This is a genomic window from uncultured Ferrimonas sp. (genome assembly GCF_947489035.1).
Taxonomy (GTDB): domain Bacteria; phylum Pseudomonadota; class Gammaproteobacteria; order Enterobacterales; family Shewanellaceae; genus Ferrimonas.
In genome coordinates this window covers 115344-201332 of the sequence record NZ_CANLCI010000004.1, presented here as the reverse complement: position 1 = coordinate 201332, position 85989 = coordinate 115344, and the positions used below count along the sequence as shown (strand labels likewise).

The 85989-nt window shown below is 54.7% G+C and carries 66 protein-coding genes (1 of these 66 cut by a window edge); 34 read left to right on the top strand and 32 right to left on the bottom strand.

The features are described from left to right. Positions 1 to 129 precede the first annotated feature (129 nt). A complete protein-coding gene (locus Q0796_RS04435) occupies positions 130 to 3294 on the bottom strand; it encodes an efflux RND transporter permease subunit (protein ID WP_298440587.1) in 3165 nt (1054 codons plus the stop codon). Then, a complete protein-coding gene (locus Q0796_RS04430; protein ID WP_298440586.1) occupies positions 3294 to 4451 on the bottom strand; it encodes an efflux RND transporter periplasmic adaptor subunit in 1158 nt (385 codons plus the stop codon). The genes Q0796_RS04435 and Q0796_RS04430 overlap by 1 nt, the downstream gene beginning before the upstream one ends. Before the next feature lie 199 nt (positions 4452 to 4650). Here Q0796_RS04430 and xerD point away from each other — a divergent pair, with 199 nt between their 5' ends. The 3 genes from xerD to recJ all read left to right on the top strand — a co-directional run bounded on the left by xerD (position 4651) and on the right by recJ (position 8174). Beyond that, positions 4651 to 5538 carry a site-specific tyrosine recombinase XerD gene (gene xerD / locus Q0796_RS04425; protein ID WP_298440593.1) on the top strand — a complete coding sequence of 296 codons (888 nt, stop codon included), beginning with the start codon at positions 4651 to 4653 and terminating at the stop codon, positions 5536 to 5538. Between the two features lie 81 nt (positions 5539 to 5619). Next, the gene (dsbC, locus tag Q0796_RS04420) at positions 5620 to 6345 is read left to right on the top strand and encodes a bifunctional protein-disulfide isomerase/oxidoreductase DsbC (protein ID WP_298440585.1); all 726 of its coding nucleotides are present in this window, start codon (positions 5620 to 5622) and stop codon (positions 6343 to 6345) included. A 104-nt stretch (positions 6346 to 6449) separates the two neighbouring features. Beyond that, entirely contained in the window at positions 6450 to 8174 is a 1725-nt protein-coding gene (recJ, locus tag Q0796_RS04415) for a single-stranded-DNA-specific exonuclease RecJ (RefSeq protein ID WP_298440584.1), read from the top strand. 302 nt (positions 8175 to 8476) lie between these two features. Here the strand turns inward: recJ and Q0796_RS04410 are convergent, their stop codons facing one another. Both Q0796_RS04410 and Q0796_RS04405 read right to left on the bottom strand, forming a co-directional pair. Beyond that, entirely contained in the window at positions 8477 to 8788 is a 312-nt protein-coding gene (locus tag Q0796_RS04410; RefSeq protein ID WP_298440583.1) for a hypothetical protein, read from the bottom strand. Between the two features lie 206 nt (positions 8789 to 8994). Next, positions 8995 to 10464, bottom strand: coding sequence for a Na+/H+ antiporter NhaC family protein (locus tag Q0796_RS04405; protein WP_298440582.1), 1470 nt, complete (start codon positions 10462 to 10464; stop codon positions 8995 to 8997). Between the two features lie 255 nt (positions 10465 to 10719). Here Q0796_RS04405 and prfB point away from each other — a divergent pair. Together prfB and lysS are read left to right on the top strand one after the other, a co-directional pair. Beyond that, positions 10720 to 11818, top strand: a protein-coding gene (gene prfB / locus Q0796_RS04400) for a peptide chain release factor 2 (protein WP_298440581.1) whose coding sequence is annotated in 2 segments (ribosomal slippage) — positions 10720 to 10794 and positions 10796 to 11818 — 1098 coding nt in all. Because the reading frame shifts where the segments join, the coding sequence is not laid out codon by codon here. Between the two features lie 26 nt (positions 11819 to 11844). Continuing rightward, positions 11845 to 13350 carry a lysine--tRNA ligase gene (gene lysS / locus Q0796_RS04395; protein WP_298440580.1) on the top strand — a complete coding sequence of 502 codons (1506 nt, stop codon included), beginning with the start codon at positions 11845 to 11847 and terminating at the stop codon, positions 13348 to 13350. Between the two features lie 927 nt (positions 13351 to 14277). Here the strand turns inward: lysS and Q0796_RS04390 are convergent. The 4 genes from Q0796_RS04390 to Q0796_RS04375 form a co-directional block, all read right to left on the bottom strand. Continuing rightward, positions 14278 to 15330, bottom strand: a complete 1053-nt coding sequence (locus Q0796_RS04390) for a hypothetical protein (RefSeq protein ID WP_298440579.1) — start codon at positions 15328 to 15330, stop codon at positions 14278 to 14280. Between the two features lie 138 nt (positions 15331 to 15468). After that, on the bottom strand, positions 15469 to 16611 hold the full coding sequence (locus Q0796_RS04385) for a hypothetical protein (RefSeq protein ID WP_298440578.1): 1143 nt from the start codon (positions 16609 to 16611) through the stop codon (positions 15469 to 15471). Positions 16612 to 16730: 119 nt separating this feature from the next. Continuing rightward, positions 16731 to 17333, bottom strand: coding sequence for a hypothetical protein (locus Q0796_RS04380; RefSeq protein ID WP_298440577.1), 603 nt, complete (start codon positions 17331 to 17333; stop codon positions 16731 to 16733). 462 nt (positions 17334 to 17795) lie between these two features. Continuing rightward, positions 17796 to 19316, bottom strand: coding sequence for an aldehyde dehydrogenase family protein (locus tag Q0796_RS04375; RefSeq protein ID WP_298440576.1), 1521 nt, complete (start codon positions 19314 to 19316; stop codon positions 17796 to 17798). Positions 19317 to 19723: 407 nt separating this feature from the next. Here Q0796_RS04375 and Q0796_RS04370 point away from each other — a divergent pair, with 407 nt between their 5' ends. Then, positions 19724 to 20449 carry a TetR/AcrR family transcriptional regulator gene (locus Q0796_RS04370; RefSeq protein ID WP_298440575.1) on the top strand — a complete coding sequence of 242 codons (726 nt, stop codon included), beginning with the start codon at positions 19724 to 19726 and terminating at the stop codon, positions 20447 to 20449. A gap of 490 nt (positions 20450 to 20939) precedes the next feature. Here the strand turns inward: Q0796_RS04370 and Q0796_RS04365 are convergent, their stop codons facing one another. From Q0796_RS04365 to Q0796_RS04350, 4 genes are all read right to left on the bottom strand, one after another. Beyond that, complete coding sequence (locus Q0796_RS04365) at positions 20940 to 21743, bottom strand: cupin domain-containing protein (protein ID WP_298440574.1); 804 nt, start codon at positions 21741 to 21743, stop codon at positions 20940 to 20942. A 12-nt stretch (positions 21744 to 21755) separates the two neighbouring features. Beyond that, positions 21756 to 22121: a cytochrome c3 family protein gene (locus Q0796_RS04360; RefSeq protein ID WP_298440573.1), complete on the bottom strand. Its 366-nt coding sequence runs from the start codon at positions 22119 to 22121 to the stop codon at positions 21756 to 21758. Positions 22122 to 22124: 3 nt separating this feature from the next. Then, positions 22125 to 23594 carry a flavocytochrome c gene (locus Q0796_RS04355; protein ID WP_298440592.1) on the bottom strand — a complete coding sequence of 490 codons (1470 nt, stop codon included), beginning with the start codon at positions 23592 to 23594 and terminating at the stop codon, positions 22125 to 22127. Positions 23595 to 23974: 380 nt separating this feature from the next. Beyond that, positions 23975 to 24979: a phospholipase A gene (locus Q0796_RS04350; protein ID WP_298440572.1), complete on the bottom strand. Its 1005-nt coding sequence runs from the start codon at positions 24977 to 24979 to the stop codon at positions 23975 to 23977. A 421-nt stretch (positions 24980 to 25400) separates the two neighbouring features. Here Q0796_RS04350 and Q0796_RS04345 point away from each other — a divergent pair, with 421 nt between their 5' ends. From Q0796_RS04345 to Q0796_RS04325, 5 genes are all read left to right on the top strand, one after another. Continuing rightward, the gene (locus Q0796_RS04345; RefSeq protein WP_298440571.1) at positions 25401 to 26651 is read left to right on the top strand and encodes a hypothetical protein; all 1251 of its coding nucleotides are present in this window, start codon (positions 25401 to 25403) and stop codon (positions 26649 to 26651) included. A 67-nt stretch (positions 26652 to 26718) separates the two neighbouring features. Continuing rightward, on the top strand, positions 26719 to 26898 hold the full coding sequence (locus Q0796_RS04340; protein ID WP_298440570.1) for a hypothetical protein: 180 nt from the start codon (positions 26719 to 26721) through the stop codon (positions 26896 to 26898). Between the two features lie 274 nt (positions 26899 to 27172). Continuing rightward, complete coding sequence (locus Q0796_RS04335) at positions 27173 to 28429, top strand: dicarboxylate/amino acid:cation symporter (protein WP_298440569.1); 1257 nt, start codon at positions 27173 to 27175, stop codon at positions 28427 to 28429. 195 nt (positions 28430 to 28624) lie between these two features. After that, positions 28625 to 29368, top strand: coding sequence for a ferredoxin--NADP reductase (locus tag Q0796_RS04330; RefSeq protein WP_298440568.1), 744 nt, complete (start codon positions 28625 to 28627; stop codon positions 29366 to 29368). Beyond that, entirely contained in the window at positions 29365 to 29943 is a 579-nt protein-coding gene (locus tag Q0796_RS04325) for a glutathione S-transferase N-terminal domain-containing protein (RefSeq protein WP_298440567.1), read from the top strand. The genes Q0796_RS04330 and Q0796_RS04325 overlap by 4 nt, the downstream gene beginning before the upstream one ends. A gap of 1 nt (position 29944) precedes the next feature. On the opposite strand, the gene Q0796_RS04320 is transcribed toward Q0796_RS04325, so the two are convergent. The 4 genes from Q0796_RS04320 to Q0796_RS04305 all read right to left on the bottom strand — a co-directional run bounded on the left by Q0796_RS04320 (position 29945) and on the right by Q0796_RS04305 (position 32694). Then, positions 29945 to 30142 (bottom strand): DUF4250 domain-containing protein, encoded by a 198-nt coding sequence (locus Q0796_RS04320; RefSeq protein ID WP_298440566.1) that lies wholly within the window; start codon positions 30140 to 30142, stop codon positions 29945 to 29947. Positions 30143 to 30292: 150 nt separating this feature from the next. Then, positions 30293 to 31174 (bottom strand): hypothetical protein, encoded by an 882-nt coding sequence (locus Q0796_RS04315; protein ID WP_298440565.1) that lies wholly within the window; start codon positions 31172 to 31174, stop codon positions 30293 to 30295. Positions 31175 to 31275: 101 nt separating this feature from the next. Continuing rightward, positions 31276 to 31953 carry a hypothetical protein gene (locus Q0796_RS04310; RefSeq protein ID WP_298440564.1) on the bottom strand — a complete coding sequence of 226 codons (678 nt, stop codon included), beginning with the start codon at positions 31951 to 31953 and terminating at the stop codon, positions 31276 to 31278. A 21-nt stretch (positions 31954 to 31974) separates the two neighbouring features. Then, on the bottom strand, positions 31975 to 32694 hold the full coding sequence (locus Q0796_RS04305) for an SDR family NAD(P)-dependent oxidoreductase (protein WP_298440563.1): 720 nt from the start codon (positions 32692 to 32694) through the stop codon (positions 31975 to 31977). Positions 32695 to 32844: 150 nt separating this feature from the next. Between Q0796_RS04305 and metA the strand changes: the two genes are divergently transcribed. After that, complete coding sequence (gene metA / locus Q0796_RS04300) at positions 32845 to 33786, top strand: homoserine O-succinyltransferase (protein WP_298440562.1); 942 nt, start codon at positions 32845 to 32847, stop codon at positions 33784 to 33786. 80 nt (positions 33787 to 33866) lie between these two features. On the opposite strand, the gene Q0796_RS04295 is transcribed toward metA, so the two are convergent. Then, positions 33867 to 36335 (bottom strand): TonB-dependent receptor, encoded by a 2469-nt coding sequence (locus Q0796_RS04295; RefSeq protein ID WP_298440561.1) that lies wholly within the window; start codon positions 36333 to 36335, stop codon positions 33867 to 33869. A gap of 512 nt (positions 36336 to 36847) precedes the next feature. Beyond that, entirely contained in the window at positions 36848 to 38323 is a 1476-nt protein-coding gene (locus tag Q0796_RS04290; RefSeq protein WP_298440590.1) for an FMN-binding glutamate synthase family protein, read from the bottom strand. A 322-nt stretch (positions 38324 to 38645) separates the two neighbouring features. Here Q0796_RS04290 and Q0796_RS04285 point away from each other — a divergent pair, with 322 nt between their 5' ends. From Q0796_RS04285 to Q0796_RS04255, 7 genes are all read left to right on the top strand, one after another. Then, complete coding sequence (locus Q0796_RS04285; RefSeq protein ID WP_298440560.1) at positions 38646 to 39830, top strand: acetyl-CoA C-acyltransferase; 1185 nt, start codon at positions 38646 to 38648, stop codon at positions 39828 to 39830. A 60-nt stretch (positions 39831 to 39890) separates the two neighbouring features. Then, positions 39891 to 41384 carry a CoA-acylating methylmalonate-semialdehyde dehydrogenase gene (locus Q0796_RS04280; RefSeq protein ID WP_298440559.1) on the top strand — a complete coding sequence of 498 codons (1494 nt, stop codon included), beginning with the start codon at positions 39891 to 39893 and terminating at the stop codon, positions 41382 to 41384. 48 nt (positions 41385 to 41432) lie between these two features. After that, complete coding sequence (locus Q0796_RS04275; protein WP_298440557.1) at positions 41433 to 42590, top strand: acyl-CoA dehydrogenase family protein; 1158 nt, start codon at positions 41433 to 41435, stop codon at positions 42588 to 42590. Continuing rightward, the gene (locus Q0796_RS04270; RefSeq protein ID WP_298440556.1) at positions 42587 to 43714 is read left to right on the top strand and encodes an enoyl-CoA hydratase/isomerase family protein; all 1128 of its coding nucleotides are present in this window, start codon (positions 42587 to 42589) and stop codon (positions 43712 to 43714) included. The genes Q0796_RS04275 and Q0796_RS04270 overlap by 4 nt, the downstream gene beginning before the upstream one ends. Next, a complete protein-coding gene (gene mmsB / locus Q0796_RS04265; RefSeq protein WP_298440555.1) occupies positions 43711 to 44595 on the top strand; it encodes a 3-hydroxyisobutyrate dehydrogenase in 885 nt (294 codons plus the stop codon). Before Q0796_RS04270 ends, mmsB begins: the two co-directional genes overlap by 4 nt. A 38-nt stretch (positions 44596 to 44633) precedes the next feature. Beyond that, positions 44634 to 45395 (top strand): SDR family NAD(P)-dependent oxidoreductase, encoded by a 762-nt coding sequence (locus Q0796_RS04260; RefSeq protein WP_298440554.1) that lies wholly within the window; start codon positions 44634 to 44636, stop codon positions 45393 to 45395. Positions 45396 to 45573: 178 nt separating this feature from the next. Then, positions 45574 to 46446 carry a DUF808 domain-containing protein gene (locus Q0796_RS04255; protein ID WP_298440553.1) on the top strand — a complete coding sequence of 291 codons (873 nt, stop codon included), beginning with the start codon at positions 45574 to 45576 and terminating at the stop codon, positions 46444 to 46446. Between the two features lie 246 nt (positions 46447 to 46692). Here the strand turns inward: Q0796_RS04255 and Q0796_RS04250 are convergent, their stop codons facing one another. After that, positions 46693 to 48150 (bottom strand): aminoacyl-histidine dipeptidase, encoded by a 1458-nt coding sequence (locus Q0796_RS04250; protein WP_298440551.1) that lies wholly within the window; start codon positions 48148 to 48150, stop codon positions 46693 to 46695. A gap of 138 nt (positions 48151 to 48288) precedes the next feature. Between Q0796_RS04250 and Q0796_RS04245 the strand changes: the two genes are divergently transcribed. From Q0796_RS04245 to Q0796_RS04225, 5 genes are all read left to right on the top strand, one after another. Further along, positions 48289 to 49809, top strand: coding sequence for a leucyl aminopeptidase family protein (locus tag Q0796_RS04245; protein WP_298440549.1), 1521 nt, complete (start codon positions 48289 to 48291; stop codon positions 49807 to 49809). 737 nt (positions 49810 to 50546) lie between these two features. Continuing rightward, entirely contained in the window at positions 50547 to 59261 is an 8715-nt protein-coding gene (locus Q0796_RS04240) for a carboxypeptidase regulatory-like domain-containing protein (RefSeq protein WP_298440546.1), read from the top strand. Positions 59262 to 59549: 288 nt separating this feature from the next. Further along, positions 59550 to 60839, top strand: coding sequence for an NCS2 family permease (locus tag Q0796_RS04235; protein WP_298440544.1), 1290 nt, complete (start codon positions 59550 to 59552; stop codon positions 60837 to 60839). A 208-nt stretch (positions 60840 to 61047) separates the two neighbouring features. After that, the gene (proB, locus tag Q0796_RS04230; RefSeq protein WP_298440542.1) at positions 61048 to 62160 is read left to right on the top strand and encodes a glutamate 5-kinase; all 1113 of its coding nucleotides are present in this window, start codon (positions 61048 to 61050) and stop codon (positions 62158 to 62160) included. Beyond that, a complete protein-coding gene (locus Q0796_RS04225) occupies positions 62157 to 63410 on the top strand; it encodes a glutamate-5-semialdehyde dehydrogenase (protein ID WP_298440540.1) in 1254 nt (417 codons plus the stop codon). The genes proB and Q0796_RS04225 overlap by 4 nt, the downstream gene beginning before the upstream one ends. Positions 63411 to 63517: 107 nt before the next feature. On the opposite strand, the gene Q0796_RS04220 is transcribed toward Q0796_RS04225, so the two are convergent. Then, positions 63518 to 65056, bottom strand: a complete 1539-nt coding sequence (locus tag Q0796_RS04220; RefSeq protein WP_298440538.1) for a PAS domain-containing methyl-accepting chemotaxis protein — start codon at positions 65054 to 65056, stop codon at positions 63518 to 63520. Between the two features lie 283 nt (positions 65057 to 65339). Here Q0796_RS04220 and Q0796_RS04215 point away from each other — a divergent pair, with 283 nt between their 5' ends. Continuing rightward, positions 65340 to 66005: a hypothetical protein gene (locus Q0796_RS04215; protein ID WP_298440536.1), complete on the top strand. Its 666-nt coding sequence runs from the start codon at positions 65340 to 65342 to the stop codon at positions 66003 to 66005. A gap of 84 nt (positions 66006 to 66089) precedes the next feature. Here the strand turns inward: Q0796_RS04215 and Q0796_RS04210 are convergent, their stop codons facing one another. Further along, positions 66090 to 66974 carry a U32 family peptidase gene (locus Q0796_RS04210; RefSeq protein ID WP_298440534.1) on the bottom strand — a complete coding sequence of 295 codons (885 nt, stop codon included), beginning with the start codon at positions 66972 to 66974 and terminating at the stop codon, positions 66090 to 66092. After that, positions 66971 to 67975, bottom strand: coding sequence for a peptidase U32 family protein (locus Q0796_RS04205; protein WP_298440532.1), 1005 nt, complete (start codon positions 67973 to 67975; stop codon positions 66971 to 66973). The genes Q0796_RS04210 and Q0796_RS04205 overlap by 4 nt, the downstream gene beginning before the upstream one ends. Positions 67976 to 68107: 132 nt before the next feature. Between Q0796_RS04205 and Q0796_RS04200 the strand changes: the two genes are divergently transcribed. Continuing rightward, positions 68108 to 68539, top strand: coding sequence for an SCP2 sterol-binding domain-containing protein (locus Q0796_RS04200; protein WP_298440530.1), 432 nt, complete (start codon positions 68108 to 68110; stop codon positions 68537 to 68539). Between the two features lie 80 nt (positions 68540 to 68619). On the opposite strand, the gene Q0796_RS04195 is transcribed toward Q0796_RS04200, so the two are convergent. Both Q0796_RS04195 and yegQ read right to left on the bottom strand, forming a co-directional pair. Beyond that, complete coding sequence (locus Q0796_RS04195; RefSeq protein WP_298440529.1) at positions 68620 to 68871, bottom strand: YfhL family 4Fe-4S dicluster ferredoxin; 252 nt, start codon at positions 68869 to 68871, stop codon at positions 68620 to 68622. A 175-nt stretch (positions 68872 to 69046) separates the two neighbouring features. After that, the gene (gene yegQ, locus Q0796_RS04190; protein ID WP_298440527.1) at positions 69047 to 70399 is read right to left on the bottom strand and encodes a tRNA 5-hydroxyuridine modification protein YegQ; all 1353 of its coding nucleotides are present in this window, start codon (positions 70397 to 70399) and stop codon (positions 69047 to 69049) included. Between the two features lie 139 nt (positions 70400 to 70538). On the opposite strand from yegQ, the gene Q0796_RS04185 reads away from it, so the two are divergent. Beyond that, positions 70539 to 71396, top strand: coding sequence for an HDOD domain-containing protein (locus Q0796_RS04185; RefSeq protein WP_298440526.1), 858 nt, complete (start codon positions 70539 to 70541; stop codon positions 71394 to 71396). Between the two features lie 40 nt (positions 71397 to 71436). Here the strand turns inward: Q0796_RS04185 and queF are convergent, their stop codons facing one another. Beyond that, a complete protein-coding gene (queF, locus tag Q0796_RS04180; protein WP_298440525.1) occupies positions 71437 to 72288 on the bottom strand; it encodes an NADPH-dependent 7-cyano-7-deazaguanine reductase QueF in 852 nt (283 codons plus the stop codon). Between the two features lie 57 nt (positions 72289 to 72345). Between queF and syd the strand changes: the two genes are divergently transcribed. Next, positions 72346 to 72987 carry a SecY-interacting protein gene (gene syd, locus Q0796_RS04175; RefSeq protein WP_298440523.1) on the top strand — a complete coding sequence of 214 codons (642 nt, stop codon included), beginning with the start codon at positions 72346 to 72348 and terminating at the stop codon, positions 72985 to 72987. A 24-nt stretch (positions 72988 to 73011) separates the two neighbouring features. On the opposite strand, the gene Q0796_RS04170 is transcribed toward syd, so the two are convergent. Beyond that, the gene (locus Q0796_RS04170; RefSeq protein ID WP_298440521.1) at positions 73012 to 73791 is read right to left on the bottom strand and encodes a Zn-ribbon-containing protein; all 780 of its coding nucleotides are present in this window, start codon (positions 73789 to 73791) and stop codon (positions 73012 to 73014) included. Between the two features lie 105 nt (positions 73792 to 73896). Continuing rightward, the gene (locus Q0796_RS04165; RefSeq protein WP_298440519.1) at positions 73897 to 74181 is read right to left on the bottom strand and encodes a hypothetical protein; all 285 of its coding nucleotides are present in this window, start codon (positions 74179 to 74181) and stop codon (positions 73897 to 73899) included. A gap of 168 nt (positions 74182 to 74349) precedes the next feature. Between Q0796_RS04165 and Q0796_RS04160 the strand changes: the two genes are divergently transcribed. Then, positions 74350 to 74733 carry a DUF3192 domain-containing protein gene (locus Q0796_RS04160; protein WP_298440517.1) on the top strand — a complete coding sequence of 128 codons (384 nt, stop codon included), beginning with the start codon at positions 74350 to 74352 and terminating at the stop codon, positions 74731 to 74733. Positions 74734 to 74860: 127 nt separating this feature from the next. After that, positions 74861 to 75484: a GNAT family N-acetyltransferase gene (locus Q0796_RS04155; protein ID WP_298440516.1), complete on the top strand. Its 624-nt coding sequence runs from the start codon at positions 74861 to 74863 to the stop codon at positions 75482 to 75484. A 1340-nt stretch (positions 75485 to 76824) separates the two neighbouring features. Here the strand turns inward: Q0796_RS04155 and Q0796_RS04150 are convergent. Together Q0796_RS04150 and Q0796_RS04145 are read right to left on the bottom strand one after the other, a co-directional pair. After that, complete coding sequence (locus Q0796_RS04150) at positions 76825 to 77253, bottom strand: DUF3301 domain-containing protein (protein WP_298440514.1); 429 nt, start codon at positions 77251 to 77253, stop codon at positions 76825 to 76827. Between the two features lie 6 nt (positions 77254 to 77259). Further along, positions 77260 to 78276: a DUF3549 family protein gene (locus Q0796_RS04145; RefSeq protein WP_298440513.1), complete on the bottom strand. Its 1017-nt coding sequence runs from the start codon at positions 78274 to 78276 to the stop codon at positions 77260 to 77262. Positions 78277 to 78332: 56 nt separating this feature from the next. Between Q0796_RS04145 and truC the strand changes: the two genes are divergently transcribed. After that, a complete protein-coding gene (gene truC / locus Q0796_RS04140) occupies positions 78333 to 79412 on the top strand; it encodes a tRNA pseudouridine(65) synthase TruC (RefSeq protein ID WP_363322302.1) in 1080 nt (359 codons plus the stop codon). Here the strand turns inward: truC and Q0796_RS04135 are convergent. Beyond that, complete coding sequence (locus tag Q0796_RS04135) at positions 79409 to 79537, bottom strand: hypothetical protein (protein WP_298440511.1); 129 nt, start codon at positions 79535 to 79537, stop codon at positions 79409 to 79411. The genes truC and Q0796_RS04135 overlap by 4 nt on opposite strands. 91 nt (positions 79538 to 79628) lie before the next feature. Between Q0796_RS04135 and Q0796_RS04130 the strand changes: the two genes are divergently transcribed. The 3 genes from Q0796_RS04130 (at position 79629) to Q0796_RS04120 (ending at position 83479) form a co-directional block, all read left to right on the top strand. Beyond that, complete coding sequence (locus Q0796_RS04130; protein WP_298440509.1) at positions 79629 to 80090, top strand: flavodoxin; 462 nt, start codon at positions 79629 to 79631, stop codon at positions 80088 to 80090. A 2-nt stretch (positions 80091 to 80092) separates the two neighbouring features. Next, positions 80093 to 81511 carry a PTS transporter subunit EIIC gene (locus Q0796_RS04125; protein WP_298440507.1) on the top strand — a complete coding sequence of 473 codons (1419 nt, stop codon included), beginning with the start codon at positions 80093 to 80095 and terminating at the stop codon, positions 81509 to 81511. A gap of 183 nt (positions 81512 to 81694) precedes the next feature. Next, positions 81695 to 83479, top strand: coding sequence for an acyl-CoA dehydrogenase C-terminal domain-containing protein (locus tag Q0796_RS04120; protein ID WP_298440505.1), 1785 nt, complete (start codon positions 81695 to 81697; stop codon positions 83477 to 83479). Positions 83480 to 83545: 66 nt separating this feature from the next. Here Q0796_RS04120 and dapD read toward each other — a convergent pair whose 3' ends face one another. After that, positions 83546 to 84379 carry a 2,3,4,5-tetrahydropyridine-2,6-dicarboxylate N-succinyltransferase gene (gene dapD, locus Q0796_RS04115; protein ID WP_298440504.1) on the bottom strand — a complete coding sequence of 278 codons (834 nt, stop codon included), beginning with the start codon at positions 84377 to 84379 and terminating at the stop codon, positions 83546 to 83548. 9 nt (positions 84380 to 84388) lie between these two features. Further along, a protein-coding gene (gene glnD, locus Q0796_RS04110; protein ID WP_298440502.1) for a [protein-PII] uridylyltransferase crosses the window boundary here: on the bottom strand, positions 84389 to 85989 show its 3' portion. It continues 985 nt past the right edge of the window; 1601 of the gene's 2586 nt are visible here — the last part of the coding sequence; the start codon falls outside the window, past its right edge; the stop codon is at positions 84389 to 84391.

Below are 85989 nucleotides of genomic sequence, written 5' to 3'. Positions count from 1 at the left end.
GCCGGGCGGTCCCGGCAATGACCTTTATGCCGCAGCGGGTCATGCACAATAAGTTCAACAGCTCATTGGTACACAGCACAAAAAAGCCCGCGACGGCGGGCTTGTTGCTGTTTCTACGGCAAACCTGCGTTACGGCTTGGCCAGGGTTTCATCGCGGCGGCGCAGCGGGATCGCCTTGCCATCGGGACGCCACCACCAGCGCAGTAAGCGCTTGAAGTCATCCAAAATCATGTACAGCGCGGGCACCAAGATCAGGGTGACCGTGGTCGAGAACAGAATACCGAACGCCAACGATACCGCCATTGGGATCACAATCTGCGCTTGCAAACTGGTTTCCAAGGTGATCGGCACCAAGCCTAAGAAGGTGGTGAGCGAGGTCAGGATAATGGCGCGGAAACGCTCAGTACCGGCCTGCTGCACCGCCTCGCGCAGGGCTAAGCCTTGGGCGCGAGCTTGGTTGACGAAATCCACCATGATCAACGAGTCGTTCACCACCACCCCCGCTAAGGCGATGATCCCGAAGACGCTCAGCATCGAGATATCCAGCCCCAGCATCACGTGGCCAAAGACCGCGCCGATCATGCCAAATGGGATCACCGACATGATGATCAGCGGCTGGCTGTAGCTGCGCAGCGGAATCGCCATCAGTGCGTAGATGGTAAACAGCGCAAAGAAGGTGCCTTGCAACACCAGCAGGGTGTTTTTGGCGTCTTCTTCGGCGGAGCCATCCAAAGCGGTGGTCATGCCTTCGTAGCGATCGCGCAGATCAGGGATAAACTCTTGGTTTACCTCTTTAGTCACCTTGCTTGGTTCAATCCGCGCTTTGTCGGCACGGGCCTGTACGGTGATAGAGCGAACCCCATCGGTGCGGCTGATGGTCGAGAAGCTCTTCGCCAGTTGGATGGAGGCCACGTTAGAGAACGGCACTTCATGCCCCGATGGGGTACGAATACGCATGTTTTCCAAGTGACCAATGGTGCGGCGCTGCTCTTGCGGGTAGCGCACCATCACCTTCACTTCCTCTTTGTTTCGCAAAATCCGTTGCGCTTCAAAGCCGAAGAAGCCCCAGCGTACTTGCTGAGCCAGATCCGATAAGGTCAGCCCCAACGCCTCCGCTTCCGGTTTAATCGCTAAGCGGATCTCTTGCGAGCCCGAGGAGAAGTTATCTTGGATGTCGTACAGACCATCGTACGTGGCCAGCTTGGCTTTCAGCTCTTCCGCTGCCGCCACCAATTGATCCAAGTCGTTGCCGTTCAAACGGAACGCCACATCCGAGCCGGAATCGTTGGTGGACGCCACCACATCTAAGGTTTTCACCCCCACCATTTCGGGCATGTGATCGCGCCAATTGGCGGCAATGGTGACCGCATCAATGCTGCGCTGCTCGCCTTTCACCAGTTCAATCATCATCTGGGCGCTGGTGCGCGAGCCCAGATACACGAAGGTGTGTTTGACCACTTCCTCGCCAATCTCGGCGTTGATGCGTTGGTTGGTGGCAAACAGCGAATCTTCCAGCTGCTGCACCACGGTTAAGGTGGCTTGCTCAGACATGCCCTGTTCCATCTCTAACTGCACTTGAACAAAGTCAGAGGGGATATCAGGGAAGATGATGGTGCGAACATGGCCGCTGCCCAGCAGCACCCCACAGATCACCATCAGCCCGATGAAGAAGGTCAACACGCTGTAGCGCCAGTTCATCATGGTGGCCATCGCCGGCTTGTAACCTTGATAAATTAACTTGTTCAGGGCTTTGTCAAACCAGGCTTTAAAGCGCAACCAAGGGCCAAAACCAACCCCCGGCTTGGGCGGCGTCATGTGGGCCAGGTGCGCGGGCAGGATCAGCTTCGATTCAACCAGCGAGAACGCCAAACAGAGGATAACCACTAAGCCGATCGCCTTACCCACCACCCCAAGGAAGCCGGTGATGATCAGCATGGGAATGAAGGCGGCGATGGTGGTCAGTACCCCAAAGGTGGCGGGCATGGCGACCTTTTTGGTGCCTTTGATCACCGCTTCCATGCTGTGGCCATCTTTTTCGGTTTGGGCGTAAGCGGACTCGCCAATCACGATGGCGTCGTCCACCACTATCCCCAACACCAAGATAAAGCCAAACAGGGTGATCATGTTGATCGACAGGTTAAAGGGATCCAGTGGCATCGCCAGCATCGCGGCTAAAAAGGCGATAGGCAGGCCCAGCATCACCCAGAAGGCGACCTTCAATTGCAAGAAGATGGCCAACACGATGAACACCAGCAGCGCGCCCATCGCCATGTTTTCCAGCATCATGTTCAAGCGGCCAGACAGGAACTGCGACAGATCGCCCCAGTGATCGATAACGATCTCGTTGCCCAGACTTTCCTGTTTCTCGGCAACGTAGCGTTTAACGGTGTTGGCGATGGCTAAGGCGTCTTCATCGCCAACGCTTTTCACCTCAATCACCACCGACTTTTGGCCATCAAAACGGGCGTAGCCTAAGCGTTCTTCAAAGCCATCGTTGACGTAAGCCACATCCGACAGCAGCACACGGCTGCCATCGGGCAGGGTGCGTAACACAATGCGTTCAAAGTCTTCTTGATAATAGGCTTGGCCATCCACTCGCAAAGAGATGTCGCCATCTTCGGCGCGAATGGAACCGCCGGGCATCAAGAGGCTGGAGTTGTTCACTGCGGCCGCGACGTCGTTGAAGGTCAGTGCGTATTCCCGCAGCTTATCTTCAGAGACTTCGATGGCAATTTCGTAATCTTTGGTGCCCAGCAAGTTGGCACGGCTAACGCCGCCCAGCGCGGTGATCTCATCGCGAACCACTTTGCCTAACTCTTTCAGCTCGGTATCCGATAGGGCGTCACCGGCAATCGACACCCACATCACCTCGGCTTCCGGTTTGATCTGGTAGATGTTGGGTTGTTCGATGCTGTCTGGGAAGGTGGAGATGGCGTCCACCTGCAGCTTCACTTCATCCAGAATGTCCTTGGGTTCAAAATCATCCAGCACTTCGATGGTAACGCTGCCGCTGCCTTCGTTGGCTTGGGAGCGGATCTTCTTGATCCCCTCAATGTTTTTGATCGCCTCTTCAATCTTGATGGTGATCCCTTCTTCAATCTCTTGTGGGGCAGCACCGGGGTAAGCCACGTGCACGCGCACCAAGTTGAGCTCAAATTTAGGGAAGATCTCTTTGTTGATGGTGGCGGCAGAAAGTAAGCCGCCGATCAGCAGCACCCACATCAGTAGGTTGGCGGCAACGCTGTTACGGGCAAACCAAGCGATAATGCCGCTGGTGGTATCGGTGCGAGACATTACTGACCCCCTACGGTAACCATTTGCGCGTTGGCGTTGCTGCTGTCACTGCTGGGTTGGTCTTCGCCAGCCACCTTCACTTTGCGGCCATTGTCGATGCCGTTTAAGGCGGTCAGGCTGAGGCGTTCACCGGGAGCGAGCTCTGCACGAATGTACACCTGTTCCAGATCCGCGCGCACCACTTCCACGGCGCGCAGCTCAACGGTGTTGTCGGGTTTGATCACGGTGATGCGTTCGCTGCGAACCGCATGGCGGGGCAGGTTAACCAAGCCAGCCAGTTCAATGCCGTCGATTTCGGCGTTCACGAAGGCACCGTATTGCAGCGCCTGTGGCTGTTGACCGTTGAGGTTGTATGGATCGGCCATTTCAGCCACCAGATAGATCATGCGGTTGTCTGGGTTGATCACCCCTTCGCTGCGAACCAGTTGCGCGTTCCAGTGCAACACTTTATCGCCGTATTGGTGGCTTAGGCGCACGTGGCCTTGTTCGGCGTTATCCAAAAAGGCCAATTCTGCGGGGGCCACCGGCAAGCGGATCTGAGCCATATCGGTGCCTTTAATCACCCCAAGGTTCAGGCTTACGTTAATGTATTGGCCTAAATCGACACTGCGCTGGCTGATGATGCCATCGAACGGGGCGCGGATGTCGGTGCGCTCAAGGTTACGCTTGGCGCGAGCCAACGTGGCTTCGGCGCTGCGTACATTGGCTTGTTCCTTAGCCAGTTGCGGTTTACGCAGCCCCAGCTCCGGTGGAATGCCTTCAATCACCCCGCGCCATTCGGCTTTGGCCACTTGGCCACGGGCAACCTCTTCTTGCAGCTGCGCTTTGGCTTGGGCCAAATTGGCTTGCGCTTGGATCAGATCGGCGCGGTAATCCGCCGGTTCAATCTGTGCCAACAGCTGTCCTTGCTTAACCTGCTGGCCGACCACAAATTCCGGTGCCAGTTGCACTAAGCGGCCACTGACTTCCGCCACCAGCTGGGTTTGGCGTTTAGGTTCTACCACCCCGTAAGAGCGCAACGTCAGCTGGTAGGACTGTTGTTCAACAGCCACCGCTTCAACGATGGGCAGCACCTCTTTCGGTGCCTTTTCCTCTTTTTCTGGGGCAAACTGCTGCAACAACACGGCAATTAAGACAACCGTGACGATTATCGTCATGATTGGTAGGAGTCGACGCACCCATAAACCCATTATTCAATCCTTAAACATGTGGTGTGGAATTAAGTTCAGGCTAACTTAGCATGAGCTATCCCTGCGTATAGTGGGGGAATTGTAAATAGGTGTGGCAATGCCGCCAAACCTCCCCCAACCGCGCTTTGCGGTGCAGTTTACCGTATCAATGAGCCAGAATAAAATAATGATAAACCAACAACTTATTGAACAATTTTGCGACGACTTATGGGCGCAACGTGGGTTGGCAGACAACACATTGGCGGCTTATCGTGCGGATTTGACTCATCTTGTTCGTCATATCGAGCAAAATCGATCCTTGCTCTCTTTAAGTGTGGACGATCTGCAGCAGTATATGGCTCAGCGCCACGATCTTGGCTTGGCGAAATCCTCTTCTGCCCGGTGCATCACCACCATTAAGCGTTTTTATGGTTACGCCACGGTGCAGAAGTTAATTGCCACCGATCCCAGCGTTGGGCTTGGCCGGCCTAAATTGGCGCCCAAGTTGCCCGATACCCTGACCGAAGCCGATGTTGAGGCACTGCTGGCCGCGCCGAACTTGGACGATCCTCTGCAACTGCGTGACAGCGCCATGATGGAGCTGCTGTACGCCACCGGATTGCGGGTCAGCGAGTTAACGGGGCTGCAATTAGAGCAGCTGGGATTGAACCAAGGGGTGGTGCGGGTGGTCGGTAAAGGGGGCAAAGAGCGGCTGGTGCCGATGGGCGAGGAAGCGCAAGCGCGGTTGCAGCGCTATTTAAGCCAAAGCCGTGGGTTGTTGCTGGGGTTAGGTCGCTCCGATGTGGTGTTTCCGAGCCAACGGGGCACCCAGATGACTCGGCAAACTTTTTGGCATCGGATCAAGCACTATGCTCAGCTGGCAGCCATCCGCAAACCGCTGTCGCCGCACACGCTGCGCCATGCGTTTGCGACCCATCTATTGAACCACGGTGCCGATCTGCGCGTGGTGCAGCTGTTGCTGGGCCACAGCGATCTGTCCACCACCCAGATCTACACCCACGTGGCGCAGGCACGCTTGCAAGAACTGCATCAGCAGCACCACCCGCGTGGATAGTAAAGTTTTACAAAATCCGGTAACTTTTAGCGTCTTAATCGGGTCTACTTACCCAACTGTATTTGAAGGGATCCCTACAGAATGAAGAAATCACTCGGCTCATTATTGGTTGGCGCGCTGCTGACCGTAGCCACCGTGGCTCAAGCCAGCGACGACATTACCCAACCATTGGAAGCCAAAATCACCTCCACCTTGGGGATCAGCGTTGATAAAATCGTACCGTCGCCGGTAGATGGCTTGTTCCAAGTCTACAGCGACAAAGGGATCCTGTATGTCAGCGCCGACGGCAGCAAAATGCTGCACGGTACGATGTACGATCTGGATAACCGCATGGCCAACCTAACCGATGCCGCCATGGGTGAAGTGCGTAAGTCGCAACTGGCGTCGATTGAAGGCACCACCATCGACTTTAAAGCCAAAGATGAAAAGTACGTGGTGACGGTATTTACCGACATCACCTGTGGCTACTGCCGCAAGCTGCACAACAGCATTGATGAATACAACGATCTTGGCATTACCGTGCGCTACTTGGCCTACCCGCGTAACGGCCGTAATGCCCAAAGCTGGCAAGACATGGAACAGATCTGGTGCGCCGAGGATCAGCAGCAAGCGTTGACCAACGGCAAAGCCAATATCGCCAACAGCGGCAGCGCCAGCTGTGATGCCGCCAAAAGCGTTGGTAAGCACTACAGCTTGGGCGGCAGCTTTGGGGTAACCGGCACCCCAGCCATTGTGACTGCCGACGGCGGCCTGATCCCAGGCTACATGCCACCACAAAAACTGCTGCAATCCCTGCAGCAAGGCTAATACTGGCGCGATCCAGTTAATCGAAAAAAGGCATCGCATCAGCGGTGCCTTTTTTACTGTGGCCGCGTTAAGCTCATTCTGTTTCCCCTTTATCGAGATCCCCCATGGTTCGAATTTCCCGTCGCCCCGACGTTGCCCCAGAGCAGCTGTTGCCGGAGTTACCGCCGCTATTAGCGCAGATCTACGCCCGCCGCGGCATCACCCAAGCCAGCCAGTTGCAACTGGAGCTGAACGATCTGCTGAGCCCACAAACCATGGCGGGCTTAACCGAAGGGGCGCAGTTACTCGCCAACGCCGTGGCCGCCCAGCAGCGGATCATCATCGTTGGCGACTTTGATGCCGACGGCGCCACCTCCAGCGCGGTGGTGATGCTGGCGCTGCAAGCGATGGGGGCCAAGTTTGTTGAATACTTAGTGCCAAACCGCTTTGACTACGGCTACGGCCTAAGCCCGCCATTGGTGGCACTGGCGCAACAGGCTGGGGCGGAAGTGTTGATCACCGTTGATAACGGCATCTCTGCCCACGCCGGGGTGGATGCCGCCAAAGCCGCAGGGATGACGGTGATCGTGACCGATCACCACTTGCCGGGGCAAACGTTGCCCAACGCCGATGTGATCATCAACCCCAACCGCGACGAATGCGGCTTTGATTCCCGCGCCATGGCGGGGGTCGGGGTGGCGTTTTACCTGATGCTGGCATTGCGGGCGCAGTTGCGACAAAACCAATGGTTTAGCCAGCAAGGGGTAGCCCCCCCCAATCTGGCCGAGCTGCTGGATATTGTCGCGCTGGGCACCGTGGCCGATGTGGTGCCGCTGGATCACAACAACCGCGTGTTGGTGCACCAAGGGCTGCGCCGCATTCGGGCAGGGCGTTGTCGCCCTGGCATCCAAGCGTTGCTGGAAGTGGCCAACCGCGATGTGCAGCGCATTGTTGCCTCGGATCTGGGCTTTACCGTTGGCCCCCGCTTAAACGCCGCTGGCCGCTTGGATGACATGTCGTTAGGGATAGCCTGCCTGTTGGCCGACGACTTAGGCGAGGCGCGGCAAATCGCAGCGCAACTGGATGGGCTTAACACCGAACGGCGTGAAATCGAACAAGGGATGCAGCAAGAAGCGCTGCAAGCCTTAGCGCGACTGGATCTGTCTGGGGAACAACTGCCGTGGGGCGTGGCGCTGTATCAAAGCGATTGGCACCAAGGGGTGATCGGCATCTTAGCGTCGCGCATTAAAGAGCAGTTCCACCGGCCCGTGATCGCTTTTGCCGAAGCGGGCGGCGGCGAGATTAAAGGCTCGGCGCGTTCCATTCCGGGCTTGCACATGCGCGATCTGCTGGAGCGGATCGACACCGAACAGCCCGGGCTGATCTTGAAGTTTGGCGGCCACGCCATGGCGGCGGGATTAAGCCTAAAAGAGGCGGACTACGATCGCTTTGCCGAGCTGTACGATCAGCAAGTACGCAGCACCCTAGAGGCTTCGCAACTGACCGGCGAACTGCTGAGCGATGGCGAGCTGTACGCCGAGCAACTGGCGCTGGATACCGCCCAACTGCTGCGCGGTGCTGGGCCTTGGGGGCAGAACTTCCCAGAGCCGCTGTTCGACGGCAAGTTCCGCTTAGTGGAACAGCGGCTGCTGGCCGACAAACATTTGAAGATGACGGTGGAAACCGAATGCGGCAGCAAGCAGTTGGATGCCATCGCCTTTAATGTCGATCGCAAACAGTGGCCGGATGCAACGGTGCAGTGGGTCGAGCTGGTGTACAAGCTCGACGTAAACCACTGGCGTGGCCGCGACAGCGTGCAGCTGATGGTGGAACACCTAAAGCCGCAGTAATGCGGCAAGAAAGCCGCTGCGGCAACGCAATGCTGGCAAATAAGGGGCTGTTGTCGCCTCGGAGGCTTTAGCGATGGCCAAGGGGCTCGTCCCTTGCCCGCCGCCGAGCCGTCCCGGCAATGATCTGCGCGCTTTCGCTGCGTACTCGCGGTTATCCCGTAAACCCGCTCACGGTGCGAGTCATGCCCAGTGCCATCGATGCCAAGTGCTATTTATGCCCAGTCGGTGCCACCGCGAGTTGCCGCCCAGCAGAAACAAAAACGCCACCGCATTGCGGTGGCGTTGCTGATCCATCGGGGCGCTTAGTCCTCTAAACGCTCGTTGATGAACTTCTTGCACTGTTTTTTGCTCCAGTGCTTACGAACTTTCTTCTTCTCTTTTTCAAGGTGCTTCACGTAGCCCTTTTCAAACAAACGATCGCGGCTCAATTCGGCAGCGCGTTCGTGAGAGATCTTGCCTTTGATCTTCCACTTCAGCTTGCTGGAGTTCTTCATCATGTTGCCACACACTTCGTACTTGGCGGCAAAAGAAGCGGCGATTTTGGTATCCAGATCGGTTGCTTGGCTTAGCGGGGCAACGGCCAGCATGGCGATAACAAGTAGGGATTTTTTCATATTCAATTCACCTTGAGTGATTAAAGCTGGATAAGCCACATCAGCATCCCTGTGGTGGGTCATCTTTGTATTAATTGGGTTGTAGCATAGCCACCATAAATTTTTTGTTGGTTTTATAGGCTACAGCTGTGATCTGCAACCGATGCAGCAGACAGATCAGACCAATAATTGTTAGCCCCATCACACTGGCAAAGTGAGAGTTTGAATCAGATCAACTTTATACGGCGCCCCCAGTGCAGCTGCCCAGCGCCAATGGCGGCTAAGGCCAGCAGCAGCGCCACAAGCACCAGCGACAACGCCAGCCCCAGCCCAACGGCGGTGTAACACAGCAGCGCCAAGGCGGCGGTAAGCAGCGCCAGCGGCAGCTGCGTTACCACATGGTGGTGAGGATCACAGCCACAGGCAGTGGCAGACAACACCGTGGTGTCGGAAATCGGCGAGCAATGATCGCCAAACACCGAACCGGCCATCACCGCACTGAGCGCAGGCAGTAACAGCGCGGGGTTGATGGCGTGGGCGATGTCGGCGCCAATGGGGATCATCAGCGCAAAGGTGCCCCAGCTCGAGCCGGTGGCAAAGGCGGTAACGGTACACAAGAGGAACAGCCCCGGCAGCAACAGCGATGGCGACAGGTACTGGGCGGCGTAGTGCGCCATCACTTTACCGGTGCCCAGATCGCTGATGGCGCGGCCAATCATCCAGGTTAGCAAGATAATGGCGATGGCCGGCGCGATGTTACGCAGCCCAGCCAGCAGCGCCTGCCCCAGCCCTGCGGCGGTCATGCCCACTCGCATCGCCAACAGGGCGGCCACCAGCACCGCTAAGGCGCAGCTATTACGCATGGCCGCGCCAATGTCGGCATTACTGAACAGCGCCATTGGCGCCAGCGAACCGCTGCTGCGATAGCCGCTGATCAACATCATCAGCAAGCTGCCAAACAGCAGGGTTAAAATCGGCAACCCCAGTTGCCACGGCGAACCCGCTTGTTGCAGCTCGGGATCTTCGCTGTACATCATTTTTTGGTGGTTAAACCCAAAGTTGCTGTAGGCCACCACCAACACCATCAGCAGCGTGCCAATGGCGTAAAAGTTGTAGCTGGCGACTTCAAGAAAGGCGCTGGCGGGGTTGACCTCTAGCCAGCCGATCCCCGCGATCAGCGCCATCACGTAGGGGCCCCAGCTGGAAAACGGCACCACCGAGCACAGCGGCGAGGCGGTGGAATCCACCAGATAGGCCAACTGCCCCGGTGGAATACGGTAACGCTCGCTTAAAGGGCGGCTGACGTTGCCGTTGGCCAAGCAACTGAAGATCCCATCAATGAACACCAACCAGCCCAACAGCACCACCGCTAAGCGGGCTTGGCGTTGGCTGTGAATGCGGGCAAACAGCCAATCGGCAAAGGCACTGACGGCACCGGAACGTGCCAGCAAAGACGTGAGGATCCCCAGTAATAACATCGCCGCCAGCACATTAACGTGCCAGCTTTGCCACTGCTGTTGGTACAGTTGGCTGATGGCGTTGCTGCCAAGATAACGAACCATCTCTAGTGGCTGGCCCCAGTGCAGAATGACGGTAGCGCAGCCGATCCCCAAACTTAAGGCAACCAAGGTACGGCGCAGAAGCAGCGCCACGCCGATGGTAAAGATCACCGGGAACACACTTAAAAACTCATTCATTGTCTGGAACTTGCTCGAAAAACGGGGCTGGGGTCAGTCAGTGTGCCTCAGATTAAGCTTAACTGTTATTACCTGTGTCTCATTCGCACCTTTTGGTTGTGAAACGGTTGCACTTTGGTTGATAAATCGCCGCAATTAACGCCGCCATTTATGGGGATTTAGCGCGCAAAATGGCGCTTGTCGCAGGTGCGTAAAAGGTCAGTTTCGAGTACAATTTCGGGTTTCTGTAAATTCATCAAAATCAGTAGGGCAGACATGTTCGAGATTAATCCGGTTCAGAACCGTATTAAGGAGTTGTCGGAACGGACAAACCTCCTTAGGGGGTACCTTTGACTACGATGCTAAGAAAGAGCATCTAGAAGAGGTTAACGCCGAGCTGGAACAGCCGGAAGTGTGGAACGAGCCAGAGCGCGCGCAGAAGTTAGGGCGCGAGCGCAGCGATTTGGAAGCGGTGGTAAAAACCATCGACGATCTGGATCAAGGCTTAGAAGACGTTGCCGAGCTGCTAGAGCTGGCGATTGAAGAGGAAGACGAGGACAGCTTCGAAGAAGCGCAGTCTGAACTGGAATCTTTGAACGCCGCGCTGGAAAAGCTGGAATTCCGCCGCATGTTCTCTGGCCCACAAGACGCCTGCGACGCCTACCTCGACCTGCAGTCCGGTTCTGGCGGCACCGAAGCCCAAGATTGGTGTTCCATCCTGTTGCGCATGTACCTGCGCTGGGGTGAAGCCAAAGGCTTTAAGGCCGAGATCATCGAAGTGTCTGAAGGCGACGTTGCTGGCCTGAAATCCGCCACGGTTCGCTTCTCTGGTGAGTACGCCTACGGTTGGCTGCGCACCGAGACCGGCGTTCACCGTTTGGTGCGTAAGTCGCCGTTTGATTCTGGCGGTCGTCGTCACACCTCGTTCTCGTCTGCGTTTATCTACCCAGAAGTGGATGATTCGATCGATATCGACATCAACCCATCGGATCTGCGTATTGACGTATACCGCGCCTCTGGTGCCGGTGGTCAGCACGTAAACACCACCGAATCTGCGGTACGTATTACCCACACCCCGACCAACATCGTGGTGCAGTGCCAGAACGAACGTTCCCAGCACAAGAACAAAGATCAGGCGATGAAACAGCTTAAAGCTAAGCTGTTCGAGCACGAGATGCAGAAGCAAAATGCTGAAAAGCAGGCCGCCGAAGACGCCAAATCCGACATCGGTTGGGGCAGTCAGATCCGCTCTTACGTGCTGGATGACTCGCGCATTAAAGATCTGCGTACGGGAATTGAAAACCGAAATACCCAAGCGGTGCTGGATGGCGATCTAGACCGATTTATTGAAGCTAGCCTGAAATCAGGTTTATAAGCCTGATTTGTAGGGGATAAAACAACATGACTGAACAAGTACAAGACGAAAACAAGTTGATCGCCGAGCGCCGTGCGAAGCTCAACACCATTCGTGAAAACTGCGCCGCCAACGGCCACCCAAACAGCTGGCGTCCAACTCACAAAGCCGCAGAACTGCAGGCTGAGTTTGGCGCCAACAGCAAAGAAGAGCTGGCAGAAGCGGGCCACATCGTTGCCATCGCTGGCCGCATCATGGCCAAGCGTGGCCCATTCTTGGCCATCCAAGACGTGTCTGGTCGCATTCAGGGTTACGCCTCTAAAGACGTACAGAAAGAACTGAAAGCGATTGGCGGCTTGGACATCGGTGACATCATCGGCATCAAAGGCCAGCTGCACCTGTCTGGCAAAGGCGACTTGTACGTTGATATGGCGGAATACCAGCTGCTGACCAAAGCACTGCGCCCACTGCCAGAAAAATTCCACGGCCTGACCGATCAAGAGCAGCGCTACCGCCAACGTTACGTTGATCTGATCGTTAACGAAGAATCCCGCAACGCCTTTAAGATCCGTTCCAAGCTGGTTGCTGGGATCCGCCGTTACATGGAGTCTCGCGACTTTATGGAAGTGGAAACCCCAATGATGCAGGTGATCCCAGGTGGCGCGTCGGCCCGTCCTTTCATCACCCATCACAACGCGCTGGATCAACAGATGTTCCTGCGTATCGCCCCAGAGCTGTACCTGAAGCGTTTGGTGGTTGGCGGTTTTGATCGCGTATTCGAGATCAACCGTAACTTCCGTAATGAAGGCTTAAGCCCGCGTCACAACCCAGAATTCACCATGATGGAATTCTACATGGCGTACGCGGACTACAACGATCTGATGGATTTGACCGAAGACATGCTGCGTACCGTCGCGGTTGAGATCTTGGGTTCCTCTTCCATGCCGTACGGCGACGAAACCGTTGAGTTTGGCGGCAAGTACGCCCGCATGAGCATGCTGGACGCCATCAAGCACTACAACCCTGAGCACGCTGACATCCAAGCGCTGACCTACGAAGGCGTACAGGATCGCGAGCTGATGGTATCCATCGCCAAGTCGGTTGGCATCAGCGTGGAAACGTTCTGGACCTGCGGCCAGCTGCTGGAAGAGATCTTCGGCGAAACCGCCGAACCACAACTGATCCAGCCAACCTTCATTACCGAATACCCAGCGGACATCTCGCCACTGGCACGCCGTAACGACGACAACCACTTCATCACCGACCGCTTCGAGTTCTTCATCGGCGGCCGCGAAGTGGCGAACGGCTTCTCGGAGCTGAACGACGCCGAAGATCAAGACGCGCGCTTTAAGGCGCAGATGAACGCCAAAGACGCCGGTGACGACGAAGCGATGTACTACGACGGTGACTACATCACCGCCCTAGAGCACGGCCTGCCGCCAACCGCGGGTCAAGGCATCGGCATCGACCGTCTGGCGATGTTGTTCACCAACACGCACACCATCCGCGACGTGATCCTGTTCCCAGCGATGCGTCCGCAAGCGAACGGTTAATGTAACCGTTTAGTTCGATGTGATTAAAAAGCCGAGCAATGCTCGGCTTTTTTGTATCTATGATTTGTCTCGGATGGTGGGTGTTGGTTTACCAACACACTAATACCCAGCGCCATCCGTGACGTGATCCTGTTCCCAGCGATGCGTCCGCAGCAGAACGGTTAATGTAACCGTTTAGTTTGATGAAATAGAAAACGCGCCTTCGGGCGCGTTTTTTTGTGCCTGCTCTTGTAGGTCGGCATTGATGCCGACGGTTGTGGTGCTGGTGCCTTATGTGGTGTTGGCGTTGTTCGCACGGTCTACGTTGCGCCTGCGGCGGTTACCTTTGGCGTTGATTGGACGGGGGATATGTCGCGGTGGCGACGGCACCCAAAGAGGCGCTGCCCCTTTGGAATCCCCTGCGCCTTAGTGCGTCGCCCAAAACGCTGCGCTGGGCTCCTCCGATGCGGCGCGTAGAGCCAGATCAAAAGCGTTGGCCGCGAGGTCATTGTGTTGGTGGTAGGTTGGTATTGATGCGACGGTTTGCGTTTTGGTGGTGTTGAATGGGTGGCTCGGCGTTGTGCCTGCGGCGATGAACATTGGTGTTGATTTCACGTTAGGGTGTCGCGGTGGCGACGGCACAGAGCGGTTCATATTAGCGGGGCTTCGCCCCTCCTGTTGGAATCCCCTGCGCCTTAGTGCGTCGCCCAAAACGCTGCGCTGGGCTCCTCCGGTGCGGCGCGTAGAGCCAGATCAAAAGCGTTGGCCGCGAGGCCATTATGTTGGCAGTATGACTACCCCGTACAGCGATTAATTCACCATGGCTGCTATACAGTATCTGTCTTTATGCTATCGCTGGTATCACTATGGTGAGTGTCTTTTTAAGACCACAGTGAACAACGCCTCCACCCAACCTTAAACCTTGCCACATCTAGCACTAAAGCCGACCTAAACTGAAATTGCCAAGTGTTGAGAATCCGTCTTAAATGCTTTGTTATGCAGCTTTCCTGACTTTTCTACCGCACTTTTAATCACAGTTTCGTGTAAGCGTTCGACTGACAAATAGTCATTAACTGTAGAGTAACGACCACCAATATCGATATATTTTCTGTCGTCAGGAGTATCCATGCTTGGGGTGATACAAGCAAAATCACACAGGTTTAGATAAAAAGATCTTGCTATGCGATATGCCGCCATCAATTCATCAGTAGTAGTGCCCACAGTTAATATGGATTCCAATTCAGGCTGTTTCTTGATTTTTGCTGGTACGAGTACGCCCTTTTCCGCTAACTCAATGTAAATTTCAGGGATACCTAGCTTCTCTGATAGCCTAAATATTGCACTGCAAGCGTTGAGGTAAAAAGAAAGCGTCATTGGCTTATTGACGTCTCTCAGAGTTGCGTCAATCCCCCACTGAGCTGTAGAAAGTTCAGATTCAATATCCTTAAATGCGGCTTCATTCGGGGATGGCAGCCCCTCCATTGGAGAACCCAAGAAGAAGTTTGTATGCAGACGTGGATGAACCTTAAAGTTCACTTTAATGCATGAAAGGTATTCTGTTTCACCTATTTGCCCAAAGTACGAGAACAATTCCTGCCGATGTGAGCGATACGTATCTAGATTGTTTTTGTGCGACACAATCTCAATTTGTTTGGCAGACTGTTCCGTTGAGTGTAATCGACTAATAAGAACAGACAAAGGGATTGCTAACGAAAGTAACGCTAGGGGTAATACTGAAATCTGCAAGAACATCTGAAAGCCTTCAGCATTCAAAAGCACATCATAGCCTTGCCATGCCAGATAACCTGTCCCCAAAAAATATAGAATCGGAGAAAGAATTACCAGCCACAGTAACCCTTGTTTCATTAGCCCTAGTTCAGGGTGAGGAGTCAGAATAAATCGAGTGCGCTCGAAAAAATTTCCTCCCTTTGAAACAAGAGCTAAAGTTAGACCGAAAGCCACAACCAATGGCAATAAAATTAGGGCGATAATTTGCGCCACCGTTAAAATATTCTCCTACTGCATACACCGCATTAAGGTGTGAGCAAAGCTACCACGAAACTTAACCATACCACCGTAAACACTAAACCCAACGATGAAATGAAAAATTACAAGCGTTGGAAATCACTCTTAAATTCTTTATTTTACGTCAACGGCGGCTGTATTTAAAATTTTTTTAAGTAGTTCTTCAACTTGATAGAACTTAGTCATATCGTAATTTTTTACAAACCCCTCGTCGATGCTATCAAAGCAAGGATATGTGTCAACCTCAAAAGATTCCGATCCTCCGATAGTATCTAGCAGCTGCCATGAGATTGGCTTTGTTAAACTAAAATCACGCTTTAGTTTTGAACAAAAACCATTTAACTGAATATTCGCTCGGTCAGGAGGAAATACGAAGTTAATTCCAATCTTGCTGTGCCTTAGCTGAGGTGTTTTGGTTGAAAAATAGCTGATACCGGAAACCAGTGATTTTTCTTTACTAATCCACTGTAGCAATAGGTTTGGTATTATGTACTCAATATTGAATGCACCACCATTAAAGGCTCGGTTAAAACTACAAGCCATAAGAAGTGGATACATTACTAGATAAGCGATCTGCAGTTCAATATTATCTTCTTCACTATCAAAAAATAGGAAGCTTTCAAAGCTACTTTTCTTTAGAGTTTCTAGAGAGTATGAAAAGTTTATAACTTTTACATCAGGTTTATTTTCACACTTGTATCGAGAAAGATGCATTTTATTAAGGTCTGGCTTCCCCATTTCCTGCCAACATACATAGATTGATGTGCCTAAATACAAACATGGTAGACCAGCAATCGAGTACCTTTGAGTTCCAACTAAATGACGTAAATGAAATGGAATATGGAACATCTCTTTACGATCTGATAGCTCAGATTCTGAACATCGAACACGATATAAACTATCGTCACCTTTAGAAAAGTGCTTCATATCATGGACTAACTTGGGAATGTTTTGACTAATTATCGGCAGATTCATTAGCCTTTCAAAAATACCGTATGCTCCACCGGAACTACCAGATAGGTACTCATCTAGTGATTCTATAATGTGATTTGAAACATCTTGTAATTCTTCTCTTCTTGTATACAGGTAACTTTCAACAATACCAACATCTTGGAGATTGTTTACCCTTTTCTGGAAGTTGTCGAGTCTATCTTTTAGATCTTCACGATAGTTTGATTTGTATGAGTCATAGACAAAAGGTTGCTTTAATCTATTTCCTTTCAGGAGTTTGTTTAATACTTTTTGAAAATCACTCATTTTACAACTTTTCTCTTAATTCTAATGACGCTTAACGCCTTGCTAAGCGGCGATAAATTGTTGGCTAAAATGCGAGGAACGAAGCTAGCCAACTGTTTAGCGTCCGTTTGAGCAACTTGTTAGTCATTTGTAACGCCAAGCTTTAATTTAAACTCTCTTACCGCTAACTCTAATTTATCTAAGATATTTTTTGCAGCATCGCGTTCTTGTTCTGTAGTTACATATTCAGGTCCTTGGGACATGATTACGGACCAACTATTATCATTACAAAGATAAATTACATCGCTTATGTGAGTTATTATATCATCAGGTGTTATATAACTATGTACTTCTAAGTACGAGCTTAATTCCGTTCTTAGGCTATCCATTTTGAAGACAATAGAACTATATGCTTCGTGACTATCAAATAATGGATCAGTCCAAATTATTGGTTTTAAGTTATGTAATATTTTTGAAACACAACTCAAAGAATCCAATTGTTTCTCTTGGATTTTTTCTTGTTTAGCATTATTTGAATCAATTTCCTTTAATTGGATTTCACTATTGTATCTTGCTTTTTCTGACTTACTATTGAAAAAGTTGGTTAATATGGCAGCCAATATAGCTAAAGCACCAGACACTAAAGCTATTACTGCTGGTGAATCGATCCAACTTTTACTTCCTTTTAAAGCCGTAGTAATTGCTGTGATTAACTCTTTTTGTAGATTTAAATCTAATTCCAAAACATTATCCTTTGATGAATGCCTAACAGCTTATTACGATGCCATCGTCTCTAGTATTACAGACACGGTTGGCATCTTTATCACAATGTTATTGTTTTGTGATGACTCAACTCGCCTTAATAATCAATATTTTACCTCGTGGTTTTACTTAACCCAAGCGCCTTAGTGGTGGAAAAGAAGATGTAGATCGTAATACTGAAGAATTGTTGCTGGGCGGTAATTAAATTCAGCGATTGCATCGACTTCTGAAAACTACCGTTGCATTGGGCTGCTCGACTGTCATCGGCGGCAGATGATTGCTTCCAGTGAGAACTGCGCCGCGTTGGCTTTATTGCCGCATCGCTCAGCCACGGATGGTACTTCGGTGCCGTGCCGTCGCCATTGCGACAACATTCCCAGCAAACGCCCCAGCACTGCTGGGGCGTTTGCTGTTACTTAACCATTAAGCCCATTTGAGGCCCATTAAAAGAACCCCATCGGGTTGGGATCGTAACTGATCAGCAGGTTTTTGGTTTGCTGATAGTTGCTTAGCGCCTTGAGGTGGGTTTCGCGGCCGATGCCGGAACGCTTGTAGCCACCAAAGGCGGCGTGGGCGGGGTAGAGGTGGTAGCAGTTCACCCACACGCGGCCAGCTTCGATGCCACGGCCCATGCGGTAGGCGCGGTTTTGATCGCGGGTCCATACCCCTGCGCCCAAGCCGTAGCTGGTGTCGTTGGCGATCTGCAACGCTTCGGCTTCATCTTTGAAGGTGGTAATGCCTAAAGTGGGGCCGAAGATCTCCTCTTGGAATACCCGCATCTGGTTGTGGCCTTTGAGCAGCGTGGGCTGCACGTAAAAGCCGTTGCCGAGCGCGGCATCCACCTTGGCGGCGCTCCCACCCAGTAAGCACTCGGCGCCTTCGGCTTTAGCGATCTCCATGTAGGAGAGGATCTTATCCAGCTGCACTTGCGATACCTGTGCCCCCACTTGGGTGTCGAGATCCAGCGGGTTGCCCTGCTTGATGGTTTTGGCGCGTTCGATCACCCGTTCAATAAACTGCGGGTAGATCGATTCTTGCACCAGCGCCCGCGATGGGCAGGTGCACACTTCGCCTTGGTTAAAGAAGCCCAGCAGCAGCCCTTCGATGCACTTATCGAAGAACTCATCGTCTTGATCCAGCACATCTTCAAAGTAGACGTTGGGGGATTTGCCCCCCAGCTCTAGAGTGACCGGAATAAGCGATTCGGCGCCGCAGCGCATGATGTGTTGGCCCACTTCGGTGGAGCCGGTAAACGCCAGCTTGTTGATCCGCGTTGAGGTGGCTAACGCTTGCCCAGCCTCTTCGCCCATGCCGTTAACCACGTTGACCACCCCTGCGGGGATAATGTCTTCCAGCAGCTCCATCAGCACCATGATTGAGCAGGGCGTTTGCTCGGCGGGCTTCAGCACCACCGAACACCCTGCGGCAAGGGCTGGCGCCAGCTTCCACGCCGCCATTAACAGCGGGAAGTTCCACGGGATGATCTGGCCGACGACGCCAAGGGGCTCGTGGAAGTGGTAGGCGGCGGTGTTGGCATCGAGCTGACCAATGCTGCCCTCTTGGGCGCGGATCACGCCTGCGAAGTAACGGAAATGGTCGATGCACAGCGGCAAGTCGGCGTTGATGGTTTCGCGGATCGCTTTGCCGTTTTCCCACGTTTCCACGTAGGCCAGCATCTCGGCGTGTTGCTCAATGCAATCGGCAATGTCTAACAGCACCTTGCTGCGATCCGCCACCGACGTTTGCCCCCAGCTTTGCTGCGCTTGGTGGGCGGCGTCTAGCGCCAAGTCGATGTCGCGGCCATTAGAGCGAGCCACTTGGCAGATGTGGGAGCCATCCACCGGTGAGGGATTATCAAAATAGTTGCCATCCAGCGGCGCGTGCCACTGACCACCGATGAAGTTTTGGTAGCGAGGTTTGAATTGGTATAAGGCGCCTTCTGTACCGGGATTGGGATAAAGCATGAGCGTCCTCCTTGGTCGGCCGGCTTGGGGTTAAGCCGGATCCAGTGCTTACCCAGTGTGGCGCTGATCACCTAAATGCCCATTCGACCTTTGGCTAAGAAATAGCCAGTTCGGGCGCAGTGAAATGGGCGCTGGAATGGGGCGGAGCAAGGGGCTGCGGCAGGGGCGGCGAAACCGAGTGGCCCATCGCGGTTGCTTTTATGTGGCACAACAGGGGGATGATCCTTGGCCGAGTCGATGCTGCGCTGCTGTCTGTAACGTGTTTATGTTCAACGCTTTTTGTTGAACATGGTTACTCTGGCGAGTGCAATGAACGGGATCATTGCTCGGTCACGGTTGCGGCGATGGCGATTGGTTAACATGGGCAAATCACAGTTTGGATTGAGTTCCACCCAAGGAGTGCCAACATGGCTTGCGATTGCGACAGCATTCATCGCTCCAGTCAGATTTTGGATGTGGTTGAACGGCACATCGACAGTTATGGACTGTTCTCGTTTACCGTTTCTGAGGTGATCGCGGAGTCGAATCAATCAACCACCACCTTCTACAAACGCTTTAAGGGCAAAGAGGATCTGCTGGTGTGCGTGTTTTTGCGTAACGCCACCTCGAACCACTTTAAGGCGTTTGAAGCGCAGTACCCCAATCAAACGCCAATCGAGCGTTTTTTGCTGCCGATTGTGCTGAGTTTCGAGGTCGGACATAAGTCTCCGGCCTTTAATTTGGTGCGGCAGGTGGCGGTGAATTCGCGGGTGTGGCGTTTGGCGGCAGAGCCCAAAGTGAGCTTGTTTCGCCATAAGATCGCGGCCTTCTGGAATTACATTGAAACCAGCGTGCGAAACTTGGTGGCCAGTGGCGATCTGGTGGCCAGCGAAGAGGCGATCATTAACCTAACCCAGTCGGTTACCTTCTACCTGAGCGGCAGCCTAAATGCGATGGAGTGCGGCCTGATCAACGATAAGTTTATCGGCCAGCAGCGGGATAAGGTGTTTCAACAACTGAAACAGATCTTAAATGCCTATCAATGGAATACCGAGATCAGCTTTAACCAGTTTGAGAAAGTGGGCTTCCGCTGTTATCTGTACCTTAACGGCTGCAATGACGATAAGTGCCAATACTGTTTGCGCTGTGCCTAGCGAGATGGGGGACGGTGTTTCAATGATCGGTTGAACCGATTTTGGATGGCTAGCTGTGGTGTCAAGGTCATTGCCGGGACCGCCCGGCGGCGGGCAAGGGACTGGTCCCTTTGCAATCCCTAGCGCCTCCGTGGTGACGACAGCCCCTCGTTCTCGCCGCATTGCGTTGCAGCAACGGCCAGATGCGCCATCCATGGCTTAGCTGGCCTCAGCGGCATCCTGCCTTCGGCTTTACTCCATCACTGCTTCACTCGGCGTCACCAAGTTGGCAAAAAAGCCATCACCGTCAGGTGATCAATTCGCCGTGAGATCGGCACTGCAGCTGCTCTTTTGGCCGCACTCACAGCGTTGAGCGATGCAGTGCCGAATGGCGCAGGCGAAAATGCTTTCAGCACAGCAACGCCAACAGCCAATGGGCACACCAGCTGAAAAAGCCGCCTTGGGGCAACCCGAGGCGGCTTTTGCGTAGGTGATGATGAGGGCTTAACGCTTATTTGGCGTTAGCGCGCTTGGCGTCGAAATAGCTTTCGTTGTCGCCATATTCGTTTAAGCCCATTGCCGCTTTACGCATCAGATCCACCTCATCAAAGGCCGCTTCTGCCGGGCGTAGGTACTTCACGTCGTTGCGCCAGTAGTATTTGAAGCCATCAAAGTGGCCGTTTTTCGGATACCAGTACAGCACCCCAAAGCCGCTTGGATCTTCAATCGGGGTGTTGTGGATGGTGTTGCCGGGAATGTAGAAGTAGTCGCCGGTTTCCATCCACTGGTATTGGCCTTGAGCCAAGGTGCGCGCTCGGCCTGATACGGCGTAGTAACACTCTGGCTGGCCGTGGAAATGAGGGTTGTGATCCGATGGTTTGCCGTTGGTGATGCCGATGGTCACCGGCCAGTCGCTGAGCTCCTTCCACATGTAGCCAACGGGGGCGTTGTCTAGGCTGCACTTGGCCATGGTGATGTAGTTGCCATCGTCATCAATGGTGGTGCAGCCACGCTTATCTTGGGCGATGGTGGCGTCGGCTTCAATGCTGTTGAAGTCGATCTCGCCCCGCTCCCAGGCGGCGATGTAAGCCTCCACTTTGGGATCGCGGCACTGCTCTGGCATGGTTTTCGCTGGCGCGTACGGGGTGCTGACAAACGGCACATGGGTCGCTTGCTGGTACGGCTGTTGTTCACTAATAAAGTGGCCGTGCTCAGTAATGTTGCGCTGGGCTTGGGTTTCCGCCGTTGACGCACTTGCCGGTAAGGCCAACAGCAGGCTGGTGGCGACCAATAGGGGTAACTTGTTGTGATTCATGATGATTGCTCCTTAACGCTGGTCAAACCAAGCGCGGTGGCACTCTTGGCATACTGGGGCGGATGGTTCGTGTTCGCTGTGGCAAGCGATGCACTGGGCGCCTTCACCGTAGTGCGGGCTTTGGTGTGGATCCGCTTCGCTGAAGGTGAGCCTGTCTTCGGGGATGGCAATCTCGCTCATCTGGCCGTGACAGTCGCGACAGGCGCTGTCGTCAACGAATTGCTGCGGGTTGTTGGCGTGGCAGCTGCGGCAATCATCTTGGTAGATGAAGCTGTGCTGGCTGCGGCCTTGGGTTTGATCCGGTTGCGGCACGATGTCGCCCGCGTAGGCGTTAGCGGCCAACAGCAAAGCGGCGGCAATAACAGTCAGTTTCTTCATGATTTAGGCCTCTTTTGCGTCGGTTACGAGGGTTTTAGCAAGGACAAAGCCCATGGCCAGACCTTCTAAACAGGCGCAGGAACTCAGGCGCGTTGCCCCGTGCACGCCACCGGCGGCTTCGCCTGTGGCGTACAGGTTGGTGATTGGCTGGAAGCTTTTAGAGCTGAGCACGCGACCGTCGTTGTCGGTTTTAAGGCCGCCCATGCAGTAGTGCACCTTGGGCCAGATCCGCGAGGCCACAAACGGCGGCTGCAGCCGCTCGGCGCTGTCCATGTTGCGGTTAAAATCAGGATCCTGTTGGGCGCTGACGTAGCCGTTCCACTGTTCGATGGTTTGCTTCAGCTGCGCCACTGGGATCGCAAACTTGGCGGCCAGCGCCTCGACCGAATCAAACTTCCACGCCATCTCATCACGGATGGCGCGGGTTACGCGGCCGTCGTCTTGGTAGTTGTTGTAGTTAAAGAACACCACTGGGTAGGCGGGGGAGTTGTCGGCGTGGCGTTGCTTCACCATGGCGTTGGTGCAGGTGAGGCGATCGGCGCGTTCGTTCATGATGCGCTTGCCGCTGTTCACCGAGACACCAATGCCTTTGTGCCAGCCGATGGACAGCAGCGCGTTGCTCCAGCCAAAGCCGCCTTCATCGGGGGAGCCCCAGTGGCCGGATTGGATCAGGTTCATGTGCACCGGCATGGCGCCGTTGTTCATGGCGGTTAGGGTGACTTCGCCGGTGGCACCCAGTTGGTTGGTGCAATCGAAGGTTGGATCCAGCGCCGGATCAACAATGGCGCACAGGGCTTTGTTGCGAGAGAACCCGCCCGAGCACACCACCACGCCACGCTTGGCTTTGATGCGGACGGTATGGCCGGTGTGGGTTTCTGGGAAGCGATAACCTTTGTTGACGATCACCCCTTCAATTTTGCTGCCGTGCGCATCGCTGGCCATCACAAAATCTTCAACATAATGCTGCAGGCGGTAGTCGATCCCTTCCGCTAAGCCTTGTTGATACAGCTGTTGGGTGATGCCGCCGCCAGTGCCTTGCTCGACTCGCACGGCTCGCGCCTTAGAGTGGCCACCCACCAGCATGTTGAAATCTTTTTTAAACTGCACCCCAGAATCGATGCACAGGTTGTAGGCGTCGAGGGCGTGATCGGCGATCTTCTTCAGTATCACCGGATTGGACAGGCCGCGACCGGCTTTGACCTGATCCGCCACCAACACCTCTGGCGAGTCATCTTCGATCCCCTGTGCCAGCTGTACTGGGTTGCGTGGCACCGCAAACCAACCGCCGTTGATGGCGGAGTTACCGCCAATCACCTGCATCTTATCCAGCACCACCACCTTGTTGATGCCCGCGCGCTTGGCGTTGATGGCCGCCGATTGGCCCGCAAAGCCAGAGCCGATGACGATCAGATCAACCTCTTCGTCCCAGGTGTTTGGATCGGCATTGATCTGCGCTGCCATGACCGGAGCCATCGCTACGCTGCCCGCTACGCCGACCCCCATTTTCTTTATAAAATCGCGTCTTGTTGTCATTTTGATTAACCCTGCAATATGGAGTGCGGGCTAACGATAAAAGAGCTGGCGGGCGCAGGCTGTGGCCACTAAGAGAAAGAATTTTGCTGTTGCGGCAGGGTGATGGGACGACGACGGGGGGCAAAGCTGACAATCTTTGCTGGGATCGGTGTCGGGCTGTGCGGCGTTTCGCATATGGGGCGAAACCGTGGGCAGGATCCGCGGTTAAGAGGCTGCGTTGCCTCAAAAATAATATTTTTTTTCAGGAAGAATAATGGGCTCAAAGGGGGGAACCCGTGGGGGAAATACGGGGGCTGCCGCCACGGGTTACCCTTAACGCGCTACAAAATCGGCGTGAGTTCCACCCCAACGCTTAAGCGTTCCGCTTTGTGGTTGTAGTCCAGCAGGTTTTCGCCGTAGCCGTAATAGCTTTGCACGTAGCCGCGCAGCTTGCCCTTCAGTGGGAAGCTCCAGCCCAGTTCTACGCCGCCTTTGTGCTGAGTGATGTTGCCGCGGGCGCGCAGGCTGAAGTTGTGATCATCGCGGGCGTAGATCCCAAACAGCTCGCCGTGGCCCATAAAGTCGGTGATGTCGGGGTTGTCGTCGCCTTTAGGATCCGTCGCAAACTCTTTGTCGTCTTCGGGCAGGCGATACCAAGCGCGCGCCCCCACAACCCAGTGGTCGTTCTGAAAAGCGGTGGTGGCGATCAGGCGATTCCAGCTGCGAGATTGTTCGCCACTGCGGCCATTGGATTGGTGGTTTAAGGAAAAGTTGGTGATCAACAGGCGCCAATCGCCCACATGCACATCGTCAAAGAAGTGCAGCCACATTAGCTCGGGCATGTGGTTGGTGTCGCGAAAGGGCGCCGATACGTCTTTGTTGTAGGCTTGCCACCAACTTTGGTTGGTGTAGGCAAGGTAAAGGCCGTTGTCGTTGCCAAACCAGTTCGGGGTAACGGGCACCTTAAAGCTGAACTGAAACTTGACTTCCCACGGCGAGATCCCTTCGGGGCTGTATTCCCACGTCTCTTCGTTGGCATTGGCGTTGTAGCTGGCCAGCAACACGTAGTTGTTCATGTGGGAACTGAGGCCGTAGCGGTTCGCTTCAAACGCTTTCTCTTGGGCAAAGCGGCGTTCAATCTCTGGCTGGGCGGTGGCCACTTCAATGTCTGTGGTGGCCGTTGCGGCTGAGTCCGTTGGTGTTGCAGCGGTTGCTTCGCGGGCGGGCTCAATCACGGCACAGCGCTGGCGCAACTGCGCCAAGGTTTGGCTGTCATCGCCGTGCTGCAACTGCTGTTCAATGCACTGGGCGTTGAAGGCGGCAGCCAGCATTAAGGTTATCGACATTCATTGAATCCTTTCAAATAAGGGGGATAGCTGCGCCAATACCAAGCAGTATGAACGCTAAAAATAGGCTAAGAAGCGATAGGCCGTCGCATGCCGTAAGCAGGTTGCCATTGATACGGCCACGTCTCTACTTACATCTGCAAAAACACGCCGTGCAACGCAATCAGCGCATAAACGCTGAGCCGCAGCCAAGCCATTGGCCGTCAAAATGCTGCCAAGCGACCTTAATTTGGCGGACTTTGGGCTGGATCGATCGGCAAGCAATGCGTCACAAAAACCAGCGCAACGTGAGCCGTTCGAGCAAGCTTAAACAAAGTTCATGAGCAAGTGAACCAGCCGCCGTTTTTTTCACCAGCCTTGATTGCTCCGCACTATTGACCCCCATACACTGCGGTCAATTACACTTTTGGGCGTTGTATCTATGAAGCAAATCACTGCCGTTTCTTTTGTTGCTCTGGCGTTGAGTCTCAGCGCGTGCAGCAGCACGCCGGCACCAGAGCCGTTAAGCCCAACGATCGTTTCGCAATATCAGCCGGTGCTCGACGAACTGCGTCAGCGGATGGGGCCGTTGCAACAGCAGTTGGACGATGCCGAGCTGCAATGGTTTGCCCCAGAGCAGATCAGTGACGCCGACGAATCGTGGCAGCAAGCGCAGCAACAGTGGCAGCAGTACCAAGATGCGCCAGCCAAGATGAACGATCACATCAGTATGTTCAGTCGCCGTAGCCGTTATCAGGCGACGCTGGATGCGCTGGCGGCAACCGAATTGTTGTTGGCCCAAGCACAGCAAATTCGCACCGACGCCAAGCAGCTGCTGGCGGTGGGCTTTGCCAATGATCAGGTGTTGTTGTCGCTGCAGGCCGAGCGTTACTTCCCCAATAAGTACCAAAGTTTGCGCCGACAGTTACGGCGGTTGGTGAGCTACGTTGCTGCCCAGCAACCAGAGCGAGCAGAGCAGGGCTTAGTGAAACTGCAGCAGCAACAGCAGCAGCTGGAGATCGCAACGGTGTCGAAAGTGTATGTGCAGCCCCAACAACAGCGGCTGGCTGCCTTGCTGCAAGACGATCTCGACAGTGCTGCGCCGGTGTCGTTCGATCTGGTGCAACTGCGCTTGGCTAAGTTGATCGATTTTGTGGCGGCCAACCCGCGCCAACTGGATGCCATTGCCACCTTAGCCGAACAGGCTAAATTGGAGGCCGCCCATTGCCGTCATCTAGGCCGAACGGTGCAACAGTTAGATGACGCCGATGAACGGGAAAAAGAGACCTATCTGCTTAGCCTTGAGCAACAGTTGCAGCAGCTGGGCAAACAGCTTGGTGCTGAGCCGCTGCAGCAGCATCCGTTGTTGTCGCAGCTAAGCCAGCTGAATCAGTTGGTAGTAACGCAGCAACAGCAACACAGCCAACAACTGGCGGCGGCCAGTCAATCCTTGGCCGCTGCTGAAGCGAAGTTGCAGGCGTTGCAGCCGCCGTTGCAAGCCAAGGTTGCGTTAGTGGCGGTGACCGCCGCGCCAAGCATCAAGCCAGAGCCCTACGCTCAGGCTCAACCTGAGGTCAGTTCGGAAGCGGAAGCGGAACCAGCAGCGGAACCAGCAGCGGAACCAGCCGCGCCCGCCAAACAGGCGGCGCCGCTGTTTGAAGCACTGCAGCAGCACCTAAGCGAGCAGCTGTAGCGTTGCCGCAAGAGTGACAGGGCTGTGGCTGTACCGGGAATAGAGCGGGTTTGGTCATCGCCCTTGCATGAACCGTTGTCGTCACATCGGTTATGAACATTACGCCGCCGTTGGGCGGCGTTGTTGTTGTCTGGCGGCGTTGTTGTCTGGCGCCGGTGATGTTGCTCGGCCAGCAGCGGGAAGCGCGGAACCCATTCGCTGCCCTGCGAAGCAGCGGTTGCTGCTGAAGCTGGCGTTATGGCAGTGATTAACTCTGCGTTAGTGGACGCCAGCCCAGCAAAGTATCGATATATTTACGCTGGCGTGAGCTGGCTCACAAACAAATTTATCTGCCAGTAAGGGTTTACTTGGTGGTTTATTTGACTACCTTGTTGGCGCTGGTGGTGCATTCTGTGGTGGGTGTGCGCCAGATCACTGGCTGATCAATGAGGCGATGACGTTTTTTCGCTCGTTCGCTTTGAATTTTTGAAGTCAGTAGACTCTTTTGCATCCCATTATTGCCTGCAGCCAACGAGTCATCTATGCCAAAGAACACCCTTTCCACTCGGATCTTTATCGGTCTATTTTTCGGCCTTGTACTGGGCATGTTACTGCGTGGCGGTTACGCCGATGGCGCAGCGTGGGCACAAAGCTTAGTGACCATTGCCAGTACCGTTGGCAGCATGTTTGTAAACCTAATCATGTTGTTGGTGGTGCCGCTGGTGTTTGTTTCCATCATCAGTGGGATGACCGAATTGCCAGACACCAAAGCCTTTGGTCGTTTGGGGGGCAAAACCTTTGGCTTGTACATCGCCAACACCCTGTTAGCCATTGCCGTGGCGCTAGTGGTAGCGTTGGGCCTGCAACCCGGTGTGGGCGCGCAGCTGCCACAACTGGCGGGCAGCGCCATCAGCAATACCGAACTGCCGAACATTGCGGAATTGGTGGCGAACATTATCCCACGCAACCCGTTCCAAGCGTTTGCCGATGGCAACATGCTGCAAATCATCTTTATGGCGCTGTTGCTGGGTTTCATCTTGAAGCAACTGGGCAGCCAAGTTGAAGGGGTTGCGGCAGGCTTCCGTAAAGCCAATGTGATCATGATGGCGCTTATCGCCATGGTGATGCGCGGTGCCCCCATCGGTGTGTTTGCGCTGATGATGAAGCTGGGCGCAACCTTAGATGCCTCTACCTTTACCTCGGTGCTGGGTTACATCGCGTTGATTGTTGGCCTGCTGTGCTTGTGGATGTTGGTGGTGTACCCGCTGCTTATCTCTGCGTTTACTGATGTTAGCGCGGCGGAGTTTCGTCAGAAAACCCGTGAACAGATGCTGTTTGCTTTCTCTTGCGCCAGCTCGAATGCGTCCATTCCCGTTACCATGCGTACCCTGACTGAAAAACTCGGGGTGAGCAAAGCCACCGCAGGCTTTGGGGTGCCACTGGGCGCCACCATGAACATGGGCGGGGTGTCTATCTACATCACCATTGCGGCTTTCTTCTTAGCCAACGCCTTTGGTGCGCCCATCACCATGGAACAGTTGCCAGCGCTGATCGCCTTTGTGTTCTTGCTGTCGGTGGGCGCTGGTGGCGTACCTGGCGGTGGTGCGGTAATGATTGGGGTGTTGATCCACCAGATGGGTCTGCCGGTTGAAACGGCGTTTGCGTTGATCATTGCCGTTGACCGCATTATCGATATGTTTGTAACCGCCGCCAACGTGGTGGGTGATGCGGCGGTGGTGACCTTGGTCGACCGCAGTGAAAAACTGCCGCAAACTGAGTTGGCTAGCGACAGCCAGTAAGCACCACGCGCTGTTACAGTACGGCTAAAAAAACCTCGCATCGGCGAGGTTTTTTGCGTTTGAGCCCAGCGTCACTATTTTGGAAAGTTCACCGAAATTTAAATACTTAGACTACGCTTAAAGTTCATTTGGGGAAAAATTGGCCGGTTCACGCTTCCAATTTGGTGGCGCGCGAAGGCGAATTAAGGAGAGGGCATGACCAACTGGATCCAAGGCAAGGTGGTGGAACGTATTGATTGGAATGAACGCCTGTTCAGTTTGAAAGTGGACGCGCCGGTTGATCCCTTTGTGGCAGGGCAATTTGGCAAGCTGGGATTAGAGCAAGGCGGCGAACGGGTACAGCGGGCTTATTCTTACGTGAATGCCCCGCATCAGCCGCTGCTGGAGTTTTTGGCGGTCACCGTTGATGAGGGCGAACTGTCGCCGAAGCTGCACCTGCTGAATGCCGGCGACGAACTGATGATCTCTAGCCGCCCCAATGGGTTTCTTACCCTAGACGAAGTGCCCGCAGGCCGCGAGCTGTGGATGTTTGCCACGGGCACGGCGGTTGGCCCTTTTCTGTCGATACTGCAAAGCGAAGATTGCTGGGATCGCTACGAATCGTTCATCTTGGTGTACGCGGTACGCCACAGTGACGATCTGGCCTATCTTGAGCTGATTCAATCGATTGTGGCCAAGCACCCGCAGCAGTTTCGGTTTGTGCCGATTGTGAGCCGCGAAGATCACGAGGGCAGCTTACGTGGCCGCATTCCCGAGCTATTAAAGCAGGGCGCCATCCAAGAAAAAGCCGAGCTGCCGATCAAACCCGCGCGCAGTCAGACTATGATTTGTGGCAATCCCGACATGATCCGCGATACCACGGCGGTGTTGGAAGAGATGGGGTTGCGTAAGAATTTGCGCCGTACCCCCGGCCAGATCACAGTGGAGAAATATTGGTGATCCTCTACTTCAATCCAGCTTCCCCCCATTGTCGGGTGGTGCGCTTATTGGCGCGCTACCTTGAGGTGGAACTGGAAGAGTTGTCGTTAGCGCAAGAGCAACACGCCCAGCTGTTGCGCCGCAGCAGCCCCTTAGGATTGGCGCCGTGCCTACTGACCGATGCGGGGTCGCTGTACGATCACGGTCTGATCTGCCGCTTTTTGGATGATCGCTTTGGCGATGGCCATTTTCACCGCCGCCTTGCCGGTAACTGGAACATGGCCAAGCTGGCCACTACCTTAAGTGGCTTAATGGACAGCGCGGTGCAGTTGCAGCATGAAAAACGACGAGAAGCCCCGCAAAGCAGTGAACTGCAGCGGCATTTGTTGTCGCTGCAATTGGGGTTGGGCTTGATCCGAGAATCCCTGAATCACTTTCCAAAAACCACCAGCATCTTTAGCCTGCGGTTATTGGCGTTGCTGGATTATTTGGATGGTTATCACCCTGAATGCCGCTGGCGTGAACAGCAGCATGGGTTGGTGGCGTGGCAAGCACAGCAGCAGGATGAATTTACCCAAGCCGTGCCTGCCCAGTAACTTATTTGGTGCGGATAAATTGATTGTTGTCGGATTGATATTGGTAGCCCAGTTTCGATAACTGCTGTTCTAGTTCGAGGCTGTCGAGTTCCATCTCTGCCGCTAAATCTGCCAAGTTACCGCTGCCTAAACGCAATTTTTCATTAACGATGCCGATCAGGATCATCGGATCCAACTCTCGCGCATTCAGTATGTCCATGCCGTCCTCATCGTGTGATTGAACCTATTGTTAAGGATAGTATTAACCATAAAAAACGGGCGCCTAATGGCGCCCGTTTTTGTTCTGGTTGGCGGCTTTAGCAACCACGGCTGTGGCGTCTAAAGGCCGCGCTGACGGCATGGCCGCAAGCTATTTTTCAAAGAGCGGGTAAGGGCGCGGCAGTAACTGCGCTGGGGTGTCGCCCAAGCGGAATTGCGGCTGCTCTGGCAACTCTTTGCTCATCACCGCAGTGATGATCTGGCGCTCGCCGTCGATGGCGCTGGCCACCAATTTACCGGCACTGCGCCAGTTGTCGCCAACCTGCAGCTGTAATTCGCCGGTTGCTTCGGCATCGGTTGCCAACACATACAGCGCGCGTTTGTTGCCCCCACGAAAATGCATGCGGGCAACGGTTTCTTGGCCGATGTAGCAGCCTTTGTCGTAGGCGATGCCACCCACGGCATCCAGGTTGAGCATCTGCGGCACAAATTCGCTGCTGTGCTCGGCGGTAAACCACGGCCGAGCGGCCAGCAGTTCTGAGGCGATAAAGGCCGATTCTTGCCCAAGCGGCAGCTGCGCTAACTCGGTCGGCAAGGCGTTATCGCTTGGGGCCACAATGATGGCGCGGTCGTCGTCAATCAAGGCGATGCACTGGCCGTGCTGGCGCAGGTTGTCGTCGCCTTGCCATTGGGCCAGCAGCGCCACCGCTTCGGCGCCAACCAAGGCGTAGCAGCTGAGCTGGTTGGCGCTATCAACCAGTTCGATGTTATTGAATACCGCGTACTTGTTCAGTGCGGGCAGATCTTGCTGCAGCAGCGATTGCGGCATCAACATTAAAATTTGATCGTCGAGGTGGGCTAAACGAAAGGCGGCAATCATTTTGCCTTTGGGGTCACAGTGGCCAGCAAAGCGCCATTGGTTGACGGGCAGTTTGGCCAAATCAGCGGTGAGCTGGCTTTGCAGATAGGTTTTGCGATCGGCGCCGGTAGCGCGGATCACGCCAAGGCTAGGTACGGGGATCAATTGGGTCATGGTGCTTCTATTCTTGACGGTTTAACTCGGATTTTACCCGCTTTAGGGGCAAATCATAGGGGGCGAGGCGGTTGTCATTGTGATACTGGCAACAAACTGGCTTATTTTCCGTTGCGACCTGGTAACCGCGCTTGCACTTTTTTCAGCCGCACTAAGACATCGTGCAGCAGGTAGTCGCGTGGGTTGCGGGTCCAGATCTGGCCGGAGCTGGCGTCGTAATCGCAGGGCAGGCTATCCAGCGCGGGGGCGTAGGCATCGAAGCCCGCTTCCTGAGCGATGCGTACCGAACGGGTAACGTGGTGGCGCCAAGCGACGATCAGCACCTTGCCAAGGCTGCCCGGATCCGGCACCTGTTGGGCCACTTTGTCGATAACCCCTTGGGTGCTGAGGTAACTTACGGTGGCGTCGTCTGGGTGAATGTCGGGGTTGATCGCTACCACATGCTGTGGCGCGATGCTGCTGCCAACCGCTTCGCTGATCTCCCACTGCATGTAAGCGGGGCATTGGTATTGGTGTTGCAGTTCGATCACCCGCTTGGCCAGTAATTGGTTCATGGGCCCCGGGGTGATGTTGCCGTTGGGCTGGCGTTTATAGCCAAAGGCGCAGGCGATAATGGCGCCGACGGGTTCCGCCTCGCCGATCTCTGGGGCACGCCAATCCAGCATGGCGTCGTAAAACGCCACCGCTAACTGCGCCGCTAAAATGGGATCGTCGTGGCTGTGCCCAAGCTGATGTTGCAGGTGCTCGGTCAGTTGTTTGATCAGCGCTTCCCTTGGCATGGTGTCCCTTCTTTGGCGGCGTTATTTGTAACGGCGACGGTTATAGATGAACTCTGGCAAGGCGTTACTGATCGCGGCCGCCAGACGCCAGCGTTTGGTTAAATACAGCTGGGATTTGCCCCGCTGCAAACCGTGCAGTGCTTGGCCGGCGATCTTCTCTAACGAGGCTGCCCACAAGCGGTTGCCGCGTCCCTGCATCTTATCCAGATACCCTAAGCGTAGATCGGTGATGGTGATTGGCAGCTTTAATCGCTGTGCGTGTAAGCGCAGCCCCTGTAAGTAGTTTTGTTGAAATGCCTTGCTGGCATGAAACGCCACTTGGGGCCCGCCCCGTTCCCCCGCAATTGAGGTAAAGCAGCCGATCTGGCCATATTGCTGCTGCACCATCTGTTTAAAGGCAACGTTGGCGATGGCGGCAAAGCCCTGCACGTTCACGTCGATGATGCTTTGTTCTAACGACCATGGCAGCTCGAGATCCAAGCCGGTGGCGGCGGTGTTGATGATCACCAAGGCGGCGCCATCAAGCTGCTGCCACAGTTCGCTAAAACTCTGCTGACACTGTTGTGGATCGCGAATATCCAGCCCCACCAGTTTGCAGCCCAGTTGCTGTTGCAGCGGTTGCAATGCGTTGGGATCGGCGGCCATAAGCCCCAATGTGATCCCTTGTTGATGCAGCTGTTGCGCCAGTTGTTGTGACAGCGCGGAGTTGGCGCCAACGATGATGGCACTGAGATTGGACATAAAAGTGGTATTGATAAAGGTTTATAGCCCGATAGTAGGAGAAAAACCTGTGCCATTACAATGTCGCTATCGTTGCATAAGGCTCTGGTGGGTTGTAGACGTCTAGATGTCTTGATATAACGGGTAGGTTGCTGATTACAGGAGTTACCCATGCCGGTTAAGGTGCCTAGCCGTTTGCCTGCGTCACAGATCCTTCGTGGCGAGAATATCTTTGTGATGTCGGATGAACGGGCAGCGCAGCAAAACATTCGTCCGTTGAAGCTGCTGATCCTCAATTTGATGCCCAATAAAATTGAAACCGAAACTCAGCTGCTGCGGCTGCTAGGCAACACGCCGTTGCAGGTGGATGTGGAGTTACTGCGGATCCACAATCGGCCATCGAAGCACACGCCATTGGATCACATGAACGATTTTTATCGGGATTTTGAGCAAGTGCGGCACAACAACTACGATGGTTTGGTGATCACCGGGGCGCCGCTGGGGGCGTTGGAATTTGAACAGGTCGAGTATTGGGCCGAGATCCAAACCATCATCGATTGGTCGCAGCGACATGCAACCTCGGTGTTGTTTTTATGCTGGGCGGCCCACGCTGCTTTTTATCACCTATACGGCATTAAGCGCCAGTTACGGGCCACTAAAATATCAGGGGTGTTTGCCCATCAGCGGGTGCACCAGCATGTGCCATTGCTGCGCGGTTTTGATGATGAGTTTTGGGTGCCCCATTCGCGCTTTGCTCAGGTGCCGCTGGATTGGCTGAATGCCCATCAAGCCTTGGATGTACTGGCGCATTCTAACGATGCGGGGGCTTATTTGGTGGTGTCGAAAGATAACCGCAATCTGTTTGTGACGGGCCATCCGGAATACACCCGCACCACGTTATTGGATGAATACCGCCGTGATTTAGCGGCGGGGCAAGACCCAACCATCCCCGCAAACTACTTCCCTAATGATGACGTGACCGCGCCGCCTCATGCCCGTTGGCATGCTCATGGGGCGTTGCTGCTATCAAATTGGCTGAACTACTACGTGTATCAGCGCACCCGTTACGACTTAAATAATGATAACGAAGGCTTTAGCCGCGAGTGGTGCTAGTGCTGGGTTAAACGGTAAAGGCGAAGCTAAGACATAAAAAACGGCTGCCGATTGGCAGCCGTTTTTGATCAGCTTAGAACTTAGAAGCTGTAAGCAACCCGCACGTAGTAGCGGCCACCGTTAATGCCGATTGGCGCGGTTACCGGATACTGTGAACCAGCGATGCCAGCGTAGGGGTTGTCCTGTGGGGTTTCGTCCAGCAGGTTCTGTGCGCCCAAGGTAGCAACAATGGATTCGTTGAAGGCGTAGCTAACTTCCGCGTCGACGGTCCAAGCGGCATCGCCCTCAATTGGGAAGACTTCAGAATCTAAGTGATCCTCGTAGTATTCGCCGTAGTAGTTGAAGCGCAGCAGGTTATCAAAGTCACCAAACGAGTGGTTGATGCTGAAGCTGCCTTTGTGGTGCGGCAGGTTTTCTTCCAACAAACGCACCTTGGTGTCGCTGATGTTGGCAGGGTTAAAGCTATCCACTTCGGTTTCGTTCCAGCCGTAGGCCAGCGAGAACTTAACGTCACCCATGTCGGTTTCAAATGGGTAGCTCGCGACAACATCGATACCTTGGGTGGTGGTGTCAAAGTCGTTGGTGAAGTAACGCACCGAGGTGAAGCTTTGGGCGTCGTTGTAACCACCGGCCAGCAGCGCGTCGATGTCGGCAGTAGACAGTTGAATTGGCGAGGTCTGACTGATGCGATCTTCCACTTCAATGTGGTAGTAATCGACGGTCAGGTTGAACTCATCCAAGTTCACGACCGTACCAAAGCTGTAGCTGGTGGACTCTTCTGGCTCCAGCTGTTTACCGCCAGTTTGCACTGAAATTGGGTGCGTTGGTGGCAAGGTGGCTTGGTCTTGTAAGCCGGTAGCAGAGAACTGAGTGGTTACGTTACGCACGTTTTCCTGACCCACGGTGGGGGCACGGAAACCGGTGTTGAAGGCGGCGCGAAACGCCAGTTCATCGCTGGCACGCCACAGGCCACTGATCTTGAAGTTGGTGGTGGAACCAAAGGATTGGTAATCCTCAAAACGCACCGCCGCATCCATAAACAGGCTGTCGCTCAGTTCGGCACCGGCTTCAGCGTACAAAGCGTAGTTTTCACGGCTGCTGGAACCCTGTGCTTCTGGCTGGAAGCCAGGGAAGCCGTTTGAGCCGCTGCCGAAGCCTTGGGCTGCTAATGGGCCAATTTCAAAGGAGGCCGGATCACCGGCGTAGATCTCGAAGGTTTCGCGGCGGAATTCTGCACCAAACGCTAAGTCGAAGTATTCGAAGGCGTAACCGAAATCGGCGTTAAAGCCATTTTCGATCTGCACGTAGCTGCCTGGCTTGAAGCTGGTTGGGGTATCTGGCCCCAAGGACGCATTCACGGTGTTGTTGATGAAGAACTCCACTTCGTTGCGGCCAACACCGGCGCTGAAGTCGTAGGTTAAGCCGTTGGAGAACTCGCCACGAACACCGGCAATCAATGACAGATCCAGTAAGTCGCCACCGAAGCTTGGGGTAAAGCCGCCAGGGAACAGTTCGTTAAAGACGAAACAGTTGGCGTCGGCCATCGCTTGTTCGCGGGTTAAGCCATCACAGTTGCCGCTCATGTCATCGGTTAAATCGCCGATCAGCGGGTTGCCATCGCCATCGGCGTATACGCCGCTGCGGGTTTCAGGGTTACGGTAGTAGAACCCGCCGATGGTGGTGCGCTCGGCCCAGTTACCAAACAGGTAAGCGGTGGCGTTGTCGTTCAGATCCAGACCCGCGTTAAAGAACAGCTTAAAGTCGTCTTCTACTTCTGGGCTACCCCATACCTGAGCGGGGTTGGCCACGGCGGTGTTGCCGTTGGCAATCAGCCCGGCGGCATCGTCACGTTGTACGCTGCGGCTGGTGGCATCGGCGGTTTTGTATTCGCCGCTGAAGTTAATAAAGCCATCGTCAGACAGGGGCAGGCCCAAGTTGGCAGCAACCACGATGCTGTCGCCGTCGCCTTCATAGTACTGGCCGTAACGGGCTTGAATCGAGCCGCCTTCGGCGTCTTCTTTCAGTTTAAAGTTAATCACCCCGGCGATGGCATCGGAGCCATAAATTGCCGCTGCGCCGTCACGCAGCACTTCGACGTTGTCTAAGGCGATGGTGGGGATGGTGGACACGTCTGGGGCTTGTGAACCATCGGAGATCCCGCCGCCCAAGAAGGTGATCACGGCCGCGCGGTGGCGGCGCTTGCCATTGACCAAGATCAGGGTTGAGTCTGGCGATAAGCCACGCAAGTTGGCTGGGCGTACCAAGGTTGCCGCATCCGAGATGGGCTGATCGTTGACGTTATAGGAAGGCACGACCTTCGACAGCATGCTGTCCATGTCGGTGCTGCCTTGGCGCTCAAACTCTTCGGCATCGATGATGTCGATAGGCACCGGTGAATCATCCACGCTGCGTGGTGAAACACGGCTGCCGGTGATGGCGATGCGTTCTACGTTTTTCGCTGCGGTTTCTTCGGCAGCATAGGCGGGGGCTGCACCACTGATGGCCGCGGCAACGGCCACAGCCAGCAGCGTTGGTTTATGCAAATTCATCCTTTTTTCTCCCTTGCTCAACAAACAATCCATTTGTGCTTTTTGGTTGGTGTAAATGGCAACTTATCTTGTCGCCGAGCCCTGAACTTGCCTGAAAAACTTTTTGTTAACAACGCATTAACCGGTAAAGAAATCGTTACAGGGTAGTTTTAGTCATTAAATCTGATTTTTTAGTCGATCGGCGTTGGCGGGGACGATGGTGCCGCAACGACAAAAGGCGGCCCTTTTGGCTGGCGAGAGTGGCGTTTTTAGCCGCTGAAATAAATCCACTGGTGAAGGGGAATGCTGTGACTTCGCGCACAAAGGCGGCGATATACGCTGGCTTTGGGATCGCTTAGGGGCACAAGGGCTACGTTCTGGCGGCCAACCTTGTTACGATGAAATTGTAATGTTGCCGTCAACAACATTACATCCCTGCAACGGACTAGGCGGCGATACTTCGGCATCGTCGCCTTTTTCATGGCCGCAGAATTAGTCAGTGGCGTTAATGGATGAATAATATTCTTTCGGTTCTATGAGCCAGATTGATCTAACGGCGTCGGCAGGCCGTGATCATTGATGATTTGGGCATGACGAGGGGACAGCTGATGGGGGCCTTTAACGCCGCAGGAATGGGCGATCACCCCAACCTCATGCATTAGGTTGCTGGCATAAGCCGCGACCCGTTGGCTTTTGTTGGCCACCACCAGCCCTTTTTGTAATTTGGGATCGTGGGTGGTGATCCCCGTTGGGCAGCTGTTTTTATTGCATTGCAGCGCCTGAATGCAGCCCAGCGCAAACATAAACCCCCGCGCCGACACCGCCACATCGGCACCGACGCACAGCGCCCACGCCACGTCGGACGGGTTGACCAGCTTACCGGAGCAGATGATCCGAATGCGTTGAGTGAATTGATGCTGCTGACGCCATGCCACCAACTGCGGCAAGCTGCGCTTGATGGGCAAGCCCATGTAATCCATCAGCGATTGCGGGGCCGCGCCGGTGCCGCCATCGGCGCTGTCGAGGGTAATAAAATCCGGCGCACTGGCTAAGCCACGTTGGTTGATCTCTTGCGCCAATTGCGCCAGCCAATCGCTGCCGCCTAACACCACTTTAAAACCGACGGGCTTGCCGGTGACCGTGCGGATGTGCGCCACCATGTCCAGCAAATCGGCCACGCTGCGGATCTCGGGGTGGCCGTTGGGGCTAATGGAATCCTCGCCTGCGGTGATGCCACGGATCGCGGCAATGGTATCGGTGACTTTCTCTCCAGGTAAGATCCCACCTTTGCCGGGCTTGGCCCCTTGCGACAGTTTCAGTTCAAACAGCCGCACCTGTGGGTGCGCGGCTATCTGCTGCAATTTTTCATCACTGAGCTGGCCCTTCTTATCGCGAACCCCATATTTGGCGGTGCCGATTTGAAACACCAGATCGCAGCCCCCTTCTAAATGGTAAGGCGATAACCCGCCTTCGCCGGTATTCATCCAGATCCCAGCCTGTTTGGCGCCGTGGCTTAGTGCCTGTACGGCAGGCACCGACAGCGCCCCAAAGCTCATGGCCGACAGGTTAAAGAAGCTGCGAGTTTGGTATGGCGTTGGGCAGTTGTTGTCGCCAAAAGTGATCAGATCCGGTTCAACGCTGTCCTCTTTTAATGTGGGGAACAAACAGTTTAAGAAGATCACATCGCCGGGCTGGTTGAGAGGGCGAGTCGAGCCAAAGGCCACGGTGGAATCGATGTTTTTGGCGGCGCGGTACACCCAGCTGCGTTGGGCACGGTTGAACGGCATCTCCTCGCGGTCTTGGGCAAAGAAGTACTGCCGAAAAAACTCCCCCATGTGCTCAAACCAATAGCGAAAACGCCCCACCACCGGATAGTTACGCCGCAGCGCTTGTTTGGTCTGGGTGACATCACGCACGTACATCACGGCAATCAGCAGCACCAAGCTGCCTAAGAAGAAGATAAACAGGGCGGCACTGAGCTCAAGGGCGCGGCTGGCCCAGCTGGTCATGGCTTGCATTGGAAGCACCAAAGTCGGGAAAACTTCCCTAGGTATAGCTTGCTGCAGGGCGGTTATTGTTTGATTAGTGATGGTTATTTATTGAACAGGTGTTTGAACCGAGTGAGCATAAATCGGGTATACATCAAACTGTCACGCGCTGGCGTAAGACTTTAACTGCTTGACTGATCACTGGAACTTGGCAGAGCGCAGTGTCCATGGTGTTTGAATTGGGCTTTACACTCGACCTTGGTCGTAAGTGGTTAGTTTACGTTGCCGTAAGCGTAACGTTTGCAGTAATCTGGCAACATAACCTTTACATCGGAGAGTAACCATGGCGAACGGATCAGCAATTGTTATTGCATCAGCAGCACGAACCCCAATGGGCGGCTTCCAAGGCGCACTGAGCGCGGTTGCCGCGCCTAAGTTGGGCAGCGCGGCCATTAAGGCGGCACTGGCTCGTGCCAGCATCGACGCAGAACAAGTAGATGAAGTGTTAATGGGCTGTGTCTTACCCGCAGGCTTGCGCCAAGCGCCAGCACGACAGGCAGCCTTGGGCGCCGAGTTGCCGTTAGCGGCAGGCGCCACCACCGTTAATAAGGTGTGTGGCTCGGGCATGAAAACCGTGATGATGGCTCACGACATGCTCAAAGCGGGCAGCGTGAACGTGGCGGTGGCCGGTGGCATGGAAAGCATGACCAACGCCCCCTACCTGCTCGAGAAAGCGCGTGGCGGCATGCGCATGGGCCACGGCCAAGTGCTGGATCACATGTTCTTCGATGGCTTGGAAGACGCCTACACCGGTGGCGCCATGGGCACCTTTGCTCAAGCCACTGCCGATCAATACGGCATCACTCGCCAGCAGATGGACGACTACGCGCTGGAATCCTTACGCCGTGCCAATGCCGCCATTGAAGCGGGCGCCTTTGATGATGAAATCACCCCGGTCACCATTAAAACCCGCAAGGGCGAGGTGGTGATGAGCGTGGATGAACAGCCCGGCAATGCGCGCCCGGATAAGATCCCAGCGCTGCGCCCAGCCTTTGCCAAAGGCGGCACCATTACCGCCGCCAACTCCAGCTCCATCAGCGACGGCGCGGCGGCGATGGTGCTGACCACCGAAGCGTACGCCAACGCCAATGGCATGCCGATTTTGGCCAAGATTGTCGGCCATGCCAGCCACGCGCAAGATCCAAGCGAGTTCACCATCGCGCCGGTGGGGGCGATGTCGAAATTGCTGAACCAACTGGAGTGGCACAGCGACGACGTGGATCTGTTTGAGATCAATGAAGCCTTTGCCATGGTGACCATGTTGGCGATGCAAGAGCTGAAGTTGGATCACGCTAAGGTCAATGTGCACGGCGGTGCCTGTGCGCTGGGCCATCCAATTGGTTGCAGTGGCACCCGAGTGTTGGTGACGCTGCTGCATGCCTTAAAGCAACGTAAGTTAAAGCGAGGCGTTGCCTCATTGTGCATCGGTGGCGGCGAAGCCACTGCCGTTGCTATCGAACTGGTTTAATAACCATCTTAACCGCCAGCGGAGACGCTGGCGGTTTTCGTTTTCTTGGGGAGAGAAAGCATGACCACACAAGTTAAACACCTGATTGGCGGTGAATACTGCGATGGCAATGGCAGCGTTCAAATTGAAGTGACCAACCCAGCCAACAACGAAGTGATTGCGGTACTGAACAGCGCCACTGAGCAAGAGATCAATCAAGCGGTTGCCGCCTCTAAATTGGCGCAGCAAAGCTGGAAAGAAGTGGCCGTATCAGAACGCGCCCGAGTGATGTTGCGCTACCAACACCTGCTGAAAGAGCACCACGACGAGATCGCCACCATCTTGTCTTTGGAAACCGGCAAGACCTTTGAAGACGCCAAAGGCGACGTCTGGCGTGGCATTGAAGTGGTGGAGCAGGCCTGTAACATCGCCAGCAACATGATGGGTGAAACCGTTGAAAACGTGGCTCGTGGCATCGACGGCTACAGCTACATTCAGCCTTTGGGCGTGTGTGTGGGGATCACCCCTTTCAACTTCCCAGCGATGATCCCACTGTGGATGTTCCCACTGGCCATCGCCTGCGGTAACGGTTTTATCTTGAAGCCATCGGAGCAAGATCCACAAACGCCAATGCGCTTGGCCGAGCTGTTTGAACAAGCCGGTGCTCCGAAAGGGCTGCTGGCGGTACTGCACGGCGACAAGAACGTAGTGGAGCAGCTGCTGCACCACCCCGACACCAAGGCGATCTCATTCGTCGGCTCCGTGCCGGTAGGCCAGTACATCTACAAAACCGGCACCGATAACATGAAGCGGGTGCAAGCCTTCGCGGGTGCCAAAAACCACATGGTGGTGATGCCGGATGCGGATAAGCAAACGGTGATCAACCAGTTGGTGGGCGCCTCTGTTGGCGCCGCGGGCCAGCGCTGTATGGCGATTTCGGTGGCGGTATTTGTCGGCGAATCGCAGCAGTGGATCCCCGAAGTGGCTGCGGCCATCGCCAAAGTACGCCCTGGGGTATGGGACGACAAAGACGCCGGTTACGGCCCACTGATCAACCCGCAAGCCAAAGCGCGGGTGTTGGATCTGATCCAATCCGGTAAAGACCAAGGCGCCACCTGTTTGGTGGACGGTTCTGAGTGCACCGTGGCCGGTTACGAAAGCGGCAACTGGGTTGGCCCAACCGTGTTTACCGATGTCAGCACCGAGATGCGCATCTACCAAGAAGAGATCTTTGGCCCCGTACTGTGTTGCGTGGGCAGCGACTCACTGGCCGATGCCATCGAGCTGGTGAACGCCAACCCCTTTGGTAACGGCACCAGCATCTTTACCAACTCGGGTGCGGCCGCACGCAAGTACCAGCACGAAGTGGAAGTGGGCCAAGTGGGGATCAACATCTCCATCCCAGTGCCACTGCCGTTCTTCTCGTTCACCGGTTGGAAGAACTCCTTCTATGGCGATCTGCACGCCTACGGTAAGCAAGCCGTGCGCTTCTACACCGAAACCAAAACCGTAACCGCCCGTTGGCCAGAGTCCGGCATCGTTGCTGGGCAAAACCTGACCATCGCCTTGAAGTAATTTCAGTTGGGGGGCTTCGGCGCCCCATTGATAAAAGGACTAGCCTAGATGGATTTTAATTTAAACGACGATCAGCGCGCCTTTGTTGAGATGGCGAGCGCCTTTGCTGAAGCCGAACTGGCCCCCCACGCTGCCGAGTGGGATGAAAAGCACCACTTCCCCAAAGACGTGATCCAAAAAGCCGGCGAGCTGGGTTTCTTAAGCCTGTACAGCCCCGAAGAAGCCGGTGGCCTGGGGTTATCACGCTTAGACAGCTTGCTGATTTTTGAAGCACTGGCCAAAGGCTGCACCGCCACCACCGCCATGATGACCATTCACAACATGGCCACTTGGATGATCGCCACTTGGGGCACCGATGCCCTGAAGATGGAGTGGTGTGAGCAACTCACCACTGGCCAAGCGTTGGCGTCTTACTGCTTAACCGAGCCCGGCTGCGGTTCTGATGCCGCCAATCTGAAAACCAAAGCGGTGCGCGATGGCGACGATTACCTGCTGAGCGGTTCGAAGATGTTTATCTCTGGCGCGGGTGCCACCGAAATGTTGGTGGTGATGGCCCGTACTGGCGAAGCGGGCCCTCGCGGGATCTCCGCCTTTGCGGTTCCCGCCGACAGCGCGGGCATTGAATACGGCAAAGCGGAAGACAAAATGGGCTGGAACGCCCAACCAACGCGGTTGATCTCGTTTGATAACGTGCGCGTGCCCGCGCAAAACCTGCTGGGGCAAGAGGGGCAAGGCTTTACCTTCGCCATGAAGGGCCTCGATGGCGGGCGCTTAAACATCGCCGCCTGTTCGCTGGGTACCGCTCAAGCGGCGCTAGAGCGTGCCACCGAATACATGCAAGAGCGCAACCAATTTGGCAAGCCGTTGGCCGCCTTCCAAGCGCTGCAGTTTAAGCTGGCCGACATGGCCACCGAGCTGGTTGCCGCCCGGCAAATGGTGCGCTTAGCGGCGTTTAAACTGGACAGCGGCGATGCCGAAGCCAGTGCCTACTGTGCCATGGCCAAACGCTTTGCCACCGACGTGGGCTTTACCGTGTGTAACGAAGCACTGCAGCTGCACGGCGGCTACGGCTACATTCGCGAATACCCATTAGAGCGCCACGTGCGTGATGTGCGGGTGCATCAGATCCTCGAAGGCACCAACGAGATCATGCGGGTGATCATCGCCCGCCGCCTGTTGGATGAAAACGCCGGAGCGATCCTATGAGTGAGCCGGTGATCTACCAGCTGCTGCCAACCGATTCGGGTCACCAGATCGGCGTGGCCACCCTCAACAGTGAAAAGTCGCTGAACGCCCTGTCCCAAGCGATGGTGCACAGTTTATCGGCGCAGTTGGCGTTGTGGGCCAAAGACCGTTCGATTGTGGCGGTGTGGCTGCAAGGGGCGGGTGAAAAGGCTTTTTGTGCCGGTGGCGACATTCGCGCTATGTACGACACGGCGGCGGCCAACCCCGGCGAGTTAACCGACGCGGTAGAGCAGTTCTTTACCGAAGAATACCGCTTGGATTACCAGCTGCATCGTTTCCCTAAACCGTTGCTGGTGTGGGGCAGCGGCATTGTGATGGGCGGCGGGTTGGGCTTAATGGCTGGCGCCAGCCATCGCTTAGTCACCGAAACCTCGCGCATCGCCATGCCAGAGATCAGCATTGGCTTATTCCCCGATGTGGGCGGCACCTATTTCCTGAATCGCATGCCGGGCCATTGTGGTCGCTTCTTAGGCTTAACCGCCTACAACATGAACGGCGCCGACGCCTGTTATGTGGGCTTGGGCGATTACTTGGTTAACAGCAACAGCCGCGACACCTTGCTGCAGGGGCTCACCCAGCTGCCGTGGCAAAGCGAGCGCAGCCACAACGAGCAACTGCTGAGTGTGCTGCTGGCCACCTCTGCCCGCGCCGTTGCTAACGACATGCCTTCAAGCACCTTGCAGCAGTCACAGCCATTGATTGATGAGCTGATGAGTGCCGATAACCTGATTGAATTGATGCAGCAACTGCAGCGCTTTGAAACCGAACTGCCGTGGTTGCAGCGGGCGATCAAAACCGCCTTAGCGGGCAGCCCACTGACCGCGCACATGGTGTGGCATCAGCTGAGCGTTGGCCAAGATTGGTCGCTTGAACAGGTGTTCCAGCAAGAATTGATCTGGGCGGTACGCTGCGCCCAAAAAGGCGACTTTGTTGAAGGGGTGCGTGCCCTGTTGATCGACAAAGATCGCAACCCAAGCTGGCGTTTTGCCACCGTGGGCGAGGTCAGTAACGCCGTGATGGCCGAGCTCACCCGCAGCCCGTGGCAACAGCATCCCCTACAACGGATTGAGGAGAGCGCGTTATGAGTACCATCGCATTTATCGGCTTAGGCAACATGGGTGGGCCTATGGCCGCCAACTTGGTGGGCGCGGGCCACACCGTACGGGTGTTCGATCTTAACCCTGCGGCGGTCAGCCAACTGACCGAACAAGGCGCCATCGGCTGCAAAACCAGTTGCGGTGCCGTGGCTGGCGCGGAAGTGGTGATCACCATGCTGCCTGCGGGTAAGCACGTGCGTAGCCTGTATCTGGGCGACGATGGCTTCATCAACAAGGTGGGTTCCGGCACCTTGCTGATCGATTGCTCCACCATTGATTCGGCCAGTGCCGTTGCCGTTGCGGAAGCGGCCGCCGCCCAAGGGTTCGAGTTTGTGGATGCGCCGGTTTCTGGCGGCACCGCGGGTGCTGCTGGCGGTACCCTGACCTTCATTTGTGGCGGTACCGAAGCGGGCTTTGGCGCGGCCAAGCCGATTCTGGAGGGGATGGGCGCCAACATCTTCCACGCCGGTGGCCACGGCGCCGGTCAGGTGGCCAAAATCTGCAACAACATGCTGCTGTCGATCCTGATGATCGGCACCAGTGAAGCGCTGCAACTGGGGCGCGATCATGGCCTTGATGCGGCAGTGCTGTCGGAGATCATGAAGGTGTCCTCTGGCGGTAACTGGACCTTAGAAAAGTACAACCCGTGTCCGGGTGTGATGCCCGCCACTCCCGCCAGTAACGATTACCAAGGCGGCTTTATGGTGGATCTGATGGCCAAAGATCTGAGCTTGGCAATGATGGCCGCGGGCGACAGCCACTCCAGCACGCCGCTGGGTGCATTGGCAACCGCGATGTACCGTCAGCACGCGCGCCAAGGCAACGGCAGCTTAGATTTCTCCTCAATTTTTAACCAATTTCAGAAGTAAGCACGCCAAGCGGCAAGCTGAGATAAACAAGGATAAGTATGAACGTGGTAGGAAAATTGATCGTCATTACTGGCGGCGCAGGTGGCCTGGGCATGGCGATGGCCAAGCGCTTAGGGCAACAGGGTGCCAAGCTGGCGCTGATCGACATCAACCAAGCGGCGCTGGATAGCGCAGTAACCGAACTGTCGGCGTTAGACATTGATGCCAAGGCGTATGCGGCCGACATTACCGACGAAGCCCAAGTCGAGCAGCTGTTTGCTGATATTCAGGCGCAGCAGGGCACCTTATCGGTGCTGGTGAACAACGCTGGCTTGCTGCGTGATGGCATGTTGATTAAAGCCCGCGATGGCCAATTGACCGACAAAATGAGCCTAAGCCAGTTCCGCCAAGTGTTGGCGGTTAACTTGGACGGCACCTTCTTGTGTGGCCGTGAAGCGGCGGCGCAGATGGCGCTGGCCGCTGAAGGTGGGGTGATCATCAACATCTCCTCGGTGGCGCGGGCGGGCAATGTTGGCCAAAGCAACTACTCGGCATCAAAAGCCGCGGTGGTGGCACTCTCAACCGGCTGGGCTAAAGAGCTGGCGCGCCACGGCATTCGCGCCGCATCCATCGCCCCTGGGGTGATCAACACCGAGATGGTGGCGGCGATGAAACCGGAAGCGTTAGCGCGACTGGAAAAAGCGATCCCCGTGGGCCGCGTTGGCCAACCCGACGAAGTGGCTGCAGCGGTGCAGTACATCGTTGAGTCCGACTACTTCACCGGCCGCGTGCTGGAACTCGACGGCGGCGTTAACTTTTAAGCTTACCGCTTGCAACAGATGAAAGCCGATGCGTAAGCGTCGGCTTTTTGTTTTTATTCAACGCCTTATTTATTGGCTTGGTTATCGAATTCACGGATCACAAAGCGGATGCAGCGCCGCCGTTAAATTGGTAGTTTGGGCGCTGTTTGAATTAACTGCAGATGCAAAGGAAAGCACAATGGCGGGAGCGAGCCTATTAACCCTATTAGATGACATCGCCACCTTACTGGACGATGTGGCAGCGATGAGCAAAACCGCGGTGCATAAAACCGCAGGGGTACTGGGCGATGATTTGGCGGTGAATGCCGAACAGGTGTCTGGCGTAAAAGCCGAGCGCGAGCTGCCGGTGGTGTGGGCGGTCGCCAAAGGGTCGATGCTGAACAAGGTGATTTTGGTGCCCGCGGCGTTGGCGATCAGCGCCTTCATTCCGTGGTTGATCACGCCACTGCTGATGCTTGGCGGTTTATTCCTCTGTTTTGAAGGGGCGGAAAAACTGTTGGAGTTTGCTCGGCCGCAAGCGAAGGAGCAACGCCAGCAGGTGGATGAAGCAGCCAAGATCAAAGGGGCGATCCGCACCGATTTTATTCTGTCTGCCGAGATCATCGTGCTGACCTTAGGGGTGGTGTCGGCCGCGCCCTTTCTAACCCAGAGCGTCACCCTAGCCACCATTGCGTTTTTAATGACGGTGTTTGTCTATGGCATGGTGGCGGTGATTGTGAAGGTGGATGACGTGGGGTTACACCTTAGCCAGAAAGAGGGGCAAGCGGCGCTGCAAGCCATCGGCCGAGGCTTATTAGCCGCGGCACCGAAACTGATGAAATCCTTAACTTGGATTGGCACCATCGCCATGTTCTTAGTGGGCGGCGGCATCTTAGTGCATGGGGTGCATGCACTGGCAGAGCTTATCAACAACACCGCTGAGTTTAGCGCCGAGATCCCCGCCATTGGCGTGATTGTGTCGGCTTTGCTGCCAACCTTGCTGAACGGCTTGGTCGGCCTTGTTGCTGGCTTTGTTACTGTGTTTATTGTCAGCCGTTTTCATCAGCACTAATCAAGCTGCCGTAAAAAGGCTGTAAACAAATTGGCTGGTGAATCAACCTTGCATGATTGGCTGCGACATCAAGGTCATTGCCGGGACGGCGGCGCTTTGGGTGTCGTCGCCACCGCGACATAACCACCTGAAAGCAATACCAATGAAAGCAATACCAATGAAAGCAATGCCAACAGCAAACGAAGTCACAACCACAAAAAACGGGGCTCAATTGAGCCCCGTTTTCAATGCGAAACGCTAACCAACTTACTTGGTTGGGATCGCCTTTAATACGGCCAGCAGCAGCTGCCAGTATTTCTCGACCGAATCGATCTGCACCTTCTCGTCTGGCGAGTGTGGGAAGCAGATGGTTGGGCCGATGGAAACCATGTCCATGTCTGGGTAGGGCTTCTTAAACAGACCGCATTCCAAACCGGCGTGGATCACCTGAATGTTTGGCATCTTGTTGAACAAGCCTTGGTAGGTTTCCCGCACCACGGCCATGATCGGCGAGCTTGGATCGGGGTTCCAACCAGGGTAAGCGCCAGACAGTTCGCACTGAGCACCGGCCAGTTGCGCCAGTGCCTGCAGCATGCCTTCCACCATTGAGCGGCCGCTGTCGAGGGTCGAACGCACCAAGCACAACACGGTAACGGTGTCGGCTTCGGTGGTGATAACGCCCACGTTCAATGAGGTTTCAACCACCCCTGGGAACGAATCGGACATGCGGATCACGCCGTTAGGGGCGCTGTGCACCAGTGCCAGCAGCTTGTGCTGATCCGCTAGGGTGAACACTGCGCTGGCCGCATCTTGGTTGCTGGCAGCAAACTGGATTGGGTTTTCAACCGCACCGAGCTCGTCATTCAACAAGCCTTGGTACTGAGCACACAAAGCGTGCAGCGCATCCAAGTTGGCCGCTGGCAGAGCTGCGGTGGCCCAAGCTTCACGAGGAATGGCGTTGCGTAAGCTGCCGCCCGTTAAGGCAACTAAGCGCAGCCCCAGTTCATCAGCGTGGGCAAACAGGAAGCGGGCCAACAACTTGTTGGCGTTACCGCGGCCGATGTTGACATCAACGCCGCTGTGGCCGCCTTTCATGCCGGTTAAGGCCAGCTCAACGGTAACGAAATCCGCAGGCAATGCTTCGCGGCCAACCGGCAGGGTCAGTGCGGCATCAACGCCACCGGCGCAGCCCATGTAGACTTCGCCTTCCTCTTCGGAATCGGTATTGATCAGAATGTCGCCTTGCAGTACTCCGGCTTCCAAGCCGAAGGCGCCGGTCATGCCCGCTTCTTCGTCGATGGTCAGCAGCACTTCAACAGGGCCGTGCTCAATGCTGTTGTCGGCCAATACCGCCAACGCCGAGGACATGCCGATGCCATTGTCGGCACCCAAGGTGGTGCCGGTGGCCGTGACCCATTCGCCGTCAATGTACGGGCGGATAGGATCGGTACCAAAGTCGTGCTCGGTATCGTTGTTCTTCTGCGGCACCATATCGAGGTGCGCTTGCAGTACTACCCCTTTGCGATCTTCCATGCCAGCGGTGGCTGGTTTACGGATGATCAGGTTACCAATGGCATCCAACTGATTATCCAGACCCTGCTGGTTGGCCCAAGTTTGGATGTGATCGCGCAGCGCGATCTCTTGTTTGGATGGGTGTGGGATAGAACAGATGGTGTCAAACCAAGTCCACAAGCCTTGTGGAGAGAGGGAACTGAGTGTCGTCACGTGACGCTCCTGTATGCAAATCAAGCTTGTAAAAAATCGGCGACAGTGTACCACAGCGATTATGTGCTGATCCCGCCTAGCGCCCCTTCCTTAGCCAGTGCTAAGGTGGCGCCATCACACAGAAAAAGGAAATGTGACGTGAGCAGACTGTTATGGCAAGCGGTAACCGATAAAGACGCGTTGTTTGGCGATCAGGGCTGGGATGCGGTGGTGGTGATCAGCGACCAGTTTGAACTGAGCGACTACCCCGAGATCCGGCAATTGATGCAACACGCTCGCAGCGTGGATCAGCGTTTGGGGCGCGAGCCGGTATTGTTGTTGGCGCCGGGCTTAGCCGGTGGTCGGTTGATTTGCGCCCCCACTGGGGATCTGAGCGGCGATTACGAAGACGTACGCCGTTTTGCCGAAGCCGCGCAAGCGGGCATTGGCATGGCCGTGCGCGCCGGAGCAGAGCGACCGCTGCTGTTGGTGGATGAGCCGCAGGGTGACATGCGCTACAGCCGCGCCGCCGAAGTGGCGCTGTTGGGGGCAGGGCATGAACTGTACCGCCCATTTGATGTGGCCCCGCTGAACATCACTGTGGGCGTGTATGGCTTGGAAGACGCCAGCCGCGCCAATGCGCTGGAGTATGGTCGCATCGCCGCGCGCGACTTGTGCGGTGGCGATCCAGAGCAGATGGCACCACCGGCGTTTGCTCAGTACTGTGTCGACCTGTTTGAAGACAGCGCCGTGAAAGTCAGCGTGATTGACGATCGCGCCACCTTAGACAAAGAGTACCCGCTGCTCAGCGGCGTGGCTCGCGCCTCCTACGGGGTGGAACGCCACGAGCCCCGCGTGGTGCGGTTAGAGTACGTTGGCGCTGGTGCCATCAGCCGTAACTGGATGCTGGCGGGCAAAGGCGTCACCTTTGATACCGGCGGCGCCGATCTGAAAATCGGTGGCGCGATGGCGGGCATGAGCCGCGATAAAGGCGGCGCCGCAGCCACCGCAGGCTTAATGGCCACCTTAGCGCAGTTGCAGCCCAAAGGGGTGCGAGTGATCGCCGAGCTGGGCTTGGTTCGCAACAGCATTGGCCGCGAAGCCATCGTGCCGGACGAGATCATCAGCGGCCACAGTGGCAAGAAAGTTCGTATTGGTAACACCGATGCCGAAGGCCGCTTGGTGCTGGCGGATCTGTTGTCGCACCTGCGTGCCGACGCCAAGCAGCACGACGACGCGGTCTTGATGTCGCTGGCGACACTCACCGGCCATGTGGTTCGCAGCTACGGCCCCTACAGTGCCGTGGTGGAAAATGCCGTAGCCCGTGGGCAAGCATTGGGCGGCGAACTGCAAGCGATCTCCGAGCTGTGGGGCGAACCGTTTGAGTTGTCGCGCCTGCGCCGCGAAGACTTCGCTCAAGTGGCGGCTCGCTCGCCTTCAGAAGATCTGCTCAGCTCCAACAACGGCGCGTCGGTTAACATCAGCCGTGGTCATCAGTTCCCCATGGCGTTCTTGCTGCAAGCGGCAGGGCTAGACGAGCACCAGCTCGGCAGCGACAAGCCACTGCCGTACCTGCACTTGGATATTGCTGGCAGCGCGGTCGAGAAACGCGACCCACTTTATGGCAAGCCAACCGCAGTCCCGATTGCGACCTTGCTGGCCAAGCTGTTGGATCACTAAAGTTCACATTGCGTAATAAAATTACACAAAAGACAGAGTTCGTATAAATTCTGTCTTTTTTCTTGTAATAAAATTACAGTTTGCTATGATGCCTCTCGTCGACAGGGAACCCCCTTCGCACCGAGTTATGTCAGGAAGACAATGAAACTCCAAGGAACCGAGTAACCACGATGACTCCAAGGAATCGAGATTGCGCCACGGAACAGCACCTTCGAATACTGTCATCTAAATTACTGAATTATTTATTAGGAGTTACCTATGAACATGTTTACTTACAACGTTGCGATTTACACCACTTTGGCTACCCAATCTTCAGGTTGGACTAGCGGCGCAATGTTCTCTCTGGGTCAGTAATAACCCAGCCGGTTAATTTAAGCCGATTGCTAAATTAACCACGGCGAAAGCCCCTTATCATCATTGATCTAGTTGTTAGATTTTGGCCCGCACCGGTTTAGGTGCGGGCTTTTTTTTGATCTTATTTTTAATATCATTTACCTCATTTAAGGTTTTATCTTTTTACCGACTTTAGGAGGTGGTAAATGTAGGTAAAGATAATTTAAAGCGTTATTTGTGGCACGCCTTTACACTTCTTTACCTATTCCATTGCGCCATTGTGGCTTCGTTGTATTGGTTTGTTGTGATTTTGTCTTTCTGATTGTTTTTGCATCTCTGCCCGATAGGATGCGCATCAATAGAAAAGTCTATCCAACAATTACTTACCAATACCGAGTTCATATATGCCCAAGCTGTTATCACGGTTAGGGGCGGTCTTGCTGTCTGTTTCATCATTAGTTGCCTGTGGCGGCGGTGGTGGCGGCAGTGACGCTCCAACTGATCCAACCCCTACACCCACTCCAGGCAATTCCATTGTCACTCGCCAAGCTGAGTTCAGTTTTAGTGACACCTGCCCAAACGGTGGCATCGAAATTGAAACCGGCATCGATAACAACGGTAACGGTAAGTTGGATGACGACGAAGTCACCGCAGTGAAAGAAGTGTGTCATGGCCAAAATGGTCAAGATGGATTTAACAGCTTGGTGGACATCGTTGCTGAAGCAGCTGGGGATAATTGCGTAAACGGCGGCTTCAAGATCAATAGCGGCCTTGATCTAAATCGTGATAACACGCTGCAAGACAATGAAGTGTCAGCGGTATCCTACGTTTGTAACGGCAGCGACGGCGGCATGACTGATCCGGTGTTACCCCCGTTATCAGCCTTGTCCTCTATTTCTGGCCAGATCAATCTCGCTGGGATCACCTTACCGAATACCGCGGGTCGAGTGGCAACCGCTCGCGCTAACCGTGTTCGTGGTAAAGCCACTATTACTGCTGGTGCCTACTTAACGTCTAACTGCGGTGCTAATGATTCTGCTGCGGTTAATGACGCGGGCAGCAGCGAGCTGCCACTGCCAGTCAGTGAACCCATTGCCCTGCCTGTCGATCAACACGGTAACTTCAGCATTGAAGTACCAGCGTGCAGCAACTACGGCATCGTTGTGGTTGATGCCACCAGCGGTAACAGCGTTAACCGCCAAAATATTTCGGTGGCGGTGGAAGATGAAGTTTCCATCTTGCCGATTGAAGAAGATGAGCTAACCGCGCCCGGTGAACTGAAACTGCAAGTGGTAGGTGCCAGCAGCGGCGAAGCGATTGCCGATGCCTTAGTACAGCTGCAGCCGTTAGGCCAGTCAGTAACCACAGATGCAAGCGGTAACGCCCTGTTTGAGGATGTGCCAGCAGGCCAATACGCCGTTGCCATTGAGCACAGCAGCTTTGCGGGTAAGTACCAGACTGTGCAAGTGCAGTCTGAGGTCATGACTGACATGGCAGCGGTTGCTTTAAATAGCAAACGTGGCCATTTAACCGGTCAAATCACCGCGCAAGCCATCGAGAATTACGCCAACTTTGTTGTCTACGCGCAAGCGGCGGATCAATCGGTATTCACCGCATTAACCAATGCCGCAGGTACCTACCGTTTTAACTCATTACCAGTGGGTGATAGTTACAGCGTGACGATCTCTGCCCCAGAGTTTGCACCAGCCAAGCTGGATAATCTGGAAGTTATTGCCAACGCCACCACTACTGCAGCAACGTTGCTGCTAAAGCGCAGCGAACCAAATGAAGGCGCCATTGCTGGCACCGCGCTGCTGCAAGATCGCATCGGTCAGTTCCAACACGCTGGTATTTTGGTTGCGATTGAGGGCACCGATAAAGAAGCGGTAACCGCTCGTGACGGTTCCTTTATCATCAATGGGTTGGCGCCTGGCCAATACGTGCTCAACATCACTGAAGCCAATCACCAAAATGCCGTGGCTACGGCCATCGTGGTTAAAGGCGTAACGAGCCGTATCGCCCCAGTTGCGCTTAACAGCACCAGTGGCGTTTTGGTGGGTGAAGTTACCGATGGTGCTGGTCAGCCACAAGCGGCGATCGATGTACGCTTGCTGCCACTGGGCAATACCGTTGCTACCGGTAATGATGGACGCTTCCGCTTTGATGACATTGCCGTTGGTCACTACCAAGTGGCGATTGAACAGCCCGGTTACCGCGTCGTTTCCATTCCGGTGGAGGTGAAAAACCGATCGGAACATGGCGACACCGAACTGCAAGCACCGCTGCAACTGCTGCCGTACCAATTTAGCGGCAACGTGGTTGCCAATGGTGTTGCGGTCGCCAATGCCAGCGTGCGCTTGCGTGGTGGCAAGCTGGTTGGCGATGCGCAAACCAGTACCGATGCGAACGGTCAGTTTACCTTTAGTGCGCTGGCAAGCGGCAACTACCAGCTGATTGTTGAGCAACAAGGCTACGGCAAAGTAACGCTGGGTCTAATGCTGCCTGCTGACGACGATTATCAGCTGCCATACGACGTTGAGCTAGAGCGCAGTTACGGCGTATTGGCCGGTGCGGTAATGCTGTCTGATGGCAATGATCACAGCGGCGTCAGCGTGGCTATTCCAACGGTGGCCCAGCCTATCGTTACCGACGCCAGCGGCGCGTGGCAGCTCTCTTTGCCAACCGGCACCATCAATGGTGGCGTAAGTTACAGCAAAGCGGGCTTTGTATCGCAAACCGTTGGGACTCAGCTGGAGATCCGTCAAGGCGAAGTGCTGACTCTGCCGGCAGTGATCCTGCAGTCTCAAGTTGGTGGTGTTGCCGCTACCTTGCTTAATGGCACCGAGCCCGTCAGCGATGCCAGCGTAACCCTGCTAGGCACAGATAAGCAGGTACAAAGCGACAGCAACGGTCGCATTGTCCTGAACGACATCGCCGTTGGTAAACAAACCTTTTCGGCAGAAAAAAGCGGTTACGTTGATCAGTTGTTTAGCGCGCAAATCAGCGCAGACACTGTAGTCGAGCTGGGTAAAGTGCAGATGCCAGTGCGCACCATGAGTGCCACGGTTGCAGCAGCAGATACCAATGGCGCCATTGACGGTGTCGTAGCGAACTTAACTGGCAGCAATGGCAGCTTCCCAGGCTTGTCTGACAGCAACGGCAAGCTGCTGTTTAAGGCGATTGAGCCCGGCAACTTCCAACTGCAACTCAGCAAATCAGGCTACAAAAGCGCTGTGATGCAGCTGGTGGTCCCCAATGTGGCTGACTACGAACTGCCGTTCCCTATTTTATTGGAGCGGGTGGTTGGTGGCGTTAAAGGCGCCGCAACGCTAAGTGGCAAGGTTGATCACTCCGGTATTGCCATTGCCCTAAACAACAGTGAATACCAAACCGTTACCGATGGCGCAGGTAACTGGCAGATGCAGTTACCGCTGGGTTCTTACGCCGATGGCGTAACCTTTAGTAAGCGCTTTTATCAAGCACAAACCAACCCAACCACCGTGGTGGTGAATGAGTTTGGCTTCTTTAACTTCCCAGCGATATCGCTAACGCAATCCTCCGCATTGGTTTCCTTTAAGTTGGAAGCCTTTGGTGGCTGTAGTGGCGATCTGATCGTGACTGCGGTTGCCACCAGTGGCGACAACAAAGGCAACAGCTACACCCTGCCAGTAAATAAAGATGGCGAGGTGGAGTCCGAGCTGCCGCTGGGTGAGTACGATCTGACCGCTCAGTGCTCCGATCAAGGCTGGGAAACCATTAAGCAAAGTTTGGTGTTGGATGGCGGCCAAGAGCACTACCCGCTGCCCGATCAAAACCTGCGCCAAAGCTTCTTGGTGATCAACGATGGCGATGCCTATACCAATCAGCAACACGTCTCCTTAGCCATTGGTAACTCCGATGCGGTCGAGATGCGCGTGCGTTTGCAGGATGACTCCAAGGACAGTGGTTGGATTCCGTTTAACAGCAACTACACCATCGCGTTGGCGGATCTGGAAGGGCAGCAAACCGTAAAGGCGTCGTTTAAAGACAGCGCCGGTAAAACCCTGAATGACGTCAGCGACACCATCGTGCTTGATCGGGTTATCGATGTTGCCAGCTTTAGCGCCAGCGGTGCCAGCACCATGGGCGATAAACTGCTGCTGAAACTGGATCTTAACGGTGAAACTGGCGCCAAGGTAACTGCGTCTGTGGTTGGCTTGGACAGCGACATCGTGCTGCTGGATAACGGCGCTGGTGGCGACACCAAAGCGAACGACGGCATCTACATGCGTGAATACCGCATCGATACCCCCGCAGAGATCGACGTCGAGCCAACGGCGAAAATCGTTGACCGCGCCCTGAATACGCTCAATATCACCGCGACCGATAAGGTCACGCTAGTAACCGCGCCGAGCATTGAATCGGTGGAGGTTCAGTCCAACATTCAAACCGGTCAAATGACCATCCGCTTTAGCACTAACGAACCAGCCACTTCGCTGATCCGTTACGGCAGCAGCGCTGACAACAAAGCCAACGAGCAAGCTATCTCTACGGGCTTGTCGCAAAATCACCAAGTGACCTTGACCGGCCTCAGCGGCAATCAGCAGATCTGGTTCTCGCTGATTGCTACCGACGCCGCTGGCAACAATGGCGATTACCAAGGCAAATCCAAGCTGGCACCGGGGATCGTTTCTGGGCTGGCGGCTTACGCCGGTAATCAAGAGATTGGCCTGATCTGGTCTGCATCAGCGCAGCGCAGTGTGGTGGGTTACAACCTGTACCGCTCTGAAGATGACGGTGCTAGCTTCATCAAAGTGAACACGGCGCCGCTGACTCGCAGTTACCACAGCGATCTTACCGTCAACAACGATCACAACTACCAGTACTACGTAACTGCAGTTGATGACGCAGCCAATGAATCAGAGCGTTCTGAAGTTGTAGCCGCAATCGCTAAGGCGGAGTTTGCCGGCCCAACCACCATCGCCGGTGGCATTGTTTACAACAACACCGTTTGGCTGCAAAGCCGTTCGCCCTACCTGTTAACCGACAACATGAAGGTCGAATCCACTGCGATTCTGGCGATGTTGCCGGGTACAGAACTGGTGTTCTCGTTAAACGAAGGTGCCGACGCCGACGACAAAAACGCTCAGCGTTACATCCGCGTTGAAGGGCAGTTGCAGGGTTACGGTACTGAAGCGCAGCCGATCCAAATCAACCGTAAATTAGATGCCAGCATTGATGCCAATTCGGCACTTGATGCGACTTTCCGCTTTACTCATTTTGACAACGTGACGGTTAATGGTCAGAACATCGTCGTACTCGAAAATAGTCGAGTTGATGGTGGCCATATTAATGGTAAAACTGCGATTGATTCAGAGCTGGTAGAAAGCCGTGGTGAAATCGAAAATTATGAACATTGCGACTATTACTACGATGATGATGGTAACTATCACTACTACTGTGAACCACGCGTTCGCTTAGTTAACCGTACCGAAGGCAACTTCAACTTTGAAGAAGGTGTTGGCTTAAACATTGCCTTTGTTGGCGATGCAGATGTCACCAAGTTAACCAAAGCTGAGCAACGATTTATTAGTGTTCAGATTGATAACTTGACCGATTCTGAACTGGCAAACAGCAGTTTCAGCGGTTATGCCATCGATGCCGTTATTGCAACGGATAGCTTGTTGCGAATCGATCAAGGCACACAACTGGTTAACAGTAGTCAGTTTGTACGCAGTGACATTACTGGTCCAAGCCTAACTCTGTCTCGAAACCGCTTTGATGCTGAAAGCCGAGTAAACCCCGACGTCAGTGAATCGTCACTGAACAGCTACACCATGCAGTTTGGCCACAACTACTGGTCAACGACGGACTTTAACGAGGTATTAGCCCGCTCCAACTACCGTTCTGGCGACAACAACCTGCTGGTGCCAATCATCACCGGCAGTGATTTTTCCACTGCGGACTTTGATGGTGATGGCAAGCCAGATGCGCTGGATAGCGACAACGACAACGACGGTTACTCCGATCTTCAAGAAGATAAGCTGTCGGTGTTTGATCCGGAGTTCGGCGAACCGAAGATCTACAACCCGCTGGATGCCAGTTCGCACCCAGGCCAAGATGGCTTTGAATTCGATACTGATAACGACGGTATCCCAGACAGCGAAGATGACGACATCGATGGTGATGGCCTAAGCAACGCTGATGAAGCCGAAGCGGGCACCGATCCAATGCTGGCAGACAGCGATGGTGATGGCATCGACGATGGCGTTGAAGTCGAGCTGGGGTACGATCCGCTGGATGCCAACAAAAAGCCATTGGTCGGCAATCAAACCGGCGTGGTGATCTCTCCTGCGATGGCTAATGCTGAAGGCACTGTCGTTATTGGCAAGGGCACCAGCTTCAGTCGTTGTACAGTTGCCGCTGGTACTCATATTGACATTGCGGGTGCTGCCAACCCGAACTTCAGCAACTGTCAATTTGAAGGGGAATACGGCAATCCGATTGAGATCACTGCAACTTCATACGATAAAGAAAATTCCAGTCCGCGAGTAACGGTGTCTTACGGTGAACTGAATTATGTTGTAGTCAAGGAGTTTGGTCGCCGCAGTTTTGAGGTTGATTACAGTGACGTTAGTCGGTCTGAATTCTACCTTGAAAATACTTCCTTGATGCCGGGTTGGAACAGTGTAACGGTTGCCGATAGCTTCATTGACGGCGGGGATGTCCACTTCTATGGTCTGAAAGCTAATCACTCTAAGTTTGTTGGGCTAGGCAGCTTTAATTCTAATAGTGAATTGGAAGGTGCATTTTTAGTATACGAACACTCTATATATATGGATGGTGCCAACGTATCTAACTCTGTAATCGATAGCTCTATTCATCAAGCGAAGAGTATTTCAGGTTCAGTAATCACAAATGCTGAGTTCGGATATGAAGATAGCACTAGGTTTACTAACACTGATTTTGGTTACACGCTAAGTGGTGTTGGCAGTAACTCGGCCTTATTTTTTGATGGAGTTAGCTTTAAGCAAGGCAACGGTTATGCGTTTTACGGTCTTGGGAATCCTGTGGATACCAAGGGTGACGGTGTAGCTGCAACTGAGGTTTGCTTCAATCAAGATGATGAAATGGTTCGTCAGTGCTTTATGGTTGATGGTGTCGCTAACCCTCGCTCCACACCTAACTTCCCTAATGGCGTCCATGATCTTTGGGACATGCGTAATGTCGGTACCGGCGATATTGAACCGGGACTGCCTTCTGAGCTAATCAATAACCCGCTGTTTATCCAACTGCCAGTGGAAGCAGGCAACTGGCTCTACCAAGGTGAACTGATCTTCAACGCCGATGGCACCGTGATCTACAAACGCCGCAAGGCAGCGGTGGGTGACGATGACTGGGCTGAAGACAGTGAAGGCGATGCCGTTGGTTACTGGTACATCAGCGATGGCCAAATCCATTTTAAGTGGACTGCGGGTACTGGCCCTTGGACCAGCGTTTCCATCACCATTGGTGACGATGGCACCATTGTTATAGGTGATAAAGAAACCACAGTGGTGCCAACCAAGCCAAAAACCGAAGATGAGATGCGTGCAGATGGTTTTGACTATTACCGTCTAAACGGTGTTGCTGCACTGCAGGACTACACTGGCCACTGGCTGCCGATGGCAGATAACTTAATTGCGACGGTTGGGTACAATCTTGGCACCATCAAAATGCCAGTTGCGGCAGACAATGGTTACTTTGGTTTTGAAGGTTGGTTGAGCTCAGGTCAGTTTGTTCCGACTGACTCCACTTACGTCTATCTGTATACCGACCAAAATCGTGACGGTGAATTGAATGGCGATCGTCAAATCGCACAGGCGTACTTCAATAGTCGTCAATTCGGTACATCAGACGAGCCGATAGTTGCCCGCATCATGAGTGATTGGATTGATGCAGAGGAACTGCGTGGACAAACGCTTTACCGTATCGATGAATTTGATAATGGCACATTGGAATTGATGGAAATTCAGCTTGCTGCTGCAGGCAACAATGCGTTCTACAAATTCTACTCTGCACGGAAAGGCGATAGCGCATGGCATTATCTTGGTGATGATTGCGATGGGTTAGGTTGCAACCCTTCCAAAGCTGATATCAGTGGACCTTGGTCGCTGCAGCAATCGAGCATGCATATGTCGCGTTCAGAAGGTTCAGGTTCAAGCGAATACCAAAAGCTGACCCTTAGTCATTACAATAATGAATATTGGAGTGTTCTAGCATCTCAAAGCAATGGTGATTTGACGGCTTTGCGCTTTGCTGATGACCACGGCAGTTTGTCGGGTGAGGTGAATGCACAGTTGTTGCAAACCGAGATGCCAGTGGTTCCAGCTAGCGGTAGTTTTGGTAGCGTAGCTGCAGAGCGAATTGGTAATGCTCATATGCCATTGAGCTTTGGCAGCCGCAGCGAAGCGGAGCGTCGAGAAGTTACTTGGAGCATTGAGCAAGCTAATGCGGTTGAATTTTCTCGATTCTCTTTAGATTTTTCTATGAAGTCGGCGAGCGAAAGCTGGTTGTATTTTGACTATCAGTCTTGGGAAAGCAAATGGGGATGGAATAACACTTCACTTAGCTATGCTTTCGATTCGGCTCTAACTGATGAAAAAGCACTAGAAGTGATCGTTGATGGTATTGTTACCGATACCATTTGGATGGTTGATGACAGCCACTACAATTGGTGGGTCGTGCAACATGATGGCGAATGGCCAGTTGTCTGGTCAGATAGCTACTTTGAGTACGGCACTGGCATGCTGTTGCCCCAAAGTACCTCTGGCCTTACCCCAGCCACTCTACTCGCCGGTCAATCCAACAAAACCTGGATCCGCCACTTAGGTGATTTGAACTTCCAAGAGCTGCGTTTTGACAACAGCGGTAACTTGGAAATCGAAACGCTGCTGTGGCAAGACAACGCGTGGCAGCTGCAAGGTGATGCCGCAGTGGTGGCTTGGTCTGTCGATAACAACGGCTACCTTACCTACCAGCACCAAGGTGACACCTTGAACCTGCAGGTATTGAGCGTTGGTAGTGATGCCGCTGGCCTGTGGGAACGCAACCTTGGCGATCCACAGGTGTGGTTGGCGCAGCGACCAACTTGGCAATAACTCACCGTGAGTCATAACGGTTAGCGTATTAAGCTAATGTTGATAGCCCCGCAATCGCGGGGCTTTTTTGATCCCGCTCTCGCCCGCTAACGCCATCGTATTGCCTATATCACACCGATTTTGGGCGACTTGTTCGAACTGCCCGCCGGTTACACACCGTTCGCTATATAGAACAATAACCTACTGAAAAATCGATATAATCCCGCGCTTAATCCGGTCGGCATCTGCGTCGAACTGGAGAATAACTACAACGATTTTACCTCTATCCTGATTTAAATAGGTCTCAACATGCTAGAAAAGCTGTTCAAGCTCACCGAGAACCACAGCTCCGTTCGCCAAGAAGTGGTTGCCGGATTAACCACCTTTTTAACCATGGCGTACATCATCTTCGTCAACCCTGCGATGTTGGCTGACGCTGGCATGGATGCCGGTGCCGTGTTTGTTGCTACCTGTATTGCCGCGGCCATCGGTTGTTTGATCATGGGGTTTGTGGCCAACTACCCGATCGCACTGGCACCGGGCATGGGCTTAAACGCCTTCTTTACCTATTCGGTGGTGCTAGACATGGGCCACCAGTGGCAAACCGCCTTGGCGGCGGTGTTCTGCTCTGGGGTGCTGTTTATGATTTTGTCGCTGCTGAAGGTGCGCGAGTGGCTGATGAATGCCATCCCTGCCTCCATTCGCATCGGCATTGCTGCGGGCATCGGCCTGTTTTTGGCGCTGATTGGCCTCAAGAACGCTGGGGTGATTGTTGATAACCCCGCCACCTTAGTTGGCCTTGGTGATGTCACCAGCTTTCCGGTAGTAATGGCGGCGCTCAGTTTTGTGCTGGTGATTGCGCTGGTGAAGTTTGGTCATCGCTCGGCTGTGATGGTGTCGATTTTGGCGATCACTGCGCTGGCGCTGCTGTTTGGTGACGTGGAGTACGCGGGCTTGGTGTCGATGCCGCCGTCGGTTGCGCCGACGTTCTTGCAGCTGGATTTTGCTGGCGTGTTTGATGTGGCGATGCTGTCGGTGATCTTCGCCTTCCTGTTTGTTGATCTGTTTGATACTTCCGGCACCTTGGTGGCGGTGGCGCAGCGCGGCAACCTGCTGGACAAAGAGGGCAAGCTGCCTCGCAGTGATCGCGCCATGCTGGCGGATTCCACCGCCACCATTGCCGGTTCGATGCTGGGCACTTCCACCACCACCTCCTATGTGGAGTCCACCGCTGGGGTGGCCGCCGGTGGTCGTACTGGTTTGACTGCAGTCGTGGTTGGGCTGTTGTTCTTAGGCTGTCTGTTTATCTCGCCGATTGCGGGCATGGTGCCGGCCTATGCCACCACAGGGGCGCTGCTGTACGTGGCCATCTTGATGCTGTCTGGCCTGACCCAAGTGGATTGGGACGACATTACCGAAGCGGCGCCGGTGGTGGTCACCACCATTTTGATGCCGTTAACCTTCTCTATCGCCCACGGCATCGCCATCGGCTTTATTACCTACGCCGCCATCAAGTTGTTCAGCGGTAAGGTCAAAGAGATCAGCCCGGCAGTGGCGGTTTTGGCGCTGCTGTTTATGGCGAAGTTCGCCTTTAGCTAACCGCGGTTGTTATGCGGTTAAGCCGCCGCAGCAAGACAACGCCCCGACGAAGTTCGGGGCGTTGTGCTATTGGCCGCCCAAGAAATAATCAACGTTGATGATAACTGCCGCGAAAAGCGATCTAGGCAGTCATTTTTGCTGGCGTTGGGGTGAGCTTCGATAGCACATCGGGTATAACTGAAATATTGTCCAAAACCCGATAGAGCCTATGCAATCCTCTTCCAAAAAACGCGTGGTGGTGAAACTTGGCACCAGCGTACTTACCTCTGGCAGTCCGCGTTTAGACCGAGCCCATATGGTGGAGCTGGTGCGGCAGATGGCGCGGCTGCATCGTGCCGGACATGAAATTATCTTGGTAACCTCTGGCGCCATTGCCGCCGGACGAGAGCATTTAGGCTTTCCCGAGTTGTCCGATTCGGTGTCGACCAAACAGATGCTGGCCGCCGTAGGCCAAAGCCAGTTGATCCAAGTGTGGGAACAGCTGTTTAACCTGTACGGTTTGCACGTTGGCCAGATGTTGTTAACCCGCGCCGATCTTGACGACCGTGAACGCTACCTGAATGCCCGCGACACCATGGGGGCGCTGCTGGAGCACCGCATTATTCCGGTGATCAACGAAAACGACGCGGTCGCCACCAGCGAGATCAAGGTGGGCGACAACGATAACCTGTCGGCGCTGGCGGCGCTGCTGGCGCAAGCGGATCTGCTGTTGCTGCTGACCGATCAGCAGGGGCTGTTTGATGCCGATCCCCGCAGTAACCCCAACGCTCAGTTGATTGAAACGGTGGCGCTGATTGATGATCCGCTGCGGGCACTGGCCGGCGGCAGTGGCACCAACTTAGGCACCGGTGGCATGGCCACCAAGCTGCAAGCCGCCGATGTGGCGATGCGAGCAGGGGTTGAGGTGGTGATCGCCTCTGGCCACGCCGAAGCGGTGATTGAACGCAGCTGCAATGACCAAGCGATCGGCACCCGCTTTGTGTGCCAACACAGCAGCTTGGATGAGCGCAAACGCTGGATCTTAGCGGCGCCGCCGCCAAGCGGCCAATTGCGGTTAGACGATGGCGCGGTTAAGGCGCTGTGCCAGCAAGGGTCGAGTCTGCTGCCCAAAGGCATTACTGCCGTCAGCGGCCAGTTTAATCGAGGCGATACCTTGCTGCTGCAAGACGGCGACGGCCGCACTGTTGGCCGTGGTATCGCCCGCTATAACAGCAGCGACATGAGCGAACTGCAGGGGCAACATTCCCGCGATATTGAAACCATACTGGGCTTCAGTTACGGCCCAGTTGTGATCCACAGAAACGATTTGGTGGTGCTATGAGTGATAATCCATTAACGGCGATGGGCCAAGCGGCGCGTGACGCCAGCTTTGCCCTGCTAGAACAAGGCAGCGCCGATAAAAACGCGCTATTGCTGGCCATTCGCGAGCAGCTGCTGGCCAATCAAACCGAGATCTTAGCGGCCAACGCCGAAGATATGGCGGCGGCACAGGCCAGCGGCCTCGATGCCGCAATGCTGGATCGATTGCTGTTGAATGAACAGCGACTCGCGGCCATTTGCGCTGATATCGATACCGTCATCGCGCTGCCGGATCCGGTTGGGGAAGAGTTAGAAAGCCGTTTGCTGGATTCCGGCATGCGCTTGTCTCGCCGCCGCATTCCGCTGGGGGTGGTGGGGGTGATCTACGAAGCGCGCCCGAATGTGACCGTAGACATCGCGGTCTTGGCGTTGAAAACCGGCAACGCGGCGATTTTGCGTGGCGGCAAAGAGACCATCCATTCAAACCGCGCCTTGTTGGCGGCCATTCACAGCGCCTTGGCCAGCCAAGGATTGCCAACCAACGCGGTGCAGTTAATTGACTCGCCAGATCGCGCTTTGGTGAGTGCCTTGCTGCAGCTGGATCAATACGTGGATATGTTGATCCCCCGTGGTGGCTCGGGCTTGCACCAGCTGTGCAAGCAGCAGGCGCGGATGCCGGTGATCACCGGCGGCATTGGCATCTGCCACATGTTCGTTGATAAAGCCGCGCAGCTGGATAAAGTGACCGACTTGGTGATTAACGCCAAGGTGCAGCGGCCAACGGTGTGCAATGCGCTGGATACCTTGTTGGTGCACGCTGCGGTGGCCGAGCAAGTTTTGCCGCAACTGCACCGTGCAATGGCGGCCAATGGCGTTAGCCTAAAAGCCTGCCCACAGGCGCTGCCGCTGTTACCCAGTGCTACGGCCGCAGGGGCAGAGGACTTTGACCAAGAGTGGCTGGGGCTGACGCTTGGGGTGAAAGTGGTGGCCGATGTGAATGACGCCATTAACCACATTCGCGCCCACTCCAGTGAGCACAGCGAAAGCATTCTTACCGATGATCTTGGCACCGCCAACCGCTTTATCGCCGCCATCAATTCAGCGGCGGTGTACGTTAACGCCAGCACCCGTTTTACCGACGGCAGCGAGTTTGGCTTAGGCGCCGAAGTGGCGGTTTCCACCCAGAAACTGCACGCCCGTGGGCCGATGGGGTTAACCGCCTTAACCACCTACAAGTGGCTGGGGCAAGCGGATTACTTAGCGCGCAGCTAAGTTAAGAGCGCCGGTTCAAGGGCGTGCTTCTTCGCGCAGCTGAGTGCCGAAGAAACAACAACAAACGGCAGCCAGGTGGCTGCCGTTTTTGATCTGTACTGGAACGGTTAGGCCTGACGACTGAAGCTTAAATGCAGCCCCGAGAACTGCTCAACCTGCCGTTGCAGATCGATGGCGGTGGTTTCCACTTCGCTGGCTTGCTCCATCACCTCTTCGGTCAAACTGGTGATCTCATTTAAGCTGTTGGCGATGTTGGTGCTGGCTTGCTGTTGTTGCAGCGCGGCTTCGGCCGCGGCGCTGGCGTCGCCTTTTACCTGATCGATGGCGAGGTTGATCTGCGCGACTTGTTCGGCGCTTTGCTGCGCATGGCTGGCGCAATGATCCGCCAGTTCGCGGTTGGTCTGCATCTCGTCGACCCACTTCGATAGGGTGTCGTTCATCCCTTGAATGCTGCCCTGAATGGTTTGGGTGGCCAATTGGGTGCGGCTGGATAGCGCCCGCACTTCCGCGGCCACCACCGCAAAGCCGCGACCGTGTTCACCCGCGCGAGCGGCTTCAATGGCGGCGTTCAGCGCCAACAGGTTGGTTTGCTCGGCAATGCCGTCAATTTCGCGCATCGCGCCTTCCACTTGGTTGGCCTCTTGGTGCAGCTCGTCGGCGCGTTGCGCCGCTTGGGCAACGGAATCGGCCAAAGAGTGGATGCGGTTGGCGCTGTCGAGCATGGTGGCTTGCACGTTTACGCAGGTGTCGGAGGTAGCGGCGATATGACCGGCGTTGGCACTGGCGCTGTTGGCGATCTGGCTGCTGCTGGCATCCAGTTGCTCTACCGCCGCGGCGATCCCTTCAATCCGCTGATATTTGTCATTCAGCCCTTGCTTGGTGAGCTCGGCATTGCTGGCTAAGCGATCGGATGAGCCCTGCAGCACTGCGCTGGCGTCGTGTACCCGCCCCAATACGCCGGTGAGCCGAGCTTGAGAGAGCAGTTGTTGGAACAGCAACACATTGGCCAAACCTTTGCCGGCAAAGACGTAGCGGCTGATGCTGTCGTATTCCTGTTGCAGCTGGGTGGTGCGATTCGGCAGCGCCACAATCTCATCATAAAACAGCCACAGCAGGGCCAACGTCACCGCGGCCGCAGGCACCAAAACCAATGGCCCAAACCAGATCACGCTGGCGATTGCGGCAGTGGCGACAATGGCGCTGCCAAGCCAGCGCTTGTGCTGGATTGTCAGCTCTGTTCCCATCGACTTGCCTTGGCTTAGCGCCGGATACAACTGTTGTGCTCGCTGGATATAGGCCGGTTCAGCGCGGCGCCGTACCGACTGATAACCGATCATGGTTTTGCCTTCAAAAATCGGGGTGACAAAGGCGTCGACCCAGTAATAGCCGCGGTTATCGGCGGTGCGATTTTTTACAATGCCCCGCCACGGTTGCCCCTGCTTCAGGTGGCGCCACATATCGGCGAACGCCTGCTTGGGCATATCGCGGTGGCGCACCAGATTATGCGGTTGGCCCAGCAGTTGCTCTAAGCTAAAGCCGCTGATGCGGATAAAGTCTGGATTGGCGTAGGTTATGTTGCCGTGCAGATCGGTGGTCGAAACCAACTCGTCGTTACTTGTTAACACCACTTCCTGTTGTGCCGCCATCGCTGCTTCCTTAGCTTTGCTGTACCGCTTGAACTGGGCACCCTAGCAAAAGCGATTGGAAGAGATAACGGCCATTTGTAAACAAATGTTAATCGTAATCAGTGTCATTAAATTGGCACGAGCGGCTTCGGCGGTGGCGCTTAAGTTAATGCGTGAATTGTGCTGTGGTTCCCGCATCGTGTCGACAAATGTGGCTAAAATGCGCGGTTGCATGGTGAGGCTCGATCTGGGTCGAACAGCCACTTTTTTCTCGCTTATTTTCCCGGTTTGGGTAGGTGTTTCGATGAGTCACGATAACTCCGTTTTACTGCGCTTCTCCAACCGCACCGGGCTGTTTGGCTTGTTTTTACTGACGGTAACGCCGGTGTTGGCGGCTTTGATGTACTGCGGTGATGCCAACGAGCGCTTCAGCTTTTTGAACCACACGCTGTCGGAACTGGGGCGCTACGATGTGTCGCAATGGGCGCTGCTGGTGAATGGCGGTTTGTTCTTTGGTGGCCTGAGCTTGGTGGCGAGTTTTGCTACGCGGCTGTGGCTGGTGCGCGGGGTTGAGTTTCAGGCGGCGCTTTATTCCGCCGGCATTGTGCTGGCGCTGGCGATCACCGCGGTGGGGTTGTTTCCGGTGAACGTAGGATCGCTGCATCAGCATGCGATGACCACGTTTTATCTGATGACGCCGATATGCGCTTTACTGTATTGCGTGGCGCTGTGGCGGGATCGTTCCTCGCGGCTTGGGATCGCACCGGCAACGATGGCGGCGCTGTTGGCCATCAGTGCCTTTTTGGACGAGCACCGAGATCTCATGCTGATGGACCGCTACGGCTATGGCTTGTTTGGCGAGCAGCGACCCACGATTTGGTGGCCTGCGTTAGAGGGCTGGTTGCTGCTGGCCAGCGTTGGCTTGTGGTTGTTCTTCACCCTTGGGGTGATCCGCCGCCAACAACGTTAACCAACAGCGTTAACCAGCAGTGTTAATCAACAACGCCGCAGTGTTGCTGCGGCGTTGTTTTCGGTTTTCTTACCACTTTGCGGATTAATCGGCGCACAGATCGGCGCCAACATCGCTGCGTTGCCATAAGCGGGCGCTGCCCGTTATTGGCGCGCTAAATTGCGGCTGACCGCTTGCGATGGCCTCGGCCAATTGGTGCAGCCACTGGGCTTGTTGCAGATCCGGTAACGACACGCGCAGCCACTGCACGCCAATGCGCTGCAATTGATCCAGCTGACCGAGCAGATCCCACGGCTGGGCGGCGTGAATTTGGGTGCCGTTGATCTTCAACATAGGCTGCTGTGCCAGCGAGGACGCGACGGGGATCGGTTGCTGCTGACAGATTTTTAAACATTGCTGTCGGTTTCGCCCTGCCACCCGAGCGCTGCTGCAGCGCGCTGATACCGCCAGCAAGGGGTAACCCCAACCAAGCAGTTCCAGTTCAAACCCATCCCGCAGTCCGAGCGCCTGACACTGTTGCATCAGCTCGGTTACGGTGTGGGCGGGCATCTCCATGGGCGGTTGATACCCCACCATGCCCAGCCCTTGCAACCAGCTCAGGCTGGCGCCGTTGTAGATGTTAAGCCCGGCACCGGCAATAAACGGCAGGTTGTTGTCGTGGGCTAAAGCCACGGCGGCCATGTCGTTGGCTTCAATCACCACATTATCCAGCGCGGTCAGTTGCTGGGTGAGCTCCAGATCCCGTTTACTGGCGATCAAGTTCAAACTGGATAACACCACCTGCTGGCCGTGTTGGGCGAACTGCTCTGTTAACGCCAGTAACTCCCGTGGGCTAAATCGGTCGCGCTGCTGGCACACGGTTTCACCAAGATACACTCGCTCAACCGGCAGGGCACTGATCAAGTCGATCTGCGCTTTAAGCTGATGACGCTCAAGTGGCCAGCAATTGGCGGCAAGGGATAACTTCATTGCCAACCCTCCATGTAAGGGCCAGTGGTGAGGGTTTGCCCTTCGGCCAGTTGGCGCAGCTGTTGCTGCCAAGCCGGATCCATGCGGTAGCTGCTGCCCCGTTGTTGATGCTGATCGATGGCCTGACGCCACACCTTGGTGATGGCTTGGCTGTACGCGGGGCTGCGCTGTCGACCTTCCAGTTTCAGCGCACTGACGCCGGCTTTGGCCAGCTGCGGCAGCAATGGCAGGGTAGACAGGCCACAGGGGCTGCAGATGGCGTGCTGGCTGCCGTCGCCTTGGCTGTCGATGTGGTAGCGGCCTTTGCACACGGTGGGGTAGCCACCGGCTTCTCCTTGGGGGGTACGTTCGAGCAAGTAGTCCCCCAGCCATGCTTCTCGGCCGCTGTCGGCTTCAACCCAGCGGACGCGCTCTGCGGGTGAACAAGCGCCGCCGCTGTTTGGGCTTTGACCGCTAAACCACGTTGACAGCTGGCAGCGGCCTTCGGCCATCACGCACAGACTGCCGCTGGCAAACACTTCCAGCTCGACGGGGGAATCGGCGCTGATCCGAGTGATCTGCTGCACCGACATGACCCGCGGCAGTACCGCTCGGGTAATGCCAAAGTGCTGATGATACAACCGCAGGCTGGGCAGGTTGGCGGCGCTGGCTTGCACCGACAGGTGGCGCTCTAGCTGCGGGTGACGACGCTGGGCGTAATCCAGCAAACCGGGATCGGCCATGATCACCGCGCTGATCTGCGCTTCAGCGGCGGCATCAATGGCGCTGTGCCAGCGGGACTCTTGATTTGGCCCAGGGTAGGTATTGATGGCCACATACAGCTTCTTACTGCGCTGTTGGCAGAGCTCGGCGGCTTGCAATAATTCTGCGGGGCTGAAGTTAATGCCAGCAAAGCGGCGGGCGTTGGTGTCGTCTTTTAGGCCAACGTAAATGGCGTCGGCACCAGCGTCGAGGGTGGGGGCGACGCCAGCCAAATTGCCTACTGGGGCAAGCAGTTCCATAAGTGATTGTTTTGTAGCGAGCTTTGTTCAATAACGATAACAGTGAGGCGACATTGATTACTTTGAGGTAGCGCAGAACTTTGTGATCCTAGCCACGCTACAATGCGCTTTTTTGACCTTGGAAGCCTTCTTATGCTGCGCCCACCGCTGCTGCTGTTAACTCACACCCTGTTGCTGCCGTTGCAGCGTCATTTTGCGCCGATGATTGCCCGGGGCGAATTGGCGTTTTTACAAGATCGCAGTATTGAACTGAGCATGCGGGGCGTGCCGTGGTCGGTTGCATTGACGTTAGTGGGAGAGCAGCTGCAACTGCATTGGCCCGATGACCGTTGTCAGGCCAAATTTGGTGGCAGCGTTAAGGCGATCGCCTTGATGGCGTTTGGTCAGGCCGATGGCGATGCGCTGTTTTTTCAGCGCCAGCTGACGATGGAAGGCGATACTGCGCTGGCGCTTGAGGTTAAGGGGTTGCTGGGGCGCTATCCGCTGCCACTGAATCTGCTGCCCTTACTGTTACCGAAGGGGCTGCCGCCCTTGCCGACGCTGGCGAAATCGTTTCCAGGGTAAAAAATTAAAGGGGCAAGCGCGGTGACGCTTGCCCCTTTAATTTGGACGCCAAGAAAGGCGCGGCTTTGTGCCACCGGGCTTCAGGCTTTGCCGGTTAAAATCATAAATTTGGCCAGCAAGGTATCTTGGTCTTCCGCGTGTTCTGGATCCGGATCGATGCAATCGATAGGACAAACGCTAACGCAGGTTGGTTTGTCGTAATGGCCCACGCATTCGGTGCACAGGTTGGGATCGATCTGGTAGATCTCCTCGCCCATGGCGATCGCTTGGTTGGGGCATTCGGGTTCGCACATGTCGCAGTTAATGCAACTGTCTAAAATATAAAGTGCCATATCAGTGTGTTACTAAACTCTTTCGGCCAATGGCGCGGAACAATGGGCTATTGTCGCAAATATGGGGCAGCGCTTGCCAGTATTAGTGGTCGCCAAGCCATTTTAGTCGCCCGATAAAAACAACAACGCCAGCGACAAGCGCTGGCGTTGTTCGTTTGCGCTAAGCGGTTATGGCTTAGGCTTTCACCTGCGGATTGCGGGTGGTTTGGCCTTCATCTAAGTTACGCATCAGCAGCGCTTTGCTCAGATCCAGCTCTTCCGGCAGCGGCAGGTACATGGTGTGACCATTGCCCGGTGCGGCATCAACGCTTTCGCCTTTGCGGTTTTCGATGTGGCCTAAGTTCAGGTTCAGGTTGCCCTGTGGGGTCATCAACTCAACGTGATTGCCCACTTCAAAGCGGTTCTTCACCAATACTTCAGCCAAGCCTTGGGCGTTACGTTCACCGGTAAACTCACCCACAAACTGCTGCTTCTCGCTGATGGAGTAGCCGTAGTCGTAGTTTTGGTAAGCGTCGTGGGTGTGACGGCGCAAAAAGCCTTCGGTGTAACCACGGTGCGCCAGTGATTCCAAGCCATTCATCAGGCTTGGATCAAACGGGCGGCCAGCGGCGGCGTCGTCAATCGCTTTGCGGTACAACTGAGCAGTACGCGCCACGTAGTAGAAGCTCTTAGTCCGGCCTTCAATTTTCAGCGAGTGCACGCCCATTTTGCTCAAACGCTCAACGTGCTGAATGGCACGCAGATCCTTTGAGTTCATGATGTAGGTGCCGTGCTCGTCTTCAAACGCTGGCATGTACTCGCCAGGGCGATTGGCTTCTTGCAGCAACACCACGTCGTCAATGGGCTTACCAGCGCCCAAGGTTGGCTCTGGTGGCTGTACCGCAACGATGTCGCCGGTTTCGTTCTCTTTGGCGTCATGCACATCGTACTTCCAACGGCAGGCGTTGGTGCAGGTGCCTTGGTTTGGATCGCGCTTGTTGATGTAACCAGACAGCAGGCAACGGCCAGAGTAGGCCATGCACAGCGCGCCGTGCACAAACACTTCCAGTTCCATTGATGGGCATTCTTGGCGGATCTGCTCAATTTCATCCAGCGACAATTCGCGAGATAAAATGGTACGCTCGATGCCTTGGCGTTTCCAAAACTCAACGCTGGCCCAGTTAACGGCGTTGGCTTGCACTGATAAGTGCAGAGCCTGATCCGGCCATCTATCTTTAACCATCATAATCAGTCCGGGATCGGACATGATCAGCGCATCTGGCCCCATCTCAATTACTGGTTCAAGATCGCGAATGAAGGTTTTTAGCTTGGCGTTATGGGGCGAGATGTTGGAAACCACGTACAACTTTTTATTCTGGGCGTGGGCTTCTTCGATGCCGGTGGCCAGATTATCAAGGTTGAAGTCGTTGTTTCTCACTCGTAAGCTATAACGAGGTTGACCTGCATACACTGCGTCGGCGCCGTAAGCAAAGGCGTAACGCATATTCTTGAGTGTCCCAGCAGGGGAGAGGAGTTCGGGTTTAAACATGGATGTCCTCGGGGGCTTTCAGTGCGGCGGGCATTCTAGCCGCCGCTAGACCTTGATGCAAATGTAGTCAATGGTGTAATCAAGTACAGTGGTCTCGAATTACCGCGATTTCACTCAAGGAATGAGGATATAGCTGACGATGGCAGCTGAACGCGCCTTACTGGTGCAACTGGTTAATAAGATCAACAGTGGGCGGATTGTGTTACCCACTTTGCCTGAAGTGGCGATGGCGGTGCGGGATCTGTCGCAACGGGACGATTGTTCGCTGGCGGATCTGGCCAGCGAGATAAGCAAGGATCCCGGCTTGGCAACCACCTTGGTCAGTTTGGCCAACTCGGCCGCTTTTGGTGGCTTAGTTAAAGCCAATAGCGTGATGTTTGCAGTAACGCGCTTGGGGTTAGAGAAAACCCGTGATCTGGCGTCGGCATCGGCCATGCATCAGCTGTTTTATTCTGATCAAACCATGACTTGGAATAAGCTGGATCAGCTGCGGCAAACCAACATTGATGTGGCCAGTTGTGCGCTGGCGGTGCTGGCGTGTGAACACAGCCAAGGGCGCTTGATCAATATCTCGGCCGACACCCTGTTGCTGGCCTGCCAAATCCATAACATCGGCGCCTTACCCTTGGTTGACCAAGCGGAAAAACACCCCCATCTGTTTCGTGATAAAGACCAGCTGGATCGAATGATCAATGTCTTGCGGGCGCCGCTGGGCAAAGCGGTATTGCAGCAGTGGCATTTTCCGCAAGAATTGGTTGAAGTGGCGCGCCGTTGGAGTGACTTTAGCTACCAAACCGAAAAACCAAGCTATCTGGATTTAGTGCGTTTGGGGGCGCTGTATACCCGCCAAGTGCAGCTGCAAGATCCATTGCCGTCGACGCTAGAGATGTTTGTGCGAAAAGGGGTGTTGTCGAGCTTAGAAGTGTTCGGCATGGAAACCTACTTCCTAACCTACAACGAGGTGCACGCCAGTTTGTCGCGCACCCAATTGACGTAACCCCGCAGGTTATCGCTGCGGGGACGGTGGTGGAAAGGCGCTACTGGCGTGCGAGGCGATCGTTGGCAGGCAGTGGCTCAAAGTTACTGCGGTATGGGTTGATGTCGAGCCCGCCACGGCGGGTATAACGGGCGTAAACCGTTAACTGCTGACAACCACAATATTGCTGCAGATCCATAAAGATCCGCTCAACGCACTGTTCGTGAAATTCATTGTGCTGGCGGAAGCTGATTAAGTAACGCAGCAGGGCTTCCCGATCAATCTTGGCGCCGTGGTAGCGGATCTGCACGCTGCCCCAATCCGGTTGCGAGGTGATCAGGCAGTTTGATTTCAGCAGATCCGAGCGCAAGGTTTCGGTAACCATCTCACCGCTGGCCGCGTCGGCTAAATATTCCGGTTTGAAGTTGTAGTCCGATACCTCAATGTCGAGCTCATCAATCAGCTCACCGTCCAATTCCACCAACGGCTGCTGAGCAAAGTCGGCAGGCAGCACAATCTCAACGGTTACGGTGCCATCGGCACAGGCGCTGAGATCGCGTTCCAGCATCCGCTTCAGGGAATCGGCAGAGGCCACCTTGGTTTGGTTAAAGCTGTTGAGGTACAACTTAAAGGATTTGGACTCAACCAAGTTGGCACTGCGGGCATCTAAGCTGAAGTGAGCAATCGCCACCATCGGTTTGCCTTTGCCGTTCAGCCACGACAATTCAAAGCCGGTCCACATATCGGCACCGTGGAATGGCAGCTCGGTGGTTAGCCCCAAGGCATCGCGATTTAGGGCGCGGGGGACGCCTTGCAATAAGCTGGGATCGTATTGATCTTGGTACTTGGTTTGGTGGCCTAGGGTTAGGCCCTGTAGCGCCTCGGCGCCGTGATAAGGATCGTGATGTGACATCTAAACTGCATTTTTGTGGCAAACTAATGGCCTAAGTTTATCAAACTCTTCTCATTCATGTCTGAAACTCCCTTAGCGCAATTTATCCAGCTGACTGAAACGGCGTGGCTGCAACAGCATCAGCACCTGCCGGTAACGGATCGAGACGAGCCCAGCCCCGCGCTGCGGCAGCCGCACCAAACCGACGGGTTATGTTATTGGCAGGCCAGCCCAATGGCGCCAAACGCTGATCTGTTCGAGAACGTCGCCACTGCTTTAGAGCTGCCGTTGCATTCGGATCTAACCCGTTTCTACGGCCAATTTTACGCCGGCAGTTTGTTGTTTGATGCGGAATTTGGCCGCGGTGAATTGCTGCAGGTGTGGAACGATGAGGATCTACAGCGGTTGCAGGAAAACCTGATTGGCCATCTGCTGATGAAGCGCAAGCTGAAGCAAGCGCCAACGCTGTTTATCGGCTTACTGGGGCAGGGTGAGCAAATGATCGTATTAGATAATGACGATGGCAGTGTGTGGCTGGAGATCCCTGGGCAAAGCCCAGATCAGCAACTGGCCCCTACGCTGCATCAATTTTTGGCGTTATTGACCCCACGGCTGCAAACCCCAGAGCCGCAACCGGAAGAACCTGCGATGGCCGCAATGAGCCTCAGCGCCCGCCTTGGGGCGATGTGGCAGCATTTAATGTCGTGGCGAAAGCGCTAGGCCAGCACTGCAGCGAAAACCCGCTTAGTTAAGCAGATCCCAAGAGATGTTCGACAGCAATCGGCAGGGCTCGCAGCGGAAATGAAACATGTCGTGTAACGGTTCATCCAGCAGCCAATCAGGGTTGCCACAACGAGGGCAAGGGCGGCTGCGTTCTTGGGTTAGGTTGTCGCCACCCACGCGGTACAGGTAGTAATAGGTGGGCACCTTCGTGAGGTACTCAATCCGGCCGCGCAGATCCCAGCCGCGACGAAAGAGGGTGGCGTTGACGTCGGTTATCTCATTTAAGGCAGCAAACTCGACCGCGCCACTGCCCGCCATTTGCAGTTCATCACAGGCTTGCCATTCGGTTTGCCATTTTACCACCGACTTATGATCGCCATTGAAAGTGGCTGGTAAGCGGTACAGTGGCACCGGCATCATGTTGTCGCCATCACGCAATGGCGAGCAAGAATGCACATAGGTGGTGTAGAGCACCTGCCATTGCTGTGGCAACTGTTCGGCGCTGGCTTCCGAATTGATGTCGCGGCCAAGCAACTTCATCCGAGGTTGCAGCAGTTTGGCGTCGGCCAGCTCGGTCAGTTTGCGTTTTACCCAAGCAGAGCCGAACTGCGGCTGCAAGCTCTCCTCTTCTGGGCACATGGCCCGCAGGTTAAATTCTGCCCCGTTTTGCACTAATGGAAACTCGCGGCCAAGCAACTGCCCGTTGTGGCGCCACGCTTCCATCAGGCCATTGATCGCCCGCTCTACCGCACTGATGGTGGTGTTGTCATAACATTCAAAGCGGATCTCGAACAGGTACATGGTGGGGCTCCAGCGGGGCGAAATTTACCGGCGCCGTTGTGTCAGCGCCATTTGGGGGGCGCTAGTATAGCGGCGGTACTGGTGACCGCCAAGCTTGATCCGGGATCAGCTTGGCTGAGATTGCATCGATGCGATCTGAGCCGTTAAGGCATCGATCTGTTGCTGCATTGCATCAATGCGGCCGAGCAGTTGCGTTAGGGTGGGTTCGGCTGTCGAGGCCGAAGGGCCACCACTGCAGCTGATATTCGGGTTGGCTTTATAGCGCTTAATGGCATCAATAAGCTGCGGCAACGGATAACCACTGCCAACCCGATTTTTGAGCAAGGCCAGCGTCGGTTGTTTGCCTTCGCCACTGAGTTGTTGCAGCGCGTGCAGTAAGGTCGAATCCATGTGGTTATTCCGTATTGATGAAATCCGCTAACAGTTTGCCTTATTCGCCATCTCAATTCATCAGTTTGGCGACCGTGCCGATATTAAATGTTAAAAAACAACAGTTTATTAACTTGGCACAAAATTGGCTAAGTCGTGGTTACGCAATAACTTACAAGGAATAGCAAAATGCGCGTAAAACAAAAATTGGGATTGGTCTTGGCGGCAACTTCCGTGTTGTGGCTGAGCGGCTGTGTGGTGTCGGTAAACGACGGTGATTGGGACAGCGATAGCAGCCCTCATTGGAGCAAAGTTGAGAAAGAGAATCGCCAGCAGTTAGAGAAAATTAACGTTGGCATGAGTTTAGAAACGGTTTTTGCGCTTATGGGTACCGCCGATTTTAACGAATTGCATCAGCAAGATGATCGCATCGTTCAGGTGTTGTTTTTCCGTACTCAGCACCGTGAAAGCGATGGTGAAACCAGCAAGGATGAATGCACTCCAGTGGTGCTAGTGGATGGCCAAGTTGCAGGTTGGGGCCAAACCGCTCTGGGCAAAGCGATCCAATTATAATTTCGCTTATGTAATGGTTGTTCCCGATTGCGAGCCTTAGGGCTCGCTTTTTTGTGAGTAAACAAAACTTGCAACTGGGTTGTTTTTTGAACGATGTTTACAGAGTCCCCCAATAAGGAGCTCTGCCATGGATGCGGCCACCACTGCTACCGCTCAAGCACGACAACTGCGCGCTGATGAACTGCGCCTTGCCAATTCAGTATTGCTGAACGCTTATCTGGATGATCCTTTCTTTCGGGCTGTCTTGCCCAGTGATGATTACGAGCAAAAACTGCGTGCGGCACTGCGCGAAGAGCTCCAAGAGCTGTGGCAACGGCAGCAGCCGCTGATCGGCATCTTTGTTGGCGAGGCCATGGTCGCGGTTGCCTGTTTGTTGAATGAACATTATCCCTTAGGGCAAACCCGATTTTGGAACTGGCGCCTGAAGATGGCGCTGGGCAGTGGCTGGAAACCGGCGCGGCAATGGATGGCCCGAGAGGATGCCTTTTTAGATCGGTTCAATTTACGCCATAACTGGTTGTTGCAGTTTATTGCGGTGGCACCGGCTTACCAGCGCAGCGGGTTTGGTGATCTGCTGTTGCAGGTGCTGGTGCAGCACAGTGTCGAACAAAATATCAGCGGGATCGCCACGTTGGTGTATCGCCCTGAACTGATCGATTGGTTTTGTCGACATCAATTTTCACCTGTTTTTGAAGTAAATGAAGCCGAAGTGGTCGGCAGTGTTTGCGTATACAGTGGATCTGCTGTGTGACATGCGCCTTTGATTGCGTAAGACATTGCCCCCCATTGGTGTGGGACTTTTGATTGTTATGCGGATGTTTCTGGCCTAGGTTTAAATGTTAAATGTGACACTAATCATTGATTTAGGGTGTTCTGTTAACAATGTCCAGCCGTCGGCGGTTAGGTTTTATGCTCTAAAGCGGTTGTGTCAGCGCTGTAACTGCATACAATTGCTTCGTGTTCGAGGGATATCGTGTTTGATAAGTGTTCGACAGGGAGTTGGCACAAGATCAACGCAATACTGAACAGAGGGTTTCCACAGGGAGTGGGACTTAGCTGCGGTTATCTACTTGAATCGTTGGACCCCTTTACAGGGCTGAGTGAGCGGAACTTCACTCTACCAGGATGGTAAGCAGTACCAATGGTACAAGGAAGCTGCAGGACGCAGCCATGGACGAAGCACGGATTACGCATACAAGACGCATGGATGGGCTAGGGATAGGCATCAATTTAAGCCGGATAGCTTAACAAGCGCTACAGGGCCGCAACGAAAGTTGCGGCCCGTTTTTTTGTCTAAAAAAGCGAAATTTATGCTGTGAGTTGGCTGTAAGGATGCGGATATGAGATTAACTTAACCTGTATCAAATCTTTACCTTGTGTAAGAGATCAGCCTTAATCAGAGTTAACATTTTTTATAATATTTTTTTATTTGTTGTTTTTTATAAACTTTTTTATGTTTGATGCAGTTGCCTTTGATTTTGATAACCTTTAGATAACATCGGTTGGCTTGATGCCAGCGATAGGTTGGCTACACTTATCAGCGTCGAAAGGAACACGGATTGAAGGTTTTGATTTTCGAATGGATTTCGAAATTGAAACCAAGAGTTTCATGGACGACCTAAGGACATCTTCAGGAACGAAGAGTGATCGGTTACAGGATGTAATCGTGGTATGGATACCAGTACGTTGAAAGTGTCAGTCATCAAGGAATGAGATGGAATTTGCGATGACATTCATCAAGGAATGGTGAAGCAGGAAGCAGGGCGCTGGAGTACAAGGAAGCCGATGGATAGGCTAAAGGAATATGCAGGAGCATAAGTACGCAAGGATGATGCAGGGAGCACAATCCGACATTGGAATGTTGGCGTAAGAGTACTACCCCGAACCGCAACGGTCTGACTGTTGCGGTTCTTTTTTGCCTGCGAAAAAGTTGGCTGCTCTTTATCGCTGCGTTTGCCGCGAACCGCTTAGGTGGAAAGCAATGGCCTAATGCAACCAAGCAAAGGCGTTCCGTGGACGAGCGAGTCCCATTAAAAAAGCAGCGCCTAGCGCTGCTTTTTTAATGGGACTCGTTAGGGCTTTGTAAGGAGCTTAACGGCAGCTGCCGCTGCCGCAGCTGGATTTATTGGTACTGCAACTGCTGACGGGGCTGCCGCCTCCGCAACCGCCCATGCCGATCCGCCCCTGACTGTCAGGAGCCTGTTGCCATTCGGGCTCTGGGTAGAGTGGCATCTTAATGTCTTTGAGCTTATTGCCAGTAAACAACATGGTGGCCGTTAAGGTGTTTAAGCCATCGGTTGAGAACTCAAACTGATACTCGCTGTTCCAGCCAAGGCCACTGCCGGGCACTTTTCCGATCCGCGCTTTGATCCGAGCCACAGTTAAAAACTGCAAACGTCGCTGGCGGCACAGCCGATGGGCGTGCAAGGTGGCGCCTTCGGAGATCTGGCGCAGCTGCCAAAACAGCATGCCAACCACGGCACAGCTCATTAACAGCATCAGATCGAATAAATTAAACATGGGTTATTAGCCTCTAAGAGCGGTCATCAGTTGCCCAATCGCCTGACCAAGTTGAGCCGAGCGATTGGGATCGCGCATGGCGGTCAATAGCATGGGGCGCAGCTGTGGCAGTGCCACTAGATCCATATACAACTGATTAAATAGGTTTCCAGGGTAGCGGGCAAGCTGTTCTAGCCAAGCCTGTAAGTTGTCTTGGTCTAACCCATGCCATAAGCGAGCAGCGATGGTGATCAGCGCGTCAGCAGAAAGCGACGAGTGGCGTAATACGGTTGCGAGCGCGGCGGTCAGTTGCTCTGGTGCACCGGCCAGGCCACGCAGTGCCGTGAGCTGTTCAAGCTCGGTGGTGGCGGCTTCAAATCGCGCCAGCCAAGCTTGATTGATCGATTCACTGAAATGGTAGTGCTCGGCCACATTGACGAATGCGGTCAGTGGCTCGGCAGGCAGTGCTGCAATGGCTGTGGCCAACTGCGGCTGCTGCGTATTGCTTAAACGGCTGCAGTAGTCGGCGATCCCTTGCAGTCCCAATTGCTGCCAATTGTCCCAACCTTGTGCGCCACTCAGGTACTGCTGCACTGGGGCTAAGAAACTGCTGGCTGGTTGCGCTAAAGCCAAGCGTACTCGGGCGTTGAATACCGCCATTTTTTCTTGGCTTGGGGTAAACACAAAGGGGTTGCTGGCCATTCGCTGTTGCTGTTGCTCAGAGATTTCAGCGGTGGGATCTTGCCCCAGTGCTTCCATCACCAGCTGCAAAAATTGGTTGCGAGCCGCGGGGTTAATTTTGCCCTGTTCATCCAAAGGCAGTTTTAAAAACCACACGTAGTGTTGCATCGCGACTTTGGGATCCCAAAACAGCAAGCCGATCCAAGCGTGGCCTGCACGAGGCGTAGGGTAGGGAATGTGGCCACTTTCAAATTGATGAAATTGGTCGTTTGCGACTGGCACCACGCGGCGGCCAAGGTCAAAGACCCGAAATTGAGTGCCAGCTAAAGTTAAAAACTGTTCAAGGGTAGTGATGGTTGCCATGTTCCGAGGCTCATAATGTTTTTGCAGCATTATAGGGGGGAGCTCAGCCAGATGGTATGATCCCGCGCCCAGCTTTTTTCCCGGAGTCTCTTATGCACGATACTGTGCGGATCCGTCTGCTTCTGACGCAGATCCAATCCCAGCTGCAACAACAGCACTTATGGCAACTCAGCCCGCCCAGTGATGAGGCTCTGGCCAGCACCGCCCCTTTTTGTTGCGATACCTTAGGGTTTGAACAATGGCTGCAGTTTGTGCTGCTGCCGCGATTAACTGCGTTGCTGGATAGCGAGGGGACACTGCCAACCAAAGTAGCGATCGCGCCGATGGCCGAAGAGGCGTTTAAGGGGCAACCGCAGTTACAGCCGTTGCTCCACACGATCGCGACGTTGGATGCGGCGCTGAGCATGACGCTGCAACCAACCATTGAAGTGATTTATGAAGACGAACACATCGTGGCAGTGCATAAGCCGTCGGGGCTGTTAGTGCACCGCAGCTGGTTGGCACGCAAAGAGACCGAGTTTGCGATGCAAAAAACCCGAGATACCGTTGGTTGCCATGTGTTTACGGTGCACCGGCTGGATCGGCCAACCTCCGGTGTGCTGCTGTTTGCTAAGTCGTCGGAAGTGGCACGAACCCTAAGCGAGATGTTTGCCAATCATCACGTTGAAAAACGTTACTTGGCCTTGTGCCGAGGCTTTGTGGATGAGGGGGCGGTGTTGGATTACCCGCTGAAAGAGGAGCTGGATAAGATTGCCGACAAATTTGCGGATCAAGATAAAGAACCGCAAGAGGCGATCAGCCGCTATCAGCCGCTACGCCAAGGACAGATGCCGTTTCCGGTGAGCCGGTACCCAAGTGCTCGTTACACCTTGATGGAGCTGGAGCCGATCACCGGCCGTAAGCACCAGTTGCGTCGTCATATGGCTCACCTTCGTCACCCGATTGTGGGGGATACCACCCACGGTTGTCGCCACCAGAATCAGTTGTTTCGGGACCAGTTTGAACTGCAGCGATTGTGGCTGATCTGTAAAAGCATGAGCTTTGACCACCCGGTGACCGGTGAACGTTTGACCATCGAAACGGAACTGGAAGCGGATTGGCAGCAGCCGTTTGCCGCCATGGGCTGGGACGATTAACCCTTAGTAAACGCGACCGAGGCCAACTCTTTCTGTTCGGAAACAAAGAACAGATTACGGCGAACTCGGCGTTTGCTGCCGACTTGGCGGTGAAGTTGACGACGACGAAGGCTGCGTTGCTGCATCTTTTTGTGGCTCCTTTTACGAATGCCGTGATTGCGCCTGCTACGGGGTTACAGTAAGTTGCCCTAAAGAAGTAGCAGAGAAGTTGGATAAATGTCGAAAATTTGTCTTATGGTTGGCTCGGTCTACGGCGGTGCTGATCACGTTGCCGAGCAACTGCAACCGCTGATGCAACAAGCGGGTTTTGCGGTTGAGCGAGTAGAGCAATTGACGGATTCTGGGCTGCGTCAGCTTGATGGCAGCAACCTGTTGGTCATCACTTCCACGACCGGCTCGGGGGATCTACCGGATAATATCGCCCCGCTTTACTACCAGCTGCAACAGCAGTTTCCCTTACTCCCCCAATCGCGTTATGGCGTTATCGCCCTTGGTGATAGCAGCTATGGCGACACCTACTGTGGCGCCGGACATCAATTTGACCAGTTGCTGCAAGAACTTGGGGCCCAGCGTATCGGTTCGGTATTACAGATTGATGCCTGTGAAACCATGGAGCCTGAACAACCTGCGCAACAATGGCTTGCGCCGTGGTTAGCAGAGCTAGCGAGCGCTCAGTAAGGATGCAGGGAACGCTGTTCCACCGTATTCAGCGCATGGGGAAAGCGTTAATGGTGCCGGTTGCAGTGTTGCCGGTTGCTGGCTTGTTGGTTGGGCTTGGCACCAGCCCCATTCCCTATATGCCGCCATTGTTGGGCACTTTATTGCTCAATTGCGGCAGCGCCGTATTTGCTTTATTGCCGCTGATGTTTGCGGTTGCGGTGGCATTAACCTTTAGCCGCCACGATGGCACCGCTGCGTTGGCGGCAGTGATCGGTTACGGCACCAAACTCGCGGCGATGGCTTCACTGGCGCAGCATTACGGGTGGCAAACTCAGCAAGTGCTGGGGTTCGACACCTTGAATACCGGGGTCTTGGGTGGGGTGGTGATCGGCCTGATGACCAGCTGGGTCTATCGTGAATTCCATCAAATTGAACTGCCGGCCATGTTTGCCTTTTTCTCTGGTCGTCGTTTTGTGCCACTGGTGAATGTGCTGGCGGGGATGATGGTGGGCATTGTGATGGCGCTGCTGTGGCCAACGCTGCAGCATCTGTTGGATCAATTTTCGAACTGGGCCATTTATCAGCGGCCAATGTTGGCGTGGGGGCTGTACGGCGCCATTGAACGGTTGCTGATCCCGCTGGGGTTTCACCACATTTGGAACCTGCCGTTTTTCTACGAAGTGGGCCAATACGCGGGCCCGAACGGGCAGATCATCAACGGTGAATTATCACGCTTTCTTGCTGGCGATCCGCAGGCCGGACACCTTGCCGGTGGCTACCTAATTAAGATGTTTGGTCTGCCTGCCGCGGCCTTGGCGATTTGGCGCAGTGCCGATCCGCGCCAACGCCAACAGGCGGGCTCCATTATGCTCTCGGCGGCGATCACCAGTTGGTTTACTGGGGTTACCGAGCCCATTGAGTTTGCCTTTTTGTTTATCTCTCCCAGCCTGTTTTTGGTGCACGCGCTCTTAACCGGCAGTGCTTATGTTGTGGCCATCGCCGTTGATTTGCACATGGGCATGGTGTTCTCCCAAGGGTTTATCGATCTGCTGTTGTACTTTCACTTAGCCGATAATGTGGGCCAACTGCTGTGGCTGGGGCCGCTGTATGGGGTGTTGTATTACGTGGTATTCCGAACGGTGATCGTGCGCTTGAACTTGCCCACGCTTGGGCGCGGCAGCAAGCCGGTGAAGCAAACCAGTACCGAGCACGCAGCGCAAATGCTGCATGCCCTTGGCGGCGCCGACAACATTAAGAATATCGACGCTTGCCTAACGCGACTGCGTTTGGCGCTGCACAAGCCACAATACCTGAACCGAGCGGCATTGATGGCGCTCGGTGCCAAAGGGGTGTTGAGCCACGGCGAAGGGGTGCAGATTGTGTTGGGGCCTCAAGCCGATCGCATCGGCGAACAGTTACGAAAATTGATCCGCAGTTAACTCTTCAGGTTTGAGTCTTTACTTCAAGGTTGGCATCAATGCCACCAGTTTTGGCGTTTTTGGCTGTTTGGTTGCCATTCACGCCATGACAGACTGAGTTTAATAACACTGGTCTGAGCACATCGAGTGTGCCACGCCCTTGGCCCTGCCATTGCGGCTGGATTCATATGGAAGGTGAAAACAATGCAAGATTATAAAGCCCCACAGCGCGATACCCTGTTTGTTATGCAAGAGGTACTGGATTTTCCAAGCCACTACGCCAAGCTCGGATTTGAAGACGCCAGCATGGATATGGTGCAGGCGATCTTTGCAGAGTCAGCCAAATTTGCTGAAAACGTATTGGCGCCGCTGGATGCCATTGGCGATCAAGGCTGTGTGTGGGACAACGGCAAGGTAACCACCCCAGCGGGCTTTAAAGAAGCGTACCAGCAATATGTGGACGGCGGTTGGACTGGCATGACCCACGAGCTTGAGCTTGGTGGGCAAGGCCTGCCTTACTCGTTGGCGGGGATGATGGCGGAGTGGAACTCATCCGCCAACCACGCTTGGTCAATGTACCCAGGGCTGTCGCAAGGCTGCATCGAAACCATTAAAGAGTATGCGCCACAGGCGCTGAAAGACGCCTACCTGCCGAAGCTGATTGGCGGTGAATGGACCGGCACCATGTGCTTAACCGAACCCCATTGTGGCTCCGATCTGGGCATGCTGAAAACCAAAGCCGAGCTGAACGAGGACGGCAGTTACCGTTTAAACGGCACCAAAATCTTCATCTCTGCGGGTGAGCACGATTTGTCGGGCAACATTGTGCACATTGTGATTGCGCGGATTGCTGGAGCGCCGGAAGGCACCAAGGGGATCTCGCTGTTTGTGGTGCCAAAATACAATGTAGACAATAACGGCAACGTGGTTAACCCCAATGGGGTGAGCTGTGGCTCGATTGAACACAAGATGGGGATCAACGGCTCGGCCACCTGCGTCATCAACTTTGACGACGCCAAAGGCTTTTTGATTGGCGAGGCCAACCGTGGTTTGAACGCGATGTTCACCTTTATGAATGTGGCGCGCATTGGCGTTGGGGTGGAAGGTTTAGCGGCTTCGGAAGCGGCTTATCAAGGTTCATTGCGTTACGCCAAAGAGAGGCTGCAGTTTCGGGCGATGGATGGGGTCAAGAATCCTCAAGGCCCCGCCGATCCAATCATCAACCACCCCGATGTGCGCCGAATGCTGCTGACCCAAAAAGCATTGGCTGAAGGTGGCCGAGCACTAACGCTATATTGCATGCAGCTGGCGGACAAAACCCTTTATGCTGAAGGCCCTGAGCGTGAGGCCGCTGACGCGAAATTGGCGTTATTGACCCCGATCTTAAAAGCCTTCATGACCGAAACCGCACAAGAGTCCACCAGTTACGGCATTCAAGTGTATGGTGGCCACGGTTACGTTAAAGAGTGGGGCATGGAGCAGCTGGCGCGCGACACGCGGATCTGCACGTTGTACGAAGGCACCACGGGGATCCAAGGCTTGGATCTGCTGGGGCGTAAAGTGTTGGGGTCGAAAGGTAAGCTGCTGCAACTGGTGGGGCAGGATCTGCATGGGATCTGTGCATCCGCTAAGCAGGTGGCCAGCCTCAGCGATTACGCTAAGCAGCTAGAAAAGCACTTGGGTGAATTACACAACTTAACCATGGCGGTGGCAGACAAAGCCAGCACCAACCCACTGGAAGTGGGCGCAGCATCGGTGGATTACCTGATGTACAGCGGTTACGTGGTGATGGGCCATTTCTGGTTGCAGATCGCTCAGGTGGCGCAAGCGAAGCTGGATAGCGGTACCGATGAAGAAGCCTTTTATCAAGCTAAGCTGCATACTGCCAAGTTCTATTTCGAGCGTTTACTGCCGCGCACCAAAGCCCATAAAGCGGGGATCCTGGCCGGTGCCGATAACTTGATGGCGATGCCAACCGAGCTGTTCTAAGGCGCAAGTGCCACAAAAAAGCCCTTACCGCTAAGCAGTAAGGGCTTTTTTTAGTAGGCGCATGAATTAAGCGCTGGCTTCTGCGCTGCGCAGCAGTTCGTTGATGCCCACTTTAGAGCGGGTTTTTGCGTCTACTTTCTTCACGATAACGGCAGCGTAGAGGCTGTAGGTGCCGCATTTAGACGGCAAGCTACCAGAGACAACCACAGAGCCCGCTGGCACACGACCGTATGAGACTTCGCCGGTTTCGCGATCGAAAATCCGCGTGGATTGGCCGATAAATACGCCCATCGAAATGACCGATCCTTCTTCAACAATCACCCCTTCGACCACTTCAGAGCGAGCACCGATGAAGCAGTTGTCCTCAATGATGGTTGGGCTGGCTTGCAGCGGCTCAAGTACGCCGCCAATGCCAACGCCACCAGACAGGTGCACGTTTTTGCCGATCTGAGCACAAGAACCCACAGTGGCCCAAGTATCAACCATGGTGCCTGAATCTACGTAGGCACCAATATTTACGTAAGATGGCATCAGCACGGTGTTGCCTGCGATGAAGGCACCTTGGCGCACGGTTGCTGGCGGCACAACGCGCATGCCCTCTTTGATGAAGCGGGCTTCATCGTAATCCGCAAACTTCAGCGGTACCTTGTCGTAGTAGTTGGTGTCGTTGCCTGGGATAACTTGGTTATCAAACAAGCGAAACGACAACAGCACGGCTTTCTTGAGCCACTCGTTGACGACCCATTGGCCCTCTTTCTTCTCGGCCACACGGGCTTCACCGCTGTCCAGCATCGCTAGAGCTTGTTTGACGTCAGCAGCCAGTTCAGCGGGGGCGTTGGCTGGGGTCAGCTCGGCACGGCGTTCAAAAGCCGTTTCAATGCGGTTTTGCAGTTCAGTCATCGGTTACTCCTAATTGGGTGTGTCATCTGGATTGAGTGCCTCAATGAGGCTTTGGCGCAAGCGCTCTTGCGTTGCGCTGCATAAGGGTTGCCCAGACGGACTGGCAAGCTGGAAGAAATCTTCCGCTTTTTCCCCTACGGTGGTGATTTTGGCGGCTTTTACGACCACGTCACAATGGTCGAACACTGCGCCAATTTGCGCTAAAAGTCCCGGTTGGTCGAGCGTGATCAGCTCAATCATGCTGCGGTTCTTACGTTTGCTGCTTAAAAATGTGACCCGAGTCGGCACTTTAAAGGAGCGTAAGCGCCGTGGCAGTCGTCGCTTAATGTGCTTGGGGGTTTGTTCTCGGCGCAGGGTTTGCAGCATGCTTTTACGAATGCTGGCGATCCGCGATGGGTTTTGCACTGGGGTGCCATCTTCCTCGAGGATCATGAAGCTGTCTAGGGCGAAGCCGTCTTTGCTGGTAAAGATCTGTGCGTCGTGCACCAACACTCGCTTGCTGTCTAGCACCGTCATAATGCGAGTGAATACCCCTTGGCTGTCGGGAGCGTGCACAAACAATTCGGTGCCGCCACGGCTGGGATCAATGCTCATCTCCACCAGGTAATCCGGCTTGCTTTGGTTAAGCAGGTGCTCGCTTTGCAGTTGGATCTGCTGCGGGGTGAAACGCAAAAAGTAGTCGGCATTAAAGCGCTGCCACAATTGATCGATGGCCAGATTGTCGTAGCCTTGCCGCTGCAGCTGATTGCGAGTTTTCGATTGGTTTTCTCGAATGTGGCTGCGGCTATCCACCGGCAGTGACATGCCCACGTTTAATCGATCTCGGGTGGCGTGGTAGAGCTGGCGCAGCAGTGAGCCCTTCCAGTTGTTCCAGAGGGTGTTATTGGTGGCGCAGATATCGGCGACAGTGAGGCAATAGAGGTAGGACAATTGATTTTGATCTTTGACCCGTTGGGCAAAGGCATCAATGACATCGGGATCGGTAATGTCGCGGCGCTGTGCGGTAACCGACATCGCTAAGTGGTGTTGCACCAGCCACGCCACCAACCGACCGTCGTGTTCGTTCATGTTGTGCTGCTGACAGAAACGGCGGGCTTCTTCGGCGCCAATGTCACTGTGATCCCCACCTCGACCTTTGCCGATGTCATGGAAAATCGCCGCCAACACAAGCAGCCCTTTTTTCGGCAGCTGCTCGATCAGCACACTGCCAAGGGGGAAGATCTCTTTATGATCGGGATCGGCAAAGCGCTGTATAAACTGCAGCAAACGGTGGGTGTGCTCATCAACGGTGTAGGCGTGAAACAGATCAAACTGCATCTGGCCAACGATGTGCTGCCACGGTTTGAGGTAGGCTCCCATGATCCCGTGACGGTGCATGAGCGACAACGCCTTGATGCCGTCTTTGTGGCGCAAAATGTCCATAAACAGTTTGCGGTTGCCCTCTTCCTCGGCCAACGGTTGCTTTAGCTTGCGGCGGGCATTACGCAAAATGCGCAGGGTCGAGGCCGATACCGTATCAATTTCGTTATGTTGGGCTAAGGTCACGAACAGTTTGAGCATGTTGCCGGGCTCGGCAAACACATCATTGCGGCGGGCTTCAATGTAGTGGC

What these genes read in the sequence shown, in the direction of transcription:
- Q0796_RS04240 (WP_298440546.1), top strand. Translation starts at nt 50,547, where the DNA reads ATGCCCAAGCTGTTATCACGGTTAGGGGCGGTCTTGCTGTCTGTTTCA.
- dsbC (WP_298440585.1), top strand. Translation starts at nt 5,620, where the DNA reads ATGAAGAAATCACTCGGCTCATTATTGGTTGGCGCGCTGCTGACCGTA.
- Q0796_RS04435 (WP_298440587.1), bottom strand. Translation starts at nt 3,294, where the DNA reads ATGTCTCGCACCGATACCACCAGCGGCATTATCGCTTGGTTTGCCCGT.
- Q0796_RS04275 (WP_298440557.1), top strand. Translation starts at nt 41,433, where the DNA reads ATGGATTTTAATTTAAACGACGATCAGCGCGCCTTTGTTGAGATGGCG.
- Q0796_RS04195 (WP_298440529.1), bottom strand. Translation starts at nt 68,871, where the DNA reads ATGGCACTTTATATTTTAGACAGTTGCATTAACTGCGACATGTGCGAA.
- Q0796_RS04405 (WP_298440582.1), bottom strand. Translation starts at nt 10,464, where the DNA reads ATGAATGAGTTTTTAAGTGTGTTCCCGGTGATCTTTACCATCGGCGTG.
- Q0796_RS04185 (WP_298440526.1), top strand. Translation starts at nt 70,539, where the DNA reads ATGGCAGCTGAACGCGCCTTACTGGTGCAACTGGTTAATAAGATCAAC.
- Q0796_RS04155 (WP_298440516.1), top strand. Translation starts at nt 74,861, where the DNA reads ATGGATGCGGCCACCACTGCTACCGCTCAAGCACGACAACTGCGCGCT.
- Q0796_RS04160 (WP_298440517.1), top strand. Translation starts at nt 74,350, where the DNA reads ATGCGCGTAAAACAAAAATTGGGATTGGTCTTGGCGGCAACTTCCGTG.
- Q0796_RS04210 (WP_298440534.1), bottom strand. Translation starts at nt 66,974, where the DNA reads ATGAAGTTATCCCTTGCCGCCAATTGCTGGCCACTTGAGCGTCATCAG.
- Q0796_RS04305 (WP_298440563.1), bottom strand. Translation starts at nt 32,694, where the DNA reads ATGTCCAATCTCAGTGCCATCATCGTTGGCGCCAACTCCGCGCTGTCA.
- Q0796_RS04365 (WP_298440574.1), bottom strand. Translation starts at nt 21,743, where the DNA reads ATGAATCACAACAAGTTACCCCTATTGGTCGCCACCAGCCTGCTGTTG.
- queF (WP_298440525.1), bottom strand. Translation starts at nt 72,288, where the DNA reads ATGTCACATCACGATCCTTATCACGGCGCCGAGGCGCTACAGGGCCTA.
- Q0796_RS04220 (WP_298440538.1), bottom strand. Translation starts at nt 65,056, where the DNA reads ATGGCGGCACAACAGGAAGTGGTGTTAACAAGTAACGACGAGTTGGTT.
- Q0796_RS04260 (WP_298440554.1), top strand. Translation starts at nt 44,634, where the DNA reads ATGAACGTGGTAGGAAAATTGATCGTCATTACTGGCGGCGCAGGTGGC.
- syd (WP_298440523.1), top strand. Translation starts at nt 72,346, where the DNA reads ATGTCTGAAACTCCCTTAGCGCAATTTATCCAGCTGACTGAAACGGCG.
- truC (WP_363322302.1), top strand. Translation starts at nt 78,333, where the DNA reads ATGATCCCGCGCCCAGCTTTTTTCCCGGAGTCTCTTATGCACGATACT.
- Q0796_RS04340 (WP_298440570.1), top strand. Translation starts at nt 26,719, where the DNA reads ATGAACCGTTGTCGTCACATCGGTTATGAACATTACGCCGCCGTTGGG.
- Q0796_RS04330 (WP_298440568.1), top strand. Translation starts at nt 28,625, where the DNA reads ATGACCAACTGGATCCAAGGCAAGGTGGTGGAACGTATTGATTGGAAT.
- Q0796_RS04200 (WP_298440530.1), top strand. Translation starts at nt 68,108, where the DNA reads ATGCTGCGCCCACCGCTGCTGCTGTTAACTCACACCCTGTTGCTGCCG.
- Q0796_RS04295 (WP_298440561.1), bottom strand. Translation starts at nt 36,335, where the DNA reads ATGAATTTGCATAAACCAACGCTGCTGGCTGTGGCCGTTGCCGCGGCC.
- Q0796_RS04410 (WP_298440583.1), bottom strand. Translation starts at nt 8,788, where the DNA reads ATGAAAAAATCCCTACTTGTTATCGCCATGCTGGCCGTTGCCCCGCTA.
- Q0796_RS04235 (WP_298440544.1), top strand. Translation starts at nt 59,550, where the DNA reads ATGCTAGAAAAGCTGTTCAAGCTCACCGAGAACCACAGCTCCGTTCGC.
- Q0796_RS04145 (WP_298440513.1), bottom strand. Translation starts at nt 78,276, where the DNA reads ATGGCAACCATCACTACCCTTGAACAGTTTTTAACTTTAGCTGGCACT.
- metA (WP_298440562.1), top strand. Translation starts at nt 32,845, where the DNA reads ATGCCGGTTAAGGTGCCTAGCCGTTTGCCTGCGTCACAGATCCTTCGT.
- Q0796_RS04120 (WP_298440505.1), top strand. Translation starts at nt 81,695, where the DNA reads ATGCAAGATTATAAAGCCCCACAGCGCGATACCCTGTTTGTTATGCAA.
- Q0796_RS04345 (WP_298440571.1), top strand. Translation starts at nt 25,401, where the DNA reads ATGAAGCAAATCACTGCCGTTTCTTTTGTTGCTCTGGCGTTGAGTCTC.
- Q0796_RS04135 (WP_298440511.1), bottom strand. Translation starts at nt 79,537, where the DNA reads ATGCAGCAACGCAGCCTTCGTCGTCGTCAACTTCACCGCCAAGTCGGC.
- lysS (WP_298440580.1), top strand. Translation starts at nt 11,845, where the DNA reads ATGACTGAACAAGTACAAGACGAAAACAAGTTGATCGCCGAGCGCCGT.
- Q0796_RS04270 (WP_298440556.1), top strand. Translation starts at nt 42,587, where the DNA reads ATGAGTGAGCCGGTGATCTACCAGCTGCTGCCAACCGATTCGGGTCAC.
- Q0796_RS04170 (WP_298440521.1), bottom strand. Translation starts at nt 73,791, where the DNA reads ATGTACCTGTTCGAGATCCGCTTTGAATGTTATGACAACACCACCATC.
- yegQ (WP_298440527.1), bottom strand. Translation starts at nt 70,399, where the DNA reads ATGTTTAAACCCGAACTCCTCTCCCCTGCTGGGACACTCAAGAATATG.
- Q0796_RS04350 (WP_298440572.1), bottom strand. Translation starts at nt 24,979, where the DNA reads ATGTCGATAACCTTAATGCTGGCTGCCGCCTTCAACGCCCAGTGCATT.
- Q0796_RS04315 (WP_298440565.1), bottom strand. Translation starts at nt 31,174, where the DNA reads ATGACCCAATTGATCCCCGTACCTAGCCTTGGCGTGATCCGCGCTACC.
- Q0796_RS04215 (WP_298440536.1), top strand. Translation starts at nt 65,340, where the DNA reads ATGAGTCACGATAACTCCGTTTTACTGCGCTTCTCCAACCGCACCGGG.
- Q0796_RS04290 (WP_298440590.1), bottom strand. Translation starts at nt 38,323, where the DNA reads ATGACCAGCTGGGCCAGCCGCGCCCTTGAGCTCAGTGCCGCCCTGTTT.
- Q0796_RS04335 (WP_298440569.1), top strand. Translation starts at nt 27,173, where the DNA reads ATGCCAAAGAACACCCTTTCCACTCGGATCTTTATCGGTCTATTTTTC.
- Q0796_RS04225 (WP_298440540.1), top strand. Translation starts at nt 62,157, where the DNA reads ATGAGTGATAATCCATTAACGGCGATGGGCCAAGCGGCGCGTGACGCC.
- Q0796_RS04375 (WP_298440576.1), bottom strand. Translation starts at nt 19,316, where the DNA reads ATGCTTTATCCCAATCCCGGTACAGAAGGCGCCTTATACCAATTCAAA.
- dapD (WP_298440504.1), bottom strand. Translation starts at nt 84,379, where the DNA reads ATGACTGAACTGCAAAACCGCATTGAAACGGCTTTTGAACGCCGTGCC.
- Q0796_RS04280 (WP_298440559.1), top strand. Translation starts at nt 39,891, where the DNA reads ATGACCACACAAGTTAAACACCTGATTGGCGGTGAATACTGCGATGGC.
- Q0796_RS04355 (WP_298440592.1), bottom strand. Translation starts at nt 23,594, where the DNA reads ATGGCTCCGGTCATGGCAGCGCAGATCAATGCCGATCCAAACACCTGG.
- recJ (WP_298440584.1), top strand. Translation starts at nt 6,450, where the DNA reads ATGGTTCGAATTTCCCGTCGCCCCGACGTTGCCCCAGAGCAGCTGTTG.
- Q0796_RS04430 (WP_298440586.1), bottom strand. Translation starts at nt 4,451, where the DNA reads ATGACGATAATCGTCACGGTTGTCTTAATTGCCGTGTTGTTGCAGCAG.
- Q0796_RS04360 (WP_298440573.1), bottom strand. Translation starts at nt 22,121, where the DNA reads ATGAAGAAACTGACTGTTATTGCCGCCGCTTTGCTGTTGGCCGCTAAC.
- mmsB (WP_298440555.1), top strand. Translation starts at nt 43,711, where the DNA reads ATGAGTACCATCGCATTTATCGGCTTAGGCAACATGGGTGGGCCTATG.
- Q0796_RS04255 (WP_298440553.1), top strand. Translation starts at nt 45,574, where the DNA reads ATGGCGGGAGCGAGCCTATTAACCCTATTAGATGACATCGCCACCTTA.
- Q0796_RS04165 (WP_298440519.1), bottom strand. Translation starts at nt 74,181, where the DNA reads ATGGATTCGACCTTACTGCACGCGCTGCAACAACTCAGTGGCGAAGGC.
- Q0796_RS04285 (WP_298440560.1), top strand. Translation starts at nt 38,646, where the DNA reads ATGGCGAACGGATCAGCAATTGTTATTGCATCAGCAGCACGAACCCCA.
- Q0796_RS04310 (WP_298440564.1), bottom strand. Translation starts at nt 31,953, where the DNA reads ATGCCAAGGGAAGCGCTGATCAAACAACTGACCGAGCACCTGCAACAT.
- Q0796_RS04205 (WP_298440532.1), bottom strand. Translation starts at nt 67,975, where the DNA reads ATGGAACTGCTTGCCCCAGTAGGCAATTTGGCTGGCGTCGCCCCCACC.
- Q0796_RS04370 (WP_298440575.1), top strand. Translation starts at nt 19,724, where the DNA reads ATGGCTTGCGATTGCGACAGCATTCATCGCTCCAGTCAGATTTTGGAT.
- Q0796_RS04320 (WP_298440566.1), bottom strand. Translation starts at nt 30,142, where the DNA reads ATGGACATACTGAATGCGCGAGAGTTGGATCCGATGATCCTGATCGGC.
- Q0796_RS04125 (WP_298440507.1), top strand. Translation starts at nt 80,093, where the DNA reads ATGCAGGGAACGCTGTTCCACCGTATTCAGCGCATGGGGAAAGCGTTA.
- Q0796_RS04130 (WP_298440509.1), top strand. Translation starts at nt 79,629, where the DNA reads ATGTCGAAAATTTGTCTTATGGTTGGCTCGGTCTACGGCGGTGCTGAT.
- proB (WP_298440542.1), top strand. Translation starts at nt 61,048, where the DNA reads ATGCAATCCTCTTCCAAAAAACGCGTGGTGGTGAAACTTGGCACCAGC.
- xerD (WP_298440593.1), top strand. Translation starts at nt 4,651, where the DNA reads ATGATAAACCAACAACTTATTGAACAATTTTGCGACGACTTATGGGCG.
- Q0796_RS04150 (WP_298440514.1), bottom strand. Translation starts at nt 77,253, where the DNA reads ATGTTTAATTTATTCGATCTGATGCTGTTAATGAGCTGTGCCGTGGTT.
- Q0796_RS04385 (WP_298440578.1), bottom strand. Translation starts at nt 16,611, where the DNA reads ATGAGTGATTTTCAAAAAGTATTAAACAAACTCCTGAAAGGAAATAGA.